This window comes from Crocosphaera sp. (assembly GCF_030064895.1).
Classification (GTDB): Bacteria; Cyanobacteriota; Cyanobacteriia; order Cyanobacteriales; family Microcystaceae; genus Crocosphaera.
Genome location: NZ_JASJEB010000002.1, coordinates 1 through 103,894 on the forward strand (window position 1 = coordinate 1; position 103,894 = coordinate 103,894).

A 103,894-nucleotide genomic window follows, 5' to 3' on the forward strand; every position below is an offset into this window, starting at 1 on the left:
TCCACTTTTTCGCTAGTTTTTAGTGATTGAATTAGCCGAATTCACGATTTTTAAAAAATCCATTTCATAAAAAATAATTTTTGATGCCAATTTCTTATTTTTTAGGTTTTGTTTTTTCTTCATGAATAATGCAGGATAAATTTCGGAGTAACTTTTTCAGCAAACCCTAAATAGTGATTAGATAAATTAAACTCAATTTTATGAGTTATTTTACCTTGATTTTTATATGTAACTGAAAAGTTGACATTTCTGCCTTTTGGATTGGGTGTTTCATGGGTTTTTGCAGCAATCTCTAAAAATTTTTCAACAATTCTCTCTTTTTCTGATTGAGTCCATTGATATACCATACTTAATTTTTACTGTATCAAGATAAGTTTTAACTCCAGAATCTATAGTAACTTAAAACTATAGATATTGCCCACCTTATGATTTAAAGTATAGTTAAAAATCAAAAAATTTGACTTTTGAAGCATCTAGTTTAGTTCCTAAATAGTTTAACCTTTCAATTCCAATAATATTTCCATCTTTATCTTTTAATTAAAGATAAGTCTTCTTCTACCTCATCAACTAAAAATTCTTTCTTTGGGTCATCAAACCAAATAGTTAATGTTTTTGCTTCTTGATCATGATAAATTTTTAAGTGGTCCATATTAGATCACCTCGTTTAATTTTAGATGATCATGTTTATTTTCTCCCCATACTTCAGGTAAAGCTATTACCCAAGATATAGGAACAGAAACAATATCTAAAGTTTCTCCATCTTTGAATACTTCTAAATTATAGCCAGGTTCTGATTGTTTTTTTGTTGGTTGTAAATAGTCTAAGACCACTCCTTTATCCCCTTTTTTGATCAGACTGTTAGGAACATCGTATTTTAATTCTACCCATTGAAATAATTGGATATGGTTCATGATTGTTTGTCCTCTCATTTATCGGGATATAAAGTAATCAATTTTATTATATCTTCTCCTTCAGTTTGCTGCCAAACAGTAATGACTTTAATTAATTTCCCATTAATACTATTCCATTTACTTTTAATCTTAAAGCGTTTTACCCAATCTGTCTCGGTAATTTCTTCAATTTCTTGTCCTTGTACTGATTGAATGATAGCCTGTTTAAGAAGTTGCCAATTATCTAAAGTATAGCCATATTGTGATAAATATTTTGATTTATCATCTTTTTTCTGATAAACAAGTAAATATCTAGTCAACTTTGTATTTTCGATGACTAAATTAGATGACATTTTCATGAGTTTATAGTCATTATAAATTGTAAAAGGTGGGCATTGCCCACCCCATATTAACTATGCTCCTACTGCTTCTTTTGCTGCATACATTACTTCTAAAGTAATTTCAGAAAGTCCACGTTCACGGGCAAATTTTTCGGTATTTCGCTTCACTTTACCCCGAACAAAACCAGGAACTTTATTCAATTCTGCTTGTGCTTCTTTGTTCCAATTCAAATCAGAATCAGCAGAAATTCCTTTGGTAATAACTTCTTTAGTATCATGACCACCAAAGATTTCTAAAAGATGGTCTTCCATACCCAAAGTAAAGGAATTATAGATTAAATCTGCAATCTGATTTGTACCTTCATAACCACAGAAAGGTTTATAACCAATAGGGAAGTTTTGAATGTGAATAGGTGCAGCAATAACTCCACAAGGAATGTCCAATCTTTTGCCTACATGACGTTCCATTTGTGTCCCAAAAATAGCAGAAGGTTCGATACGAGCGATCGCATCACCAATAGCACCATTATCATCACTAATTAACACCTCATCGCAATATTCGCTCACTTGTTCTTTGAACCATTCTGCATCATATTTACAATAAGTTCCGGCTAAAACTACATGAATTCCCATCTCCCGTGCTAATATTTTAGTAAGGGCAGCAGCATGGGTATTGTCTCCAAAAACAACGGCTTTTTTACCAGTTAAATTTTGACAGTCAATAGAGCGAGAAAACCAAGCAGCTTGAGACACATATAAAGTCTGTTCGTTGATGAATTCTTCATAATCAACATTAGCCCCTTGCTCATTAATTACCTGTTGAATTTTGCGGATACAACGGGCAGTTTCTACCACACCCATCGGTGTAATATCTACATAAGGAAGGTTAAATTCTTCTTGTAAATATTGTGCTGTAGCTAACCCTAATTCCCGATAAGGAACTAAATTAAACCATGCTTTGGTTAAGTTCTTTAAATTATGAACAGAAGCACCATCGGGAATCACTTCATTAACTTCAATTCCCAAATCTGCCATTAATTTTTTCAACTCTCTACAGTCGTGTTGATTATGAAATCCCAAAGTAGAAATACCGAGAATATTAACGGAAGGATTTTCTGTTTTTTCCGTAGGTAATTGATTTTTTTTCTTCGCTTTTTCCAGGTAAAATCTAACAATTTGGTGTAAAGTTCTATCAGCAGCTTGTAACTCGTTATAACGATAATGATTAACATCCGCTAATAAAACATCCCCTTTCGCATCCATTTGCGCGCGATCAACAAAATTGGCTAAATCTTCTTGTAAAATACTAGAAGTACAAGTAGGGGTTAAAACAATTAAATCAGGATTTTCTTCCCCATCTTTGCGCACAATATTATTAACTACCTTTTCTTGGGAACCCCTAGCCAAAACGTTGCGATCGACTACACTAGCAGTAACAGGAGTAAACTCTCTTTCCCGTTCTAACATCGATCGCATAACATTAAAATAGTCATCTCCTAAAGGTGCGTGCATAATAGCATGAACATTTTTGAAGGAACTAGCAATGCGTAGAGTGCCAATGTGTGCAGGGCCAGCATACATCCAATAGGCCAGTTTCATAGAATTCTCCTAAGATATTTAAGACGTGAATAATAACACGCTAATAAGCTGTTTTTGATTGTCTCAAAATTGTTGCTTTGATTGAGTGTTTGCTTAAATAATGTTACATAAGCAAAAAAACGCTACATTACCGGTTATGAAGAGGTTTGAAGGGCATTTGAGCAACATTTTTTAGGTTTAATTTTAATTAATCTTAATGTTAGACAATATAGTAGTTTTCAATTGAGTGTATCAACGTGAGTTAGGAGTTAGGAGTTCGGAGTTCGGAGTTATAATTTTGTTAACGAGAGAATGAAGGTTTGAGACTTCTAATTTGAGTCAGTTTTCTCGAAATTTCCTTATATTGAACTCAGGTTAGGGAGTGTTGATATTTTAATCTTTAATCTATGCAAATAAAAAAAGCAGCACCGATAACAGTGCTGCTGAAATATTTCTTTTTAGATTGAAACCTAGACTAAACTAGCCATTTTAATCTCATTGGTGCTTAAAATTTCTTGTAGTTCATCAGAGTCAACGGTTTCTTTTTGCACTAACATATCCGCTAAGGTATCCAAGATGTGACGGTTACTTTCTAAAACATCTTTAGCCCGCGCATAAGCAGTGTCTACCAGTCCGCGAACCTCTTCATCGATAGCAGAGGCGGTTTCGTTAGAAAAGTCCCTATCAGAGGCAATATCGCGCCCTAAGAAGACGTTTCCGTTTTGCCGTCCTAAAGCTACAGGTCCTAAGCGATCGCTCATTCCAAAGCGAGTGATCATCTGACGAGCAACTCTGGCTACTTGTTGTAAGTCACTAGCAGCACCTGTGGTGACTTCTTCCTCACCGAAGATAATTTCTTCAGCAACACGGCCACCCAAGGCCACAGCCATTTGATTTTGTAGATAAGAGCGAGACATCAACCCGGACTCCATGCGATCTTCACTGGGAGTAAACCAAGTTAACCCACCAGCACGACCACGGGGAATAATACTAATTTTCTGCACGGGATCGTAGTCAGGCATCAAAGCACCTACTAAAGCGTGACCGGCTTCATGGTAAGCAACTAAGGTCTTACGCTTCTCACTCATGATCCGATTTTTCTTCTCAGGCCCTGCTAAAACGCGGTCTATGGCATCGTTGACCTCATCCATAGAAATTTCGGTCAAATTGCGACGAGCAGCTAAAATAGCAGCCTCATTTAAGAGGTTGGAGAGATCAGCACCGGTAAACCCAGGAGTACGACGGGCAATTTTATTGAGGTCTACGTCTTTAGAGAGGGTTTTGCCACGAGCATGAACTGTCAGGATTTCTTGACGACCAGCGTAGTCGGGACGATCAACCACTACTTGACGGTCAAAACGACCGGGACGTAATAAGGCTGCGTCTAAAACATCGGGACGGTTGGTAGCAGCGATGATAATGATGCCGGTATTGCCTTCAAACCCGTCCATCTCGGTTAAGAGTTGGTTGAGGGTTTGTTCCCGTTCATCGTTACCACCTCCTAAACCAGCACCCCGTTGACGACCAACTGCGTCGATCTCATCGATGAAAACGATACAAGGGGCGTTTGCTTTGGCCTGTTCAAATAAGTCACGGACACGAGATGCACCGACACCTACGAACATTTCCACAAACTCGGAACCAGAAATGCTGAAGAAAGGTACACCTGCTTCTCCGGCTACGGCTTTAGCTAAGAGGGTTTTACCTGTTCCAGGAGGCCCTACTAATAAGACTCCTTTGGGAATTTTGGCACCAATGGCGGTGAAGCGATCGGCGTTTTTCAGGAAGTCTACAACTTCGGTAAGTTCTAGTTTAGCTTGTTCGATACCTGCTACATCCCCAAAAGTTACTTGGGTTTGGGGTTCCATTTGTACCCGTGCTTTTGATTTACCAAAGTTCATGGCCTGGGAACCAGGGCCACTTTGCGCCCGACGTAACAAGAAGAATAATCCAACTAATAACAAAATGGGGAGGAATAGGCTGGTAGCTACTCTGAACCAGACTCCCTCGTCGTTGGGGGGTTGGATGGCAATATCTACTTTGTTTTCGGACAGGATGTTGATTAAATCAGGATCGTTGGGGAGATTAACCAGTTGTGGTGCGCCACCTTCGGGGTTAGGCACTTTGGCTTGAGTGCGGTCAGAACTGAGTGTTACTCGATCCACTCGGTCGTTTTCTACACGGTCAATAAACTCACTATAGGTTAATGTTTCGCGACTTTGAGTGTTATTGTTATCTAAAAAGGCTGATGCTAAAGCTAATACGACAATCAGCAAAAGTGCATATAGTCCAGCATTGCGCCATTTTTTGTTATTTTTGTTCACGCTGTCGGCCTCTTATTATACTAAAGGGGAAGATAGGGTTATCTTTAAATATATCAAGGTTAATGAGCTAACCAGATGATAACGCCTGAAGATACAGGTATGGTTTTTCCGAGAAAAACACTTGTTAACTTATGTTAACGTTTCTCAGGAACTATTGACTAGGAATTTCTTGATTAATTCAAAAAAAATAGGGGAACCGCTATTTCTATTGCTGAACGATTCCACCTGCCGATCCATCCTTGAAAGGAGAACACTTATTGATGCCATCATATCTCTTATTGGAAATATTTGTCAACAGTGATGAGAAAGTTTTTTAATAGCTCAGGACATAAGCACAGAAAACTAAGCTATTTGCAATAGTCAATTATTTTTCGCAATCAGATTTTCAACAAAAATAAAAAAGGGGAACCGCTATTTCTGTTGCTGAACGATTCCACCTGCCGATCCATCCTTGAGAGGAGAACACTTATTGACTTCATCATAGAGCTTATTAGTAATCTTTGTCAATAGTAATGAGATATTTTTTCAATAATTTAAGAAATGGCCGTGATCATTATGGGATAGCTAACAATCTCAAATATAGATTTGGTGGGAGGTTTGGGAGTAAGCAGTCGCTCAAAGGATAAGGCAGGGGGCAGGAGTAATACTAAATCCGCTTTAGATAGTAGACAATCATCGTTCTGGAGCAGGGGAGGCAGGGGAGGCAGAGGAAGCAGGGAGAGAAAGAAGATTACTCTACGATAATAAGCGGATTTGGTATAAAACGTAGCTACCGCTACATTTTACTCCATATTGTTGGAAGAGCCGTTTACAGAGTTTTCAAATACTCTACTAAAGCCTGTTTCTCCTCAGAAGATAACTCGGTTCCATAAAGATGTCCCTTATTACTATTACCATCAAGAGTGGTATCGTATTTGAACCCTTCAGTTTCTGCTGTTGTACCCTCAGAAACAAAACCAACTTTATCAGGATTGTAAACATCATAGCCTCGATAAAATACTTTTGTTCTCTTTTCTGGAACTTCCAGAAGATCCCTTAAATAAGGTACAGAACCATTATGTAAATAAGGGGCCCTCAACCAAATACCATCCAGAGAAACTGCTATATATCCGTTTTGTTTCTGGACATGGGTAAAATCCCATGATTGGGCATCTCCTAATGCTAAATACTTATCAACCACTGCTTGGCTCCACATTTCAAGACGATGATCATCGGTTCCCACTTCTTCAATAGGGATAAAGCTTCCAGTGCGATCGCCTCCAAAAGCATGACAGGAAGCACAGTTATTGTTAAAAATGGGCTTTCCTTTGGCCGCTAAAACGGCATCGATGGCAAAAGGATAATCAGGAGGAGGAATTAAACGAATGAAGTCTTCTACTCGTTGTAAGTCTTGGAGGGGTACATTGTCCGTTGGAGTTCCGGCTGCTAAGGCTCCCATAATAATAGTTTCGGTGAGATTGGTTTCTAACCCATCCCAGTGATAGTCAAATCCTTTGTGTTGTCTTTCGTTCCAAATGGGGGGATCGTCAACATTATCGATGGTGTCATCTAAGGGGAGTCTAAACTGAACAAATTTTACAGGGTTAAACGAGGGTATTCGCCCTGGACCTGGATCTGGACGGGAGTTAGTCCAAGCAAAGGCCATTCCTAAACCCATTAAACTTTCTTGAGTTTGGGGAATAATCAGGTAACGATACAAGAGTTTATCTGACCAGGACAAAGGGTGTTTGGCTTCGATCGCTGGTATTAGGTTGTCTGGGGTAAACTTGGGATCGTTGCCACAAGCTGCTAAAAAACGAATATTAGCTACAGAATCAAAGGTTTGAGTTGGGGCCCCTAAAACGAGGTTTGGGCTATCTTGAGGGCTTTTACGATAGGTTGTACTATGACACAGTGCGCAGGTCGATCCCTGACGGGGAAAACCGACAATGGTTTTGGAAACGCCGACGGGCATTTCTTGGCCTTTTTCCCAAATAAATCCTAGAGATTTATAACCTCCAGGCCCGGGTAAATGTTCTGCAAATAAATCTGGTAATACTTCCCAAATGAAGAAAGGAACACCTCCAGAATTGATAGAACCATATTTGAAATGATCCTCTGCTGATTTATAAACAATAGGAACTTCTCGCTTAAAATTGTACCAAACAAAATAATTAGCCCCTCCTATGATTAATAAGGTAAGGAGTAGGAGAATGATGAGAATTTTTGCGAATTTATTGTTAACTAAGATCATAGAAACTTCTATCAGATTTCATAATTCAACTGACAATCAAATAGAGAGAATGAAAGAGAGCAAAAGTTTTTTATGTTGACTTAACTAATAAGCTCTAATTTTTCTTGATTTTAGGTAATAGGGAACTTATTAACAGGGAAAAAATAAAGTTCAAGTGAACCTCATTCTTTTGAGCAATTGTATTTCTTCTCTATTTTATTGTTAACAAACTGAATATAAATCATCAAGTGACTAAACTTCAAGTTTTGTGGGATAACTTGTTATATATTTTAATATAGCAATTAGTAATCAGGAACTAAAAATTATCAGGATAATGGGAGATTCTTTTAAAAATTTTAGAAGAAAAAGAGTCAGCTTACTTGATGATTTGTTTGCTGAGTGAGTCTTTTAATTCCACCGTGAATCCAATTTAAAAAACGTTTCTTTCATCATGAGTTATGGGATAAAGGCAAAGGCTGGAAAACCCTGCTAAATAATATTCAGTCTCATCCACTTCCCTTTCTAAACTAGCTATTATTATCGAAGATGCAGGATGTGAGTTAAAGCCAATGCTGACGGGGGTTAAACTGCTCTTTTTCGCGAATTTGTTGATATAAAGCCATTTCTTCCTCACTTACCTCCGAAGGAATAGCAATTTGTATTTCCACCAGTTGATCCCCCCGTTTTCCCGAACTGTCGGGATATCCCTTATTAGCTAAACGTAACCGTTGCCCAGGACGTACCCCTTTCGGTACAGTCATTTTAACCAAACCGTCGATAGTAGGAACCTCCACCGAACCCCCTAAAATAGCCTCACTGGGGGTTACAGGCACTTGACAAGCGATATCGCTGCCCCGTAACTCAAAAAAAGCGTGAGGAGTGATAGTAATCTTGAGATAGAGATCCCCTCCTTGTAGACCTTGACCCTTGAGGCGAATTTTTTGCCCATCGATCATACTAGAAGGCATATCTACTTCCAACGATCGCCCATCTTCTAAACGAATACGTTCCCTTCCCCCCCGATAAGCTTTTTCTAGGGGAACATTTAACTTTGCCTCCACATCCCTAGCACTGCGAGAAGGGTTAACCACTTTAGCCCGTTTTGTCCCTCCAGGGTTGTAGTCTTGGAACCGCCAAAAATCGCTATCTCGTTTGTAACTACTACTATTGCTGCCATTACGAGGGGGTCGAGGTTGGGGACGAGTAGGACGACGTTTGCTTTTACCAAAACGACTGCGATCATATTCAGCGCGCTTAGCTTCATCGGACAGAACATCGTAAGCTTCGTTAATACCCTTAAATTTTTCCTCTGCTGTCTTATCTCCCGGGTTAACATCAGGATGATACTGCCGAGCGAGTTTGCGAAAAGATTTTTTAATCTCCTCGGCGGTGGCATCTCGAGAAACCCCTAAAATGGCGTAGTAGTTACGAAGTTGCTGCATATATCAGTGTAAAACGGGACTGGGAATCTGGTTAGAATTGTTATTGTAGTTATAGCAGGAGGCAGGGGGCAGGGGGCAGGAGGCAGGAGGTAAAAACCTTGCTACTATTAGGTTTGAGAAATTTCCTAACTGCCCTGGCGGTTGCTATATCTTAGTAGTTTAGAACCAATCATCATCCTCTTCATCCCATTGGTTTTCTTTGGGAATACGACGGGAGCGATCGCGGGTGTAATAGGTGTCTGAGTCTTTGGGAGGATAGCGACGTGGTTCAGGGGAAGGACGACGCGATCGCGGACTGGGGCGATCTTCTTCCCATTCGTCATACTGATCATCGTAACGATCATTGCGTTCGTAACGAGGGGCAGGAGAACCGTAGGTTTGACGCTCATCATAACGACGTTCATCATAACGGGGTTGTGGTTGTCCATAGTCTTGTCTTTCTGGGTAACGAGGTGTGCCATAATCGTTACCATAACTGGAATCACGGGGAGTGTAAGGATAGTCATCGTCATCGTCTCCGACTAGGGTGCGACGGATAGAGTCAAAAATACCCTCATCCTCTTCATCGTCGTATTGTAAGCGTACTTCTCGGTTCAGTTCGTATAAAACGTCTTGTAAGTCTGCTTGGGCCCTATCTAAACGTCTTTCGTCGTCTTTGTCCAAACTTTCCATGATCTCTGCATTTAAAGCTTCGATTTGACGACGATAACCACTGGTAAATTGAGTACCAAAGTCCAACGTAACATCTTTTAAGCGACGTAAAGCCTGATCAGTTAAAGCTTTGGCCTTATTCCGTTTTTCGATCCGTTCCCTTCTCTGTCTATCTTCCTCCGCAAACTCGGCTGCTTCATTAATCATACGATTAATTTCCCCTTCGCTGAGGGTAGAGGCCCCTTGAACAACTACACTTTGTTCTCTGCCTGTAGTGCGATCGCGGGCTGTCACCTGTAAAATACCGTTAGCGTCGATATCAAAGGCCACCTGTACTTGAGGAATACCTCTCGGTGCCGGTGGTATCCCTGTTAGTTTAAATCGTCCCAAGGACTTATTATCCTTAGCCATTTCCCTTTCTCCTTGCACCACATGAACTTCTACCATGGTTTGATTATTTTCCCCGGTAGAAAAGATATCGGAACGACGTACAGGAATAGTGGTGTTACGGGGGATTAATTTTTTAGTGACACCACCGATGGTTTCTAAACCCAAAGATAAGGGAGTCACGTCCAATAATAAGATTTCTTTGACTTCTCCTGCTAAAATACCCGATTGAATGGCCGCCCCTACCGCTACTACTTCATCGGGGTTAACGTTTTCGTTGGGTTCTTTGTCGATGAAACTCCGCACCAGGGCTTTGATCATTGGCATTCGGGTTCCCCCACCCACCAAAACCACCTCATCGATCTGTACAGGGGTTAATCTGGCATCGTTGAGGGCGCGTTTAATGGGACGAGTGAGACGACTCACTAGGTCCCCACAGAGGTTTTCAAATTCGGGGCGTGTGAGACGGGTTTCTATGTGCTTAGGACCATCTTCGGTGGCAGTGATGAAGGGGAGATTAATATCGGTGACACTGACCCCTGATAGCTCAATTTTTGCCTTTTCTGCTGCTTCTGTCAGTCGTTGTAATGCCTGTCTATCTGCTTTACGTAGATCGATGCCTTCTTGTTCAATAAATTGCTCAGCCAACCAGTCCACAATGCGTTTATCAAAGTCTCCTCCTCCCAGTTGGGTATCCCCACTGGTTGCTCTCACCTCAAACACTCCATCCCCTACTTCCAAGACAGAGACATCAAAGGTTCCTCCTCCTAAGTCAAAGACGAGGATTTTTTGCGATCTTTCTTGATCCAAACCGTAGGCCAATGACGCTGCGGTAGGTTCGTTTATAATGCGTAAAACTTCTAATCCGGCGATTCTTCCTGCGTCCCTAGTAGCTTGACGTTGGGAGTCGTTAAAATAGGCCGGAACGGTGATTACTGCGCCTGTGACCGGTTCTCCTAAATAGCGTTCCGCTTCTTCTGCCAATTTACGGAGAATTTTAGCTGAAATTTCTTCGGGAGCAAAGTCTTTTTTGAGGCGAGGACATTTAATTTTAATGCTGCCGTATTCATCCCGACGGATGGTGTAGGGAACTTGTTTTGATTCGGGGGTTAATTCTGGGTATTTTCGCCCCATAAACCGTTTCACCCCATAGTAAGTGTTTTGGGGGTTTAAAACCGCTTGTCGTCTGGCCATTTGTCCAACGACTAATTCTCCATCTTTATTGAAGCCAACCACAGAAGGGGTAGTACGCATTCCTTCTGAGTTGGCGATCACGACTGGTTTTCCGCCTTCCATTACTGCGACGACAGAATTAGTTGTCCCCAGATCAATGCCGACTACTTTGCCCATGTGTGTTTGTTTCTCCAGCTACTCCATTTAATGGCGGATGGTGTTCGTTCGAGAGTTTAGCTTGATTATGCCTCTTTGACAATATTGTATCGAATTGTCAACCGTTATCGTTGATTAGTTATGCAACGGAGTTCGGAGTTGTTATTTTTTCGACTTACCAAGTTATCATATCGATGTCACATTTATTGGCTCAAGATAAAACAATGAAACAGTGGTACGAAGAATTATTTGAAAATTACGCTCTTAAATACGACCAAGAAGGCTTTACTAAAGGGACTATTGGTGAGTGTGATTTTCTTGAGCAAGAGATTAGTTATGATAAAAATACTCGAATTTTAGATATCGGTTGTGGAACCGGACGACATTCTATTGAATTGGCAAAACGAGGTTATCAAGTAGTAGGCATCGATTTATCAGAATCTCTATTAAAAAGGGCTAAAGAAAAGGCAGTTGGGGAAAATTTATCTCTTGATTTTTATAAATATGATGCTAGAAATTTACCTTTTATTGATGAGTTCGATTTGGTGTATATTATGTGTGAAGGGGGATTTTGTTTGATGGAAACCGATGAGATGAATTTCCAAATTCTTACCAGTGCAGCTAAGGCTTTAAAACCTGGTGGACTGTTTATTTTTACGGCTTTAAATGCTTTATATCCTCTCTATCATTCTGTTCAAGATTTGATGGATGATAATATTAATTCTGGAAACACGGAAAATCATTCTTTTGATTTAATGACTTTTCGAGAGTCTAGTATTTTTAATATTGAAGATGATCTGGGGAAACAGAAAACCCTTAACTGCAACGAAAGGTATTATGTACCCTCAGAAATTACCTGGTTATTACAAACACTAAACTTTAAAAAAATTGATATTTTTGGGGCAACTCTTGGGGCGTTTAGTCGCAATGATAGCGTATCACCAGATAATTATGAAATGTTAGTTATTGCCAAAGGGTAGAGAGAGGGAGGGGGGAACAGGGTAAACGCATCTTAAGTGAGACCCAAAAGATTGTAAGGCAAAAGGTTGACTAATTTTCATTTATCCTTGTTTATGTAAGTTGATGGCTAAAGGTTTCCAAAACTTTTTCAATAATAGACAATGGACAATTACCTCTCCGGTTAAGGGAAGAGGATTGGAATAAGGTCACGCTTTTTACTTTTTTCTACTTGAAAGGAGAGGTTTTAAACCGAATGATTTCTGTAGTTTAGACATAATTTTTATCATGGGTTACTAAATATATTTCTCCTAAAATAATTCCTAGTATAACGACCAGAAAACTCATTAAAAAACCCCTCAATTCAAAATAGTATACACTAACACCAATAACAAGATTTACCCCAATATAGGTACTAGCAACTTGACTATGTGGCCATCCAGATTGTTGTAATCTTTGATATATATGGCTTCTATGTGCCTGAAAAATATTTTCACCTTTTATTATGCGTCTGATGAGAGTATAAATAGCATCGGCAATTAAAGGAAAAATAATAGCTACTGCTGACCAAGCGTGTATGATATCAGTGTGGTTGTTCAAAAGAGCGATCGCCACTGTTGCCCCTAAAACCGTACTGCCAGCATCTCCCATAAAAATCTTAGCAGGGTACCAATTCCACCATAAAAAACCCATAATACCAGCTACTAAAAGCCATAAAAGAGGTTGATTCAAGTAAATAGCTAAGAATCCTAATTGTAAGGCACTACAACCGCCAACAATACCATCTAAACCATCCATAAAATTATAGAAATTAATCATAGCGGTAAAACCAATAACTGTTAAAGCGATCGCTATTAAATATCCTGTCATTCCTAAATTATCCAATCCTGGAAAAACAAAAGGGTGGAAGTGAAAAATAGCAATACCAGCAGCCAATAATTGCACCAGATAACGAATAGTAGCGGGTACATTCTGATTATCATCAATAATGCCAATAATGCTTAAAGGTACTAACACTAACCAAAGAAAAATGAGTTGCTCAAATGATGAATTATTAATAGTGTAAACACTGCTAGTAATAGCAAAAGCGATAATAAAACCTAATCCACCCCCTCTAGGAGTGGGTTGAGTGTGGGAACTTCTTTCATTAGGAATATCTAGTAATTGTTGACTAAAACGTTGTTTGATTATAAAGGTTATCATCAGACTAATAAAGTAACTAAAAATTTCTAGTGGTAATAACATTTTCATATATTTTTACTGGTGTAATGTCACTCAAATGTAAATCTCACTCAATATCTGAGTTAATATAGAAACAATTGAGGTTCAAGACTAAAATAGACATCTCCAATAATTAAGATTTGACCTTGATGATATAAGGGTTTAAGGTTAATTTCTGGAGATGTCTAATGTAAATTTTAATCGATGAAAGTCTCTTTTAGACCTTGTTCAATGGTATAAGGAGGTTGCCAGTTTAAAATTTCTCTAATTTTACTACTATCTACAATCAAAGAACCTAAAAGACGTTCAATTGTTGAACTATTAACGGGAGCAGATTTCCCTGTAATAGACTCAATTATATCTCCAAAATAACCTAACCATTTAAGTATAGTAGGAGATATGGGTAATAGTTGACAACGACAATGCAAGTTTTGAGCAATCTGTTTAATTAATTCCGGAGTAGAAATATCTTGACCATCACTGACTAAAAAGATTTGATTCCTTGCTTGAGGATGAGTAATACAAGTAACAATACTATCTACTAAATTGCCAACATAGATAAAGCTACGATTATTTTTGATCAATCCAAAAGGAAGGGGTTTCTCTTTTTTTATTAATTTAACAAGACGTTCCATATTACCGGGATTTCCCTTACCATAAACTAAATTAGGTCTTAATATCGTATAGCTCATAGAACTTTGACTAGCTAATTCAATTAAGTTTTCTTCTGCTTTAAGCTTACTTTTTCCATAAGATGTATCGGGATTACATAAAGAGTTTTCGGTGAGAGGTTGATTACTTAAAGTCGTCATTGCACCAATAGAACTCATAAAAATGAAATGCTTAACACCCACTTGGATAGATTGATTAACTAAATTCTTAGTTCCCTCTACATTAACTTTTAAAAACTCTGCTTCAGGGTTATAATTTTGCTCATTTAATATGTGGGCGCGCCCGGCAAGATGTATGACTATATCTATATTTTTAAGGGCTTTTTTCCAGTTGGTAAAACCATCAATATCACCCACATTGAGGACTGTCACATGATCTGGAAATTGAGAGCTATTTTTACGAGTAGCAACAGCTATATGATAGTTTTCTTTGCGTAATCTAAAAAGTAGATGGCTACCAATAAAACCGGCCGCTCCAGTGATTAGAATTCTTTGACTAACCATGACTAATTACCCATGCAATACAACAAAATAAACAATAACAGACGTGCTGATAAAATCCATTGTAAGTAACAATGGGTCAAACATAAGCAAAATCAATTAAAACCATGTTACAAACACTGTTTAACAGAATTATCAAGAGATTCTAAATATTTTATCATTGCCCCATATACCTTGTCGGGACAGAAGTTTTTTTCATGTGTTATTTTGGCATTTGTTGATAACACTTGTAATTTTTGAGGATTTTCATATAGTTCTATTAAGATATTCACTAGGCTATCAACATCTCTATTGGGATGGGTTATGCCGCATTGGTTTTCTGACAAAAAGCTTTTTAATTTTCCATCAAGGCTAGAGACAATAGGCAAATGACATGACATATACTCAATAGGTTTATTAGTCAAAATTTTGGAATGGATATATGTGCTGGCATAAGAGGCTAAACCAACCGAACTCATTTTCATTAATGTAAATAGGTCAACTTTTCCCACCCAACCTGGAAAAATAATACTATCGCAATCTTTAGCTAAGCTTCGATAATAATCATAGCGATCCCCAGAGCCACAGAAAACAAATTGAAATTCGCGATTTGTCTGCTTTAAACGGTATGCCGCCTCAATGAGAGTTTCAAGTTCCGAGTGTTTACCCATTGTCCCACAAAAACAAGCGATAAACTTATTGTTAGTCTGACAAATACCCAGACTTTTCCATTTATCAATTGATTGAGAAATGAGGTCTTGTGTTGGTATTTCAGGAGCATATGCTAGGGGAAAATCCTGATCCCACTCCGACTTAGAGCGATTTGCATATTCTAATGCCCAATCAACAACTTCCGGAGTAACCCCTGTAATGCCCGTTGCTTGAGTGCAAATTGAGCGAACAGTGTTAAACATAGGAGTCAACAGCAGATTTAGCAAGGGTTTTGACCAAGATTTTCCGAATTCTAGAAAAATGTCAGGCCATAAATCTCTAACATCAATAACAACAGGAACGTTATGTTCTTTTCCATATCTAATTGCTGCTTCACATAGTTCTAAAATCGGTAAGCAACAAAGAATGATATCAGGATTTTCTCTGGTTTTACTCAGTTTTTCAAACTGATGAGCTGTACCTATGTGATTGATAATTCTACTAATACTAATATTTTTTTTATAAAGTAGGGAATGAAGATAAACAATGTCTAGATTTTCATTGATTTTAACTGTTGTATTTTCATGAAACCTCTGCTCTTTTTGGTAGTGATTAACAGTCGATGTCCACCAAGTCACTGTATGATTTTGTTCAGCTAGCATTTGCGCAAGCATTCCAGTTCGGTAAAGTCTTGTATCGTCTGCATCGTTTGGTGCAGGTTCCCCTATTTTGATAACCCAAATTTTCATAGATAATTAATGAATCGTAAACATTTAATTGCTAAATATAAAACTCGGTAATACTGCAATCCTTAGTGTCAGTTCATTTAGCATCAAACAGCCTAGTTGCAATTGACTTGATTGTCAAGGGGTCAAAGAATTGCAGATTGGTGAGACCCTCTATTCTTTCGCCATCTCTATGATGTGACTCAGAAAAATAGCCAAAGTTCCAAACTTATCTTAGGAATTTCCTATTCTCATGGCTCGTTTACTTTAGGTATTATCATGGCAGGTTGGCTCGTATTTTTGTACTAGCAATATTTTCATATCTATATTAAGTGTCCATATCTAAAATCCGCATAAAACTAACATAAACCTTCAAAACTTTGCAAGTTATCAGAGGTATTAATTAGGCTAAGATTGGTTCAAGAGAAACTAGATTTATTATTTCATAAAAGAGTAATTATGTCCATATATTCTTGATTTCTTTGTGTAGTTTGATTGATGGTGAATAATGATAAAAGTATTAGAGGTCTTGCTCCGAAAATGGTTAAAATTTTCATTTGATTAACTTTCAGAAAATAAATTAGTAATCTCCAATTGATTATGATTTTAAAAATCTTTCATATAAAGATAACAGTTTTTTAGCTTCGTTTTCCCAATTGTATTTGTTTTCTACCGCTCGACGAGCATTTTTTCCCATTGTTTGAGCTTCCTGTGGATGTTCAAATATCCATTGAATAGCTTGAGAAATCTCTTTGGTATCTAGAGGATCAACACAAATTCCACAATTATTTCCTTCAATTATTTCTTTCCAGAGGGGAAAATTAGAAGCAATTACAGGTAAACCTGCTGACATATATTCAAACATTTTGACAGGTAGTGAATCTAAATAGTTCATTGTAGGATGTAAAACGACTAAACCAGCCATTGATTTTGCTAATGTTTGACTAACTTGCATTCGATTCAAATATCCTAATTTTTGAACCTTTGCCCAACCTTTCATTTTCTTAGCTTGCTCTTGTTCCTGAGAATTAGCAAAATTTCCTCCTAATAATAACGTGCCGTCAATCTGAGACATAGCTTCAATCATAGTAAAAATGCCTCTAATTTCTGTAATGCCACCTACATAACAAACAGCCTTTTCTTTTTCTTGCCAGTCTAAATTAGGAATATGTAACTCCGATATAATTGGGTAATTATTAATGTCAACAGCATGACAACCTAGATTGAGAAAACGATTTCTAATATGAGGTGTCGCTGTTACCAGAGCATCAAAATATTTAACGGCAAAATTTTCAATTTTTTCTAAGCCAAATGCGGTAATTTTTCTAATTCCTTGAGGAATATAATCTTTGCTCAGGGTTTGACGGGGCAAATCTTCATGGACATCATATATTACTTTTTTCCCCTTATTCTTGAGGCTTAAACCTACGGGTATTAATTCGGGATCATGAAAGTGATATAAATCCGCATCCAGATCGTTGGCCGTTTCATAAGTTTGATAAAGACTTTTAGTAACTCTTTCAACACGGTTTTTATGAATATCCTTGATTCCCCGAATAACATTAACTTTATTAATTGTACACCCTTCTAAAGGAGCATTAGGAGCAACCAAATAAGTTTTATAGTTATTGGATGCTAAGCTAGAACATTCTTTCAGTAAAATTCGAGTATCTTTATAGGTATGCACTGATGTGACATGAACAATTTTAAAAGTTTTTTTAATGCTTGGTTTTGTGTTGCTTTTCATTATTTAATCCTTAAATTAGTTACAATTTTATCTAGAATTGTTACAGTTAACAATGTAACCAGAAAACCACCAGTTAACAAAACAGTTGTATAATCACTAGATATAAAACCTAGACAATTGATTGCCAGTACAGATATACAAGGTATTAATAGTCCATCAGATAACTGACTTACTACAATAAGTCCATAGTCTAGACATAATAGAAAAATTAAGCATAACAGTAAACCTATTAATCCAAAATAACTATAGTAGGCAAAAACAAAGCTAGTGTTTGCACTCACACTGTCAATGGATACATTCATATAATTTAAACCAATATAATTAGGTATATTAACACCTTCTAACCCCAAAAAAGAAGCTATTTTGCTAATTCCTACGATTCCCCAAAACCCTTGAGTTTGTGCATAATGAGCGTACCATATACCTGTCTTTAGTGGGGTCAAAAAAATTCTACCGAAAATTCCTATGGATAACATCAGCCAAAAATTTTCAAAAGTCAATGCTCTACCTTCTCGTAACAATGATAATAAAACAATAGGAACCGTTACTAATACAAAACCAATAAGAACAAGCAGCGGATTGATTTTTCTAATATTATTCAACATATTCGCTAATATAATAGCAAGGATAATTTCTCCTAAAGTAGCCCTTGAGCCTGCTAGACTTATAACTACTGAAGTCATAATGAGAATAAAAGAAAAATAGAAAGCTAGTAAAATTTTTTTTTGGCTTAAAGCTAAATTTATTTGTAATGTACACAAAACAACTAACAAAGGACCAAAGCTTTCACGCATAAAAGAGTATGCGTATCTTAGAATCTTGTTATTAATAAGTTTGAAGGATTCTTCTCTCGCTGATGAAGAATTAAGTGGATCAGTCAATATACTGTACAAACCTGTTTGTGATAGGGGGACATAAGATAAATAAACAAGAGTTATTAAAACAGTTAATATCAACAAAATTATTAGAGATTTTTTTTGTAGTTTAATCTGTTTAGAATCTATTGTTTGACCTATATAGAGCAAACGTTCCCAAATCTTTTTTGATTGCTTATTAGAAACAATAAAACAGGATAAATAAATTCCGATCAAGGGAAATCCATGTACTATAATAAAAAAATCCCAGTGAAAAGGAAGATAACTTTTTATGTATTCTGAATTAACTGCTGCAGACCACTGAATTAGAATATGAAACAAAACAATAACTATTAAACTTGGTTTGAGAAATAGATATTTCCTAAATATAAATATTGATAGTAATAAAGATGATGTAATTAGACATGCCAAATAATTTATATCATTAAAACTCATAAGGTTATTAGGTGAAAAAAAATTCATAATTGTGTACTATAAATATTGTTTAGTAAAATTAAATTGTCATTAGATAATTTATTCTTATACCGTCATTTTTTTTATTTTCCAACAAAACCACATTTTACAAACAGTCAAAGCATCTATTAGATTAAAAAATTTAAAGAAAACAACTTAGAAAGTTTTACATGAGAAATGCGAAAAATTAAAAGTAAATAGATGGTGTACATTATTAGATCATTTAGACACAGTAAATATAAACTAATTAAAGGATCATTGAACTGAAGACTCAATCCCAAAAAGGCGATAGTTGTAATATTTGATGCTATCTGCCAACCGGCCGCTACCTCCTGTCTATCCATGATTCCAAAAACTATACTTAAAGGGGAAACAATCATTCTCAAAATAAGAGAAGGAGCTAAAACTTTAGTGTATATTGCGGCTGTTTCCCATTGTGAACCAAATAAACTGGTAAAGATGAAAGAGGCAAAAATAAATATTAAAATTCCACCAGAAATTGAAATGCCAAATAAAAGCCAAAATGCCTTGATCATGCTATTACTTAGCCTTTTATTGTATTTATCTTCGACAAATTTTTGGTGATTTACTTTCGATATCTCAGCAATTACTAAAGCACTTGGTAACAACAATAAACGCATACTTAATGAATATTGTCCAGCTACAGAAGCTGTAAAGAAAGTAGATAGAAAAAAAACTGGCATTCGCAGTGTTGATGTGTTTAAAAACGAAGGTAAGATTGAATAAATCGGGTACTTCCTATACTGATTCATCAGCCTAAACATTCTCTGATAAGATAAACACCTAACTATTTTAAATTTTATTTTATTATATACCCTGATTCCCAGAAACAAACTAGCTAAGCCTAACGATAAAGTATAGGCAATTATTAATCCTAAGTTATTATCATTATAAAAAAAACCTAATATTATTTGTAATAATATTAGTAAAAATACCTTAATAAACTTGAAAAATGACAGAGTTTTAAAGTCTTTTGTTTTTGTTAGCCAATAACTTATACATTGATAAAATCCTGTAATAAAGATGCTAATGGGTATAATCACAATTAGAACAGATAAGTTATTGATGCCCAATAACTTACTCAATGGTTGAGAGAATAGGAAAAATATTAGAGCAAATATTAAACTTGTAATTAAGGCTAAACCTAGTGAGAGAATCAAAACATTAATAGCATCCTCCTCTGTTTCTGGTAAAACAATTGCCAGTTCATAACGCCAACATACAGCAATAGATAAGATACTAACAATACTCAAATAAACAGCAAATATTCCATAAGCGTCGGGTGTATAAATACGAGCAATAAATGGTTCAGCAATAGCTGTTACACCGTAAGCCAGGGTTGTTCCTGTCATTAAAGTCAGGACATTTCTTACAAAACTACCTTGAACAAACCATTGATTAATTCGTTGTTTCAGTTTCATTACTTTATAGCTTGCTTAAGAACTTCAATAACCTTGCTTTGACTATTTTGTTCTAACTCGGGCCAAATTGGTAAACTTAATACCTGTTCACCCAATAAATCACTAACTGAATGAATAGGATATTTACCATTATAAACAGGTAATTTATCTTGAGGAACGGGATAATAAATCATACTACCAATACCTTGTTCTGCTAAATAGGCTTTAACTTGATCTCGTTTGCCATTAGTAATGCGGATTGTGTATTGATGAAATACATGACCATCAGCTATTTCAGGAGTGATTATCTCAGGAACATCAGCTAATAGCTGATTATAAGTTTTAGCTACTCTTCGTCTTCCCTCATTCCACTGATCAATATACTTTAATTTAACCCTTAAAATGGCAGCTTGAATGGTATCTAAACGGGAATTATATCCTAATACCTCATTGTGGTATTTTTTCTTAGCACCATGTACCCGTAACATTCGAGCGTTTTCTGCTACTTGATCGTCATTGGTAACAATCATACCGCCATCTCCATACCCTCCTAAATTTTTAGAAGGAAAGAAAGAATAGGCTCCCACATCACCAATAGTACCAGTAGCTTTACCACTGATAGTGGAAAGTGTTTCTTGTTTGCATTGACTATCACAAGCAGAACAATTCCCATAATAACGCGCCCCAAATGACTGAGCGCAGTCTTCAATAACTTTCAAACCATACTCTTTGGCAATGTCCATGATTTGTCCCATCATAGCTGGACAACCATAGAGATGAACTGGCATAATTCCCTTAGTTTTCGGGGTAATCTTCTCCTTAATTTTTGTAGGTTCAATATTAAAATTATTGGCATCGATATCCACGAATACTGGGGTTGCTCCCACATTGCTAATAGACTCTGCTGTAGCAAAAAAAGAAAAGGGAGTGGTAATAACCTCGTCCCCTTCTCCTATGCCTAATGCTCTTAATCCTATCACTAAAGCATCAGTTCCAGAATTCACTCCGATCGCGTGTTTAACCCCCAGATATTCTGTTATTTCCTGCTCAAAAAGTTTGACATCTGGACCCATGATAAATTGGGTTGATTCTACGACGCGATTAATAGCTTCTTTGATTTCTTCAGAGATGCTTTGATACTGCGGTTTTAAATTAAGGATGGGGATTTTAAGCTGGCTCATTTCAACACCTATTATTGTGATAATAAGTAAAAAATTGGTTCATTGACATCTAATGCTACTAGGTAGGGTTAATCTTGTCAACAAATTTTTGAGAGATATATTTTAGAAATAGTTTGTCTGGCGATCTCTTCAGATTCAATTATTGAAAAAAATCACGTATTTAATATATGCTCTTACTTTGCTAGTCAGTTGGGGTACTTTGATGAGTCTTTTAGGTTTTTGAGATCCGTAATTAATGAGGGAATGTCTTCGGTGATAATGCTCCAGATAATCTCATTATCAATACCAAGATAGCCATGAATAATTCGGTTACGGGTAGCAATAATTTGTCGCCAAGGAATTTCAGGATGATTTGTTTTAATCTCTTGGGGAATGTTGGTTGCAGCTTCGCCTATGAGTTCTAGATTTCTGAGAGTTGCATCATAGTAAGGTTCGCTATTGATAAAGGATTTCTGGTCAAAGTTTTGGGTATATCGCTGAACTTTTTCTGCGAAAAGGATCATGTCATCGACGTAAAATCGCCATTCTCTTCTTGGCGTATTACTAGACATAGATTTTTTCTAGGTCTACATAGGGTTGTAGTTCAGGACGTAGAGCGTTTTCTGTAATCAGATCAATAGGACATTTGAAGATATCTTCAAGATAAAACAATACACCAAAGTATTTTTTGGAATTGGCTTTTTCGTCAAAACTAATTAATATATCAATGTCGCTTGTTTGGGTCGCAGTATCTCTAGCAGTGGATCCAAATAGAGCAATTTTTGTAACCCCATATTTTTCCTGAAGTAGAGCTTTATTTTGGGCAAGGATATCAAGAGCTTGTTGTTTTTTCATCGGTTCCTAATCTTCAACTTCGATAACTTTATTATCAGAAATTTTTTGGTATTTGGTCTCCGTAGAATCAACTGCATAACCATCATTATCGAAGTCCAATACATCTCCATAAGCACTCATCCAACCAATAATTTTAGCAGGAACTCCAGCCACCATAGCATAAGCTGGCACATCTTTTGTAACCACTGCTCCTGCTGCCACAAAAGCCCTTTCATGGAGGGTAATACCGCAAACAATGGTGGCATTAGCACCGATACTCGCCCCCCGTTTAATTAAGGTTTTTTGATAGTCAGCACTGGTATTGCGAGGGAACTCACAACGGGGGGTTTTGATGTTAGTAAAAACCATACTCGGTCCACAAAAAACATAATCTTCGAGAATGACTCCTTCGTACAAAGAAACATTATTCTGAATCTTACAAAAGTCCCCCACAATAACATTATTAGAGACGAGAACATTCTGCCCAAAATTGCATTTTTTGCCAATTTTAGCCTTACCCATAATGTGGGAAAAATGCCAAATTTTAGTACCCTCCCCAATCTCGGCCCCTTCGTCAACGTAAGATGATTCATGTATAAAAAAATCAGTCATTGAGTGCTTTCTCCGCTTTTTCTAAAATGTCTACCACGGTCACCCCATTCCAACCATCAGAACGAGGGGTTTGACGGTTTTTGATACAATCTAAGAAGTGTTGACATTCTATGCGCAAAGGAGCTTCATTGGCTACCATCACCTCTTCACTGCCCTCGTCTCGATTAGCTAGGTTTTTGTCAACCCCTTTGTTATAAATCGTTACTTTTTGGGAAACCTCATCATAAACTAACATTTGTTTTTCGGCCATAACGATTGTTCTCCGTTCCAGTAACGGCCAATACCAAGAAGAATGAAGGTGTGCTGTTTGTCCTCCAACAAAACGAAGATCAACATGGACGTTATCTTCAATGTCGGTTTGCAGCATAGCATGACCTCTGGCTTTCACCTCTTCTACTGTGGGGTTGCCTAATAAGGCTAAAACCACGGAAACATCATGGGGCGCAAAAGACCACCAAACATTCTCTTCCCGACGAACCCGACCTAGTTTAGCCCGTTGAGTAGACACATGAAAAACTTTTCCTGCTTTTCCTGTCTTTAAATAATTGGCCATCCAATCAACAGCAGGTTGATACAAGAGTAAATGACCTACCATTAAAATACGGGACTGACTATGAGCATACTCAGCTAACTGACGTGCATCAGAAACCTTCAAGGTCATGGGTTTTTCCACAAAAACATCTTTACCTGCTTCGAGAGCAGCTTTGGCTAAAGGGTAGTGGGTGGGGGCAGGAGTAGCCAAGACAAAAGCAGAAACATCTGTGTTTAAAGCTTCTTGATAGTCTTTATAAGTGGTGAGATTAGGATAATCTGTTTCCACCTTAGAACGTAACTCATCATTGAGTTCGACAACAGCAGCTAGGGAACCCAACTCATAAAAATTACGGATTAGATTTTTACCCCAGTTACCAGCACCAACAACAATTACCTGGCTCATAGTAATGTGACCTTTTCTTGATTAAAGTTTAGTTTACGAGTTACGCCTCGTGTATCTAAAACAGCCTTAGCTTTCTCAACCAGACCAACATAGTCAATGTTACTGTGGTCAGTGGTAATGATTACTAAGTCAGCATTTTTGATTAGATTATCATCTAGATTGGCTGATTTATATATTTGCCCTTCTAGGGAAATTTCTGGAATATAAGGGTCGTGATAAGTGATCTTGACTCCATCGGCCAGTAATAGTTTCATCACTTCTAGAGCAGGAGACTCTCGACAGTCAGCCAAGTCTTTTTTGTAAGATACCCCCAATATTAGAATGTGAGAACGAGAGGGCGCAATACCTAAATTATTCAGGGTTCGCCAAGCTTTTTCCTGTACAAATTCCGGCATTTTGCGGTTAAGTTCCCCTGCTAGACGAATAAAACGAGTTTGGAAGTTAAATTCTTTGGCTTTCCACTCTAAATAGTGAGGATCTAGCGGTATACAATGGCCACCTACTCCTGGACCCGGATAAAAAGGCATGATGCCAAAAGGCTTAGTATTGGCTGCGTCTAACACTTCCCAAACATTGAGATCCAGGCGATCGCATAATAAAGCCAATTCATTCACTAAAGCAATATTAACGGCGCGAAAAGTATTCTCAAAAACCTTCACTAACTCGGCAGCTTTAGCACTGCTAACTGTTACCACTTTATCAATAGTTTGTTGGTAAAATAAATCAGCAACTTCTAGGGAATTACTATCAGAAGCACCGACCACTTTACAAGTGTTTTTTGTCGTGTATCTTTTATTACCAGGATCGACCCTTTCAGGAGAATGAGCTAAAAAGAATTCTTGTCCTTGTTGCAGTTCACTTTTTCCCTCTAAAATTGGTTTCATTACCTCATCGGTAGTGCCTGGATAGGTAGTTGATTCCAGGGTAATTAATTGACCTGGCCTCAATTTTTTGGCGATTTCTGTGGTCACACTTTCAACATAAGTCAAATTTGGTACAAGATTTTTGGTTAAAGGAGTGGGAACACAAATAACAATAACATCCATTTCTGGAACCACATTAAAACTTTCAGTAGCTTTAAGATAACCTTGGCTAACAACTTCTTTTAACTCATCATCTTTTACATCACTAATATAATTTTTTCCTTGGTTAACATCAGCAACTCGCAAAGGATTACGTTCAATTCCTATTACCTGAAAGCCAACTTTTGCTTTTTCTACGGCAAAAGGTAAGCCCACATATCCCAATCCAATCACACCAACTACCGCCGTGTGTTTAGTTATTTTTTCTTTAAGGGTTAAATGATATTGATTAGAGTTCATGAAATTTTATTGATTAAGTTTTGTTTGATTTTATGAAAGCTAATAGGGTAACAAAGATAAACTTTAAAAGTTAGGTTAAGGAATAAAAAATACCAAATATTACTAAATCAAGGGTCGTGAATGGTTAAAAATATCGACTAAAAATGGTCTGAAATCAACAATTTTTAATTATTAATTTTAAAGTCTAGCTCTTTATTTTATAACCTCTTTTTTGACAACTAATCGCCCTTTTCCATAATTCCTCACTGGACAGGTTATTGTCAATAGCTTGTGCAAGTTCCTCTTTTATCTCCTGCCAAGCATCAGACGATGGCATAGCTTCAGAAACCCCCATAATCTTAGGATGCTCGGTGTCAAAGGCTTTTTCACTATCATTAACCAATGATTCATGGAGTTTTTCCCCTGGACGACAACCAACAATCTTAATAGGAATATCTTTCTCAGGAATAAAACCAGCTAATTCAATCATCCGTTGTGCTAAATCGTAGATTTTTACTGGTTCCCCCATGTCTAAAATTAAAATCTGTCCTGATTTACCCACCGCTAAACTCTGAATAACCAATTGAGAAGCTTCAGGTGTGGTCATAAAGTAACGAGTCATATCTCGATGTGTCACTGTCAACGGACCACCTCTGGCGATTTGCTCTTTAAAAATAGGGACTACACTACCACGACTACCTAAGACATTACCAAAGCGCACAATCAAAAAGCGAGTTTCACTTTTAACTGATAGAGATTTAACCGTTAACTCGGCTAAACGTTTGCTCAATCCCATAAAATTTGTGGAATTCACTGCTTTATCTGTGGAAATCATCACAAACGTTTTAACACCGTATTCAGCCGCTAATTGTGCTAGATTACCCGTGCCAAACACATTGTTTTCCAGGGATTCGGTGGGATTTTCCTGCATCAAAGGAACGTGCTTATGAGCGGCGGCATGAAAAACTAATTCTGGTTGCCAGATTCTAAAAACTGTATCCATCCGTTGTTTATGGCGAATATCGGCAATAATTGTTACCGTGTCCAACTCAGGAAAAAGACGACCTAACTCCTGTTTAATTTTAAAAATACTATTTTCACCCCTTCCCAACAGTAGTAGGGTTTTGGGCTTTAATCGAGCCAGTTGACGGCAAATCTCGGAGCCAATAGTTCCTCCTGCTCCTGTGACTAAAACACGACTTTCAAAAACCTGTTCGTAAGCAGAGGGAAATTGACCGTTAAATTCTTCCCTAAAATCGAGAATAACCTCCGGTCTTCCTAGAATATCTTGGATTTGAATGTCTCTTACTTGATTAGTGAACGGTGTATCCGTTAATATCTCTGGTCTTCCAGGTAGCACTTTTAGTTTAAAAGGCATTCCTTGGGTAGCTTCAACGATATTACAAATCTTCTCATTGCTGGCAGAAGGCATGGCAACAATAACTTCTTCAATCTGGTAAGCTTCGGCTAACTTGTTAATCTCAGAAATCTTGCCTAAAACCTTAATTCCTTCAATTTTTCTGCCAATTTTGCTGCTATCGTCATCGAGAAATCCCATCACAGTTAACGGAGAATAAGGGTTTAGTTGTATTTCCTGGACAATTTTAGAACCAGAATATCCAGCACCAATCACCAGAACCCGACGTTTTTTGCTGGAACTTTGATAAGGACTGACTGTCAATTTTTGTTTGTACCATCGCCTAGCAAGTCTTAAACCGGCCATTGCCAATAAACAAAGACTCCAATCAATCACGGCAACACCCAAAGGTATGCCAACAAAAGAAAGATAAATTTGAGGAATAATAAGGCGAGTGATGATAAAAATAGAGACTGAATAAACTGTTACCGAATACAACAGTCTTATACCATCTTTTAATCCAAATAAACGCCAAATTTGTTGATATAAACCAAAAACTGTCTGGGTTCCAAGACGACCGATAATAGCAATCCCAGGAAGTATGATGGCTAAACTTTCATGGGTGGGGGCTACATCTCCCTCAAAGCGGATTAAATAAGCCAAATAACAGGATAAAAAAGCAACAGCACCATCTAAAAAAAATTGACCTAGCCGATATATATGTTTACTCATAAGCGGGCGGTGTTAAATGTGTCAGTTAAATACTTTTCATAACAACATAATTTGGGTACTTTGTCTATCTAATTGATGAATTTTTCTAAGTTAAAATTTGGACAATGATCAACAATATTAACGGAAAAATACACCAAAAGGCAGTAAACTTCCAAGAGGTCGGAGAAATTCGCTGAAACCATCAGAAAAGCTGGTTATAGCAGAGCGACGCACTATTATTGCATCTCCATCGGATAAAGTGGGGTTACTCTCTGGATTAATCCCCTTAGTAAAATCCAATTCAATATTTCGTTTGGAGACGCTACCGTTAGGATTAAGACGGATCAGGTCTACTGAAACAGTGTTAGCCCGACGATTATCAAACCCCCCTGTGGACAGTAAAACCTGATTGAGAGGGCTTTCTGGTAAAACTTCAACAGTGCCGGGATTTTGTACTTCTCCAGCTATGGTAACCCTAATTTTCTCGGGGGCAAAACTGGCTCGTCTGATGGTGGGAGTTTCACTGGGATCAATGATGATTGCTTCAGCAACGGTGATAGTATCTCCGTCTTGCAAAATAAGATCGCTTTGGGCATTACCTTCTTGTAAGAGTTCCCATAAATTAACTTCGAGAATGTTCTCTTGTCCAGAGCGAGTTTGACGACGCAGTGTCACCCGACGAATATCAGCTAAAGGCGTAATCCCTCCTGCTTCTTCTAAAGCTTGGGTGAGAGTCGGTAGGGCAATGGTACGGTTGATGATAGCTGCTTGTTGACCAAGAAGGTGTGTTCCTGGACGACGCACTTGCCCCACTACATTGACTCGTACAGGTCTATTGACATCAACAGTTAAACTAGATGAGGCCAACTGGCGCACTTCTTCTGGTCTAATTTCGTCCGTGCTAGGAATAATAATAGAGTCTCCATCTTGCAGCAGAAGATTTTGAGTTAAATCTCCCGAAGTAAAAAGCTCCCATAAGTTAAGGTGAAATAACTGTTGTTTTCCCCGAATAGAACGACGAAGTTTAACCTGTCGCACACTAGCGGAACGGGTAATACCTCCTGCCAGTTGAATAATATCGTTGACAGTAGGTAGCTGAATCAGAGAATTGGGATTATTACTAGGTTCTAGGGTATAGGAGCCAGGTTTGACCACTTCCCCTGCGATCGCAATGGTAAAGGGACGATAGGCGATCATGTTGACGGTAATTTCTGGTTCTACTACATAACGACTATAAAGACCAGTAATCAAGTTGTCTAATTTTTCAATGGTTAGTCCTTGAACATCCACTATCCCAATCACAGGTAAGTTGAGCGTCCCATCGATTCCCACTTGATATTCACTACTATATTCTGGTACATCCAGTACATCCAATTTTAGGCGATCGCCAGGACGTAAGGTATAAGTCGGGGTGGTAGGAGTAACTTGGGCTGGTAATTTTGGGGACAACATCAGCAACAACACCAGAGATATTGCCGAAATCATCCCTTTTTTCCTTTTCATAATTTTTATCAAAAATAGTGATCAACGAATTAATTGCTTAAAGTTTGTGAGAATACTGCTGATATTGTTTGTAATAACCATAAGTTTTCAGTGTATATTGTTTAGCCCCATTAGCAACTACACCCAACAAAGGCAATTGCGCTAATTTTATTTCTCCTAAAGCCTCTTTGACCACATCTTTCATGGTTTTGTCTAAGCGTACCACTAATAATAAACCATCTGTATTTTGGCTCACCAGTTTAGCATCGGGAAGCCCCACCAAAGGAGGGCAATCAACAATTACTAAATCAAACTTTTCTTTCCATTGCTCCATTAATTGAGCAAATTTTTCTGATCTTAATAAGGCCGGGGCATTCTTAGATTGAGGATTTCCCCCGATAATATGAAGGTTTTCGTTTAAAGGAGAAACTTCTATTGCTTGTTCAGGAGTGATTTGATTATTCAAAATATCTTCTAAACTATATTCACTAGAGACCCTGAAATGTTGATTATTTTGTACTTGAGGTCTACGAAGATCACCCTCTACTAATAGCACTTTTTGTCCAATTTTTGCTGCGGTTTCCGCTAGATAAGCAGCAATTACTGACTTTCCTTCTCCTGGTATTGCCGAACTAACTGTTAGAGATTTGAAATTTTTGTTAGCATTAGTCACAAAAATATTAGTGTGCAGAAAGGAAAATGCTTCCAGAAACATCGAATAATTGGGATCATTGTGCAACAACATTCTCTCTGTACTGCGCGGATCGTATTTGAGTGCAGGAATGGTTCCCAATAAAGGTAATCTTGTTTCTTCTCTAAGCTCATCAGCAGAATGAAAACTATCAATAATTTTATCTGCTAAGAGGCCAGCACCAACCCCTAACATTAAACCAGCAAATACACCCAGAATAGACATTTTCAGGGGACTAGAAATGGGTTCTTCTGGGGTTCTAATTTCTGATACCAAAGTCCAGGGATTGATAGTTTTAGCTACTTCTAACTCAAGTTCTTGTTGGGTGGCTAAATAACGGGTTAAGTTGGTATTAGCGATTTCTAATTTTCTGCTTAAATCAACATATTCACGAATAATCTCGGCTAAGTTATCTATCTCTTGACGCATTGTCATTTCTGTGTTCATCAACTCCCTTTGTCTAACTTGTTGCTCTCGAATCATGGTTTCGGTTTTGAGCAACTCACCCAAAATTTCTAAGCGAATGGTGTTAGGAGAGGCAAGACTCGTTACATCAGTGGATATATCCTGGGGGACATTACCTAATACTATCCTCGCTTCTTCTGCGATTAAAGGTAGAAGATTACGACGTTCTTGATTTAATTTTCTGATAGCGGGATTGTCTCCCGTAAAACGAGTGGTTTCTGTGGCCAGTTTTGTATCTATTTCCCGTAATTTCTCCAATAAACTCATGTAACGAGGAGATTCACTCAAAGCAGCTAATACACGAGCCTGTTTTTTCTCCATCCCTAATTGTTGCTGTAAATTCCCGTAGCGAATTTTTGCTTGATAGAGTTGAGCTTGATTTTCTTGTTGTTTTTCCAAGAGTTTGGTTAAATTACTCGTCAGCAGACGACTTTGAGATTCGGGATCAACAATGTTGTGCCTTTGGCGAAATCTTTTTAATTCTCCTTCGAGTTGAGATACTCTACCTTGTAATTCTGGTAATTGCTGTTCAACAAATTTTAACCCTTGAGTCTGTTTATTTTGAGGAGCTTGTTGAGAATGTTCTAGATAAGTTTCCGCTAATTCATTGAGAACAAACTTGACTTTTTCTGGATCTTCATCTTTATAACTAATTTGAATAATATTAGTGTCTTTGGGGTTATTAATTCTTAAATAATCTTCTACAAAATCTTCATATTTTATAATATCTTCTTCTGTTTCTGGAGGATACTTTTCTTGAATTCTCTCTAAGACAGTAGAAACAAGCTGATAGCCATAAAGGACTTGTATTTGTGTTAAAACATAGCTTTCATCTGGTGCAGAAAGTCCCCCAAGATTCGCTATTGCAGAATTTAGTCCAGGTATTGCTGGGGTTTCCGAGGGTACTTCTATCAATAATTTAAACGATTCTTCATAAACAGGAGGTTTAATCCAAGCATAGGCGATCGCACTACCACTAACTGCTAAAAAAACGCTTCCTATTAACCAAACTCGACGGCGGAACCAACACTTCATTTGTGTCCAAGATAAAGAAATTTCTTGATCATCCTCTTTGGCTACATAAGAAATAATATTTTGATGTGGCTCCGGCTGATTCCCATTTGCTTTTAAAGAGTTTATGGTATTTCTTATACTCATTTTTGATAGTGTACCTCTAATTTTTATTTTGAGATAATTAAATAGTTAGGGAAAATAAGCTACGACTTCGCAATTTTAACACAGAGCGTAATGATCGGGCTTTTTGTAAGCATTCAGCCATCAGCATTGAGTGTTCAACGTTTGAATGAAGTCGGTCAGAGTTAGTTTTAAGGTGATTATCGAAAGAACCAAATAGTTCAAGGTTTAGGGTTTTTTGCAAGAACAAGCTCTTATTACCTAAAGTTCAAATCGATTATGTGTAAGAGCTTCATCTCTCACCTGGGCTTTCCTTTTTGGGCTGGTGCTATCATAGTTACCTAAATCAGTTTAATGACAGTTAAGTATACTATAAGACTATGTTGCTCAAAAAAATGATTCGTGAGGATGAACGGGCGATGTTAATTAGGTTATTAATTCTTTATGCTCCAATTATTGGGATTTTCGCCTCATTTGACTCTATGGCGATCGCACAAAATACCAAAGATGATCAAGGGTTAATGTTACCCCATCTCTTACCACCCCTTGCTCCTATTAGTTCCCCAAAAAGTCCCCCCAAAAGTAGGTTTGACCAAAAACTTTCTAGAGAGGAAAGGATTGAATTATTGACCCCATGCTGTCTTGATGATGAGCAGCCTATCATAACAGAAAATACTAGCAAAACTGACATAGAAGAAGTCTCTGAAAATAAACCCCCAGAAACTGAGCTTTCTAGCACAACTGATATAGAAGAAATATCTGAAGATAAACCCCCAGAAACTGAGCTTTCTAGCACAACTGATATAGAAGAAATATCTGAAGATAAACCCCCGGAAACTGAGGTATCCACAAATGTTTCGGCCATGAATATGTTTTTAGGACAACCGACAGCTAAACACTTAAGTACAGGAGATGTAATCATTAATTTTACTAATCGTTTCTTTTCTGAGTCGGGTTCGGGAGTTGGTGAAGAAACGGCAGCTTATCCCAATCTAGGTTTCAGTTGGGGGATTACGGATGAGTTAGAATTGAGCTTTGAAGCACAGATTGTAGATAGTGGTGGGCCAGGTCGTCAAGGTCCGTTTCAAGCTAGTAGAAAATCTCAGGCCAATACAGATTTTGCCCTGGAAGTCAAGCAAAGACTCTGGCAATATTATGATCAAACCCTTTCTTGGAGCGGCGTTTTCTCAATCTCGGCTGGAGAAAGAGGTTTTCGATTTTCTCGAGTAGGCGAAATTATTGAAGGAGAAGGGGGTAAAGTAACACCGGCTCTACAATTCCCCTTTACGGCTATTTTGGATAATTGGGAATTGACTTTATCCCCCACTGTAGCGTTTTTTAATCAAGGTAATGCGGTACATTTACATCGTGCGCCTATTGAAAATCCAGGTTCGTTTGGTACTACCTTTGGCTTAGCAGGAGGTGTTTCTTATACTATCAATCCAAGATTAACTATTTGGGGGGATGCCTTTGTTCCTGCCACGGGGAATAATAGTATTAATCGTGACTCAGGAAGAACAGCTAAAACGATCGCTTACAATGGGGGACTACGTTACAAGGTTAATCCTCGTCTTTCCGTAGATATCTTTGGCTCCAATGCTCTAGGTTCTGTCGGACCCCTATCATTAACGGCAGATCGAGAGTTAATGGCCTTTGGGACTAAAGTTACTTTCATGCCTAATTGGTTTGAGGGAAATCTGCGTTATCCTGATAGTTTTTCGGGGGATTTTGGGATTGATTCTCCTGTAACTGAGGATGGACTGAACTTTTTTGATGGGGGAACTGTTCCTATGAATCGTTTTGTTCTGGATCTCAAAGGGGGTAGTCAAGGATTTCTTTCTGCTTTTCGTTATGGTCTGTTTAAAGACCTAGAATTAGGGATTTTTCTCGATTATATTAGGGGTCGAGTAGATGAATCAGAACAGGGATTAAGTGCAAAACTGAGATTATTAAATCAAGAGCAAGGTGATCCGCTCACGGGAAGTGTAGGGATCACTGTTGGTATGACCAATGAACCTTTTATCAATTTCTTCACCGATAATAGTAACGAGTTTTTTGAGCGAGGTTTACCCAAAAGTGTGCCTTGGATAGCAGATGAGGATAGTCTGGAAACAGGAAAATTATTAATTGCTACGGTTTCTATTCCTTTACATTACCAGTTTGAACAAGGTTTAGCTTTATGGTTTACTCCAACTATTGGTTATGTGCAAAGAAGTGACAATGATATTGAGTTGGCAGGTTTTAATGTCGGGACATCAGTTCCTGTTATTGGGGATTGGAGTTTAGTGGGAGAAGTAGGGGCTAATCTTACGGAAAATGGTAATGGGTTTCGTGGGGCTTTTCGTCGTGATTCTATTCCTTGGACTTTTGCAGTCCGTTGGAATCCGGGCAAGTTGTTAGGTTATTCTACAGATAATCAACTGGGCTATCCTCATCTAGATTTGTATATCACTAATCGTGTTGGTTTCTCTTCTTGGCAACAACTAAGAGTCCGTAATCAAAATCGTACGGCGGTTGGGGTTGGTTTACGATTTCCTTTTTAGGTAATTTTCTATGAACTCTTTTATTAAAAGTTGGATATCAGATCAAATAATATTGACTTGAAAGAAACAATAAACTACACACTTCTTCATCGGTGCTTTGGGAAAAGTCATCGTACCAAAAACTAATAGAATGGAGATTTTCTGGAGTTTTCAAACAGATTAATTGATCTACTTCATGACTTAATTCTTGACAAATAGAAGGAGGTGCAACGGGAACAGCAACAATAATATGTTTGGCCTGTTGTTTTTTAATAATAGCGATCGCTGCTTTGATAGTTGCTCCCGTAGCAATACCATCATCTACTAAAATAACTGTCTGATTATAAATTTTGGGAAAGGGTTGCTCACCCCGATAAACTTGTTCTCGACGCTGTAATTCCAGTTGTTCTTTTTGGGTAACTTCTTCTATAATTTGAGGTGATATTTTCCGCCATTCAATGACATCTATATTAAGAATTTTTACCCCTCCTAATGCGATCGCCCCCATTGCTAGTTCTGGATGCTCAGGAATTCCTAATTTTCTCACTAAACAAATATCTAGGGGAAGATGCAATTTTTTAGCAATACCATAAGCAACGGGAACCCCACCTCTGGGTAAGGCTAATACTACAGTATTATCTTGATTTTGATAGGGTTGTAATTTTTCTGCTAATTGTTGTCCGGCTTGTATACGATTATTAAAAGGACTATTCATGGTATTTCTCTCCTATACTACGTTTTTCCCTAAATAATTTTTGTGGCGTTTAATTAGGATAAAAACTTATTCATTCCATCTATTATAACATTTTTATCTAGTATAATGCGTCTAAATATTACAAAATATCAACTTTTTGAAAAATAGGTGTTTATCATCAATGCGATCGCCTCAAATATGGCAAGTTATTCTTATTTTAACTATTGGTATTTTATCGGTTTCTTCCACAGCAATTTTTATCCGTCTTGCTTTGCAAGCTTCGGGAAAAGTAGGATTAGAGTTTAGTCTTTTTTTAGCAGCTTCTCGTTTAATTATTGCTTCTTTAGTTTTGCTTCCTGCTTGGCGAAATGTTGTTAAACATAAAGTAACAATTAAGGCCTATTATTATGCTATTGGTTCGGGTTTTTCTTTAGCATTACATTTTGTTTGTTGGATTACTTCTTTATCCTTTACTTCTATTGCTGCTTCCACAACTTTAGTTACCACAAATCCGATTTGGGTGGCTCTTTTATCTTGGTTTTTGTTTAAAGAAAAGCTAAAAAAAGTAACAATTTTAGGAATTATTATTGCTTTATTGGGTGGAATTTTTATCGCTTTAGGTGGTAGTGATATTAACAATTTGTATAGCCAACCCATGTTAGGCAATATTTTAGCTTTGATGGGAGCTTTTTTTGTTAGTTTCTATTTAATTTTTGGCAAGATATCACAACAAGAAGGTTTAAAAATTAGTAGTTACAGTGTCATTGTTTATACAACGGCTGCCATGCTGCTTTTTCCCTTACCTTTTATCTTTGGTGATGGTTATACTAATTATCCTAATTATGTTTATTTTTATGTACTTCTAATGGCGATTTTTTCCCAATTAATAGGTCATACTAGCATTAATTGGTCAGTGCGTTGGTTGTCTCCTACTTTAGTTACTTTAGGGATTCTATTTGAACCCATTGGTGCCAGTTTTTTGGGCTTTATTCTCTTCCAGGAAATGCCTTCAATGTTAGTATTAATAGGAGCAGTTATTATCTTAATTGGTGTTATTATTGCTGTCATTAGTTCTCAAGTCGAATAAGTATTTTTCTTATTTTTTCCATATACTCACATTCTGCACCTTCAATAATTAGGAAAATAGGGATGACATTAAGCTAAAAAAACTGATTCTACCTTATGGAAAATAGTTGGGTCCAAAACCCAGCCTTTTAAGGGGCATAGTTTTTGAAACGGAGCATAAATCTCTGTTTCAAAAACTACTTCTGACTTCCTTAAGCGATGCTGGCCCCGTCAAGAAGTTTCCTAACTTTTCGGTCATTTCATTTATCATTTAACATTTATCATTTATCATTCGTTTGGAAGTAGGCTTCAAACCTCTCCCAAACTTCTTTCTCCCTAAACGGAGAGACTTGAAACCAAAATGAAAGATGTTCAATGTTCAATGTTTAATGTTTGGTCAAGAGGATGCAATAACTGACTGGGGTTTGGCAAAAATCATGCGACCGGCAGAAGTTTGTAAGGCAGAAGTTACAACAACTGCTAACTCTTCCCCAATGTATTCTTTCCCTTCTTCAACTACTACCATTGTGCCATCTTCGAGATAACCTACCCCTTGAGTTGGTTCTTTCCCTAGTTTGAGAATTTTTAAATCTATGGTATCTCCAGGTAAATAAATGGGACGAATAGCTTGGGCAATATCATTAACATTGAGAATGGTTACTTTTTGTAGATTAGCGACTTTACTTAAGTTATAATCATTGGTTAAAAGAGTTGCGTTGATTTCTTGAGCTAAATGCACTAATTTAGCATCAACTGTAGGGATATCTTCATAGTCGGCAGAATGAATCACAATACGTTTGGGGAAAGATTCCTGCATTCTATTTAAGATATCTAAACCCCTTCGTCCCCTTACTCTTTTTTGATCGTTGCTACCATCGGCCAACTGTTGTAACTCTTGTAGCACAAACTGGGGAATCAAAATTTGTCCTTCGATAAACCCGGTATGCAGCAGTTGTTCAATACGACCATCAATGATACAGCTAGTATCAACAACTTTAGGGGAAGCTGCTTGTAAAGTTCCCTCAGCCACTAACAAAGTTTCAATACTATTAGGGTTGATTAATCGCAAAAAAGTGCGGCCATGAATATCGGCTAAACTGACTCCCATAAAGGAAAACATGACACTACCCAATATAGCGGTCATGGGCTTAATAAAAGCCAATTCTTTGGGAATAGGCAGCAAAAAAATAGGGGCTAACATGAGATTTGCGATCAACAAACCAATCACTAACCCTACTGCCCGTGTCAAAATAACTTCAATGGGGGTGCTACTGATACGGGTTTCTAAACGCCGATAACTGGTTTGAGCAACTAAACCCAGGGCTAACCCCAAAATTGAGGTAAACCCTGCTGCTAACCACCTTAAAGCGTCAATATTGGATATCTGTCGTTGAACTTCCATCGGAAGCAAATCAACGCTATCGAAGCCTACACCAGCGGCTGCTATGATGAATATGAGAATAATAATGGCATCAATCATAGTTTTGATTTTAACCTATAATTTTGCTAGTTGAGAAGAAAAAATGATGATATTTTTCTACTTGATTGAGATGATTTTATCTATTATATCCTTCTTATATAACTAATTATTATTGATTCTTAATACCTTGCTAACCATCTTGCTAAAAATTTGACAACTTTTAAGAACTTTTAAGAATCTATGGACTTTATCATTCCTGTCTCAGCTTATCTTCATATTCCCTTTTGTCGTCGTCGTTGTTATTATTGTGATTTTCCTATCTCTGTTTTAGGAGATAAAACTAATAGCAATACATCGGGTTCAGTGGCAGAATATGTTGAATTTTTATGTGAAGAAATTAAGATTACTCCTAGTTATAATTTCCCGTTAAAAACTGTTTTTTTTGGAGGGGGTACTCCTTCTCTATTGCCTCCCCGTTATTTGGATAAAATTTTAGCAACATTAGAGCAACATTTTGGCATTTGTGCTGATGCAGAAATATCTCTAGAAATGGATCCTGGAACGTTTAGTTTACAACAGTTATCTGACTACAAAAGTTTAGGGGTTAATCGTTTTAGTTTAGGTATTCAATCTTTTAATGACAAGTTACTGGAAAAGTCTGGCCGTTTTCATCGTTACCAAGATATTGAACAGTCTATTAATTTTATTCATCAAAATAATATTAAAAATTTTAGCCTGGACTTAATTTCTGGTCTACCTTACCAAAGTTTAGAAGATTGGCAATCTTCTTTAGAAACAGCCATTAAAATAGAGCCTAATCATATTTCTTGTTATGATTTAGTCCTAGAACCTGTAACTGCTTTTGGGAAACAATATAAACCAGGAAAATTTCCTTTACCGGATGATAATAATACTATGATTATGTATAAGATTGCACAAAAAATATTAAGGGAAGCAGGGTATGAACATTACGAAATTTCTAATTATGCTAAAGAAGGTTATCAATGTCATCATAATCTTGTTTACTGGGAAAATAAGCCTTATTATGGTTTGGGAATGGGGGCAGCAAGTTATACCAATAACCAAAGATTTACTAGACCAAGAACTCGTAAAGATTACTATCAATGGATAGAAAACTTTAAAAACTCAGATTATTCTTTATCTTGTGATTATTTAGAAAAGATTGATATTCTATTGGAAACACTAATGTTAGGATTGCGGTTGAAAAAAGGTGTTGATTTATTACAAATCTCTACATTCTTTGGCAAAGAAATAGTTGAATTGATTTACAAAATACTATTACCGTATCATCAAAAAAAAATAGTTTATTTTAAAGATATAAATGATAATTTTATTACCAATATTACTGATAATAATTGGCAAAATATCAACAGAGTTATGTTCAGTGATCCCGATGGCTTTCTATTATCGAATACTATTTTAGCAGATTTATTTGCTCAGTTAGAATCAACAATTTGATTTTTTTAATAAATTTGAGAATATGTTTTTTAAATGCTTGTTAGCTTAATTTATGAGCATCGAGCAAATTGCATTCATTTTTTGATATTATAAGAGAAAGCCTTATGGACTTATTATCTGAAAGTCAAAGGTATAACCATAAATAATCCTAATAAACTCAGGAGGAACATTACTTTGTTAGACGAAAAAGCAAAAAAAACAATGCTGCTAAAAATTCCCCACGGACTTTATATTTGTGGAGTAAAAGATGGAGATAACCTTAATGGTTTTACTGCTAGTTGGGTAATGCAAGGTTCTTTTAAACCCCCTTTAGTTATTAACTGTGTTAAAAAAGATTCTGGTTCCCACGAAATGCTCAAAAAAAGCGGTGTTTTCTCTCTAAGTTTCTTAGAAGATGGACAAAAAGATTTAGCTGCTAAATTTTTTAAACCTCAAAGTCGTGTGGGGAATAAATTTGAAGATGTGGAATTTTATGAAGGGGAAGAAACAGGATGTCCCATCATCAAAGACTCTTTAGGATATGTAGAATGTCAAGTTGTGGGAGCAGTGGAAAAAGGAGATCATACCGTTTATGTTGGTGAAGTTATTGGTGCAGGAATTCACCGAGAAGGTAAAGCTTTAAACCTAGAAAGTACTGGGTGGCAATATGGGGGATAAGTCTCTACAAACTGAGATTTTACAATTGCAAAAATAGACTTTATTAATCACTCAAAGTAGAACTAAATCATGCCCTTAATTCAAGTAAAAACATCGGTTTCTCCACCAGAATCAACGGTTATTGAATCTTTGCTCACAACTTTATCTGGTAAATTAGCAGGACATTTAGGTAAACCTGAATCTTATGTTATGACTTCCTTTGATGCAGATGTTAAGATGACTTTTGCAGGAACTTTTGACCCCGTTTGTTACCTAGAAATTAAAAGCATTGGTAGCATGAGTCCCTCACAAACTGAAAGCATGAGTAAAGATTTTTGTCAAGTTATTGAAGATAAATTAGGTGTTGCTAAAAATCGCATTTACATCGAATTTGCTGATGCTAAAGGTAGTATGTGGGGATGGAATGGGAGAACATTTTAGTTAGTTTTTCCTCTATAAGTTTAGTGTTGGGTTGAATTGTTTTAACCCAACCTACAAGACTAGGGAGATAGTGAATAAATAAGTGAACAAACAAACATTAAAATTTATTGATTTATTTGCTGGTATTGGTGGCTTTAGATTAGCTTTTGAAAAAGTAGGTTATCAATGTGTTTATTCTTGTGAAATTAATGAACATTGTCGTCAAGTTTATGATAAGAATTTTGGTGAATTACCAGAACATGATATTACGAGAATAGTTGCTGATAATCTTCCTAATTTTGATGTTTTAACGGCTGGTTTTCCTTGTCAACCTTTTAGTATTTGTGGCAAAAGACAAGGATTTAAGGATACAAGAGGAACTTTATTTTTTCATATATGTGAAATTATAGAAGTTAAGAAACCGAAAGTCATTGTTCTTGAGAATGTTAAACATTTAATTCATCATCAACAAGGCAAGACCTTAGAAACAATCATTTATGCTTTAGAAGATTTAGGCTATTTAGTTGATTATAAACTTTTAAATTCTAAAGATTTTGGTGTTCCTCAAAATAGAGAAAGAATTATTATTATTGGAACAATTAATAGAAAATTTAATTTTGGACTTATTCATACTCAAAAAAATGTTCCTAGTATTAGGAATTTTTTAGATAAACAAGGAAATTTTGAATATTTAGAACAGAAAGAATATACATTAATTCAAGAACCTAAAAGACAACTATCAGGTTTAATTTTTATTGGTTATCGTAATAAAAATATATGGAAAAAAGGTATAAGACCTAATACAGAACATCTTTCTAGAGTTCATCGTCAACCTAATAGAATTTACTCAATAGACGGGGTTCATCCTACTATCCCATCTCAAGAAACATCAGGACGTTTCTTTATTTATATTCCTGAAGAAAATGCAGTACGTAAATTGACTTTAAAAGAATGTTATAGAATTATGGGTTTTCCTGATAATTTTATTATTCATCATACTGTTACAGAAGCTTATAAACAAATTGGTAATTCTATTTGTATTCCTTTGTTTAAAGAGGTAGCAATTCAATTAAAAGAGCAAATTTTTAAACAACAAGACCACGATATTGAATATAAACAAAATATTTACAAACTTAACCCAAAAAAACTAAGATTACAATTGGAAATAACAGGCATGACTATTATGAATCATAGAGAGAAATTATTAGAACTATATGACTTATCTCAAAATATTAGTGATATTGAAACACTAATTTCTTCAAATTATATAAATTTTATTAACATTATTGCTAAAAATTGTAAAAAACAAAAAGGTGTTTACACAGTTTTAATAACTTTATTAATTCATAAAATTATTGAGCCAAATCAAGATATTAGATATCATCAAAAAAATTTACCTGGTGGTTTTTCAGGAAGAACAATTGACACTCAATACATTACACCAACCTTGAAAGAATTAGGACTTCCTGCAATGGCGGAAAGTGGATGGTTAACTCGTTCTCTTGAACAACCTTATCCTTATACTCTAGATTATAATGGTAATATTAGTAATAAAAAAGTTAAAGAAGCTTTCTTAAAGTTAATTGATTTTGTAGAAACTTATCCCGATAATACAGAAGTTGTTATTAGAATATTGCTTTCGGAGGTTAGAAAAATAACTGAAGCCAATAAAATTAAAATTATTAAATTAAACAATCCTGAGAAATTTGATATTATTACTGTTGTTAACTGTTTAGACTATCATTTCCATTTTAACTATAAAATTCATGGTGCGTCTAAGTTACCAGTGTTAGCTTTTTATGCAATCTATCAACATTTAATCCAAGAAGTTGAAAGATATAAATCATGTACACTTAATCCATTAGGAAGTCATACTGCATCGGATAGAACATCAAAAACAGCAGGAGATATTGAAATTATAGGAAGCAAGAAAAACTTAATAGAAGCGATTGAAATTAAACATGGTAAACCTATCGATTTACAAATAATTCTTATTGCTAAAGATAAAATTATAAAATTCAATCCTCGTCGTTACTGTATCTTTTCATCTGCTAATATTCAAGCAGAACAATCAAAACTAATTGAAGAAGAAATTAAAAATATAAGAGATACTCACGGCTGCCAAATTATTATTAATGGGATCATTCCTACTTTAAAATACTATCTTAGATTACTAACTTCTGTTGAAAAATTTATTGAAAGCTATTCAAACTTAGTAGAATCTGATCAAGAATTACAAGCAATTCATAAAATAAAATGGAATGAAATCCTATCTCAATTAGAATAATAAATTCTGAATGAGTAATATTTAATAGCCGATATTTTAAGTTGGGTTAAAGAACAAAACCCAACAAAATTAATAAATACTATACTTGATCAAACTTTGGTATTATTTCATTTTCCGATAAACTTTGATCAGAAGTAAAACCCATCAGAACTTGTTCTAAAATAGGGATTAAATGATTAACTTGTTTCAAACGAATTAAAACATCCCATATCGGTTCACATTTTTTCCATGCACCGGCATAAAATAAATGACGTAAACGACTATTCCAGTCAGATTTAACCCAGGCCCCTTGAACAATAGACCGCCAACTATAAAAATCTTGATAAGCTTGCCAATAACCTGATTCTAACGCTTCAGCACTTATTTTTGCTGGTTTATAGACAACATGACGGGTATCATATAAGTCCCAATTATCAGTAATAATGCGATTTTCTGACACCATTCTATTATAAAGTGGAGTGCCTGGATAGGGGGTTAAAATATGAAAAGTTGCTGTTTCTAATCCTTGAGAAATTGCCCAATCTACTGTACGTTGAAAGACAGTTTTATCATCGTTATCCATGCCAAAAACAAAACTAGAATTAACCATCACATTATGGTCATGAAGTCGTTTAATAGCTAAAGAATAATCTCGGTTTAAATTATGATATTTATGTTGTTCTTTGAGATTATTAAAATCCAATGTTTCAAAGCCAACAAATAAACTTCTTAAACCAGATTCTACCGCTTTTTCTAATAATCCTGGTTTTAAAATTGATTCTACTGTAGCAGCAGCTTGCCAAACTCTTCCCATTCCTTTCATTCCTTCAAATAAAGCTGAGGCGAAAGCTTCATTCCCGAATAAATGATCGTCTAAAAAATATAAATGTTTTCCAGGTAATCGGTCAATTTCTGTTAAAGCATCGTCAACTTTTTGGGTATAAAATGACTTTCCAGAACGATAAAAAGCATCTTTATAACAAAAATCACAATGATGAGGACAACCACGAGAAACAACAATAGAGTTAGGTACTAAATATAAATGTCGTTTAATTAAATCTCGACGAACCCGAGGAATATCGACTAAAGAACGCTGTTTAGATTGATAAACTTTTTGAGGATTTCCTGTTCTAAAATCTTGCAAAAATAACGGCCAAGTATCTTCCCCTGGCCCCATAAAAATAGTATCAGCATGATTAGCTGCTTCATCTGGTAAAGCAGTAATGTGCAACCCTCCTAAGACAACATAAGAACCTTTTTGACGGTAATAATCAGCTAATTTATAAGCACGATAAGCCGAGGTTATATAGACTTGTATAATTACTAAATCAGGTTGATCATTTAAGTTTAAAGGTTCAACGTGTTCGTCTTGTAAATAAATGTCATCTGACTCATCAAAAAAACCTGCAATAGATGCTAAACCAAGAGGGGGAAATAAATGATATTTAATCGGTCGCCAAAAAGGGCTTAATGCCTCGGTTAAAGCGGGTAAAATCATTTTTACTTTCATAATTTTTTAACTCCTAATAATCAGCTAACTTCATATTAGGAGATAGGAAAAATATAAATCTCTGACCGTTAACTATCTTTGAATAATTTATTTTATTATGACAAATATTTACTAATTTTAATAATAATTTTCTTGATTTGCTTGTATTTTTCTGATACTCAGAAGATAAGGGAATTCTGCTCAAAATTGAGCTAAACTAGGATGAAGTGATGAAAAGTCCATAGAACTTGAATTGTATGGGCTGATCATTGTTGTAAGAAACTATTGAAATAGATAATAATGATGCACCCTGAATTAGACAACGCACTCCAAGAACGTCGGGCCTTGAAAATTATTAGTGGTTTGACTAATTTTGATGCTGGTAACGTTTCAGCGATCGCAAAAGCGGCCCAAGCAGGAGGAGCAACTTTTGTCGACATTGCGGCCTCTCCTAGTTTAGTCCGTCAGGTTCGTTCCTTGACGAATTTACCCATTTGTGTATCTGCGGTTGAGGCTCAATTATTAGCCGATGCGGTGGAAGCTGGAGCAGATTTAGTCGAAATCGGTAATTTTGACGCTTTTTATGCCCAAGGAAGACGTTTTGAAGCCCCAGAAGTCCTGCAATTAACCGAAAAAACCCGTGCTTTACTCCCTAATACTACTCTTTGTGTCACAGTTCCCCACATCCTACCCTTGGATGAACAGGTAGCATTAGCAGAGAAGTTAGTGGAGGCAGGGGCAAACCTGATTCAAACGGAAGGAGGAACTGGCAGTAATCCTAACCACTCTGGAACTTTGGGATTAATTGAAAAAGCAGCTCCTACTTTAGCAGCTGCCCATAGCATTTCTCGGGCTGTTTCTGTTCCCGTCATCTGTGCTTCGGGACTATCCACTGTCACTGCACCAATGGCTATTACTGCCGGTGCTTCAGGGGTTGGTGTTGGTTCAGCGATTAACAAACTCAATGATGAGGTGGCTATGGTGGCTGCTGTTCGTTCATTGGTAGAGTCTCTACAAAGTTCTGTTAAGGTTAATCTGTGACATCCTCCCACGCTAACTGCTAAGCAGTATAGCGTGGGCTTCCCGACTCACGACGGGATATTTCTGCCCACAGGGGTATGCCCCTACGCCAGTTATCTAGGTTCATAACCCCCGATACCTCGACTTGACAGACGGTTTCCTTTCCTCTGAGTCCCAGAGTAGTAGTTTCTATTCCTCGATTACAGATTTCTTGGGCTGATGCCACGTCACGGTCAGAGCGATAGTGGCATTCAGGACAATCATGAATCCTATCAGACAGAGTTTTTCTGATTTCTGCTCGACAGTTAGGACAAGTTTGGCTAGTACCACGATGGTCAACTAATCGGAAATACTTACCTCGATAAATGTTAAATGATAAATGAAATGACAGATTGAGCAAGAAAAGTCTTTAATTCAGGTTGAACTTGATAATATAGCAATAGACAGGCTAGTTAGGACACATAAATTATATTTTAAGGGAACAGGGAACAGGGAACAGGGAACAGAAAAATGTCCTAATAGCTTTGGCGACTGCTATAAAATAAATGGGCAGTGCAATCACAATCTGATGAGCCAAACTTATTAATAGGAATGCTTGAGTGTTTATCTTTAAGTAGTAATTTAGCCCATTGACATTCTAGTTTAATAGTATCAGTTGAGTAGCAAATTTGAACAGGTGTTAAATGGGGTTTAAGATAATCAAGATGCCAATGTTTTCGTTTATTAATCTGTAGATGTCTGTTAATTCTTGATTTGAGTCCTCCTCGTCCAAAGGCACTACCAATGTAACAATAATAACCAGGGTTTATTTGATAAGTTCCTAGTTTTCCTATGCTTACTGTTGATGACGTTGAACAGGAGAAAACTAAACAATAAGTTCCTGGTTGAGATGGTAATTGTAATGATTTTCCCATAAAAATTAATGAATTATGTTTTTAGTTTATGACTTTATATAATTCCCAAATAGTGACAAAAGCATGATGATCATTATTCCATATATCAGAATTTATCTTGTTATAATAGGACTACCATGATGATGAACTAAATACCATTTTTGTGCCATTTTTCTAAAACTATTTGTTGCCATTGATTCTGCTTCTAATCTTTTTCCTTTATTAACTTGTGTCACTTTTTCAATGAGGACAATATAAGCAATTTCTTGACCTATATCAAGGTTAATAATTTCTGTGTCAATTTCTAAATAATCGGTGTTTTTAAAAATAGTTTCCCAAGAGGAACGAATAACACCCCATCCTTTAAGAAAATTGCCTCCAGGATGAACACAAGTACAACTTGAACCTTGCCACCATATTTGACTCATTGTTTTGATATCTCGTTTCTCAAACGAACGATAAAAAGCGTCATTAATGGTAATTAATTGAGATTTATCATCAGTGGTCATATTATTACTATTCGGTGGTTACTTTGAATAATAATAGTTTATCATTCCTGTCTTAATTAACCATTACTTTCTTAACAAAAACTAATAAGTAACACGCATTTAAACGACGTATTTACAAATTAGTAAACAAACCATCCAACTCTCTCTCCGTAAGTTACTGCGCAGTGTTTTAAATCCCTAATAGCTTAACTTTTTTATGATTTACTAAAGTAAAGCTGCGGATTTTTTATCTAGTAATAAAGTTGCCTGGGAATGTCGTCTTAAAATGGAAGCGGGACAAAGGGGAGAAATTTTACCTTTTAGAGTCTGTCTGATAATCTTTGCTTTTTTTTCTCCTAATGCTAAACAGAGTATTTTTTTTGCTGACATAATAGTAGGAATAGTGACCGTAAAAGCATATTTTGGTACTTTCTCAAGAATGTAAAAATGTCCCTGATTAACTTGTGCAGAACGAGTTTGTGGATCTAATTTAACAATTTTTACTTTATGAGGATCATTAAAGTTGGCAACTTGTGGTTCATTAAATGCTAAATGTCCATTGACTCCAATGCCTAAAAAACACAGATCAACAGGGTATTTGTCGAGTAATTTTGTATAACGATCGCATTCTTCTATTGGTTCTAAGGTATCACCTATTAAGTAATTAAATGATTTAGAATTAATGTTTTTTTCTACCTTTTCGTGGAGATAAAAACGGAAACTAGCTGGATTCTTACTTTCAATTCCTAAGTATTCGTCTAAATGCAATAAATTAATCCTTGACCAATCAATTTTTTGAGCAGCAATAATAAGATCAAGAAATTTTAATTGAGAGTTTCCTGTTGCTAAGAGAATTGTTGCTTCTTCTTGATTTTTTAGGACTTCTTGTATATAAATTTCTACGATTTTAGCAGCAGCGATCGCTAGTTTTTCCTCGCTTTCATAAATCTCAGTCACTAAAGAATCAACGGTGAAAATCTGATTAGATGTCATAATTAATTCATCGCTATTATACTTGAGGTTCAATCTTTTTTTCGGGCATTTCTGGAGCTATTTTCGGCTTTTTGAGAGAATAACCTTGTCTTTCTAAATGTTTGACAAATTCATCAGAATTAACCCCAGAACTGTCAACTTTCTTAGGGTTAGATTTTCGTTCTTTTTTCAATTTAGCTTTACGTCCCATTGCCTCAATTTGTCAAATCAGTTTACCTCCATAAGTCTACTCCATTTAAGTCTTTTATGTTCAGTTAATTAATATCACTTAACACTTAGAGTCATTGGCAATAACTGAACGAATTATTAATTATTTAATCATCAAAAGCATATAAATCTTTTTCCTTACCTAAAGCAAAACTCAAAGAAGTCTGGAAGTTATAGTTAGATTGACTAATGAATAAGAAAAAAGCAACTAAAGCAAGACTACCAGTCATGGTAAAAATAACTTGATAACTTAAATGATTTCCTAAGCTTCCTACTAATGGGCCAGCGCAAGCCATTCCTAGATCAAAACCACCTAAACAAACTGAGTAAACTCGTCCTCTTTCGTAGGAAGAAGATCGATCAGAAATTAAAGCGATAATCATGGGAATTAGTGTCCCTGCACCGATACCCTCAAAAATAGCTGCTACTAATATTTGTCTGCCACTTGTTGCTTGGGTTAACAATATCATCGATACGAAATAACAAAGAAGACTAACAGTTATGAATGGACCACGACCATAACGATCAGAAACTGGACCCGAAAAAATGCGAGAAGAAAAACTAGCGATCGCTGCTGTTGTGTAAAACCAACCGGCACTAAATCCTAATTCTGTTTCCTCGAGAAATAAAGGTAAAAATGTGATTAAACTGCCAAATAATAAGCCAATCATCAACAATATTAAGGCAGGAATTATTAAAGAACGACTAGATAACATCTGCTTAAAATTGCGAATTTTTCTTTTATTAACAACATTTTTTTGTTCATTATTACAGGATTTATCTGGAATCGAAAATAAGAAAAATAATCCTAAAAATCCGAAAAGTGCTGAATTCATAAATAAGGCTTGATAGCCTAAAAATTGTTGTAAAGAACCACCTAATGCCGGCCCGATACTCATACCAATAGGATTAACTAAACTCATATAACCAATTAACTCCCCTCGTTGTTTGATGGGGGATAAATCAACCACTAAAGCACTATAAGCTGTGGTAAAAGCAGCAATACTTACCCCATGAATAGCACGAACTCCAATTAAAGGAAAAACAGAGTTAATTAATAAATAACCAAGGGGAGCAAGTCCTGCTACAATGATGCCAATACCAAGCACTAATTTACGACTTTTTTTATCAGCTAAATAGCCCAAAGAAGTACGAGAACAAAGCAAACCAATGGCAAAACTTCCCATCACTAAACCAATTTGTGAACGGGTTCCTCCAAGTTCTTTAATATAGGTAGGTAAGGTAGGCAATAAGGTGGTAATACTAATCCAAAATAATAAACCTATGACCAATAAAGACCCTAAACTGCGTCTTTGTTGGGGTTGGAGACTGTTATAAGCTGTTAAAATACTCACAAATACTATCCAATGTTTACATAACTTAATATAAGTTTAAGATTTTTTGGCTTTTATGACCACTCATAGCACTTTTCAATTGGATGTATCAATATTTCGGTTGGAGGGGTGTGGGGAGTGTGGGGAGTCAAGCAATTTTAATGTTTAATCTATGCAAATGAAAATTGCTATAAATAGAGGGGATGGTCAATTGCCATTTTATAATTAGTGGGAATCAACATCCTATTTACAGATCATGAGTTCTAATTCTCCTATTCGTGTTGCCGTCGTTGGAACCGGTTTTGGTCAAGCTATTCATATTCCTGGGTTACAACATCACCCTCGCACTGAGTTGGTTGCGGTTTACAATAGAGATTTAGGTAAGGCAAAAGCGATCGCCGATAAGAACAATATTTCCTATGCTTTCCACAACTTGGACAAACTCTTAGCTATGTCCGATCTTGACGCGGTGAGTTTATCGACTCCCCCTTTTTTACACTACGAGATGGGGAAACAAATATTAAACGCCGGGAAACACCTTCTTTTAGAGAAACCCATGGCCATGTCTGCGCAAGAAACGAAGGAGTTGTATCATTTAGCAGCAAAAAATAATCTAGTAGCTACAGCAGACTTTGAGTTTCGTTATGTTCCTGCTTGGCAACTTTTAGCGGAAAAATTAGAAGAAGGGTACATAGGAGAACCGAGACTGATAAAAATTGATTGGTTAGTGGCCAGTCGCGCAAACCCAGAAAGAGGTTGGAACTGGTACGCTAGAAAGGATAAAGGGGGTGGTGTTTTGGGTGCGGTGGGTTCCCATGCTTTTGATTATATCCATTGGTTATTTGGTCCGGTGAAACGGTTATGTGCTAGGTTGGTATGCGCTATCAAACAACGGCCAGATCCCCTGGAAAATGGCAAATTAAAGCCGGTTGACGCAGATGATACTTGTTTAATCATGTTGGAGTTAACGGACGGTACACCGGTGCAATTAACCATTAGTTCTGTCACTTATAATGGTCGAGGTCATTGGTTGGAAGTGTACGGCGATCGGGGTACATTAGTTTTAGGTAGCGATAATTTAAAAGATTATGTGCATGGGTTCCATTTACAAGCTGGCCTCGCAGGAAAACCTTTAACAGAGGTTGAAATACCGAAAAGGTTAACTTTTCCTCAAGTGTTTACTGATGGACGTTTGGCCCCATTTATTCGCATTGTCGATCGCTGGGTAGAAAGCATCGATCAAAAACAATCTTTGGCCCCATCTTTATACGAAGGGGTTTATTCTCAGTTACTAATGGATTTAACACATCAATCAAATGAAACAGGATCTTGGGTTGATGTTCCTGGTTTGAATTCGTTTCTTTAGTTGTCATTGGTGAGGAACGAATAATCTCCATAACCTCCTAATTTTGATTAGGAGGTTATCACCTTTTCAGTTAACTACTTCTGGGACTGTATATTATGGTCTGGTCTTGAAAATATGTTCTATTGCGCAACAGTAAGCGATCGCTGAAAAAAAGAAACTATTGAGACTGTTTTAATTAACTACTTCTGGGACTATATTTTATGGTCTGGTAGTTGACTTTTGTTCTATTGCGCAACAGTAAGCGATCGCTGAAAAAGGAACCATTGAGACTGTTTTGATTAACTACTTCTGGGACTGTATATTATGGTCTGGTGGTGAACTTTTGTATTAAGAGACGTTTCATGAAACGTCTCTACAGTTTTCGAGGTATTTATTGATTATGCTCTACGATTTCCACTACTCAAGAGGGATGATGCACTAACAATAGCCAACAATCCTGCAACCGCCATACCGGAACGAAGTTGAGGAGATTTTTTCTTTCCTGTCATGACTTCATAAGCGAAGTGTTCACAGTTATTAAATAGCCAATTGTACTCTTCTTTCCGTTGATGAATCTTAATTAACCGACTTTTTGCAGCTTGTATACCCACTTGATCCACACATTTCCCCTGAAAAGAAAACTGGGGATTACAATCACCTTGTTCTCTTCGTTTTTTTAAATATTCCTCAAGAGTTGGTGAGTGTAATGTTTTATTCTTAGGTAAGTGATAAATCACAGATTTATTACCAATTTCTTCAATCTTAATCTCTAACACATTACCAGAATCAAAAACAACCGCATGATCAACATCATCAGTATCTAATCGGTTGATTAAAAATAAACCTGGTGGTACTAGAGATAATTGATCACCACTCAAAATAACTTCTTGTCCCATTATTTTCTCCTTATTTTGGGTAAGCTAAAAAAGTTTAATCATAGGAAGTATCAAAGTTATTCCTATGATTAAATCTTGATAAGAATATCCCGTCTAGGGATATTCATTACTATTTATCTTTATCTTTGTCAGACTTGTTAGTGAGCTTGTCACTAACTTTGTCTACTACTTTTTCAGTTGTTCGTTTAACAGCACTGTCTAAGACATTTTTCACTTGACCTTTCACAAATTCTCCCATTTGATTCTCCTAACATCGAAATTATCTTACTCGTTCATCCTAACTACCATAAATCAATCTTATGTACCCCAAAAGCAATTAAAAAAGACATCAAAAGCCACTATCAGTTGTAGACTACAATAAGATAGAGATATCAGCATCAAGAAAGATCACTATAGCTATGGATGTATTAGGAAGACAAGAAATTTTAGCGATCGCCGATGACTTATTTGCTTCACACACAGGCAAACATTTTAATGATTTACAAAAAAAGATTTTGTTACGAACCTTAGAAGGAAAAACCTATTTAGATATTGCTAATGAAACTCATCATACTGAGAAATATATTAAAGAAACTGGGGGTAAACTCTGGAAGTCTCTTTCAAAAGCTTTAGGAGAAAAAGTTAATAAATCAAATATTAGAGCAACAATAGAACGCTTTCATAATTCTTTAAGTAAAAGCAATATCATTCAAAGTTTTCAGATTCATAATAGTAATATATGGCAAGATTATGGAACTCATAATAATGATGCTCATCTGAACAATAATCATCAAGCTTCTAACGCTAGTTATTATGAGGACTTAAGTGATGTACCTGTATATGAAAACTTTTATGGACGGGAAAAAGAACTTAATTTTTTAGAACAAAAAATTATTACAGAAAATTATCGCTTGATTTCTATCTTAGGAATCAATGGAATAGGAAAAACTGCATTAACTGTTCAATTAATTAACAAAATAAAACATCATTTTAATTACGTCATCTATAAATCTTTGTCCTCTTCACCAACTTGTACAGAGTTACACAATAAGATTTTTCAGTTTATTGGCAATTCAAAAAAACAGTTTAATAATGTTTCATTATCTTCCTATTTACGTCAATATCGATGTTTAATTATTCTCGATGATTTAGAATTTCTCTTTGCTTCAGAAAACTACGCAGGAACTTATAAAGATGGATACAAGGATTATGATTTATTCTTCAAAACAATAGCAAATAATCATCATCAAAGTTGTGTTATTCTCCTTAGTTCTCAAAACAATAGACAAATTGAATTACTAGAAACAAGTAACTCATCTTCTTTTTCATTACTACTTACAGGTTTAGGAACAAAAACTAAACAAATTTTACATCAAAACAATTTACAACAAGAAGAACATTGGGATAAACTCATATCTATTTATAATGGACATCCTTTATACTTAGAAATTACAGCTAAACTCATTCAATATTTATTTTTGGGTAAAGTTTTAGTATTTTTAAACGAAGAAGAGTCTTTTTTACATAACGATATCGTAATCCTTATACAAGAGACTCTCAAAATTTTATCTCCATCTGAAACTAGATTAATTGAATACTTAGCCCAACAATCAAACCCTCTGTCTATCCCAGAAATAAAAAATAAAACTTCTCTATCTACCTCTGTAATTATTAATGGAATTCAATCCCTAAAAAGACGCTTTTTACTAGAAACAGAAGCTAAAAATGATCATGTTAGGTTTCAAGTAATTCCTTTAATAAAACAGTATATCAAATCTATACAATCAACCTCTAACAAACAAACAAATGACGAATAACATCAAACAAAACCTAGAAACTCACCTAAAAGAAATTGTAAGAGAAAGAGATCCTTTTTTAGCCACTCAAGGACATTTTTATGTCAAAGAATATATTAGACAAGAATTGAAAAAATACGGTACAGTAGAAAATTTTGAGTTTAATAATAATAATAATACTTACGAAAATTTAATTTTAAATCTACCTTCCAAAATAAATACTAAAGTAAAACCACCTATTTTAATTGGCGCGCATTTCGACACAGTAATAGGTTCCCCAGGTGCAGATGATAACGCAACAGGTATTGCTGTTTTATTAGAATTAGCTAGATTCTTTTATCATTATCCTAGTAACTATCCTATTCAATTAGTTGCGTTTGATTTAGAAGAATATGGGTTAGTGGGAAGTGATGCTTATGCCAACTATTTAAAACAACAAAATATCAAGATAAGATTGATGATTTCTTTAGAAATGTTAGGTTACTGTAATCCTAACCCAAACAGTCAAATATATCCCCCAGGATTAAAATATTTTTATCCATCAACGGGGGATTTTATTGCACTCATTGGTAACTTATCCACTATTCCTGATTTAATAAAAATCAGTCGTTTTATACGCAAAAAAAATACTCCTTGTGAATGGTTAACTGTTCCTTTTCGTGGTGAAATTGTTCCTGATACTAGACGTAGCGATCATGCTCCTTTTTGGGATAATAATTATCAAGCAATTATGATTACAGATACCTCTAATCTTCGTAACCCAAACTATCATCAACCCAGTGATACTTTAGACACTATTGACTTAGATTTTTTGACAGGAGTTTGTCAAGGTTTAGCAGCAGCAATACAAAATTTTTAGGCTCTGTCTGCAAACTATTAGAATATTAAAAATAAACTAATATATCAGTACAAGATGATGCTTCAAATTTCAGGAATATTTCTGAGGCTTTTTTATTAGAAATTAACATAGATTATATGGCATTATCTATCCAGTTTTTCTGCGTTTTATCGAGCATTTCTACTGCTAATAATGTTTCCACCTGTAATGGTTTATTTAAAATCAGTCTATCATTAATTTTCATACCACTATACCACTTTTTTGTAAAATTACGTTAGGTAAAATAAAGCCATTATAAACTAAACCAAACCCTAATTTTTCTCCGTAGATAAATCTTTAAAACTATCCATAAACTTACGGTCAATATAATCTTTTAATTTCCATAACCAAGCTGCTTCTAAACCTAACTTTCCCCAAGAAGCAATCGCTTTTTTATTTCCAGTACCAATTAAACTTAAATAAAACCTTTGAGGACTATAAGATTGTAACTTATTACCTAAAATGATAGATTGTAAATTATTAAACAAAGGTTGACCTTGACGCACAGCAAAAACCCCTGCTTTCGGTCGATAATAGTTCTCCATTGTAGCAATATCACCAGCAGCAAAAATATTAGGATGAGAAATAGATTGTAAGTAATCATTGACTAAAATAAATCCTGTTTTATCTGTCCTTAGTCCTGTTTTTTCTATCCAATCAGGTGCAGAAGCTTGAGTAACCAAAAATACCCAATTTGAGCTTATATTGAGTCCAGAATTACAACTTATTACATAATTATCCGAAGAATTAGAAGTTATTTCAAAAACAGTTTCATTGAGATAAATGTTAGTACCATTTTCTAATAAAATAGATTCAAGTCTTTTACCAACCCAATGATTATGTCCTGTTAATAAACTATTACTTTTATGAATCAAATTTATCGTTAAATTATTTGTATTTACCTCTAAATTTTTCATAATATTAGTCAAGTAAGCTCTCATATTACAAGCTAATTCTACACCCCCTGCACCACCTCCAATAATTGTTAGGGTATATAATTGTTTAGGATAATTTTTAATAGTTGTTTTTATCTTTTCCCACGCAGTTAAAAAATCACTAACAGGTTTGGCAGGAATAGCGTAATCTGAGGCTCCTAAAATGGTACTTTTTTCTGGAACACTACCGATATCAAGGGATAAATAATCAAAAGCAATAGGAGGATGTTTTTCACAAATAATTTGCTTATTTTTTAAATCTAAATCTTTAACAGTATCTAAATAAAAATTAGCACCAGCAAACTGAGATAAAGAGTGTAGATCAATATGGGTTTCCTCAAAATCATAGAAACCGGCTACTTGACCAGGTAACATACCCGAATAAGCAGTATAGGTTCTATCCGTAATTAGAGTTAAACGTACCCCAGGAATAGGGTTCATTCCCCACAATTTTAGAACAATAGCATGACTGTGACCACCACCAATTAAAACTAAATTATGAGTGAATTGTGTTATATTTGATTTCATGAGAAACTAAAAAAATACTCTAATTTTATTTTAATCAATTTAGGTGTAGATTGGGCAATATATAAAATAATTTCTGAATAAGATTTGTTACCTATTTATTAATATTTCTCACCTTCCATTGATTGATAATCATCTACTTATTTTATTTTAATTAATTTAGGAGCAAAAAGTGTTAAAAATTATTATGATATTTGGTTTAATAGTTATTAATTGGACTATAATAACCCCATCGGCTCAAGCTGAGTTTTGTCGTCAAATTAATAGTCAGCAAATTTGTATTACTAAAATCAAGCGAAGTGCTAAGAATTATTGGGAATATCGTGCTGCTGTTAAAATTGAGAAAGAAACAAGACCCATAGAAATTTATGATTGTCGTCAACGTCATCGTATTACCCAACAAGGGGAGATTATTCCTTTTAAATCTGATGGAGTGGGTAAATTAATTTGTCGTGTTTTAAATAAGTAGATTATTAATCATTGACCTATCGTATTGTTATTGAACCAGGACAAAAACAGGGGGAAGTTATTAAACTAACCCCTGAACAAAAACATTATTTGAAAAATGTTTTACGTTTAAAAGAAGACAGTGAATTTATTGTTATTGACGGTCACAATAAAACCTATTTAGTTAAACTAAATCGTGAGAACAGTCAAATAATTAAAGAATTAGAAGAACAGACAGAATTACCCATTACTGTCACTTTAATGATAGCTTTACCCAAAAATAAAGGGTTTGATGAGGTTATTCGTAGTTGTACAGAATTAGGAGTTAATACCATTATCCCTATTATTAGTAAACGAACATTATTAAAACCTAGTTCCAATAAATTAGAACGTTGGCGTAAAATTGTTAAAGAAGCAACAGAACAATCAGAAAGACAAATAGTTCCTACTATTATGGAACCTATTTCTTTTTCAGAAGCTTTAAAGAATATAGAAAAAACTAATGAAAATTGTTATATTTGTGTTGCACGAAAAAAAGCAAAACATTTACTAACTTATTTGCTTCCCGAAATCACTAATTCTCTGATTATTGCTACAGGATGTGAGGGAGGTTGGACAGAAGAAGAAATAAATGAGGCCGTGACTTCTGGGTTTATTCCTGTTAACCTTGGGTCACGGGTTCTTCGTGCTTTTACTGCACCTTTGGTTGCTCTTTCTTTGGTTACTTCTGTTGCAGAAAAATCTAATCTAAAAGATTAGAATGGTTTAATTTTTTAGATAATGAATAATTTCCTGTTCATGGTTAAGTAATTTTGTAAATGTTTTATTACAAACTTTTGACAATTTCTTTATTCCTTTTTTACTAAGTAATTTCTCATCTTGAAAAATAGCAACAGGTTGAAAGTCATGATTCCACTTCTCAAATTGAAATAGAGAAATGGTTGTATCTTTCACTTGATTATCATTGGAGATTGCATAAATATAAAATTGTTGTTCGGAGTTATTAATACGACAATCAACTTTATAAAATTCGTCAGAGTCATGTTCTTTATCAAACCAATCAAAAGAGTATTGATCTTGCGAAAAATTTTGTGTAATTAATTTTTTAAAGTCTTCATAAAAAGTAGATTTTATTCTTTCTCGTGATAAATAGTTAACATCAGATATTTTGAGTAAAGCTTGAATAAATCTATAAAAAGCATTACCATATTCATCACTCTTATGGATAGGAACTAATAATTCACCATATCTATCTTGAATTTGAAATTCATTTAAAGCGTAATCAATTAATTGTTTACGACTTCCACTATTTAAGTCTGAAGAATCAATCCAGTAACTTAAGTGCATAAATGTATGACCTTCATCAGAAATTACCCATTGGTTATTTTCTTGTTTCAAAACAATACTTAAATGATCACCATCATCAAAACGAAAGGGAGTAAATACACGAAAGCGATTTTTTCCCTCTTCTAAAAGACGGATGTTGTCACAGACTTGTTGTTTAAATTGTTGAGTAACTGTGTCTGTAATCATCGTTTTTGTTTAATTCATAAACTGGATTTCTAATTGAGGATTATCGGGTTCAATAAACCCACAATCTGTTAACATACATTGTAATGCTTCATCAAAATTGATAAATCTATCAGTGGGTTGAGCATATTTATCTTCTTCTCCATTCCCATAGATTTGATATCTTTCTGTTGCTGTATGAATATGAAAGTCATAAAAGGTTTCTTGTTCTATAGGGTTGGTATGTTGTTGAGATTTTCCGTCATAACGTTTTAATCTAAATAATTTAGTTGAACTTGGAGGATAAACTCCAAAGATAATGGCAAAATCTAGATGATTATGGCAACTTTGACGTAAAATGACTCTAAATTTGTTATTATTTGTACCCATAATTTTAAATCCTCCTTCTTGGGATGATCCTCTTTGATTAGGATTAAATTTAATTTTCAACCTCCAATCTAAAGATAATTGTTTCGGTTCATTGATTAAGTCATCAATTTCACTATCTGAATATTTAACCACCTGTATATTGTTTTAAATATAATGTACAAGATTTAATTAAAGTGAGCATTACTTACTTATCAATCTTAATAAACGAATAAATAGGGGTCAACGGCCGTTGACCCCTACTAGAATTTTATAGAGATACTAGGCACTAAAATACTTAGCCACAGGATGATAAGTAATAATAGCGGTGGTAGACTGTTCAGGATAGATTTGCTCACTCTCATCCATATACATATTAATGCGATCGCATCCCATTATCTCTAATTGTTTATATTGGTCTTTGATATTGGGACAAGCAGGGTATCCGAAGCTATAACGGGAACCCTGATAGTGTTGTTTGAGCATTTCTCGGATATTATCGGGTTCTTTGTCGGAAAATCCAAGTTCTCGGCGAATTTTGGTGTGTGTCCATTCTGCTAATGCTTCGGCGGTTTGGACGGCCATACCATGATAGTAGAGATAATTGGTGTAATCATTAGCAGCAAAGAGTTTTTGTGCGTATTCTGTGGCAATTTCTCCCACTGTTACTGCTTGCATCGGAAATACATCTGTTTTTCCTGACTCTTTGGGAACAAAGAAGTCTGCGATACAAAGACGACGGCCAGACTTTTGACGAGGAAAGTCAAGTTTCCAGATAGGTTCTAAATCTTCTGGGATATTATTGTTAGCATTTTGAACAATTTCTGGATCATAAATCAGTAAACTATTTTCTTGAGACTGACAGGGGAAGTAACCGTAAATAACTGTAGGATGTAACAGATTTTCGCTGGTTACTTTCTGTTTCCATTCGTCTAAAATAGGATAAACTTTTTCAGCTAAAAATTCCTCATATTCTTCCCGTGATTGGTTTTTAGGTTTACGGAATTGCCATTGACCTGCAATCAATGCTTGTAAATCCAAGTACCAAAAGATTTCATTTAAGTCAAATTCTTCTGGTTTGAGGATTTTAGTTCCCCAGAATGGTGGAGTAGCAGGTTCTATAATTTCTACAGCTTCTGAACGCTTTGTATCAATCACTGTAGGTATTTCTGGATCTGCATCTTGACCATTTTTCTCAGCAACTTTTTCAGCAGATTTTTCGCCCCTTTCTTCTTGAAATAGACTATTTTCGCCGTTATAATCTCCTGAGAAACCTTGTAAATTATCCCAATTTGCTGCTGCTTTTGCTGGCATTAATTTGTCCATAAAATGTAAGTCTGAGAAAGCATCTTTCCCATAGACAACTTTACCTTTATAGGTATTTTGACAGTCTTCATAGACAAATTTTGGAGTTAATGCTGCGCCACCCAAGATAACAGGAATATCAATACCACGCTCATTGAATACCTCTAAGTTATCCTTCATAAATGCAGTAGATTTCACTAATAAACCACTCATAGCAATGCAGTCTGGTTGATGTTCTTCATAAGCTTGGATAATGTTTTCCACTGGTTGTTTAATTCCTAAATTAATGACTTTATAGCCATTATTAGAGAGAATGATATCAACCAAATTTTTACCGATATCATGGACATCTCCTTTAACCGTTGCAATGACAAATTTTCCTTTTCCACTATCATTACTGTCTCCTTCTTCTTTATCCATTAAAGGTTCTAAATAAGCAACAGCAGCTTTCATAGTTTGTGCAGATTGCAATACAAAAGGTAACTGCATTTGTCCCGAACCAAATAATTCCCCTACTGTTTTCATTCCATCTAATAAAAAGACGTTAATGATGTCCAAAGGAGGATATTGTTTCAAAGCTACTCCCAGTGCATCTTCTAACCCTAACCTTTCCCCATCAATAATATGCTGTTTCAAACGTTCTTCTATGGGTAAATTAGCAGTTTGAGAAGCATCTTTTTTAGTTGTTTTACCTGCAAACAATTCTGTTAACTTAGTCAGAGGATCATAAGTACAGATATCACCATCAAACTCTCGTAAATCGTAAATTAAATCACGACATACTTTTTGATGTTCATCTTCAATTTTGGCCAAGGGTAAAATCTTACTTGCGCTAACAATGGCACCGTCTAAACCAACCTGCATACACTCGTATAAAAAGAGAGAGTTTAAAACTTGTCTGGCCGCAGGATTTAAACCGAAAGAAATATTAGAAATACCTAATAGAATGTGACATCCTGGTAATTCCTCTCGAATGCGTCTTATAGAGTCAACAGTAGCTTTTCCGTTCTCTCTGTCCTCTTCTATTCCGGTTGAAATAGGTAAAGCTAAGGGGTCAAAGAAAATTTCATGAGCAGCTATCCCATATTCTATAGCTGCATCATAAGCACGTTTAGCAATCTCAAACTTCTTATCTGCAGTGCGTCCCATTCCATCTTCATCTATGGTTCCAACCACCACACCAGCACCATATTTTTTGGCTAATTCTAATACCTTAAGAAAGCGTTCTTCTCCATCTTCGTAGTTAGTAGAATTGAGAATACATTTACCACCAGCAACCTTTAAACCTGACTCCATTTTCTGCCATTCTGTGGAATCTAACATCAAAGGAAGAGTAACATTATTTACCAAACGAGAAGCTAACTGGTGCATATCTCGCACCCCATCTCGTCCCACATAATCCACGTTAACATCTAAAACGTGCGCCCCTTCTTTGACCTGAGTTTTTGCCAAAGAAACTAAACTATCCCAGTCTTCAGCATTTAATAATGTCCGACATTTCTTAGAACCACTGGCGTTTAATCGTTCCCCAATAATCAAGAAAGAATTATCTTGAATGTAGGGTTGAGTACCATAAATTGAAGCAGCCGAAGGTTCATACTCAGGATGACGTTCTTTCGGTGTTAATTCTTGAGAAAGTTCCGATAGAGACTTAATATGATCGGGACGAGTTCCACAACATCCTCCAATAATTTGTACTCCTAAATCTTCGATAAAGTGCATCAAAGCCATCTTTAACTCTATAGGAGTCAACCGATAATGTGCTTGTCCCCCAACATTCTCAGGTAACCCAGCATTAGGAATACAAGAAACAATAAAAGGAGAATGTTCAGACAAATATTTAATATGTTCTTTCATCTGTTCAGGACCCGTTGCACAGTTGAGTCCTAAAATATCAATTTTATAGGGTTCTAAAATAGCTAACGCTGCACTAATTTCTGTTCCCACTAACATCGTTCCCATAGTTTCCATCGTGATAGAAACCATTATTGGTAAACGTTTTCCCTTCTTCTCAAAAACCTCTTCGACTGCATTCAAAGCTGATTTGATTTGCAGTACATCCTGACAAGTTTCAATAATGAATAAATCTGCACCTCCATCGTATAACCCCTCTGCTTGCTCAGTGTAAGCGTCTCTGAGGGTATCAAAGTCAATATGTCCTAACGTGGGTAACTTAGTCCCTGGACCCATAGAACCGGCTACAAAACGGGGTTTTTCTGAGGTAGAGTATTCAGTGGCCATTTTTTTAGCGATTTCTGTCGCTCTTTTATTCAAATAGTAAGCTTGATCTGCTAAATCATACTCTGCAAGGACAATAGAAGTTCCCCCAAAGGTGTCCGTTTCGATAACATCTGCACCAGCTTCCAAAAACCCTCGGTGTACTTGTTCCACTGCTGAGGGTTTGGTATGCACTAAATATTCATTGCAACCTTCGTATTCGGGTCCTCCGAAGTCTTCTGCGGTCAAGTTTTGACTTTGTAAGGAGGTTCCTGTGGCACCGTCAAAGACGAGTACAGGACGTTTGGGACTTTTGAGATGATTAAGGAAGGTACTATTCATAGATATGATAACGTCGCAGAGTTTAGTATTAAGATTTATTATAAAAAATATCTCAACTTAAGGAAAGTCTTGAGCAACGCTTCATCCGTAATTTGTCTATATAATCAAAATCTTTATCATGACTTACCGCCCCCTTTCGGGCAAAGTAAAAAGTAAAAATTTAGCCCGAAGTAGAGGTTTAAAGTCTCTTTATTTATGAATAAGAAAAACAAGAAAATAATGATTGTTTGGTGCGGATAATCTCGCCGTCGCACGGCGATTTCTAAAAGATAAGATGGGTTTGACAACAGGATTTAGTATTACTGACAGAAGAGGTAAACTTTTTACTTTTGAATGCTAATTTTTGACTTGTGAACAACGTGATTTAGGAGTTCGGAGTTCGGAATTATAAATTTTTTAAAGCATAATTGACGATAAAGAAGAGTTTTAAAACTTTCAGCTATCAATTTTAAACCCAAGTAATTAATTATCAATTATCCATGGATAAAGAATCTGGAAACCCTAACTATATTGCTTGCAATTAGTTGGGCTAGGGTCTGTCTGCAAACTATTAGAATATTAAAAATAAACTAAATTCGCCCCTGCTTCCTCTGCTTCCTCTGCCTCCCTCAACTAAGATTTTTGAACTTTGTAGACACGCCCTAATATTGCCCATTCATCTCTTAGCTGAATCCTTACTAATAACCTAATGCTAAACCATCGGCACGGGGTTCGGAACCTGCGATTAAAACACCGTTATTTTTGAGTATCATTTGACCTTTGCCAAACATAGTTTCAGGGGCTAGTTTAACATCATGACCTCGTTCTCTTAACCCATGAACAATTTCGGGGGGTGTACCCCTTTCTAAAAGTACGCTATTTCCTTCTAAAAATCGCCATCTCGGTGCATCTAAAGCAGCTTGAGGATTCATTTGATAATCAGTTAAATTAACCACCATTTGTAGATGTCCTTGGGGTTGCATGGGCGCACCCATTACCCCAAATGGGCCAAGGGGTTGATTATCTTTGGTTAAAAAGCCAGGAATAATAGTATGGAAAGGACGTTTATTAGGTGCTATTTGATTGGGATGATCTTTTTCTAAGGTAAAAGCTGAGCCTCTATTATGTAAGGATATTCCTGTTTCTGGAACTAAAATTCCGCTACCAAAAGTATCATAATTAGATTGGATAAAGGACACCATTAAGTCTGAATCTGCGGTACATAAATAAACTGTTCCTCCTTGTGGGATTCCAGGGTTAGCTAAAGGAATAGCTTGCTTATTAATCAATTTTTGACGTTGTTTTGCATAATTTTTGTTGAGTAAATTTTTGTTAGATACTTTCATTAAATCAGGATCACTAACATAATTATAAACATCAGCAAAAGCTAATTTCATGGCTTCAATTTGATAATGAAAGCTATCTATAGAATCTCGTTTATATTGTTCTATGTTTAAATGTTCTAAAATATTTAAAGCCATTAAAGCTGCAATTCCTTGGCTATTGGGAGGCATTTCCCATACATCTAATTCCTTATATTTTGTAGCAATGGGAGCAACCCATAAAGGACTATGATTAGCTAAATCATCAGAAGTTAAATAACCTCCTGTATCAGCAGAAAAATTGTTTATTTTTTCAGCTATTTTTCCCTTATAAAAACTTTCTCCTCCTGTCCTAGAAATCTCTTCTAATGTTTCAGCATGAAGAACACTTCCCCAAATTTCTCCAGCTTTAGGTGCGCGGTCTTTGGGAAAGAAAACTTCTTGAAAATATTGATATTCTGTTCTTTTTTTCGTAAGATAAACCACCTCTTTACGTCGCCATATTTCTGCCGTTACGGGAGAAACAGGAAAACCATTTTTAGCATAACGAATGGCAGGAATAAATAACTGTTCAAAAGGCAATTTTCCCCAGCGTTGCCAAACCTCATACCAGACAGAAACTGCCCCAGGAACCGTTACAGTTAACCAGCCTAACTCCGGCATTTTTTCTAAACTAGAATAAGCCTGTAATGATAAATTTTTCGGACTTTTTCCTGACCCATTAATCCCCTGTAATTTTCCATCCCAAATCAAAGCAAAAGCATCACCACCGATACCATTAGAAGTTGGTTCAACCACCGTTAAAGTAATAGCAGTAGCAATAGCTGCATCCACTGCATTTCCTCCTGCTTGAAACATTTCTATTCCTGCTAAAGTTGCCAACGGTTGACTGGTCGCAACTGAACAATTTTTAGCTACAATAACCCGACGTTGAGAAGCATAAGGATAAGCATTAAGATTAAACTTCATAATAATTAATAATAGATAATGGATAATTGTTATACTTCCTTAAAAATAATCTAAAAAAACTCTAATAATTTATCCTTCTTCTTAAACTCCTAGCATAAAATTGACGGCAAATGAAAGAAAAATCATAACAATTGATGGAAACCACCCTAAAAATTAATCCTATCCCGAACACCCCCAAAGATGAAAAATTTATGGATATATTATCCCCTAATGGGGCGAATATTATCCTCGGTGAACAAACCGCCGAAAGTTTAGTTATGCCCCTAGAACCCTCTCCTACCACTATGTTTGGTCCCAGAGGGGCCTGTTTAGTTGCCGAAGATGGTCCATTATGGGTCTGTGATACAGGACATCATCGCTTATTAGGGTGGAAACATCGTCCCGAAACCGACGGTCAACCGGCAGACTGGGTTATCGGTCAACCAGACTTTTACCACGAAGGACAAAACGCCAAAGGAACCCCCCAAGCTAACACCGTCAGTGTTCCCACAGGTATCTGCGTTTGTGGGGAAGGTTTAGCAGTAGCTGATGCTTGGAACCATCGGGTATTAATCTGGAAAAAATTGCCTGAAAATAATAATATTCCTGCGGATATCGTCTTAGGACAAGCAGACTTTCATCATAACCAGCTTAACCGAGGACAAATAGACACCGCAGCCGATAGAATGCACTGGCCCTATGGAGTAATGTATTATCAAGGACGGTTATTTGTGGCCGATACTGGCAACCGTCGGGTTTTGGTATGGAACGAACTGCCCACCCATAACGGACAACCAGCAGACTATGTTCTCGGACAAATAGAGATAAACCGACGGGACGAAAATGGGGGAGATAGTCCCACCGCGAGTAGTATGCGTTGGCCCCATGCGTTGGCTATTTGGCAGGATAACTTAGTTTTGGCCGATGCTGGTAATAACCGTCTCATGATTTGGGAAGGAATACCTACAGAAAACAATACCCCCTGTGGTATGGTTTTGGGACAAAGCAACTTTGAAGGGGCAGAGTTGAACCAGGGAGGCTATTTTCCCACCCCTAGCAGCCTCAGTATGCCCTATGGAGTAGCGGTTATGGGTCAATGGTTAATAGCTGCTGACACCGCTAATTCTCGCCTGGTAGGATGGACTGATGAGTTGATGATGGGGAAAGTAGCGCAAGGTTTAACGGGACAATCTCATTTTCGTAGCAAGAGTGAAAACCGTTCCTATGGCGGCCCCACTCGTCAAAGTTTAAGCTGGCCCTATGGTATTACCGTTTGTGGTGAAACGGCAGTTATTGCTGACTCTGGTAACAACCGTGTTTTATTATGGGGTTTTTAAATCCTCAAAAAATATCAGCATTTTAGTCCGAACAAAGTAATGGTAGATTATTGTCAATACAGAAAGAAGTAATAATTACATCAGCCCTTTTTCTAATGGTTATTACTTGTTTGCGTAATTGACGATATTTTTCTGCGCTTTTGATAGGCATATTTTCACCCAATAAATCCAAAATTGTCAATGAAGTGAGCAAATTTTTAGCTATGCTGTAATCTAAATCATTCCTAAAATCTTGTAGAATTTCTGTGAGAATAATAGACATCTCCAGAATATAAACTAAGAGCCTAAAACTTTATTATAACTGAGTTTCAGCAAAAATAATTCTAATTTAAAAACCTTATCTCTTTTTCTGAAATTGTATTAGGATATATTGTGGACGAAAAATAATGATTTCAGGGCTTTGCGGTGCGGCAGCACTCGCTCCGCGAGACCGCAAAGCGAATATTACCCAAAAAGGTTTACTTTTTAGTGAAATGAGATTTTGAAACCTTAATTTTATCGGTTTTTCTCAATTCTTGTAACCCTGTCAAGCGATTGGCATGTATGTTTAACTTAGGGTGTTGAAAATCGGCAAAAATCGCTAAGCTAAACTCATTATACACAACTTCTTTACACTTTATATTGCTACAAGAACTCATGAAACTAGAACAACTATTACCCATCGATCCCTCTCAACAAAATTTAGCTGTTGGGGAAGTCTTTTACAATCTTGATTCAAGTTTAACTTTAACTGCTAGTGAGCCTCCCGATGCAGGAAATACTCTAGATAATGCTCAAGACTTAGGGTTATTTTCCTACAGTATCACCAATCCCTTAACCATTCCTATTCTCACAGAATTTCAAGAAGTTGTTGGGGGTGATGATACTAATGATTATTTTCAATTTACTTTAGATAATACTGCTGGAGTCTCCGTAGGATGGAATAGTTCGGAAACTATAACTGTTGAACTGCTTGACAACAATGGCACTCTGATTAAGAGTTTCTCTGGAACTAATCCATTCAGCTTTGGCGATGCTATTATCTTTGAAAACCTCAATGCTGGCACTTATTACTTACACCTATTAACAGGAGATAGTACGGTCAGTAATTATGATCTTCAACTCTTAGTGGGGCCAAGGGATGATGTGGATAGTGTTAGTCAAACCCCCAAAGATTTAGGGGTTTTAACTGCTACTCCCGTCAGTCAAAGTGACTATGTCCATCCCCTTTATGGTGATGGTGGTCTTGGTATTCAAGATAGTGATAGTTATAGCTTTACCCTCACTGAACCGAGTGTGGTAGATTTTACCTTGACTGATGGGGTAGGAGACTTTACATCTATTTCTTTAGAGTCAGGTTTTGGCGGTTTTGAATTTTTGTCTAATGATTCATTTCAACAGACTGTTAGCTATCAACGAACTTTGGCAGCAGGAACCTACGAATTTTCGATTAATGGTAGTGGTCCTATTGATCCCATAGAGTTTACTTCTATCCCTGCCGCTTATAATTTAACTTTAACTGCTACTGAGCCTCCGAACGAACCCCCAAATGACCTTACCCTGAGCAATAATACCATTGATGAAAACGAACCGATTAACACAGCAATCGGCACATTTACCACAACAGACCCCGACACAGAAGACACCTTTACTTATAGCTTAGTTACAGGGGATGGAGACACTAATAACAGTTTATTTACCATTGATAGTGATGTCCTCAAAACTAATGCTGTCTTCGACTTTGAAACTGAAGATACTTATAGCATTCGTGTGCAAACTACCGATTCAGAAAACAATAGTTATTCAGAAGCTTTCACCATTAATATTAATGATGTATTTGAGATTATTTTGTCTCCAGTAGAAACTACTGGCAACACCAGTCTGTTGAAAGATGGTCAGGGGAAACTCTATGCCAAAACAGGTAGCAACCCTGCTGTAGTTATCAAAAATGGCAATACCGAGATTACAGAAGGTATTTTCCCTAACTGGGAACTACAAAGTGTAGAAGTAGTTGAAGGAAAAAATCAAGCTATCTGGCAACTCAATAACAGACTGCAACTGTGGACTTTAGATAACAACTGGAAACGTCAGTCATCTAGTCCTCTATTTGCCTTGAACTCATCTGAAGCTTTCACTCAAGAAACTAACTTCCAAGAAGATTTCAACAATGATGGCACTATCGGTGATCCCTCTGCTAGTTTAGTTGGTACTTTGGCTTTATCTCGTAACGTTCCAAACCAAATTACTGGTACTCCTGAAAATGATACTCTTGTCGGCACTCCCACCGACGATCTTCTCGTAGGTGGTTTAGGTAGCGATACTCTCACGGGTGGTGCTGGCAGCGATCGCTTCCAATTCAACTTTGTCATCGAAGGTAGTGATTCCATAACCGACTTCAATGTAGGTGAGGATGAGATCGCCGTTGCTGCTGCGAGTTTCGGCGGAGGTTTAGAAACAGGAACCCTCTCAGCAGAACAGTTTGTCATCGGCACTGCCTCTGTTAATACAGAGCAACGTTTTATCTACAACGACGAGAATGGTTCTCTGTTCTTCGACAGGGATGGTGTTGGGGCTGACTTTACTCAGGTTGCCCTCGCTAACCTCGGTTCAGGACTTGACTTGAGTGAGGCCAATATCGTAGTGATTTGAATCGTACTACCATGTTGGTGAACTACCCCAACTAATTGCAAGTAATAGATAAGATAGTAGGGTGGGTTAGACGGCAATAACTTAGAAACCCACATTCCGCACTTCAAAGTGTAGTGTAAACAATATCTAAAAAAAGATGCTGATTTTTTATCTATATTTTCTTATTTTATTAGAGAACTTTTGACTTTGAATACTTATTAGCATTAACAATAGTTTATTGAGAATAAAAGCTCACATAATATCAGTTGTTTATCATGATTTTTATGGAGTTTTAAAAACTGGATGTCAAAAGATATTCATCGGTTCTTATTTACCCAGATAATATAGCAATAGACAGGCTAGTTAGGACACATAAATTATATTTTAAGGGAACAGGGAACAGGGAACAGGGAACAGAAAAATGTCCTAATAGCTTTGGCGACTGCTATATATAATATTTTTGGACAGAAAGAGGGAAAAAGCTTAAAATTGTTTGTCTTTCTTCAGTTAAATTTACCACTTGTTTTTTTCCTGATTGAACTAAGAGATGAATTCCCTGAAAACATTGGAATATCCATCTTAAAGTTGGAGTTTTAGTCAGCTTGCCTAGTTGATTTTTGAGTCCAGTATTGGATTCCCTTAATTGACGGCGTAGTTCTCTTTGTCCTAAAGAATAAACCAGAAGACATAAGCCCATCAACATGGCCATTGTTTCGACTCTTTGAGGAGATTTAAGAAAAACACTATCGGCAAAAAATAGGGGGTCTTTGAGAAAGCCAAAACCTCTTTCGGCTGCTTGTTGATCTTTATATTTAATCAAAATATCGTCAGAACTTAATTGACTTTCTTCAAGTTCATTGGTAGCTAAAATAAATCTTCCTGCTCTTATTTTTAATTCATTAACTTTGTCTGTATTAGGTTCAAGAGTGGTTATAATTTGAAACAATTTCTTCCCTATTTCTTGGTTCTTTTTGTTGTCTTCAATTTCTTGAATTTGTATCTCGGCAAGTTGATGGTATTTTAAACTCTTAGAAAATCGATTAACCACCTCCATCGCCACTTCAGGCGAAGTGAATTTCTCTTTGACTAATGATTTGAGAGCCTTAGACGCTTTTTCTTTTTCTTTATCCATTCTTCCCAAGAGTTTTTTCAAATCAGACTGTTTTCTTTTATGACTTTGAACTAATAACCACCTTTGCTTAATTTCTCCATAAGTTATTACTTCTTGTTTCCACGAATATCCTTCTATTGAACTCTGGGTTAGTTCTTTTTCTAAAACATGGTTAACTAATTCTTTGGCTTTTGCCAGAGATAAAGGAACTCTAGATAGCCACTTAATTGATGACATTAATTTAAGGTTTTTAGCAGTGTATAAAGCACTATCAGCTACTATCATTGTCTCAAAATCGATCATTGATTTATATTCAACGGCTATTTCTCCAAAGACAACTTTATCTTGTTCATTGCCATCACCTACTCTTAAAAATAGGGGAATCCCACCATCTCCACTCACAATTAAATCAATAATAAATTGTTTCAAATCTGGTCTATGGTCACGAGAATAACCCTTTGTTATAGTAATTGGGGCTGGCTCTTCTGTTTTTTCTTCATCTTGGTTTGAAAGGGTTAAGTTATTATTTAAATACTTACCATGAACAGAAAATGAAGAGGAGTCTAGATGGGAAAAATTAGTTAAGAGTTGATATTTTTGAACAACAGCTAAAGCGATCATCATAAAAATTGATGACAACCTGCCGACCCAGCTTGAATTCAATTCAAGCTGGAAAGCGGCAGTGCATTCCGCACCTTTTTCATAAAGTTTGTCCATTACTCTGCCAATTTTATCATCGTTTAAATATTCAGCTTTTATCTCTTTTCCTAATAAATGTTCAGTGGTTTTATCTTCAAAAAACTTGGGAAATAGGTTGCATAGGTTGAGAAATCATCCCCAGTCCATTCAAAATCATCCCTTTGACCACTTGACCTGATGTTATCAGTTCCCTGGGATCTTCACCAACAACTTCATTAATAATTTTTTCAAGACCAATATCATCAATAATTCCCGCAACTAATCCCAAGTGGTTGATATTTTTTATCTCGATTTCTTGTGATAATAACATCAGAAAATAGTTTAACTCAACTGACTCTGATTATCCCTTTTTTTAGCCTAATTGTCCACAGTCACTCCTTACTGTTTAAAAAGAATTGAAAACGAGTTAACCCTCACACTTTAATCTTGTCAGCTTGAAATTATGTCTTGCAACCCCGAACGTCAGTTCATCTGTTTTCCCACTCATCCCTAGCGGGGTTCCAAGCCATAATTTTTTATGGGACAAAATATGTGCGGAATGTGGGGATTATTATAACAACAAATTTGTGCTAATATAGTAGCAACTTCTTTAGTGCAATTATAAGGTTGTGCAAGAAAAAGTCCTCGAACTCTTCCAAAATTAATAGAGGGAAAAAAATCTTCAAGATCAAGATTTAAAATGTATTGTTGTTTGAGATGTCTATTAGCATTAGTAACAATACTTTTTTGAAGGGCAAAACCATGTACTGATGGTTTTATTTTATATACGCTACTCAAAACTTGATTAAGTTTATGTTGAAGAATCTTTAAAGATGTTTTAGGGGTACTAATTAATCTGTGTCCACCTGACTTTTTGGGGATTGTGAAGGTAGTATATGCTTTATATTTAGGGTAAATATACAAATGATAGCGCAGTTGCTCATCACTAACCTGGAGTAATTTAGTAACATCCTGGCGTGTTTTTAATTGAGCGAAGTGTCTTTTTAATTCTTCTCGCGGTAAATCTAAAGAAGTGGACCTCATATCTATTAGCAAAAACAAAATAGCTAGATACTTTGCAGTGTATTCCAACTTATCACACATCATCGAACTTTTTAGAACTAAGTCGTGAGGGTGTATATGTTACCCCTTGAAACATAACCTCCGCAGTATCAACAGAGGGAATCAATAAGCTACAAGTATCTAGCTTTTTCAACTATAGATCATCAGTTCAGAAATTACAAATTTTTTCTTAGTGCGATCGCTAATATTGCAAGGTACATTAACCTCAGTATAATACACCTCATGTATAGAAATTTGTCACCCCAAAATCTTAAGCAAGCTTTGAAGATTTATAGAAATTCTTGCAGATACAATCTTAAAAAGCTTGAGAGAGTCCTGCTTATTTTAATAAACTTCATCATGTGTTCCAATATTCAGTAAAACAATCTCCTCCTCATTAGTTTGCTGATTTTTTTCCAGAGAAAAGATGATTCGACAATCATATCCACAAGAACAAGCGCGTAGTCCCTCATATTGACCCTTTAAGCGATGAGTCATCAAACTAGGGGCAAATACATCCTCCTGCATTTGTAATAAAGTTTTTTCGACTTGTTTCTGTAAAACAGGATTTCGTTGAACGAATTTCTTTAATGATTGCTTAAAGCGTGAAGTTAGAATTAATTGTTTCATTCATCCTTATTATCTTGTAAATAATGACGCAAATCAGCGATCGCTTGGGTAGCTGACATCCCTTGTAGCTTACCTGTTCGATATTCTGTTAAAGCTTCTTGACATTCTGCCATGATTTCCTGTCTTCGATCTTCAATCATCCGTTTTCTGACAATCTCAATCAACATTTCTTGTTCTTCTCTGGGAAGTTGACTTACTATATCTAGTACATTTTCAAACGTAATCATATTGACTTTTACACCATTAACATATTAATTATACTGATAAAATACTACGATTGTGTCAATTACGAAAAGAGAATCTTATTTTAAAGTATAAATTAGGAGCTTAAGATGAAAATTCGTTATGAACTAATTATCTATTGGAGTGAAGAAGATCAAGCATTTATTGTTGAAGTTCCAGAATTAGCTGGATGTATGGCCGATGGAGAAACCTATCAAGAAGCTGTACAAAATTCTGAAATCGTTATTCAAGAATGGATAGAAACTGCGCAAAAATTAGGCCCTCCAGTACCTAAACCCAAAGGAAGGTTATTATTTGCATAGTTCTCTAACTTAACAATTCTATTAGAATTTACCCAAACTGTTATTAACAATAATAAGATTAACTTGATTGTCTATAATGTAGAAAGGGAGGTAATTATCCAATGGCAAAACTAGACGAATATCGAAAAATAATTAAAACGATACTTTATCAATATGCTAGTTATAAAAATTCATACGGAGAAATTGAAAATCAAGTTATTTTTGATAGCGAACATGATCATTATCAATTAGTTCGTGTGGGATGGGAAAATAAAAAACGAATTTATAATTGTTCAATTCATTTTAGATATCAAAGATGAAAAAATTTGGATACAATGTAATTCTACTGATATTGATATTGCTGAAGAATTGGTCAATTTAGGGGTTGAGAAACAAGATATTGTCTTAGGTTTTCAACCCTTATATATGAGAAAATACACAGATTATGCAGTCAATTAGTACAACAAATTTGTCTTAATATAACCGAATCAGTGAATTTTTTAGTATAATTATAATTAATTGTTTCATTTTAAAGACTATGACAATTACGATTAATCTTTCTCCAGATTTAGAAACAAAATTACAAGACAAAGCTTTACAAGAAGGTAAAGAAATTCATCAAGTAATTACTGAATTACTGACAACCCTTATTGAATGGGAAATAGAAGACTCAAAAGAAGCAATTAAAGGAATTGAACGAGGATTAAGTGATTTTGAGCAAGGGAATTATCGCTCTTTTGATGAGTTTGCTAAAGAACAAGACGAGAAATACAATTTATCTTGATAGTTTATGAAATATCAAATTATTATTTCTAGTGTAGCTGAAGCAGAAACTGATCAAATCTTCTTGTCAATTTCTCAAAGACTTTCTCAAGAAAAAGCTAAAGAATGGTATAAAGGATTATTAACAGCGATTCAGTCTTTAGAAAAAATGCCTAAACGTTGTGCTTTAGTGAGAGAAAACAAGCATTTTAGTCAAGAAATTCGTCAGCTTCTTTATGGAAAAGGACGGAATACTTATCGAGTTATTTTTACTGTAATTGAAACTCAGGATAGTTATTTTGTCAGAATTCTTCACGTTAGACACGCTGTACAACAAAGTTTATATGAAGAATAATCATAACTGCTAACTTCTAACTTTTCACTGAATATAAACCTTTTCTGACCACCGTTGACGATAGATCTCATAAAGATTAATAGCAGCAGCAACAGAAGCATTTAAACTAGGAGTTCTTCCCCCCAAAGGAATAGAAACTAAATCATCACAACAGCGTTGCGTCAACAAACTTAAACCATCACTTTCTGAACCAATAACTAAACCAACAGCACCCCGAAAATTAAAGTCTTGTAACCGTTTTCCTCCCTCCGCAACCGTTCCATAAATCCAAAAACCCTCTGCTTTTAAGGTTTCCAAGGCACGACTCAAGTTAACTACCCTGGCCACAGGAAACAACTCTAACGCCCCGGCAGACACCTTAGACACCGCGGAGGTAACACCAGCAGCCCGTCTTTGTGGTATAATCATCCCTTGACACCCTAAAGCTTCTGCTGTGCGGATAATCGCCCCTAAATTGTGGGGATCGGCAATGCCATCAGCAATGACAATCACCGGTTCATCGCTATTAGCCTTAGCTTGAGCAATTAACTGATCCAAGTCATGATAAGTATAGGGTGCTACTTGAGCAGCCACCCCTTGATGGTTAGCCCCGTTAGTGATTTGAGAAAGCCGTTGTAAAGAGACTTCATCAATCACTGCACCTTTGGCTTTGGAAGCTTGGATGAGGTTGTGAAAGCGAGGATCATAATGTAGTTTATTGGTGATCCAAATACGGTTTAACTGGCGATCGCTTTCTAGGGCAGCCAAGACAGAATGACGGCCATAAATGAGATCGTCCTCATTTTTTTCAGGTTGTGGACTCACTCGGGGTTGGGGATTAGAAATAACAACGCGTTTGCTTTTCTTCTCCGAGAACTTACGTTTCCGTGAAGAGTGGCGATCACTTCGGAGGATGGGTTTATTAGACATAATCTGATTCAGGGAATAAGGATGTTGAGGAGTTCACTTAAGCGTTTAGTATCTTGTAAATAAAGATAACCAATTAATGTTTCTAAACTGGTGGCTTGTTGATAAATTTCTGGCTTAAGACGACGGGGACAACCACTAGCAGCATTGCGCCCTCTGCGGACAATATCTTGTTCAACCGTCGTCAATAATGGGGTTAATTTTTCCAGAGCCTTAGCTTGGCTTTCTGCCCTAACTTGAGCAACGACTTCGTTATGATAAGCCCCAACTTTCCGCGGAGGCAATAAATAACAAGTCCTTACATACAGTTCGTAAACAGCATCGCCAATGTAGGCTAAAAAGGCAGTGGACAATTGATCTATGCTCTCATAGTCTTTTTCCGCCATCACAACTTGAAAATAGACCCCAGGACGACTCTTACTCATTGCTTTGGATAACGAGGATTAGTGTGAGCCACGATAGGTTGATTATCCATTTTAACTATTTTTTCGGTTTCTTCAAGCTTTCGAGCGCAAGTTCTAAGCTTTCTTGTAGGGATAAGAATTTTTCGAGACGTACCAGTTTAACGGTTTGAGTCACTCTTGGGTTGGTGACTACTTGTAAACTTCCTCCAAGGGTTTGGGCTTGTTTGACTAACTGTACTAATGCCCCTAGTCCCGAACTATCGATAAAATCAATTTGAGAGAGGACAAGAATCACATCATAAGGGCCTTCATCGATATATTCCCCAACGACTTTGCGAAGTGCTGGTTCTGAAAAGGCATCTAATAAGCCAGTTAATCGGAAAATTTGGTATTTTTTACCTTTAACTTCACGAGTTCCCCTTAAACTCACGGTTAGGTTTAATTGCTCAGGAATGGCTTCCTCCTTAACATTAGTTGATACAATTTGCTCAAAACTACATTATAACCTGTTATGACCCCTTATTGCTCGGTTCAATTACAAAGTTATTCTTAATTTTTGATAGTTTAATTTTTAATGGGCAAGATCCAATAATCCTTTTGGGGGATTAATTTCTATTCTCTTGTGCTTTAAATCTACCACGGGAACAATTTCATATACAAAGGGAATGAAGACTTTTTTTTCTTTCTTTTGCTTAACTTCTGTTTCGGTATCAGGAATTAATTTTATTTCTAATAAATCGTGGCCTGCTGTAAAAATATCTACTACATTACCGATGATTTTTCCTGTTTTTTGATCATACACATCTAAATCAATGAGTTGTGAAACGTGATATTCTTCTTCGTCTAATTTTGGGGTAGTTTCATCAATAACTAAAAGTTTATAACCTCGTAAGTTTTCTGCTTGGTTTCTATTTTCTATACCTTGTAAGCGAACAACATAAATATTTTTTCCAGCAACGGGTTTACCACTTATTAATTCAATAGGTTGAGGAGAATCATTTTGAGGAGATTGTAACCATCTTTTTCCTGGTATTTTAAATCTTTCAGGAAAATCTGTACTCGATAAAACTTTTAATTCTCCTCCCAGTCCTCTTGGTGCAACAATTGTGCCGATTTCTAACCATTTATTTTGGTCGCTTTCCATTTTATTGTTGGTTTGAACACTTGATTCTTATCTTGATTATAATCTATTTTTGTAGTTGTTGTAAATCGGCAAAATAAAAATTGTTTATTTATTCTTCTCTAAATCCCCACTTTCATGAATTTTTTAGCGACATTTTTACAATATTAGACACAGTTATATCAGTTGGTAAAGGTTCTATTTTTGGGCTAAATTTATTGCTTTTACCCAATTGTATTGAGCCACTTCTTCTACTAAATTTACTAACAGTTGTGAATAAATCAACTGCAAATTTTTATCCATGGCATAAGCAATATTCAAGGACGTTTCTTTCTGAGCATTGTCTACTTTTTTAATCAGATAATAAATAAGAGAAAGAAAACTAATAGATATCACCATACTTAATACTAAAGTCAACCATCGCTGGCATAAAACTTTTAGATACTCATGGGGAACTAATAGAGTTTTCTTCATGTCATTAATGTTTAGTTTCAATCTAATTTTTTTGCATATAACCTAACCGATATATAATAAAATGTCAATCAGAAATGTCATAAATTCATGACATTTCTGATAAGCTAATAATTGCCCAGAAAGAGGAAAAATATAAGAGATGACCGATTTATTGTAGTCATCAAAATAATGTATATTACTGTCAATTTAATCACTGATAATCTATAACTAATCAGTGTTAGCTTTTCATGCTAAAGATTGATATTTGGGTCGTCCTAAAGTGGTAATATAAATAACTGCTTCATCTTCAGGAATACCTAAAACTTCATTGACTTGATCATCAAAAAATCCACCAATTCCACTCACCCCTAAATTAAGATGTATGGCAGCTAAATTTAATCTTTGCCCTAAATGTCCTGCATCTAAATGTAAATAACGATAGACGCGATCGCCATATTTTTTCACTGCTTTTTCTAAGTCTGCGGTATGAAAAATAATTGCTCCAGCATCCCTTCCTAAATCTTGTCCTAAACAAAGATAATGTAACTCACGGCGAAAGTTTTTGAAGCGAATTTGTCTTAATTCCTGTGCTTTGGGAGCATAATAATAACAACCTGCTTCTAACCCCTCTACTCCAGAAACTGCAACAAAAGTTTCAATCAAACTTAGATCAAAATAGTCAGGATTTTTATCAAATCCTTGAGTAACATAATCTTGAGGTTGATAGGTAAAATGTAATAAAGATTTTAACTCATCTAGGGTTAATTCTTCCCCTGTATAAGCCCTTGTAGAACGTCGTTTTAAAATAGTTCTTTCCAGGGCATCTAGATTATTTTCCCAGTCAATAGCTGTGCTTTCTGTAGAAACTTTTAAACAAAAAGGGAAATTATATTTATCTTCTAAATTATCAGTTTTATCTTGTATCTTTTTAACTTCATTTCCTTCTAATTCCTTAATTTCTGTGGACTGATGAAAATAATATAATAAATCTCCATCGGAAACCTCTGGGTAATCTGTTTTAATGTTTGAAGGTAAAGCCGTGGGTTTTAATATATCGACATTTTCACTATTTTCTGATAGTAAATCTGTTAAAGGAATCACTGTAATTACCCCTTCTTCTTCGGGATTAAAATAGAATAGTTCATTGACAAGATGATCGACAAAACCACCGATTAAATGGGGGCGATAATCGGTCATTGTACAAGCTAATTCAATGTTACCTAATAAATGACCTGTATCTAAACAAATACGCCGATAAGCCCGATCTTCATACCGCCAAGAAGACCTATAAAAGATAGCTGTTGTGACAATAGCTAATTCTGTATTTTCTAACGCTTCATGGGAGACGCAACCTTGTTGTAAATTCTCCCAAACATCACTATCCCAAAAATGTAACAAACTGTGACTTTGAGGTTGATAATTATAGAGTCCAGCCGGTAACAAGGGGGTTCCCCGAGAAATTAGATAAACTTCTGCCGGATAGAGTCCACCGGCGGAGGGGGCAGCCCTTAAATATACAGGTGTACCCATAGTGGGAATTTTAGCCGTCAACCCATAACTACAACCAAACAGGCGTGATAGTCGTCGCCATTGTAAAGCGTCGGGACTATTGGGCAAATCTGCTGATAAATAAGGAGTCAGATCGTAAGATTTGCCAATTTTATAGGTTTTAAAAGGAATGGGTTGTTGTGACCAATCTAATCCCTTGTTTTTACTCGCAATGGTTTGGGGATCGTATTTTGTGCGTTGATGGTAGTGAGTGGCGATGGAGTTTGACAAATCTGGCATAAATGTTAGTTTCGTCTTGATGCGTGTGTTTTAATTTTAACTTCTTCTATGGTACGGTGATTCAGGCACTATGGTTTTTTTGGCCCTTTTGCCCTTAAATATTATTCAATAGGTAGATTTAGGAGAACATAATGGAGTTATTAGCTGCCCTTAATTTAGAACCGATTTTCCAATTAAGTTTTGTTGGCTTGATTGTTATTGCTGGCCCTATCGTCATCGCTTTGTTGGCGTTTCGGGGTGGTGATCTCTAAAAAATCACATTGAAGTTCAATTTTTCTTCTTTGATTCATACCTTCCTACTCTTAGGGAGGTATTTTTACTTCTTTAGTTGTTACTCCGAGGAATCTCGTTTTAGCAGTTACCAGTTAGCAGTTACCAGTATCATTGGTGAGGTACTCCGAATCTACTTAACCTCAAAGAGTGTAATTTGTAGTGAGATAAATTCACATCAATTAAGAGATTTTATACTTATGATTCTCATTACTCTAACAATTTTTCCCTAACTTAGTTGAATTATATCAAAACTGGATAATTTAGTCTCAAATATTAGAAAAAAACCCTCTCAAAAGAGGGACAATATCAAACACCGATAACTGGTAACTGGTAACTGGTAAATGATGACTGATAACTGGTAACTGTTCACTGTTCACTGTTAACTGTTAACTGTTCACTGATTAAACTAATAACTAATTAAAGGAATCCATTCATAACCATCAACAATACCTTGAAAATAATCATTAATTGCTTCCCTAGAATAAGGTGCAACCCCTGTCTCTTCTTCAAACCATTTTTCATACATTTCTACTTGTTCAGGTTGATCACTAATAATACCTTGCATAAACTTAACTAGACTATAATTTACCATACCTCGCCAAGCTGATTCATCTTGAGGAATCATACAAGCATAAGCTTCATACATATAAGGAAACTCCGGAACCACTTCAAAACGATCGCCATTATTAGTTTCTAATCTTAATCCTTCTAAAACAATCCCATCTCCAGCAATAGCTTCTATTTCTCCTTTTTTCAGTTTTTCTAACCCTTCTAGTCTATCTTTAATAGGAATAATAATTGCAGCAGGTTGTTGCATTTTAATCGCGTTTTCATTAGTTGTATTAGGAACAACTCCAATTCTCCGACCTGCTAAAGAATCAATTGTCTCTAAATTACTTCCTTTTTTCCTCAAAATTTTTGTGCCACTGGCAAAATAACTAACAGAAAAATCAACAATTGCATCTCTTTGCCAAGTAAAAGTAGAAGAAGCACATTCTATATCAATTTCTTTATTTTTAACTTTATAAAAACGATTTTGTGGCGTAACTTCTACTAATTTTAGTCGAATAGGTTGACCTAATCTTTTTTCTACATCTTGACGAATAATTTCTAGAATATCAATAGAGTAACCTACCCATTCTCCCTTTTCATTGATGTAAGCAAAAGGAGTAGCATCTTTACGAGTTCCTGCGGTGATAACCCCTGTTTGTTTTATTTTTTCGAGAATTTCACCAGCCCAACTTGCACCTTGAGAAGTTGCAGTTAATAATAAAGTTAAAGCAAATAAAACAAATTTTTTCTTCATCACTTTTTTCCTCAAACAATTTTAAGGCCATAGACTGCACAGAAGTCAATTAAGTTTCAACTAAAAATTGACCAAAAATAATTCTATGAGTTGTTGAAAAAAGTGCTAGGGTGTTTCAATAATGAACAATGGATAATTACCTCTCCTGTTAAGGTAAAAGTATCTGACTAAGTTAAAGCTTGAGATAATTTAGATAACTGTTGATGATTTAAAACATTACGTAAAGTTTTGGCAATATGAGCGGTATCTAAACTAACTAGAACATAAGGTAATGTAGCCTCGGCTAATTGTTCTAAAGCCTCACCAGTTTCAACTTTATTTTCTTTTTTTAGTTCAATATAATCGCTATTTTCTTTTAATTCTTTAATAATAACAGGAGCAAGGGTCGCATAAGAATGTTGAGGGTTGCCAATGGCGGATGAGGCAGTTTGCGTTAAATCTTGCCAACTTTCAATATCAGGAAAAAGCTTACCCAATTGAGTACATATCTTTTGTAAACTTTGACGACTTTTTGTATTTGCTTTTTTCTGAAATAAGGATAACATTTGAGTTAACAATTCTCTGACCTGAGCAAAAACATCTTCATTACTAGAACTAAAACTCTGATCGTTATCCAGAATTTGAGTTAAATAGGCTTGAAGTTCTTTAAAAAAAGGTTCTGCTTCTTCAACAATTTTATTCGCTTCGTCTGCATTGAGTCCAAAAGTTCCTTGGAGTTTTTCAATTAAATTCTGCAAAACATCGTATCCTTTTAAGAATAAAGATTCTAACTTTTGATCCGTAGAAATCTTGTTTTCTCTGAGAATTTTAAAAGAATCTTCTAATCGGTGAGCAATTTTCTGAATACTACTATAACCTAACATGGCCGCCCCCCCTTTAATAGAATGGGCTGCCCGAAACATCTCATTGAGTCGTTCTTGATCTTCCACCACAGCAGATAATTCTAAAAGTCCCGTTTCAAGGGTTTCTAGATGTTCCTTGGCTTCTTCAATAAAATAACCCAATATTTTTTGCTGATCCACAATCGTTCCCCCTATGAACCTTGAGCGTACAATTTTATATTTCCCTGAAATTAGCAAAACATAACACCAGACTTTAATGGGATCATCAGTATCATCAAAAACTGTTAAGATTTGCTGATAACTATACTCAGATTTTTTTATCTTTTAAGCCCAATTTCCTAAAACAGCACTTATCCTAAAAGGTAGAGTCAGTTTGGACGGGGATTTTTTCTAATTGTCCCATTCGGTCTAAATTGTTGTCCTTGTCGTTGAGTTGCGTGGTAATGAAAGAGATAGAACGGTATTATAGAGTACTGGGATTAGAAGTTGGTGCCTCCCTTGAGGAAATTAATGAAGCTTACCGAGATTTGGCTTTTATTTGGCATCCCGATCGCCTACCGAAAAACAATGATAGATTGTTGGCCAAAGCAATGGCTAAGTTACAAGAGATTAATCACGCCCGAGAACAACTGAAAACCCATCAAATAGTGTCTCATCCCTCCAAAACTGTCTCTGTACCGCGCCAAAAACCCTCGACTTATCCCCACAGTGGTTATTCTCGAAATCAAGCCCAACGCCCTTATTATCGCGATTGGAGTGGGGCTGATTTGAAAGGTGCTAATTTAAAGGAAAAGGATCTTTCTGGACGTAAGTTAATTAAAGCTGATTTGAGTTACGCTGATCTCAGTGACACCTTCTTACATAAAATTAATTTAGAAGAAGCGAATTTGTTTCGCGCAAATCTCTTTCGGGCCAATTTATTGCGAGCTAATTTGCGATCTGCTAATCTACAACAAGTTAATTTAGTAGGTGCTGATTTAAGTGGTGCTGATCTCAGTGAGGCTGATCTAACTGGAGCAAAAGTTGGATCGGGTAATCGTATTATGGTGAAATTAACCGGAACTATTCTTAAAGGGGCCACTTTACCTGATGGCAGTGTTCATGACTGAAATTTAGAATATAGAATTTTTAGCATTCTCTATTCTGATTATGATCTTTATCATCAGACACAATAATAATTTTTTTAAGGAATGATTGATTAATTCATTGATTTTTTGTAGTGTTTAATTTCAATGAATCAAAGTGTTGTGAAAATCTCCTGAAACACAATAAGAAACGTAAGAGATAGAAAACAGTTTATATTGATGGCTTTTGCCCTAAAAATGGGTACATTGGGATTAAATCTTGGAAGAGTTTAATAATAATGTCTGACAACCAAACAAAAATTGCTATCATCACAGCCATTGTTGCTGGTATTGCTACCATTCTAGCAGCGATCGCTCCGCAAATTATTGACCAACTATTCTTTGAAGAAAAGGAAATTAACATTACTATTCCTGTACCTGAGTCACCTGGGTTACCTCCATTACCTCCTAAACCGTCTCAAAAATAATAATTCCTATTGATAGTTTAATAATTTAAGCCAGGAATAGATAACTGTTTTAGTTGACTTTTTTGTTTTTTTATGCTTTGAATACTGTTATTTTTATCGACTTTTTTCGTTAGCATTTTAATAAGACATTTTCCTAGATGATAGGCCATATTAACAGGAACTGCATTACCAATTTGTCGATATTGGGAAGTTAATGATCCCGTAAACTCCCAGTTATCAGGAAAGGTTTGAATTCTCGCATATTCTCTAATATTGAGGGGTCTAAGTTCTTCTGGGTGACATCTTTCTGTTTGGGTTTGTGCTGGACTACAAGTAATAGTTAAACAGGGTTCATCCCAGGATAAACGTTTCGCAAAACCTGTTCTTCCTCCTCCTTTATAAAAGCTATTTTTCATGTAATCTTTTTGCACTTCTAGGGGTAAGTTTCTCCAGTTTCCTCCTGGGGGAACTAATGACATTATAGTTTTTTTTCGCTCATTATATTTAACTCCTGGAGAGGTTGGACAATTTTTTAATGTTTCTTTTAAAGAGATTGTATAGTTATTTTTTATGGGAAAAATAGGTGTAATATTTAGGTCTTGACGACAAGCAATAATAATTAAGCGATCACGTTTTTGGGGAACGTCTAAAAATTGTGCGCTAATAACTTCATAATAAGGATTATAACCCAATTCTTTGAAGGTATTTAAGATGATTTCTAGGGTTTGACCTTTTTTATGGGATAACAGTCCCCTGACATTTTCTGCGATCGCTATTTTAGGTTCAACTTCTGCTAAACAACGAGCGAATTGAAAAAATAAGGTTCCTCTTGTATCTTCAACACCCTTTCCTTTTCCTGCATAACTAAATGCTTGACAGGGAAAACCACCGGAGACAATATCTATTTTTCCATGATATTGTTTAAAGTCTATATTACTTACATCTTCTTGTGAAATATTCCAATTTTGTCTATTTTTTTCTAATGTATTAACACAATCTTTTGATTTTTCTACTAATAATTGATGATGCAGTCCAGCATTTTCTAAACCTAGTGCCATTCCCCCACAACCGGCAAATAATTCTATGGTTTTAAATTCAGTTTTTTCTGGAGATTTTAAGATTTTAAATTCTCTTCCTGAATTATTACCATTTAGATTATTTTGAACTGATTTTAGTAAATCTAAATCAAATAAACGAATATTATTATTGTTTTCACCTTGTATTAATTTTTTCTTTTCCCAAGTTCTTAGAATATTAGGAGCAATTCCTAATATTTCTGAAGCTTGTTCTAGTGTTACTTTTTTCATAATTTTATTTTTACACTCTTATAATCTAACACTATTATATATAGTATTTTTCCTATTGTGACCTAAATTTTCAGATATAAACCTAGTATAAATATTAGATAAATATAAGTTTTCACTTTTTGAAAATTCAAAAATATTTTTAAATCTTTTCTTTTTAGTATTCATTGCTTTTCTAAACTTATCTTTTTCTTGGGATACACCATCCATGACTTCTTGAATAAATTTAGCTAATATTTTATCAATTTTTATATCAACATTAGATATGGATGTAAATTGACTATTAATATCAAAATAGTCTTCTAAATAATTATCGAGTGTTCGAGAGATTTTGTAATCTTCTGTTAAGGTTTCGGGTATATTCTGAGGAAGATTGATACTATCTTTTTGTTTTAGTATCTGTTTAACTAATTCTTCTTTGTTCCCATGATAATCATATAATTTGTTCATATAATTTTTACTCAATACATAATAATTAAGAAACTCGATCATTCAGGTTATTGTTCAAAATATAGCAATCATTTTTTAGTTGTTATAAAGTAATTTTAAGCATGAAAAATTGCTGAAAAATAACGGTAAATGAAAGGAATAAAAATAAGTTTGGATTTGTAGTTTTTTAGATTATGCAATAAAATAGAAACATTAGAACAAGACTTTATTTTTTGGGAAACTGCAAGTGATGAAGATTGGAAGAAAATGGAAAATTTGATGCTTTTATCTTCTAAATTTGAGAAATTGTGTTGAGAAAAGTATCAACATCTTTTTCTAAAAGAGGTAAAATATTTATCGATTTATCTAGGTTGTTTTTTAACTGTTCATATTCAATAGGAGTTCCATAAGCATGACGAAAAAAGTGTCTAAAACCTCTTAAACCATTTAACATTAAAAATGTTTCTTGAGAGATTAATGCTGGACGAATATTAGGAATATTTTGAGTCATTCTGGTTAATAAAGCAATATTAAACTTGGCTGTTTCTGTAATATTATTTTCAAAATAAGTAGCAACAATTTTCAGTAAATCTTCTACTGCACTGTATAGGTTGTGAATATGATAAGCAACACTTTCTAAACGAATCATATCATCAGCAGTTAATCCGATACTTCTATCATTTAACGTTTGATGAATTTTTTTGATCAGTTCCATCTGTGCATTAATATCAGTTTTGAAAATAATTAAGGTGTTTTCATCCATAAGATACCTTTTTGACGAATACGATCAGCAAAATGACAGTGATTGAGTTTAATTATATCAACTTCTCTCTCTAAATAAGTGGATAAAAAACTAATGGCTAAAAAATGTTTGTCAGGGTTTATTTCCTCAACCGCTACATCAACATCTGAGTTTTGATGAAATTTGTTAGGATAGGTAACAGAACCGAAAATATAGGCTTTTTTGATTCCATACTCTGAACCATTTTTATCTAACCATTCTTTTGTTTTATTCAGGATAAGTTGTCGTTCTTTTTCTAATTTTAAACTGCGATCGCTAATAATTTTATCTAGTTTCTCAGATGAAAAAAAATTGCTCATTATCAATGGTTGAAAATCAAAAAATCCTCAAAAAAATAAAAAAATGGAAGCAGTTGCAACCACTTCCATTTGTCTCTCTATTGCGTATTTTTTTAACCTTGAGAGGTTAAAACAGCTTTAGAAGCTTTAACCTTAGATTGTTCTTGAATCGCTCCATAAAGACGATTTAACGCGCTAATATAAGCACGGGCAGAAGCAGTTATAATGTCAGTATTAGCTGCATAACCTGAATAAATGCGTCCTTGATGACGTAACCTGATGGTAACCTCTCCCATTGCATCGATACCAGCAGTAACCGACTTAACCGAAAACTCGATCAACTCATTAGGAACATTGACAACGCGGTTGATGGCTTTATAAACAGCATCCACTGGACCAGTACCGATGGCAGCATCGGTTAACTCTTCCCCATCAGGAGTTCTTAGGGTAACAGTAGCGGTGGGGGCAGCGTGATCACCAGAGGATACTTGTACTAATTCGAGACGGAACAATTCTGGTGCTTGTTGAATCTCATCGTTAACAATGGCCTCAAGATCCCAGTCTGTGATCTCTTTTTTCTTATCGGCCACCTCTTTAAACCGTAAAAAAGCGTTATTTAACTCATTATCCGACAACTCAAACCCTAACTCACTCAAACGGGTGCGAAAAGCATTGCGTCCCGAAAGTTTACCCAGTACAATCTGATTATTAGTCAACCCGATGGACTCTGCATCCATAATCTCGTAGGTTAACTTATTTTTAAGAACCCCGTCTTGATGGATACCGGACTCATGAGCAAAAGCATTGGCTCCCACAATAGCTTTATTTGGCTGTACAATCATTCCAGTCAGGTTAGATACCAGACGAGAGGTTTTGTAAATTTCTTGGGTGTTAATCTGGGTTAAAGGTGCAGTGGAATCAACCGCACGACCTAAGAATGGGTTAAAATATTGACGACGCACATGAAGAGCCATAACCAACTCTTCCAGGGCTGCATTGCCGGCACGTTCCCCTATACCGTTAATGGTACATTCTAGCTGTCTAGCTCCATTTTTGACCGCTTCTAGGAAGTTGGCCACAGCTAAACCGAGATCATCATGACCATGCACTGAGATGATCGCTTGGTCAATGTTGGGGACATTATCTTTGATCCCTTTGATGATTGCGCCGAACTCGCTAGGAGTGGTATAACCTACGGTGTCGGGAATATTAAGTGTGGTTGCACCGGCTGCGATAGCTGTTTCTAGTACCTGATACATGAACTCAGGATCACTACGGCCTGCATCTTCTGGAGAGAATTCTATATCATCGGTGAAGGTTTTGGCATAAGCGACCATTTCCGGCACAATATCTAAGACTTCAGACCGTGTTTTTTTCAGTTTATGCTGGAGATGAATGTCAGAAGTAGCGATAAATGTATGAATACGGGACTTAAAGGCCGGTTTTAGAGCTTCTCCTGCTGCTTTAATATCTTTTTTAGATGCTCTTGCTAACCCACATATTCTCGGACCGTTTTCTGTGCCTACAGTTTCAGCAATTTTCTGTACTGCTTGAAAATCACCTGGACTTGCATAGGGGAAACCTGCTTCTATTATATCGACCCCAAGTCGTGCTAAAGCGCGAGCAATGGTAAGTTTTTCTTCAACCGTTAAACTTGCACCTGGGGACTGTTCTCCGTCTCTGAGGGTGGTATCAAATATGATAATGCGATCGGGTTGACTGCTCATAAGGACGACTTAAGGGGATTTCATCAAGGACAAAATTTTTACTTCTCTATTATATCTTAGCGTTAAAGTTAGAATAGGTGGATGCTTTGCGGTTTATTTATATTTTATTTTTTAATTGTTCTAATTCTTCTTTTAAAGACAAGGGTTCATAACCTAATTTAAACCCTTTGGAACTGTCTAAAGATGTATCAGGCGATCGCGGGGCAGCCATGACTACATCTTTTTGTAAACAAGGGGTAATTAGTTGTTGAGAAAAGTTAAATACTTCTGCCATTAAATGCCCAAATTCATAACGAGAAATTCTTTCTTTCCCTCCTAAATTTATTATCTCACCTTCGCACTTTTCTAAGGCTAATAATAGTCCTTTGGCTGCGCTTAAACCACTGACGGGTGTTCGATATTCGTCTGTAAAAAGACTTAACTTTTTGCATTCTCGAAAAGTCTTTAAAAAGAACTCAATAAAACTAGCTGCATAGGGTGATGGAATACCAAACATTAAGGGCATTCTACAGATAACTATTTTGGGATAAATAGCTAACATTTCTTGTTCTGCTTTGATTTTTTGTTCTCCATAATAACTAATAGGAGAAACGGGATCACTTTCTTTATAGGGAGCATTTAAACCATCAAAAACTAAATCAGTTGATGTGAAAACACAAGGAATATTCAAATCAGCGCATAATTTAGCAATATTGACAGAAGCAGTTACATTTATTTTATAGGAATCTTCTGGATTATTTTGACAATAATTAGGTTTTGATGCTGCTGCTAAATGAATCACTGCATCGGGTTTTATTTGCTTAAATATTATCTGTAATTCGTCAATAGTTGTAACGTCAACCTTGACATAATTAATTTTATCTGAGTTAAGTTTATGATTATAATAAGTGCCATAAACTTTCCAAGTTTGTTGAGCATATCCACAAAGATTATAACCCAAAAATCCGCTTGAACCTGTAACTAAAAGTTTTTTCATTTGATTTTGATTCTATATTGTAATGTAGACTGGACAAAATCAACATCTCTTTCTAACTATTCTAAAATTTGTTGATATTTTGCCCACCTCTTTTTATTCTATCTTGAAATTGTAGGGTAGGGTGGTCAAACTAAATATCTTTTTTAACTATTCTAAAAATTGTTGATATTTTTATCACATAATTAACCAGTGTAATTTTAATTGACTAATAAAGTAGAAAATAGTCATTAAAGTAGTAAACCTGATCTAAATATAACTCTAGTATTGCCAACCCTACAAAGGTTTCTAATGAAGTATAATCAACTTTTCTCTCATACAATTAGTCTTTCCATTGAATCAATAATTGTATAATCTGACCTAGATATTTCCTCATTTCTTTCTAATAAAAAAGGATTAATTCCAGCATTTTTTGCACCATTATAATCTTCTTTTTTACTATCTCCAATATGCCAAGTTTCTTCTGGTTTGCAATCGTGTTTTTCTAAAGCTTTAATAAAGATATTACAATCAGGTTTTGCTGTTCCTGTAGTAGAAGAAATGGTTATAGTTTGGAAAAATTTAGTTAACCCAAAAATATTCAGTACCTCATAAATTCTACTATCAAAATTTGAGATAATTCCTAATGTTATACCCTGGTTTTGCCAATGTTGTAAAGCTGGAAAAACATCGGTATAAAGAAACCAAGGATGAGGGGTGGCAAAATAGTCATAAAGTTGTCTAAAAAAGCCATCAAAATCATCAAATTTATCCATGACATTTGCTTCTTTATAAGTATCATAAGCCACCCGATACCACCATTGATATTCTAAGTCTGAAACAGTCATAATATCCACCCCTGGAAACGCTAAGGGAGGAGATTTTTTAAACTGTTTATAAAACACCTTTTCCAAAAGGAAAGCATCACACTCTACCCCAACCTGTGCAGCGAGATAACGATATACTTCCCCCACACTTCCTTTAACCCCAAATAAAGTTCCAACAGCATCTAAAAAAATAACTTTTGGTTGTTTCATAAACTCTCTCTTAAATTTATAACAATTATAAAAACAATTCAGTTAATGGTTTAGTCATCCAATTAAGACCAACATTAATTTGATGTTTTAGGGTTGGTAAACGATATAAATAAATTAAGCGTCTGGCAATATAACCTAATGAACCATCCAAGTTAATTCCTAACCCTGATAATGTAGCATTATCTATCCCTAAAGCCATCATTTCTCCTAACGGTTGATAAGCAAAAGGTAATAAAGGACGATTAGTAATCGAAGCCCAAAGATTCCACCCACAATAATCAGACTGTTGAAAAGCAGTTTGTGCTGTTGCAGGAATTGGCTGCTGAGATTCATCATAACAAGCAGCTAAATCACCAATAGCAAAAATTTCGGGATGATCAATAGCTTGTAATTCAGGTGTTATTTTTAACAGTCCATTACTGTGCTTTTCTAAAGGTAATTCTTTTACCATTTCTATCACTTGTGTTCCCACAGTCCACAACACTAAATCTACGGGAATTGTATCAATTTTACCTTTATAAGATAAAGAAATACTATCAGAGTTAACCTGGGTTACTTCTGTTTCAAGATCAATAAATACTTTTCTATATTCTAAAGCATTTTCTGCAACTTCTTGGTTAAATTCGGGAGAATTACTGAGTATTTTTTTTCCTCGTTCTATTAATCTAATGCGCCCAATATTCCCTAACCTATCTGCCAATTTACAAGCTAATTCTACACCGCTATATCCACCCCCAACGATGGCAACACGAATTTTTTCCGCTTCTTTCTCCTCTAATAAACGTAATCTTTCTTTGATACGATAAGCATCTTCTAAAGTACGAAAAGGAATCCCATAATCTTTAACACCACTAAAATTATCTAATGGTGTTTTTCCGCCCATTGCTAACACTAAACGGTCATAATGTAGACTATTAAGATTATCTAATTCTAGTTGTTTATTTTCGATATCAATGCCAGTTACACACCCCTGATGAAAGCGAATCGGTGTATCTGCTAAAAGTTCCTCATAAGGGGGGGCTATTTCCCAAGTTTGCATCTCTTCTGTTATTAACTCATAGAGAAGGGGAGTAAATAAGAAGCGATCGTTTTTATCAATTAAGATAATTTCGGGAGTCTGATCGTCTTCCCAAGTAAACTGGGTGAGACGTAAAGCGGTGTATAGTCCCCCAAACCCTCCCCCGACAATGCAAATGCGTAATGGTTGTTCACTCATAAATTGCCTTTATGATACGGTTCATAATATATCTTAACATTTTAGAGAACTAGACCCCGTCGTTAAGGACAGGGTTTAAGACAAAATAAGAAAAAAGGGGAATAAATCATTTTATTCCCCTCAAAATTTCCTCTAGATCATCTTGTGAAGCTCTAATTAATTACGCACTTGTGTTATCATTCTCATTGGGTTCACGGGGTTGTATAACACCAAAACCACCATGATTTCTCATATAGATAACATTAATCTCCTCAGTTTCTTGATTACGAAACATATAGAAATCATGATCTACTAATTCTAGTTGGTGTTTTGCTTCTTCAATGGACATGGACGGCATAGCAAAATATTTCATGCGAATCACTTCGGGTGGTAATTCTGCTTCACGACTGCCAATTAAATCCCCTGAGACTTCTTTTTCTGGCAAAACTTCTGGCATTTTCACAGAAGATTGAGGCTTATGATTGCTGACTTTCTCTTTATATTTACGAAGCTGACGGGCAATTTTATCGGAAACTAAATCAATACTTGCATAAAGATTTTCACTGCCCTCTTGCGCCCGAATCACAGTACCATTAGCATAAACTGTTACCTCTGCTTTATGCTTATCATTAATGCGGGCATTTTTAGCAACAGATAAGTGAACATCAACTTTTGTAGTAAAAGTTTGATAATGTTTGACTGCTTTTTCTAGTTTTTGTTTGACGTAATCATTGATCGATTCGGTTACATCAATATTATTGCCTTGAATTAAAAGCTTCATACTCAATACTCCATTCTTTGTTTCGCTGTTGTAGAATTAAAAGAGAAAACTGAGGATAATTCCTCTCCTTTTTGCTGACATATACTAATCCCTATCATCGGATTAATTCAATAACAATGGAGTCGGATACCTTGGTTGATTCATAAATTCCTTGACCTCTTTTCTACTCTCTTAATTGGGTTTGCTTGATTGCTTAATTTAACCCGAATTAAGATATTCTTATGATAGAAGGGCGAGAGTTCAATAATAGCTTGAATAGTCTTATTTCTCTCCCTGATACCAGTCCCCAATCTTCACCCTAAACAATTCGTTAGTTGGCTAGGGCAAGAATTGCTAAGAAAAACCTAAAACCTCTTTTGGTGGCGTTTCTTTCAATGCCTTTCTCCAAGACAAACTCTGTATACTTTTAGCCTAGCACTTTGTATTGTTCTAAACATCTGTTTTTGTTTTCTTTTTATGTTCCTTTGCATCTCTTCATCTTTCTTCAATATTTTTTCTCAAAACTTTGTCAATAGTCATGTCAACTGCAACTTTATTTGAACCCAGACGGTGTATACTGCAAAAGTTAGGTATAATGTCCTACGAAGCGGCCTGGGATATGCAGCGATCACTTATCAAACAACGTCTAGACTATCCTAGCTTAGAAGACACCTTATTATTATTAGAACATCCCCCCGTTTATACGTTAGGGACAGGTTCTAACACCAAGTTTATTAAATTTGACCCGAAACAGAGTAAAATTCCAGTTTATCGCACAGAAAGGGGGGGAGAAGTCACCTATCATTGTCCGGGTCAATTAGTGGGTTATCCTATTCTTAATTTACGTTACTATCAACAGGATTTACACTGGTATTTAAGACAACTGGAAGAAGTAATTATTCAAGTTTTAAACTATTATCAACTGCCAGGAAAAAGAATACCAGGTTTAACAGGAATTTGGATTAATAATTGCAAAGTAGCAGCTATTGGTATTAAAGTTAAACGTTGGATTACTATGCACGGATTTTCTATTAATGTTTGTCCCGATTTACAAGGATTTGACAACATTATTCCTTGTGGTATTGAAGATAAAGCTGTAGGTAGTTTACAACAATTTATACCTGGAATAACTTTAGAAGAAATAGAAGCAAAAGTTATTGAAATATTTGCACAAGTTTTTACCATTGAAATAATTTAGATAAGATTCTTATAAGATTCTTATTCTTTTTTTTAAGTCTTGAAGACCGATCTTGAATTGGTTTTTTGTTCATAGAGATAGCTTTTGAATATAATTAATAACTTCCTGTTTGTTAATAATTTCCTTAGTTGGAACACAATAAGACGGATAGAGATAATGAATTTTTCCTGTTAGATTTGTTTTACGTTTATCGATTACTTTTCCATATCTATCTGGAAAAATAATCCATTTTGTACTAAGACGTTTTGGTGTTATTGTTCCCCAAGCAGTGTTAGTATTAAGACAGTACCAAATAATCACTGCTGGTGGATTAATCCATTGCTTACTTTCTACTTCCCCACACATCCAACCTTGGTAATTAGAAGGCATTTGTCTGATAGGATCTTTTATATATCCAGAAACTGTTTTTACAGAGATCCAAAACAGTTTTTCTCCCGTTTCATTATAGATAGGAATATCTTCATCGGTTTTAAAAGGAGTTATAATTGATTCACCTGCGTTAATATTTCTCTTTTTTAAACCCTCACGAATCAGTCTAACTGCTTTTTCTCCTTCAGATAAAAATTTATTCCAATTCATTAAAATTTACCATCAAAATTCGTTAATAATTTCTACTTCAGACTGTTCATTATTTAAAGTCAGTTGTTCTTTTATTAATTCCATTAAACACTGATTACAATCTTCAGCTATTTCTGGGTATTGATTAGCAATCCATTCTAAAGGAGTAATAATAGAACTATCACTGATATCAATCCTATTTTCTATCATCAATAGGGTTTCTTGTTTAGCTTCTTTTAATAAATTATCTAAGTTTATTTGAGTGATGACCGTTGGATTCATAATAAAAAATTATTGATTGTAACTGGTTGAGTTTATTCAGTTTCTTTGATCATACCACATTCAATTCTTCAACTGTCTCCAAATAGATTTTAATCGCATCTTTAATGTTTTCGATCGCCTCTTCTTTTGTTTCACCTTGGGACCAACATCCTGGTAAACTAGGACACCAGATTGCATATCCCTCTTCGCTTTCCTGTAATCTAACTTTGTAGCGCATTTTAAAAAAATTAAATATTATCATTTATCATTATATCTTACTAGAGCAATCAGTAATTATATATTCTTCCTTGTAGGGGTTTAACACTGTTAAAACCAGAAAGCTAATTTTATCGCAACTGAAACCTGATTGCTATAAAAATATTGTTCGATGTTTTTTAATCCTAGAAAAAGCATAATATCAGGGCATAATAATATTATGCCCCTACAAGTTATTTTATTTGATGGATTTTTGACGTTTTGCTAATAAACTAACACCACCCATTAATAATAATCCTAAAATACTGGTGGGTTCGGGAGTAGATTCAATAGGTTGAAATTCCTCAAAAAGCACTTTGGGAAACTATATTTTCTGGACTGGTAATGAGTATTTGTTCTATTGCGCAACAGTAATTTTTAGAGTTAACCGTTTCGGAAACTATATTTTATGGAGTGGTTGCGAACATTTGTTCTGTTGCGCAACAGTAATTTTTAGAGTTAAAAGTTAACCTAGAGGTTCAACTGTCAGCTTAAAACCGAGGGCTTTAGCTACTTTAGCTACCGTGGAAAAAGTAGGGTTGCCATCAGGAGATAATGCCTTGTATAACCCTTCTCTGCTTAACCCTGTATCTCGGGCTAACTGACTCATATTCTTGGCCCGAGCAATTACACCAAAAGCATGAATAATTAAAGCCGGATCATCTCCAGCTTCTTCAAGACACGCCTCTAAATACAATTGAACGTCTTCTTCTGTTTTAAGGTGTTCTGCTGAGTCCCAACGAGTAGTTTGAATAGCCATTATTTAATCCTCCAATTGTTGAGCAAGTTTTTTCGCTTTGGTAATATCAGAATTTTGGGAGCTTTTATCGCCACCACATAAAAGTACAACAACTACGAGTCCACGTTGCACAAAGTACACCCTGTAGCCAGGCCCGTAATTAATACGAAGCTCGCTCACCCCTTCTCCTACTGGACTAACATCACCAAAGTTGCCCATTTCCAGGCGGTCAATACGCGCTTGTATACGAGCCTTAGCCCTACGATCTCTTAAACGTTTAAACCAGTTGGCAAAAATTTCTGTTTGACGAACTTCGAGCATAGGTTCACTGTATTTCAAATACCCAAAATTGTCAACTATAGTTATCAGGTTGCTTAAAGTGCAATAATACACCACAAAACCTGATTTTGGTGGGTTACGACGGATTGTTAGATTCCTGTGATCACCTGAATTATCGCCGTCTAACCCACCCTACTGTAAAGATTATGATAAACACAAACAAATTTCTAATTCCTTTCTCAATTCCTATATTAGTTAAAATACTTATTATTTTTTTAAGTTATTTTCTTTACTCACGATCCTCTTCTGAGCCTGTCTTTGTCCTTTTTGTCGCGTTGGTACTTTTCTGTTTGTGGATTTTGTATACTATGGTTGAATTAACCATGCTTGTTTTTTTGCTGAAGAAAATAACTACTTCGGATCATCCTCGAAAAAAAGATAAGACAAAATTAATAAGTTATATTTATGGTCTTTGTATATCGTTGTTGGCTAATCTTATAATTATTGGTCTTATTATCATCAATATTAAGGTTTAAAGTTAATTTCTGGAGAAGTCCATATTAGTCCTGATCCTATACAAAATTTTCTCCACCCTAAAAAGCCAGAGCAACCACTTTTAACGTCAAATTCACGGTATGATGATAAGTTGGGTTATTCAGTATCAGTGAGGAGGCGACAAACTGCATAACATCGACGAACATATCTAAATTTAGCTTAATTGAAGACTATTATGGCAGATCAGATTCGTATTTTAATGTGCGCCCCAGACCACTATGATGTAGATTATGTGATCAATCCTTGGATGGAAGGGAATATACATAAATCAACCCGCGATCGCTCCGTAGAACAATGGAACCAACTACATCACGCCATCAAAGAACGAGCGATCGTAGAATTAGTGGAACCCCAAAAAGGCTGGCCTGACATGGTATTTACCGCCAACGCAGGACTGGTATTAGGAGATAATGCCATTGTCAGTCGTTTTTATCACAAAGAAAGACAAGGAGAAGAACCCTACTTCAAAGAATGGTTTGCGAACAATGGGTTCAACGTATTTGAACTCCCCAAAGACTTACCCTTTGAAGGTGCCGGCGACGCTTTATTTGACAGAGAAGGCCGCTGGTTATGGGCCGGATATGGGTTTAGATCAGAGTTAGACTCCCACCCTTATATAGCGCAATGGTTAGACACAGAAGTATTATCCCTACGCCTCATAGATGAACGCTTCTATCATCTCGATACCTGTTTCTGTCCCCTAACCGGCGGTTATTTACTCTACTATCCCCCCGCTTTTGACTCCTATTCCAACCGCTTAATAGAACTACGTATCCCCCAAGAAAAGCGTATTGTGGTCGAAGAACCAGACGCAGTAAAATTCGCTTGTAACGCGGTTAACATTAACCACACCATCATCATGAACCAAATAAGCGAAAGCTTACAACAACGGTTAAATGATGCCGGTTTTGAAGTAGTCCAAACCCCCTTATCCGAGTTTCTTAAAGCAGGTGGGGCAGCCAAATGTTTAACCCTACGAGTTAATGAACCCGTTTTAGAAGATGTTCATGCCAGTACCCCAGTTGAAACTCGAACCATTCAAATCACCGGACACCTTTTAGATGCCGGTATCATGAACAAAGCCCTAGATAATATTGTCGAAAACGGGGGCAGTTTCAAGGTACTTAACTTTGACTTAGGAATAGAAAGACAAAGCACATCTGCTGCACAAGTTCGCGTCTCTGCACCGGATCACGATGTCATGGAAGAAATTATGACACAATTGATCGATCTTGGTGCCGTTGCCCCACCCCAAGAAGTATGTGACATCAACACCGAAACCGTTGGCTTAGCAGGTGTCGCTCCCGATGACTTCTATGTGAGTACCATCTATCCCACAGAAGTCAGAGTTAACTGCCAATGGGTGAAAGTACAAAATCAGCGCATGGATGCTGCTATTGTGGTTGATCCCCAAAAAATGACGGCAGAATGTAAACTATTACGGGATCTCGCCGTAGGTGATCATGTCATGGTTGGTTTTGATGGTATTCGTACCGTCAGACAAGCAGAAGATCGGGATCAACGCAACGGTAAACAAGAATTTACCTTTATGGGTGCCGGGGTTTCCAGCGAACGTCGGGTAGAATTATTGGTAGAACAAATAGCCTGGGAAATGCGCCAAGTGCGTGATCAAGGCGGTAAAGTGGCGGTAACAGCCGGTCCTGTTGTCATTCATACCGGTGGGGCGCAACACCTCGCAAAATTAATCCGAAACGGTTATATTCACGCCCTATTGGGTGGTAATGCCATCGCTGTTCATGATATCGAACAAGCAATGATGGGAACCTCTTTGGGTGTAGATATGCAGCGAGGAGTCCCTGTCAGTGGTGGCCACCGTCATCACCTCAAGGTTATTAATACAGTGCGCCGTTATGGTAGTATTACTCAAGCCGTAGAACAAGGTGCGATCAGCAAAGGGGTGATGTACGAATGCGTTAAGAATAACGTTCCCTTCGTTTTAGCTGGTTCCATCCGCGATGATGGTCCCTTACCCGACACAGAAATGGACTTAATTAATGCACAAAGTCGCTATGCTGAGTTAATTCAAGGCGCAGACATGATTTTGATGTTATCCACCATGTTACACAGTATTGGCGTGGGTAATATGACTCCTGCTGGCGTGAAAATGGTTTGTGTGGACATTAACCCTGCTGTGGTCACCAAATTAAGCGATCGCGGTTCTGTGGAGTCTGTGGGTATCGTTACTGATGTGGGTTTATTCCTCAGTTTACTGATACAACAGTTAGATAAGTTAACTCATCCTTATCCTTTGGTGGGAACTGTTTAGATATTTGTAGGGTGGGCATTGCCCACCTCACTCTTAATATATTAACGAAGGACGTTATCAAGAAGCATTAGAAATTATCGATGAATTAGAGAAAATGAGCAAAAAAGCAATCTTGGAAACAATACAAAGTTTTTTAGTAAGATTGCTAATTCATTTAATTAAAAACCAAGTTGAACAACTATTAACTAATTCTTGGGCTGTTTCTATTCGAGATTCTATTATAAAAATTAAATCTCTTAATCTTAAAGATAATAAAAAAATATTAATACTTCCCACACTTCCCACACCCAATTGAAAACTGCTATTGTTGATATCACTGAAAATGATCCCCGTCGGTTAACAAAGTATTATAAAGAAAATTCAATATTTATTACGAAAATAGTAAAAAGTTAATCTTCTGATTAGATAATGAGAATAGAGAGGAGAGAAAAACAATTCTCTTTTAACTAAAAAGTGGAAAATGAATTAATACTTATTTCATCAGCAGTGGAGGCATAGGGTATGAAACTTAATGATATGTTACAAGGATTTATCCAATATCTCGCAGAAGGCTTTGCCAGAATTTTTAGTCCACCTAAAGACGACTATAAAGACATTGGTGTACAGCCTTATGATTGTAAACCGTATATCGAAACAGAAGCTAACGAAACCGCTTAAAGTTGTTGATTGATGTTTCTGAATTAACAACAATTTTCAAATATCAGGGGCGAACTAATGTTCGCCCCTGATATTTGATTGTAAAATTTTTGGTGTGCGAGGTAACGACAACGGCTTCATCTGTAAAGCAAAATGCTTACTTTTGAGCTACTGTAAACTTACCGAACTGAGGATCATTGGAAGATACCATAGGTTCCTCAATAGTAACACGATTAGCTGTTTGATGAATAGCCTTCGGGGTTACAGGAGATTGCCCCAACTGCAATGACATATAAAGCAACCACGTTACCGTACTTGCTAATAAAAAACGCTCTAACATCTCACACCACCTAGAATCAATTGCATGTAACTGCACTTAACAGAGTAGATCGATTAGATTGAAATTTAACCGCCAGATTCTAGAAATATTATAAAATTTTCCCAAATTATGACAGTCATTTCTTCTGACTATCTGTCTCCATTAGCATTCACTGTCTTGAAAGACCACCTAGATGACCTTGCAGTTCTCGAACAGCAAGATATTTAAGCTCTAGGGAATGAACCTTAACAAGACACCTCAATTGTAACAAACGATAGTCAAAATGTGGGCAAATCTTCATTAATTTGGAAAAATTAACAGTTAGTCCAAAAGTGAGTGATAGGGTTGTGAGAGAAGTTGATGGTTGGAGATGCAATATTGATAGCCATTAGCATCAATGAGATTGATAACAACAAGAACAACAAAGGTTCTTAATCATCTCATCATCAGATGATAAGTTGATCCATCTTTAAATTAGTTACAACCTAGTAATCAATGGCTAAATATTTTCTAATTGAATCACAAAGTCCTTTGGATTATCCAGAGGTCAACAATAACTATAATCTCGCTTCTGACCTAGCTAATGCTGGTAATGATGTTACCTTATTTTTAATCGAAAATGGTGTGTTAGCTTCTCGTTCTGCTGTTGCTTCTCAAGGATTAACAAATCTGGAGAAAGTGAAGTTATTAGTGGATAAATTTTCCTTAGATGAAAGAGGAATTGACACCACAGAATTAGGGGCTAAAATAGAAGTTTCTACCGTTGCATCTATTGTGGATGCCATGGGTGAAGGACAAAAAATGATGTGGTTATAAGTAATAGGAGAAACCAAGTAAATGAGTAAAAAAGTTCTAAGTTTTTTGTTAATGGATGGTCCCTTTGAACAGGCCAGAACCACCACTGCTTTTCGTATGATTGATGCTGCCTTAGATAAAGGACACGATGTTAAAGTATTTACTTATGAAGGGGGTGTTTCTTTAGCATTTGCCCACCAAAAACCCCATGCTAATAGTGTGCATGGTCGTACTTTTGACGAAGAAAATCATCCTTTAACTAAAGATTGGGTCACAGCTTTACTTAATAAAGCAAAAAGTAAAGGCTGTGAATTAGAATGGGTTAATTGTGGGCTTTGCGTCGATGAGAGAGGAGTTAACGAGGCGGTAGAAGGTTGTCGTCGTGGCGCACCCAAAGACTTTTGGGAATGGTCTAAAGAAGCAAGTGGAACCTTAGTTATTGGCACAAAATAAGGAGCAATATGAAAGTATTACAAGTAATTCAATCCGCTTATCGTTGTACCATTGAAGAACAAGACGATCCCGTTGTTTGGTTTATTCAAGTGTTAGAAAGTATCGGCGGTGACGTTGATATTGTTTTACGGGCTAATGCGGTTAATTATGCCGTCAAAGGACAAGTAGTTGAAGGGCTTTCTTTTGGGGAATGGAAGCAAAGTTTTCCTGCTAAACTTGATAAAGATTTACAACAATGTCTTGACAAAGGCATGAAAGTTTATGCTATCAGTGAAGACATTTCTAAACGAGGTATTCCCGAAGGTAAATTATTAGAAGGAATTGAAAAAATATCCTTTAAAGAATTACCTGGTTTATTTGATCAATACGAACAAGTTTGGCATTGGTAAATTCAGTGGGGTCAATTCATATAATTGACCCTTCTCAATAATTGATGAAAGATGAAAATAATAACTGGTGGAAGGTTCAGAGCAAGGGGGGACTCGTCCAGTGATTATTGTCAGTCGTGACGCAATCAATGCTTATAGTTCCGTCGTTTTGGCTGTTCCTTGCACTACATATCGATCTAATAAACGAATTTAATAGGGTTTCAGCCCTTTAAAATTCGGTTTTGTTTACTTTTTACACTTGGTGCAAGATGTGAGTAGAACCAGAATTGATTAAGTTAAGTTTTGTGTGCGTTTGTCCTGATGTATGTAATAACAGGATAAGGTTTTATTATATTAATAGTTTTTGCTACTGGACTGTGTCAGCTAATTTTGAGCATTAGAATTGCTCTGTAAATATTGAGAGATAATAATTTAAGTAAGCTGTTAAGCATTTAAACGACGTATTGTAAATTTGAAAAAACTGTGAAATCCTGATCTGTCGTGACTTTTAGCTTAATTGCTTGTTATCAAAATAAGCACTCTAAATGCTTAACAGCTTATCATTACTATCACCTTATTTTAACTAAAACAGTAAAACAGTCTAATACGTAATTCAAAACGACTTTATTTAGTTTTACAGAAGAGGTATAAATAATGGTTTTTTTACCTAGTGAAGATTTCGGAATGAATCCTCTGCTGCCTGAAGTTCAAGAACTCCTGAATGATTTAATCGAAGAAGTTACAAAAGATATAAAGAAGGCATTAGGCTCATTCAAGGATCTGGTGAAAGTAGCAGGTAATAGTCGAGATCGCAACAGATTCGGCATAATCAATGAAAGTCTTGTAATTCTTCTAGATGGAGCCATCAAGAATGGAGAGAATCTGAACGATTTGCTGTCAGAGGCATTTGCCAGTTGGTCTAAGTATTTGGGAGATAACGTTGATGCCATTGAAGACTTACTAAGTCAACTGCACGATCAAATTAATTACAACGTAGAAGCCTTTGGGCAAATTCTAGAAGAATTTATTAAAACTGTCTCTGATTTTCCTCAACTCTTTCAAGAGATAGCCATCCGTGTTGCAAAAGATATTGATAACTACCGTGATGGCTTAGAAATCTTACTGCTCCCGCTCTTGTTAAGTGGGTGGTCTGCGTTCGGTGTTGATCAATGTGTAGATGCGATTTATCTTGTCTTGCAAAGCTCCTCGCCTAGATTAAGACAGCGTGTGAGTTGGTTTGATATGGGAATATCAGCTGCGGGGGTATCAGACTTACAGAAACAATTACTATCTGGCAGTGCATTCTCTCTGCCTACAGGTGTTTTAATCGTTGCGTCCTTACTTGAAACATTGCGTCAAGCAAGCAGTTCGTCTAACATTTTGCCTGATGGATTTACGGTACCTAATCCTGCCTTGCATGGCATCTTTTTGCCTGTAAGCAACTACCTTAGTCAGGTTGTATCTGATTATCTCAATAATGTTGATGCACTGCTTGAGGCTTTAGTTCTAAAATTCTTTGAAGATGCTGAAAATGACTTTGAGATTGAGTGGCTTCTTCTTCAGTTGGCGCGTTTTACACCAGTGGGGGTTTTGTTTATTCTCATTGGTACAACTCAAAAGCTAATTACCAGTCCTGCGCCTTGGCTTGATCTAATTTTAAATCCGGTTGAAGAAGATCCAAGTTTGCGTGTGAAGCGACTCCCACCTCCTTCTGAAAAGAAATATATTATTTTTAGCGATATCCACCGTGATGCAGCCTCTGACGCAAATTCTGACTATCAATTTGGCTCAATCGATCACTTTATACCCAATAAGGAACTCTACCTTGAGTTGTTGAAGCATTACGCTGAGAAAAAGAACGAAAAGGAGGAGTACGAGTACATCATTATCGAAGCAGGTGATTGTGAGGAGCTATGGTTCCATCGAGACTTTACTGCAAGACCGGATCAAAAACTGCAAGAAATTATTAACACCCACAGTGATATCTATGCCACACTTGCTTCACTTCATGCGAGGGGACAGTATTACAGGGTTCAAGGTAATCATGATTCCTATCTACGTGATCCAGATACGTTTGCCATCCTTGAATCAGCGATGAATACTACTGGCAGTGACCCTTTTGAAATTTATGACTTCATCATTATTGAGGGTGTCAAGCTTATGCAGGATATCCCACTTTACTTAGGACTTGATTCTGACCCTAACGATGAGCGCCGTCCTATGCTCATTGCTCACGGGCATCAGTGGGATTTCTGGAACTGCGATGCTAACAACATCCTGGGCAAGCTGATTGTTAGTGCGATTGTGACACCGTTAGACATGTTAGATGATCCATTTCGCGATCTTGCAGGCATTTCGAGTAAAGGTTCACCTTTTGTAAACTTCAAACAGCGTTTGGGTAGCCTACCGGTCTTTAACAGTTGGCAATCCTATGAGCCAGCTGTTCAACAGTTGGATGCGATTCAACATATGAGTGACGAAGCGCGGCGGTTTACCGACGATGTTCAATATTCTGAGACGTTAGCCTCGCTGATGGGTCTTCTGATCCCTATTACTCCAAGTTCAGACCGTAACTGCGGGTCACTGTTACCGTTACTGAAAAATTTACTCGGTAATCGGTGCCTTTTCAATTTAATGCTCCTGGGTCACACCCATAATCCTCATAATGAACCTTACTATGACCTCAAGGCTCTACCCTACGTCAAAGAAGTTCTAACCGGGCTACAGACCGCGATTTCAGAAGCCACTCTAGGTCTCATCAATGTCGGCGGTTTAGGTCTTGTTAAAAGTAACTACCTAAACACAGGCATGACTGGTTGGTACGAAAACTGTATCTGGGCTATAGACCTGGGCGATGAAAGTCATGGTTCAGGCCAACCGAAGCTAATTAATTGGACCAGAAATACACGAATTGACCGTCCCAATCATATGGATTGGGAGCTGCCCCACATTGCAAGAGAAGGCAATCTTACACCTGGTGACGAAGTTAATGCATATCTTGAGGGGCTATTAGAACTAGCGGGTGATTTCGTAAAAGATACAAAAGATCAGGCAATTGATGTTTTCGTCAATGCACCCATTAGCGAAGTGATAGCGATGTCTGCTCAGTCATGGAAACCCATTGACCTGAAAATTGATTTTTCTCAGAATAGTCAACGGGAAGTAGCTGATACTTTCTTATTCCAGTGTTTACTAGGTTTACTACCAGGCCAACGAGGAGCGTTTCAAGCAACGATTACGCTGCCCTCTAGCCTGGTTAAATCTTTGAACAAAATTCTTCGGACAACCTCACACCGAAATCATCCAAGGCTCGATCACCTTTCTGCCGCGATCGGAATGCTAGCTGTTGTTGAAGAAATGGGACGAAATGGTCTCAGGCGAGCTATGACAACAGCGATTGAAACAGATGGTAAACAAGCTTGTCTAAGCTTTCTTCTATTGCTAGCTCAGTTGCAACAACAAAAAGCTGAGATATTCAATGTTTCTTTTAAGTTGGTAGGCAACCAACTAACTGCGACAGTCAATATTAACGGTCAACAACTACCCAATAATAAGTTGGGCCAGCAACCACAATCCTCGCGACCTCAATTAGGAAAACCATCTGAAATCAGTCGTAATACGAGGTTGCCTCAGCCCGCTTTGACACAGCGCACGATTCAATCTGCTGTTGCACTTCCTGATTTGACCTCTCAAGCTAAAAAACCTTTGCCAAAGAATGAAGCCTTACTAGTTAAAGCTTGGGTCGAGCAGATTGGTACTCCCCTTGTAGGATGGAAAGTTGCGATTGAGCAGACACGAGGTTCAATCAAAAAGGAATTAATTAGTGCTTTAACAAATCGGCAGGGAGAAGCTAAATTACTTCGCCTACGGTCAACAAACTACGGCTTAAAACTTCCAGGACATTCTTTAAAAGGTTACAAATGTAGTCTGGTACTCTACAGCCCTTCAGGTAAAGAGGCGATCCGGAAAAAGTTTGAGCCGAATATGTCAGCATCTGGAATTTCCTTGCCAGTTAGTTTTGCAATATTAAAAGAGATTGATTTCTTCAAAGGCCGAAAGACAAGAACGGTTGAGGAAAAAACTCAGGCAGTTTGTCATAGGTGGCGGAAGAGACTCTCGAATCCGCGAGATAAGCACGTTAAAGATGATCTGTGTTTGGTGAATTTGATGCTGGGAGCTTTATCTGGATTGGCTAACCCACACACGCCAATGCAAAATGAAATCGTGAACAATCTCAGCAAGACCTTGCCAGAAGGTGCTGACCTCTCCACTGTCGCGGAATACGCGACAAAAGCGCGGGACATTTTAAAGGATTGCTTAGGCAATGATTATATCGAATGCGATGGCACAGGTAGTTTGAGTGAACTCGGCAATCGTCTTCTAGAGGAAAACGGACGCTTTTCAGGCTTGAAAAGCTTGGAAAATCTCTTCGGTGAACCTGTGCCTGATTTTGAGGAAGGGCTGGGTGATCCTTCTCCCGGCGTTGGTCTTCCTGGCGAAGGCATTTTTTGGGACAAAATTTGTGAAACTAGATTTTTGGCAGGGGAAGAGGGAGAAGAACCGTTATCCGAAGAAGCGAGGAGCCAATGGGAGCAATATTATCCTAATGGACTTCTTGCTCCTCCCTCCATTAATATCATTGAGGTACGAGATGCCAATCTTAATGCAATTGTGCGCCGAACCGAGGTACAGGACAAAATTCTTAATTTGGAAAATCTTCTCAAGATTGAAAATGGAAATCCGGAGTCAGCTTCTAAATCTATAAACATGGATGTGGAGCTTGACAGTTCAGAGTGTTTAGTGTTGGAAGCGGATGAAACGGGTCGTCAGTCCGTTATTACTGATATTTCTCCAGGACAACAAGTCAAACTTTATGGCTCAGGTTTTGTGAGTACCAAAGGTAAGTTGCAGGTCGATTATCGTGCTTGGGAAACTGAACCCGATTCTGGGCGGCTAGTGCCAGATCAAAATCAATTGCCAGGTGATGGTTTTAGTAAGTTAGAGTACGATGTCTACGGGCAAGGGTTACCTGTAGATGACGCTGCTACACCGACTACTTACAATGGCGATAGACTCGTCTTTACCTGGCCTGAAACAGCTGCGAGAGATGGACTATATCGAATCCGAATCACATTTGAAAATGAATCTGATTACGCAACCTCGATAGAACGGAACGAAGACTGTACGTTGACTATTAGCAAAGATCCTGTGCATACTCAGTATATTTATTTTGCTGTTCTGCCTCCTATGAATCGTCCCGCCGTGAGAGTAATGGCAAGAGATGTTGAGTGCATTGACTTAACCGATCCAGAAGGCTTCTTGGGAATTCCTTGGCCTGACGATGTTTCATTTATTGCAAACCCCATACATCAGCGTTTGGTTTTGCCTACTGACAGTGAACAGGAAGTTCAAGCTGAGACTATTCCTTCTGAACCCATCACAAGTAATGGCACTTATCAATTCTGGGTTCCCGGCACTTGGACGCCAAATTTACAGCTATTTCCAACACCAAATACCCAAGCCTTTAGTCCGCTAGAAGAGCTTGAATTTCTGTTTATATCTTTCACGTTACAGGAAGTAGACGGTGCATTCGATAGCGGTATCGTTAGCTTACTCCTCTTTGCTGCGGTTGCGGCTGCTGTTGTAGTTCTTATAGGCGTTTTGATTATAGGCGCTATAGGACTAAGCTTTCTTGCTGCTTCCACACTACATCCATTTGTTGCGGGTTCTATTATCGCAGGTTCATGGGGTGCAGTAGATATCTTGGTACCTATAATTCTTGGAGGCGCTGGCCCGGTTTATTTTCTGCTGAGAGAAATACTGTTTACTGTTCTCGATGGTCCAGATGATATACTCACAGGCCAGGTTTTACTGGATGGGCAAAGACTCATGTATCGCTTATCTCCAGTACGCTTTCACCAAATACTCTATCCACTGAATACTGGTGATCAAGATGCCGATCAGAGTCTCGCAACGATGGATGAGGACCCTGTTCTCAATGAGGCACTTGGCGGAGTTTACAAGTTTAATCCGTCGATTGAGGTCGAGTAGTGGTCTATCAAGTTTAATTGGACTTTGGACAAAAAGAAAATTCCACCTTTGACATACTCCCACCACTAATTGCTTCGCTCTTGCTACGCAATATAGTGGGGGATTCTCTCCGTATCACTACTAGAGATTCCTTGTTCAACGAGACAACTTAGCCTGCATTATTCATGAGAGAATTGAGAACAAGCCTGAAAGCCTTATATAATAAGGAATATGG

Annotated in this window: 95 protein-coding genes and 4 pseudogenes; 31 read left to right on the plus strand and 68 right to left on the minus strand. The window is 36.2% G+C overall.

Annotated elements, in window-relative coordinates; all coding sequences use genetic code 11:
- Positions 1 to 119: 119 nt before the first annotated feature.
- The 9 genes from QNJ66_RS00620 to dnaK form a co-directional block, all read right to left on the minus strand.
- On the minus strand, positions 120 to 347 hold the full coding sequence (locus QNJ66_RS00620) for a hypothetical protein (RefSeq protein ID WP_300501978.1): 228 nt from the start codon (positions 345 to 347) through the stop codon (positions 120 to 122).
- A 179-nt stretch (positions 348 to 526) separates the two neighbouring features.
- Positions 527 to 649 carry a hypothetical protein gene (locus QNJ66_RS00625; protein WP_300501980.1) on the minus strand — a complete coding sequence of 41 codons (123 nt, stop codon included), beginning with the start codon at positions 647 to 649 and terminating at the stop codon, positions 527 to 529.
- A 1-nt stretch (position 650) separates the two neighbouring features.
- Entirely contained in the window at positions 651 to 911 is a 261-nt protein-coding gene (locus QNJ66_RS00630; protein ID WP_300501982.1) for a DUF4926 domain-containing protein, read from the minus strand.
- 14 nt (positions 912 to 925) lie between these two features.
- The gene (locus QNJ66_RS00635; RefSeq protein WP_300501984.1) at positions 926 to 1,249 is read right to left on the minus strand and encodes a DUF6883 domain-containing protein; all 324 of its coding nucleotides are present in this window, start codon (positions 1,247 to 1,249) and stop codon (positions 926 to 928) included.
- A 54-nt stretch (positions 1,250 to 1,303) separates the two neighbouring features.
- The gene (bchB, locus tag QNJ66_RS00640) at positions 1,304 to 2,830 is read right to left on the minus strand and encodes a ferredoxin:protochlorophyllide reductase (ATP-dependent) subunit B (protein WP_300501987.1); all 1,527 of its coding nucleotides are present in this window, start codon (positions 2,828 to 2,830) and stop codon (positions 1,304 to 1,306) included.
- A gap of 449 nt (positions 2,831 to 3,279) precedes the next feature.
- Positions 3,280 to 5,133 carry an ATP-dependent zinc metalloprotease FtsH3 gene (gene ftsH3, locus QNJ66_RS00645; RefSeq protein WP_300501989.1) on the minus strand — a complete coding sequence of 618 codons (1,854 nt, stop codon included), beginning with the start codon at positions 5,131 to 5,133 and terminating at the stop codon, positions 3,280 to 3,282.
- 808 nt (positions 5,134 to 5,941) lie between these two features.
- A complete protein-coding gene (locus tag QNJ66_RS00650) occupies positions 5,942 to 7,366 on the minus strand; it encodes a c-type cytochrome (protein WP_300501991.1) in 1,425 nt (474 codons plus the stop codon).
- Positions 7,367 to 7,905: 539 nt separating this feature from the next.
- Positions 7,906 to 8,787, minus strand: a complete 882-nt coding sequence (locus QNJ66_RS00655; RefSeq protein WP_300501993.1) for a J domain-containing protein — start codon at positions 8,785 to 8,787, stop codon at positions 7,906 to 7,908.
- Between the two features lie 159 nt (positions 8,788 to 8,946).
- A complete protein-coding gene (gene dnaK / locus QNJ66_RS00660) occupies positions 8,947 to 11,175 on the minus strand; it encodes a molecular chaperone DnaK (protein WP_300501995.1) in 2,229 nt (742 codons plus the stop codon).
- A 173-nt stretch (positions 11,176 to 11,348) separates the two neighbouring features.
- Between dnaK and QNJ66_RS00665 the strand changes: the two genes are divergently transcribed.
- Positions 11,349 to 12,134 carry a class I SAM-dependent methyltransferase gene (locus QNJ66_RS00665; RefSeq protein ID WP_300501997.1) on the plus strand — a complete coding sequence of 262 codons (786 nt, stop codon included), beginning with the start codon at positions 11,349 to 11,351 and terminating at the stop codon, positions 12,132 to 12,134.
- A 247-nt stretch (positions 12,135 to 12,381) separates the two neighbouring features.
- Here QNJ66_RS00665 and QNJ66_RS00670 read toward each other — a convergent pair whose 3' ends face one another.
- The 15 genes from QNJ66_RS00670 to QNJ66_RS00740 all read right to left on the minus strand — a co-directional run bounded on the left by QNJ66_RS00670 (position 12,382) and on the right by QNJ66_RS00740 (position 31,063).
- The gene (locus QNJ66_RS00670; protein WP_300501999.1) at positions 12,382 to 13,362 is read right to left on the minus strand and encodes a glycosyltransferase family 4 protein; all 981 of its coding nucleotides are present in this window, start codon (positions 13,360 to 13,362) and stop codon (positions 12,382 to 12,384) included.
- Between the two features lie 167 nt (positions 13,363 to 13,529).
- On the minus strand, positions 13,530 to 14,507 hold the full coding sequence (locus tag QNJ66_RS00675; protein WP_300502002.1) for an NAD-dependent epimerase/dehydratase family protein: 978 nt from the start codon (positions 14,505 to 14,507) through the stop codon (positions 13,530 to 13,532).
- 107 nt (positions 14,508 to 14,614) lie between these two features.
- A complete protein-coding gene (locus QNJ66_RS00680; RefSeq protein ID WP_300502004.1) occupies positions 14,615 to 15,883 on the minus strand; it encodes a glycosyltransferase family 4 protein in 1,269 nt (422 codons plus the stop codon).
- A gap of 574 nt (positions 15,884 to 16,457) precedes the next feature.
- Positions 16,458 to 17,606 (minus strand): glycosyltransferase family 4 protein, encoded by a 1,149-nt coding sequence (locus QNJ66_RS00685; protein WP_300502006.1) that lies wholly within the window; start codon positions 17,604 to 17,606, stop codon positions 16,458 to 16,460.
- Positions 17,606 to 18,916 carry a hypothetical protein gene (locus QNJ66_RS00690; protein ID WP_300502008.1) on the minus strand — a complete coding sequence of 437 codons (1,311 nt, stop codon included), beginning with the start codon at positions 18,914 to 18,916 and terminating at the stop codon, positions 17,606 to 17,608. Before QNJ66_RS00690 ends, QNJ66_RS00685 begins: the two co-directional genes overlap by 1 nt.
- A 146-nt stretch (positions 18,917 to 19,062) precedes the next feature.
- Positions 19,063 to 20,376 (minus strand): oligosaccharide flippase family protein, encoded by a 1,314-nt coding sequence (locus QNJ66_RS00695; protein ID WP_300502010.1) that lies wholly within the window; start codon positions 20,374 to 20,376, stop codon positions 19,063 to 19,065.
- Positions 20,376 to 21,536: a DegT/DnrJ/EryC1/StrS family aminotransferase gene (locus tag QNJ66_RS00700; RefSeq protein WP_300502012.1), complete on the minus strand. Its 1,161-nt coding sequence runs from the start codon at positions 21,534 to 21,536 to the stop codon at positions 20,376 to 20,378. Before QNJ66_RS00700 ends, QNJ66_RS00695 begins: the two co-directional genes overlap by 1 nt.
- A 185-nt stretch (positions 21,537 to 21,721) precedes the next feature.
- The gene (locus QNJ66_RS00705) at positions 21,722 to 22,087 is read right to left on the minus strand and encodes a DUF86 domain-containing protein (RefSeq protein WP_300502014.1); all 366 of its coding nucleotides are present in this window, start codon (positions 22,085 to 22,087) and stop codon (positions 21,722 to 21,724) included.
- Entirely contained in the window at positions 22,080 to 22,370 is a 291-nt protein-coding gene (locus QNJ66_RS00710; protein ID WP_300502016.1) for a nucleotidyltransferase family protein, read from the minus strand. Before QNJ66_RS00710 ends, QNJ66_RS00705 begins: the two co-directional genes overlap by 8 nt.
- Positions 22,371 to 22,376: 6 nt before the next feature.
- Entirely contained in the window at positions 22,377 to 22,961 is a 585-nt protein-coding gene (locus QNJ66_RS00715; protein WP_300502018.1) for an acyltransferase, read from the minus strand.
- Positions 22,954 to 23,898: a Gfo/Idh/MocA family oxidoreductase gene (locus QNJ66_RS00720; protein WP_300502020.1), complete on the minus strand. Its 945-nt coding sequence runs from the start codon at positions 23,896 to 23,898 to the stop codon at positions 22,954 to 22,956. Before QNJ66_RS00720 ends, QNJ66_RS00715 begins: the two co-directional genes overlap by 8 nt.
- Positions 23,895 to 25,220 (minus strand): nucleotide sugar dehydrogenase, encoded by a 1,326-nt coding sequence (locus QNJ66_RS00725; protein ID WP_300502022.1) that lies wholly within the window; start codon positions 25,218 to 25,220, stop codon positions 23,895 to 23,897. Before QNJ66_RS00725 ends, QNJ66_RS00720 begins: the two co-directional genes overlap by 4 nt.
- 184 nt (positions 25,221 to 25,404) lie before the next feature.
- Complete coding sequence (locus QNJ66_RS00730; RefSeq protein ID WP_300502023.1) at positions 25,405 to 27,288, minus strand: nucleoside-diphosphate sugar epimerase/dehydratase; 1,884 nt, start codon at positions 27,286 to 27,288, stop codon at positions 25,405 to 25,407.
- Positions 27,289 to 27,405: 117 nt separating this feature from the next.
- On the minus strand, positions 27,406 to 28,770 hold the full coding sequence (locus QNJ66_RS00735; protein ID WP_300502025.1) for an SLBB domain-containing protein: 1,365 nt from the start codon (positions 28,768 to 28,770) through the stop codon (positions 27,406 to 27,408).
- Between the two features lie 37 nt (positions 28,771 to 28,807).
- A complete protein-coding gene (locus tag QNJ66_RS00740; protein ID WP_300502027.1) occupies positions 28,808 to 31,063 on the minus strand; it encodes a polysaccharide biosynthesis tyrosine autokinase in 2,256 nt (751 codons plus the stop codon).
- A gap of 356 nt (positions 31,064 to 31,419) precedes the next feature.
- On the opposite strand from QNJ66_RS00740, the gene QNJ66_RS00745 reads away from it, so the two are divergent.
- Positions 31,420 to 33,582, plus strand: a complete 2,163-nt coding sequence (locus QNJ66_RS00745) for a hypothetical protein (protein ID WP_300502028.1) — start codon at positions 31,420 to 31,422, stop codon at positions 33,580 to 33,582.
- 37 nt (positions 33,583 to 33,619) lie between these two features.
- Here QNJ66_RS00745 and QNJ66_RS00750 read toward each other — a convergent pair whose 3' ends face one another.
- Complete coding sequence (locus QNJ66_RS00750; RefSeq protein WP_300502030.1) at positions 33,620 to 34,276, minus strand: phosphoribosyltransferase; 657 nt, start codon at positions 34,274 to 34,276, stop codon at positions 33,620 to 33,622.
- Between the two features lie 160 nt (positions 34,277 to 34,436).
- On the opposite strand from QNJ66_RS00750, the gene QNJ66_RS00755 reads away from it, so the two are divergent.
- Complete coding sequence (locus QNJ66_RS00755) at positions 34,437 to 35,342, plus strand: DMT family transporter (RefSeq protein WP_300502210.1); 906 nt, start codon at positions 34,437 to 34,439, stop codon at positions 35,340 to 35,342.
- A 375-nt stretch (positions 35,343 to 35,717) separates the two neighbouring features.
- On the opposite strand, the gene QNJ66_RS00760 is transcribed toward QNJ66_RS00755, so the two are convergent.
- On the minus strand, positions 35,718 to 36,800 hold the full coding sequence (locus QNJ66_RS00760) for a PIN/TRAM domain-containing protein (RefSeq protein WP_300502032.1): 1,083 nt from the start codon (positions 36,798 to 36,800) through the stop codon (positions 35,718 to 35,720).
- A gap of 180 nt (positions 36,801 to 36,980) precedes the next feature.
- Between QNJ66_RS00760 and hemW the strand changes: the two genes are divergently transcribed.
- The 4 genes from hemW to QNJ66_RS00780 all read left to right on the plus strand — a co-directional run bounded on the left by hemW (position 36,981) and on the right by QNJ66_RS00780 (position 41,562).
- Positions 36,981 to 38,219 carry a radical SAM family heme chaperone HemW gene (gene hemW, locus QNJ66_RS00765; RefSeq protein WP_300502033.1) on the plus strand — a complete coding sequence of 413 codons (1,239 nt, stop codon included), beginning with the start codon at positions 36,981 to 36,983 and terminating at the stop codon, positions 38,217 to 38,219.
- Positions 38,220 to 38,393: 174 nt separating this feature from the next.
- Positions 38,394 to 38,876, plus strand: coding sequence for a flavin reductase family protein (locus QNJ66_RS00770; protein ID WP_366146266.1), 483 nt, complete (start codon positions 38,394 to 38,396; stop codon positions 38,874 to 38,876).
- Positions 38,877 to 38,945: 69 nt separating this feature from the next.
- Positions 38,946 to 39,296 carry a phenylpyruvate tautomerase MIF-related protein gene (locus QNJ66_RS00775; RefSeq protein ID WP_300502037.1) on the plus strand — a complete coding sequence of 117 codons (351 nt, stop codon included), beginning with the start codon at positions 38,946 to 38,948 and terminating at the stop codon, positions 39,294 to 39,296.
- An 82-nt stretch (positions 39,297 to 39,378) separates the two neighbouring features.
- Positions 39,379 to 41,562 (plus strand): DNA cytosine methyltransferase, encoded by a 2,184-nt coding sequence (locus QNJ66_RS00780; protein ID WP_300502039.1) that lies wholly within the window; start codon positions 39,379 to 39,381, stop codon positions 41,560 to 41,562.
- 79 nt (positions 41,563 to 41,641) lie between these two features.
- Here the strand turns inward: QNJ66_RS00780 and QNJ66_RS00785 are convergent, their stop codons facing one another.
- The gene (locus QNJ66_RS00785; protein WP_300502040.1) at positions 41,642 to 43,051 is read right to left on the minus strand and encodes a radical SAM protein; all 1,410 of its coding nucleotides are present in this window, start codon (positions 43,049 to 43,051) and stop codon (positions 41,642 to 41,644) included.
- Between the two features lie 279 nt (positions 43,052 to 43,330).
- Between QNJ66_RS00785 and QNJ66_RS00790 the strand changes: the two genes are divergently transcribed.
- Positions 43,331 to 44,071, plus strand: coding sequence for a DUF561 domain-containing protein (locus QNJ66_RS00790; protein WP_300502041.1), 741 nt, complete (start codon positions 43,331 to 43,333; stop codon positions 44,069 to 44,071).
- A gap of 19 nt (positions 44,072 to 44,090) precedes the next feature.
- Here the strand turns inward: QNJ66_RS00790 and QNJ66_RS00795 are convergent.
- From QNJ66_RS00795 to QNJ66_RS00820, 6 genes and pseudogenes are all read right to left on the minus strand, one after another.
- A pseudogene (locus QNJ66_RS00795) lies at positions 44,091 to 44,411 on the minus strand (zinc ribbon domain-containing protein); the annotation flags it as partial.
- Positions 44,412 to 44,565: 154 nt separating this feature from the next.
- On the minus strand, positions 44,566 to 44,964 hold the full coding sequence (locus QNJ66_RS00800; protein WP_300502043.1) for a GIY-YIG nuclease family protein: 399 nt from the start codon (positions 44,962 to 44,964) through the stop codon (positions 44,566 to 44,568).
- Between the two features lie 92 nt (positions 44,965 to 45,056).
- Positions 45,057 to 45,452, minus strand: a complete 396-nt coding sequence (locus QNJ66_RS00805; RefSeq protein WP_300502046.1) for a nuclear transport factor 2 family protein — start codon at positions 45,450 to 45,452, stop codon at positions 45,057 to 45,059.
- Between the two features lie 204 nt (positions 45,453 to 45,656).
- Positions 45,657 to 46,424 carry a glucosamine-6-phosphate deaminase gene (locus QNJ66_RS00810; RefSeq protein ID WP_300502049.1) on the minus strand — a complete coding sequence of 256 codons (768 nt, stop codon included), beginning with the start codon at positions 46,422 to 46,424 and terminating at the stop codon, positions 45,657 to 45,659.
- A gap of 16 nt (positions 46,425 to 46,440) precedes the next feature.
- Positions 46,441 to 46,614 (minus strand): hypothetical protein, encoded by a 174-nt coding sequence (locus tag QNJ66_RS00815; RefSeq protein WP_300502052.1) that lies wholly within the window; start codon positions 46,612 to 46,614, stop codon positions 46,441 to 46,443.
- Positions 46,615 to 46,738: 124 nt separating this feature from the next.
- Positions 46,739 to 47,986 (minus strand): MFS transporter, encoded by a 1,248-nt coding sequence (locus tag QNJ66_RS00820; RefSeq protein WP_300502055.1) that lies wholly within the window; start codon positions 47,984 to 47,986, stop codon positions 46,739 to 46,741.
- A gap of 235 nt (positions 47,987 to 48,221) precedes the next feature.
- Here QNJ66_RS00820 and QNJ66_RS00825 point away from each other — a divergent pair, with 235 nt between their 5' ends.
- Positions 48,222 to 49,331, plus strand: a complete 1,110-nt coding sequence (locus QNJ66_RS00825) for a Gfo/Idh/MocA family oxidoreductase (RefSeq protein WP_300502058.1) — start codon at positions 48,222 to 48,224, stop codon at positions 49,329 to 49,331.
- Positions 49,332 to 49,708: 377 nt separating this feature from the next.
- Here QNJ66_RS00825 and QNJ66_RS00830 read toward each other — a convergent pair whose 3' ends face one another.
- Entirely contained in the window at positions 49,709 to 50,206 is a 498-nt protein-coding gene (locus QNJ66_RS00830; RefSeq protein WP_300502061.1) for a hypothetical protein, read from the minus strand.
- Positions 50,207 to 50,604: 398 nt separating this feature from the next.
- Between QNJ66_RS00830 and QNJ66_RS00835 the strand changes: the two genes are divergently transcribed.
- Together QNJ66_RS00835 and QNJ66_RS00840 are read left to right on the plus strand one after the other, a co-directional pair.
- Entirely contained in the window at positions 50,605 to 52,002 is a 1,398-nt protein-coding gene (locus tag QNJ66_RS00835) for an NB-ARC domain-containing protein (RefSeq protein WP_300502063.1), read from the plus strand.
- Positions 51,992 to 52,840, plus strand: coding sequence for a M28 family peptidase (locus QNJ66_RS00840; RefSeq protein ID WP_300502066.1), 849 nt, complete (start codon positions 51,992 to 51,994; stop codon positions 52,838 to 52,840). The genes QNJ66_RS00835 and QNJ66_RS00840 overlap by 11 nt, the downstream gene beginning before the upstream one ends.
- Positions 52,841 to 53,130: 290 nt before the next feature.
- On the opposite strand, the gene QNJ66_RS00845 is transcribed toward QNJ66_RS00840, so the two are convergent.
- A complete protein-coding gene (locus QNJ66_RS00845) occupies positions 53,131 to 54,321 on the minus strand; it encodes an FAD-dependent oxidoreductase (RefSeq protein WP_300502068.1) in 1,191 nt (396 codons plus the stop codon).
- Positions 54,322 to 54,490: 169 nt separating this feature from the next.
- Here QNJ66_RS00845 and QNJ66_RS00850 point away from each other — a divergent pair, with 169 nt between their 5' ends.
- Positions 54,491 to 54,787, plus strand: coding sequence for a hypothetical protein (locus QNJ66_RS00850; protein WP_300502070.1), 297 nt, complete (start codon positions 54,491 to 54,493; stop codon positions 54,785 to 54,787).
- A gap of 11 nt (positions 54,788 to 54,798) precedes the next feature.
- Complete coding sequence (locus QNJ66_RS00855) at positions 54,799 to 55,524, plus strand: 16S rRNA (uracil(1498)-N(3))-methyltransferase (protein WP_300502073.1); 726 nt, start codon at positions 54,799 to 54,801, stop codon at positions 55,522 to 55,524.
- 6 nt (positions 55,525 to 55,530) lie between these two features.
- On the opposite strand, the gene QNJ66_RS00860 is transcribed toward QNJ66_RS00855, so the two are convergent.
- From QNJ66_RS00860 to QNJ66_RS00875, 4 genes are all read right to left on the minus strand, one after another.
- The gene (locus QNJ66_RS00860; protein WP_300502076.1) at positions 55,531 to 56,298 is read right to left on the minus strand and encodes a DUF1828 domain-containing protein; all 768 of its coding nucleotides are present in this window, start codon (positions 56,296 to 56,298) and stop codon (positions 55,531 to 55,533) included.
- A 9-nt stretch (positions 56,299 to 56,307) separates the two neighbouring features.
- Entirely contained in the window at positions 56,308 to 56,796 is a 489-nt protein-coding gene (locus QNJ66_RS00865) for a hypothetical protein (protein ID WP_300502079.1), read from the minus strand.
- A 126-nt stretch (positions 56,797 to 56,922) separates the two neighbouring features.
- Positions 56,923 to 60,504: a methionine synthase gene (gene metH / locus QNJ66_RS00870; protein ID WP_300502082.1), complete on the minus strand. Its 3,582-nt coding sequence runs from the start codon at positions 60,502 to 60,504 to the stop codon at positions 56,923 to 56,925.
- Positions 60,505 to 61,181: 677 nt separating this feature from the next.
- Positions 61,182 to 62,774 (minus strand): gamma-glutamyltransferase family protein, encoded by a 1,593-nt coding sequence (locus QNJ66_RS00875; RefSeq protein WP_300502085.1) that lies wholly within the window; start codon positions 62,772 to 62,774, stop codon positions 61,182 to 61,184.
- Between the two features lie 134 nt (positions 62,775 to 62,908).
- On the opposite strand from QNJ66_RS00875, the gene QNJ66_RS00880 reads away from it, so the two are divergent.
- Positions 62,909 to 64,090, plus strand: a complete 1,182-nt coding sequence (locus tag QNJ66_RS00880; RefSeq protein WP_300502088.1) for a hypothetical protein — start codon at positions 62,909 to 62,911, stop codon at positions 64,088 to 64,090.
- Between the two features lie 22 nt (positions 64,091 to 64,112).
- Here QNJ66_RS00880 and QNJ66_RS00885 read toward each other — a convergent pair whose 3' ends face one another.
- Positions 64,113 to 64,352 carry a hypothetical protein gene (locus QNJ66_RS00885; protein WP_300502091.1) on the minus strand — a complete coding sequence of 80 codons (240 nt, stop codon included), beginning with the start codon at positions 64,350 to 64,352 and terminating at the stop codon, positions 64,113 to 64,115.
- A gap of 374 nt (positions 64,353 to 64,726) precedes the next feature.
- Between QNJ66_RS00885 and QNJ66_RS00890 the strand changes: the two genes are divergently transcribed.
- Entirely contained in the window at positions 64,727 to 66,718 is a 1,992-nt protein-coding gene (locus QNJ66_RS00890; RefSeq protein ID WP_300502094.1) for a cadherin domain-containing protein, read from the plus strand.
- A gap of 424 nt (positions 66,719 to 67,142) precedes the next feature.
- Here QNJ66_RS00890 and QNJ66_RS00895 read toward each other — a convergent pair.
- The 4 genes and pseudogenes from QNJ66_RS00895 to QNJ66_RS00910 form a co-directional block, all read right to left on the minus strand.
- Positions 67,143 to 68,817, minus strand: a pseudogene (locus QNJ66_RS00895) (IS1634 family transposase).
- 179 nt (positions 68,818 to 68,996) lie between these two features.
- Positions 68,997 to 69,593, minus strand: coding sequence for a reverse transcriptase domain-containing protein (locus QNJ66_RS00900; RefSeq protein ID WP_300502097.1), 597 nt, complete (start codon positions 69,591 to 69,593; stop codon positions 68,997 to 68,999).
- A gap of 300 nt (positions 69,594 to 69,893) precedes the next feature.
- Entirely contained in the window at positions 69,894 to 70,178 is a 285-nt protein-coding gene (locus QNJ66_RS00905; RefSeq protein WP_300502099.1) for a type II toxin-antitoxin system mRNA interferase toxin, RelE/StbE family, read from the minus strand.
- On the minus strand, positions 70,175 to 70,405 hold the full coding sequence (locus QNJ66_RS00910) for a hypothetical protein (RefSeq protein WP_300502102.1): 231 nt from the start codon (positions 70,403 to 70,405) through the stop codon (positions 70,175 to 70,177). The genes QNJ66_RS00905 and QNJ66_RS00910 overlap by 4 nt, the downstream gene beginning before the upstream one ends.
- Before the next feature lie 105 nt (positions 70,406 to 70,510).
- Between QNJ66_RS00910 and QNJ66_RS00915 the strand changes: the two genes are divergently transcribed.
- From QNJ66_RS00915 to QNJ66_RS00930, 4 genes and pseudogenes are all read left to right on the plus strand, one after another.
- Positions 70,511 to 70,723 carry a type II toxin-antitoxin system HicB family antitoxin gene (locus QNJ66_RS00915; protein WP_300502105.1) on the plus strand — a complete coding sequence of 71 codons (213 nt, stop codon included), beginning with the start codon at positions 70,511 to 70,513 and terminating at the stop codon, positions 70,721 to 70,723.
- A 101-nt stretch (positions 70,724 to 70,824) separates the two neighbouring features.
- A pseudogene (locus tag QNJ66_RS00920) lies at positions 70,825 to 71,161 on the plus strand (XisI protein).
- A gap of 79 nt (positions 71,162 to 71,240) precedes the next feature.
- The gene (locus tag QNJ66_RS00925; protein WP_300502108.1) at positions 71,241 to 71,486 is read left to right on the plus strand and encodes a hypothetical protein; all 246 of its coding nucleotides are present in this window, start codon (positions 71,241 to 71,243) and stop codon (positions 71,484 to 71,486) included.
- Positions 71,487 to 71,492: 6 nt separating this feature from the next.
- Complete coding sequence (locus tag QNJ66_RS00930; protein WP_300502111.1) at positions 71,493 to 71,819, plus strand: type II toxin-antitoxin system RelE/ParE family toxin; 327 nt, start codon at positions 71,493 to 71,495, stop codon at positions 71,817 to 71,819.
- Between the two features lie 24 nt (positions 71,820 to 71,843).
- Here QNJ66_RS00930 and rlmB read toward each other — a convergent pair whose 3' ends face one another.
- The 6 genes from rlmB to QNJ66_RS00960 form a co-directional block, all read right to left on the minus strand.
- Positions 71,844 to 72,728: a 23S rRNA (guanosine(2251)-2'-O)-methyltransferase RlmB gene (gene rlmB, locus QNJ66_RS00935; protein ID WP_300502113.1), complete on the minus strand. Its 885-nt coding sequence runs from the start codon at positions 72,726 to 72,728 to the stop codon at positions 71,844 to 71,846.
- Positions 72,729 to 72,736: 8 nt separating this feature from the next.
- A complete protein-coding gene (locus tag QNJ66_RS00940; protein WP_300502116.1) occupies positions 72,737 to 73,150 on the minus strand; it encodes a ribonuclease III domain-containing protein in 414 nt (137 codons plus the stop codon).
- Between the two features lie 55 nt (positions 73,151 to 73,205).
- On the minus strand, positions 73,206 to 73,559 hold the full coding sequence (locus tag QNJ66_RS00945) for an STAS domain-containing protein (RefSeq protein WP_300502119.1): 354 nt from the start codon (positions 73,557 to 73,559) through the stop codon (positions 73,206 to 73,208).
- A gap of 141 nt (positions 73,560 to 73,700) precedes the next feature.
- Positions 73,701 to 74,273 (minus strand): ribosome maturation factor RimM, encoded by a 573-nt coding sequence (gene rimM / locus QNJ66_RS00950; protein WP_300502122.1) that lies wholly within the window; start codon positions 74,271 to 74,273, stop codon positions 73,701 to 73,703.
- 174 nt (positions 74,274 to 74,447) lie between these two features.
- Positions 74,448 to 74,723, minus strand: a complete 276-nt coding sequence (locus QNJ66_RS00955) for a hypothetical protein (RefSeq protein WP_300502125.1) — start codon at positions 74,721 to 74,723, stop codon at positions 74,448 to 74,450.
- A gap of 225 nt (positions 74,724 to 74,948) precedes the next feature.
- A complete protein-coding gene (locus QNJ66_RS00960; RefSeq protein WP_300502127.1) occupies positions 74,949 to 76,490 on the minus strand; it encodes a SagB/ThcOx family dehydrogenase in 1,542 nt (513 codons plus the stop codon).
- Between the two features lie 131 nt (positions 76,491 to 76,621).
- On the opposite strand from QNJ66_RS00960, the gene QNJ66_RS00965 reads away from it, so the two are divergent.
- Positions 76,622 to 76,741 (plus strand): photosystem II reaction center protein Ycf12, encoded by a 120-nt coding sequence (locus tag QNJ66_RS00965; RefSeq protein ID WP_300502129.1) that lies wholly within the window; start codon positions 76,622 to 76,624, stop codon positions 76,739 to 76,741.
- Between the two features lie 428 nt (positions 76,742 to 77,169).
- Here QNJ66_RS00965 and QNJ66_RS00970 read toward each other — a convergent pair whose 3' ends face one another.
- On the minus strand, positions 77,170 to 78,069 hold the full coding sequence (locus QNJ66_RS00970; RefSeq protein WP_300502132.1) for an amino acid ABC transporter substrate-binding protein: 900 nt from the start codon (positions 78,067 to 78,069) through the stop codon (positions 77,170 to 77,172).
- 167 nt (positions 78,070 to 78,236) lie between these two features.
- On the minus strand, positions 78,237 to 79,091 hold the full coding sequence (locus QNJ66_RS00975) for an Hpt domain-containing protein (protein WP_300502135.1): 855 nt from the start codon (positions 79,089 to 79,091) through the stop codon (positions 78,237 to 78,239).
- A 263-nt stretch (positions 79,092 to 79,354) separates the two neighbouring features.
- Between QNJ66_RS00975 and QNJ66_RS00980 the strand changes: the two genes are divergently transcribed.
- Together QNJ66_RS00980 and QNJ66_RS00985 are read left to right on the plus strand one after the other, a co-directional pair.
- On the plus strand, positions 79,355 to 80,020 hold the full coding sequence (locus QNJ66_RS00980) for a pentapeptide repeat-containing protein (RefSeq protein WP_300502138.1): 666 nt from the start codon (positions 79,355 to 79,357) through the stop codon (positions 80,018 to 80,020).
- A 254-nt stretch (positions 80,021 to 80,274) separates the two neighbouring features.
- On the plus strand, positions 80,275 to 80,463 hold the full coding sequence (locus QNJ66_RS00985; protein ID WP_300502140.1) for a hypothetical protein: 189 nt from the start codon (positions 80,275 to 80,277) through the stop codon (positions 80,461 to 80,463).
- A gap of 17 nt (positions 80,464 to 80,480) precedes the next feature.
- Here the strand turns inward: QNJ66_RS00985 and dcm are convergent, their stop codons facing one another.
- From dcm to raiA, 9 genes are all read right to left on the minus strand, one after another.
- Complete coding sequence (gene dcm, locus QNJ66_RS00990) at positions 80,481 to 81,749, minus strand: DNA (cytosine-5-)-methyltransferase (RefSeq protein WP_300502143.1); 1,269 nt, start codon at positions 81,747 to 81,749, stop codon at positions 80,481 to 80,483.
- 18 nt (positions 81,750 to 81,767) lie between these two features.
- A complete protein-coding gene (locus QNJ66_RS00995; RefSeq protein ID WP_300502146.1) occupies positions 81,768 to 82,196 on the minus strand; it encodes a hypothetical protein in 429 nt (142 codons plus the stop codon).
- Positions 82,197 to 82,467: 271 nt separating this feature from the next.
- The gene (locus QNJ66_RS01000) at positions 82,468 to 82,938 is read right to left on the minus strand and encodes a hypothetical protein (RefSeq protein ID WP_300502148.1); all 471 of its coding nucleotides are present in this window, start codon (positions 82,936 to 82,938) and stop codon (positions 82,468 to 82,470) included.
- Positions 82,920 to 83,276, minus strand: a complete 357-nt coding sequence (locus QNJ66_RS01005) for a nucleotidyltransferase domain-containing protein (protein ID WP_300502150.1) — start codon at positions 83,274 to 83,276, stop codon at positions 82,920 to 82,922. Before QNJ66_RS01005 ends, QNJ66_RS01000 begins: the two co-directional genes overlap by 19 nt.
- 92 nt (positions 83,277 to 83,368) lie before the next feature.
- Positions 83,369 to 84,982, minus strand: coding sequence for a 2-isopropylmalate synthase (locus QNJ66_RS01010; protein WP_300502152.1), 1,614 nt, complete (start codon positions 84,980 to 84,982; stop codon positions 83,369 to 83,371).
- A 97-nt stretch (positions 84,983 to 85,079) separates the two neighbouring features.
- Positions 85,080 to 85,958, minus strand: coding sequence for an NAD(P)-dependent oxidoreductase (locus tag QNJ66_RS01015; RefSeq protein ID WP_300502155.1), 879 nt, complete (start codon positions 85,956 to 85,958; stop codon positions 85,080 to 85,082).
- A gap of 311 nt (positions 85,959 to 86,269) precedes the next feature.
- A complete protein-coding gene (locus QNJ66_RS01020; RefSeq protein ID WP_300502158.1) occupies positions 86,270 to 86,971 on the minus strand; it encodes an HAD-IA family hydrolase in 702 nt (233 codons plus the stop codon).
- Between the two features lie 25 nt (positions 86,972 to 86,996).
- Positions 86,997 to 88,187: an NAD(P)/FAD-dependent oxidoreductase gene (locus tag QNJ66_RS01025; protein WP_300502161.1), complete on the minus strand. Its 1,191-nt coding sequence runs from the start codon at positions 88,185 to 88,187 to the stop codon at positions 86,997 to 86,999.
- 160 nt (positions 88,188 to 88,347) lie between these two features.
- Positions 88,348 to 88,947, minus strand: a complete 600-nt coding sequence (raiA, locus tag QNJ66_RS01030; protein WP_300502164.1) for a ribosome-associated translation inhibitor RaiA — start codon at positions 88,945 to 88,947, stop codon at positions 88,348 to 88,350.
- 517 nt (positions 88,948 to 89,464) lie between these two features.
- On the opposite strand from raiA, the gene lipB reads away from it, so the two are divergent.
- A complete protein-coding gene (gene lipB, locus QNJ66_RS01035) occupies positions 89,465 to 90,124 on the plus strand; it encodes a lipoyl(octanoyl) transferase LipB (protein WP_300502167.1) in 660 nt (219 codons plus the stop codon).
- Between the two features lie 69 nt (positions 90,125 to 90,193).
- On the opposite strand, the gene QNJ66_RS01040 is transcribed toward lipB, so the two are convergent.
- The 6 genes from QNJ66_RS01040 to QNJ66_RS01065 form a co-directional block, all read right to left on the minus strand.
- Positions 90,194 to 90,703, minus strand: a complete 510-nt coding sequence (locus QNJ66_RS01040) for a hypothetical protein (RefSeq protein WP_300502170.1) — start codon at positions 90,701 to 90,703, stop codon at positions 90,194 to 90,196.
- A gap of 12 nt (positions 90,704 to 90,715) precedes the next feature.
- Positions 90,716 to 90,964, minus strand: a complete 249-nt coding sequence (locus QNJ66_RS01045) for a hypothetical protein (protein WP_300502173.1) — start codon at positions 90,962 to 90,964, stop codon at positions 90,716 to 90,718.
- Positions 90,965 to 91,013: 49 nt separating this feature from the next.
- Positions 91,014 to 91,181 carry a type II toxin-antitoxin system HicB family antitoxin gene (locus QNJ66_RS01050; protein WP_300502176.1) on the minus strand — a complete coding sequence of 56 codons (168 nt, stop codon included), beginning with the start codon at positions 91,179 to 91,181 and terminating at the stop codon, positions 91,014 to 91,016.
- A 216-nt stretch (positions 91,182 to 91,397) separates the two neighbouring features.
- Positions 91,398 to 91,514 (minus strand): PEP-CTERM sorting domain-containing protein, encoded by a 117-nt coding sequence (locus QNJ66_RS01055; protein WP_300502178.1) that lies wholly within the window; start codon positions 91,512 to 91,514, stop codon positions 91,398 to 91,400.
- Between the two features lie 150 nt (positions 91,515 to 91,664).
- The gene (locus QNJ66_RS01060) at positions 91,665 to 91,958 is read right to left on the minus strand and encodes an addiction module antidote protein (RefSeq protein WP_300502181.1); all 294 of its coding nucleotides are present in this window, start codon (positions 91,956 to 91,958) and stop codon (positions 91,665 to 91,667) included.
- Between the two features lie 3 nt (positions 91,959 to 91,961).
- On the minus strand, positions 91,962 to 92,258 hold the full coding sequence (locus QNJ66_RS01065; protein ID WP_300502184.1) for a type II toxin-antitoxin system RelE/ParE family toxin: 297 nt from the start codon (positions 92,256 to 92,258) through the stop codon (positions 91,962 to 91,964).
- A 688-nt stretch (positions 92,259 to 92,946) separates the two neighbouring features.
- Between QNJ66_RS01065 and QNJ66_RS01070 the strand changes: the two genes are divergently transcribed.
- The 3 genes and pseudogenes from QNJ66_RS01070 to QNJ66_RS01080 all read left to right on the plus strand — a co-directional run bounded on the left by QNJ66_RS01070 (position 92,947) and on the right by QNJ66_RS01080 (position 95,715).
- On the plus strand, positions 92,947 to 95,058 hold the full coding sequence (locus QNJ66_RS01070; RefSeq protein ID WP_300502186.1) for a TIGR00300 family protein: 2,112 nt from the start codon (positions 92,947 to 92,949) through the stop codon (positions 95,056 to 95,058).
- 40 nt (positions 95,059 to 95,098) lie between these two features.
- A pseudogene (locus QNJ66_RS01075) lies at positions 95,099 to 95,314 on the plus strand (DUF29 family protein); the annotation flags it as partial.
- Between the two features lie 245 nt (positions 95,315 to 95,559).
- Positions 95,560 to 95,715, plus strand: coding sequence for an isochorismate synthase (locus QNJ66_RS01080; RefSeq protein ID WP_300502189.1), 156 nt, complete (start codon positions 95,560 to 95,562; stop codon positions 95,713 to 95,715).
- 136 nt (positions 95,716 to 95,851) lie between these two features.
- On the opposite strand, the gene QNJ66_RS01085 is transcribed toward QNJ66_RS01080, so the two are convergent.
- Positions 95,852 to 96,034, minus strand: coding sequence for a hypothetical protein (locus QNJ66_RS01085; RefSeq protein ID WP_300502192.1), 183 nt, complete (start codon positions 96,032 to 96,034; stop codon positions 95,852 to 95,854).
- 474 nt (positions 96,035 to 96,508) lie between these two features.
- On the opposite strand from QNJ66_RS01085, the gene QNJ66_RS01090 reads away from it, so the two are divergent.
- The 5 genes from QNJ66_RS01090 (at position 96,509) to QNJ66_RS01110 (ending at position 103,680) form a co-directional block, all read left to right on the plus strand.
- Positions 96,509 to 96,829, plus strand: a complete 321-nt coding sequence (locus QNJ66_RS01090) for a DsrE family protein (protein ID WP_300502195.1) — start codon at positions 96,509 to 96,511, stop codon at positions 96,827 to 96,829.
- Positions 96,830 to 96,850: 21 nt separating this feature from the next.
- A complete protein-coding gene (locus QNJ66_RS01095) occupies positions 96,851 to 97,261 on the plus strand; it encodes a DsrE family protein (RefSeq protein ID WP_300502198.1) in 411 nt (136 codons plus the stop codon).
- 8 nt (positions 97,262 to 97,269) lie between these two features.
- A complete protein-coding gene (locus tag QNJ66_RS01100; RefSeq protein ID WP_300502201.1) occupies positions 97,270 to 97,650 on the plus strand; it encodes a DsrE family protein in 381 nt (126 codons plus the stop codon).
- Positions 97,651 to 97,717: 67 nt separating this feature from the next.
- Positions 97,718 to 97,843, plus strand: a complete 126-nt coding sequence (locus tag QNJ66_RS01105; protein ID WP_300502204.1) for a type II toxin-antitoxin system PemK/MazF family toxin — start codon at positions 97,718 to 97,720, stop codon at positions 97,841 to 97,843.
- 440 nt (positions 97,844 to 98,283) lie between these two features.
- Positions 98,284 to 103,680, plus strand: a complete 5,397-nt coding sequence (locus QNJ66_RS01110) for a hypothetical protein (protein WP_300502207.1) — start codon at positions 98,284 to 98,286, stop codon at positions 103,678 to 103,680.
- The last annotated feature ends 214 nt before the right edge of the window (positions 103,681 to 103,894 follow it).

Bases quoted from the DNA above. Each gene is read 5' to 3' on its own strand.
- QNJ66_RS00910 (WP_300502102.1), bottom strand. From the start codon at position 70,405: ATGATTACGTTTGAAAATGTACTAGATATAGTAAGTCAACTTCCCAGA.
- QNJ66_RS00785 (WP_300502040.1), bottom strand. From the start codon at position 43,051: ATGAAAGTAAAAATGATTTTACCCGCTTTAACCGAGGCATTAAGCCCT.
- QNJ66_RS01065 (WP_300502184.1), bottom strand. From the start codon at position 92,258: ATGCTCGAAGTTCGTCAAACAGAAATTTTTGCCAACTGGTTTAAACGT.
- QNJ66_RS01050 (WP_300502176.1), bottom strand. From the start codon at position 91,181: ATGCGCTACAAAGTTAGATTACAGGAAAGCGAAGAGGGATATGCAATC.
- QNJ66_RS00680 (WP_300502004.1), bottom strand. From the start codon at position 15,883: ATGAAAATTTGGGTTATCAAAATAGGGGAACCTGCACCAAACGATGCA.
- QNJ66_RS00740 (WP_300502027.1), bottom strand. From the start codon at position 31,063: ATGAGTATAAGAAATACCATAAACTCTTTAAAAGCAAATGGGAATCAG.
- QNJ66_RS00985 (WP_300502140.1), top strand. From the start codon at position 80,275: ATGTCTGACAACCAAACAAAAATTGCTATCATCACAGCCATTGTTGCT.
- QNJ66_RS00755 (WP_300502210.1), top strand. From the start codon at position 34,437: ATGCGATCGCCTCAAATATGGCAAGTTATTCTTATTTTAACTATTGGT.
- QNJ66_RS00705 (WP_300502014.1), bottom strand. From the start codon at position 22,087: ATGTCTAGTAATACGCCAAGAAGAGAATGGCGATTTTACGTCGATGAC.
- QNJ66_RS01090 (WP_300502195.1), top strand. From the start codon at position 96,509: ATGGCTAAATATTTTCTAATTGAATCACAAAGTCCTTTGGATTATCCA.
- QNJ66_RS00625 (WP_300501980.1), bottom strand. From the start codon at position 649: ATGGACCACTTAAAAATTTATCATGATCAAGAAGCAAAAACATTAACT.
- QNJ66_RS00670 (WP_300501999.1), bottom strand. From the start codon at position 13,362: ATGAAAATGTTATTACCACTAGAAATTTTTAGTTACTTTATTAGTCTG.
- QNJ66_RS00835 (WP_300502063.1), top strand. From the start codon at position 50,605: ATGGATGTATTAGGAAGACAAGAAATTTTAGCGATCGCCGATGACTTA.
- QNJ66_RS01100 (WP_300502201.1), top strand. From the start codon at position 97,270: ATGAAAGTATTACAAGTAATTCAATCCGCTTATCGTTGTACCATTGAA.
- QNJ66_RS01020 (WP_300502158.1), bottom strand. From the start codon at position 86,971: ATGAAACAACCAAAAGTTATTTTTTTAGATGCTGTTGGAACTTTATTT.
- QNJ66_RS00890 (WP_300502094.1), top strand. From the start codon at position 64,727: ATGAAACTAGAACAACTATTACCCATCGATCCCTCTCAACAAAATTTA.
- QNJ66_RS00900 (WP_300502097.1), bottom strand. From the start codon at position 69,593: ATGATGTGTGATAAGTTGGAATACACTGCAAAGTATCTAGCTATTTTG.
- rlmB (WP_300502113.1), bottom strand. From the start codon at position 72,728: ATGTCTAATAAACCCATCCTCCGAAGTGATCGCCACTCTTCACGGAAA.
- dnaK (WP_300501995.1), bottom strand. From the start codon at position 11,175: ATGGGCAAAGTAGTCGGCATTGATCTGGGGACAACTAATTCTGTCGTC.
- QNJ66_RS01060 (WP_300502181.1), bottom strand. From the start codon at position 91,958: ATGGCTATTCAAACTACTCGTTGGGACTCAGCAGAACACCTTAAAACA.
- QNJ66_RS00635 (WP_300501984.1), bottom strand. From the start codon at position 1,249: ATGAAAATGTCATCTAATTTAGTCATCGAAAATACAAAGTTGACTAGA.
- QNJ66_RS00800 (WP_300502043.1), bottom strand. From the start codon at position 44,964: ATGGGAAAATCATTACAATTACCATCTCAACCAGGAACTTATTGTTTA.
- bchB (WP_300501987.1), bottom strand. From the start codon at position 2,830: ATGAAACTGGCCTATTGGATGTATGCTGGCCCTGCACACATTGGCACT.
- QNJ66_RS00930 (WP_300502111.1), top strand. From the start codon at position 71,493: ATGAAATATCAAATTATTATTTCTAGTGTAGCTGAAGCAGAAACTGAT.
- QNJ66_RS00775 (WP_300502037.1), top strand. From the start codon at position 38,946: ATGCCCTTAATTCAAGTAAAAACATCGGTTTCTCCACCAGAATCAACG.
- QNJ66_RS00695 (WP_300502010.1), bottom strand. From the start codon at position 20,376: ATGAAACTGAAACAACGAATTAATCAATGGTTTGTTCAAGGTAGTTTT.
- QNJ66_RS00905 (WP_300502099.1), bottom strand. From the start codon at position 70,178: ATGAAACAATTAATTCTAACTTCACGCTTTAAGCAATCATTAAAGAAA.
- QNJ66_RS01040 (WP_300502170.1), bottom strand. From the start codon at position 90,703: ATGAATTGGAATAAATTTTTATCTGAAGGAGAAAAAGCAGTTAGACTG.
- QNJ66_RS01010 (WP_300502152.1), bottom strand. From the start codon at position 84,982: ATGAGCAGTCAACCCGATCGCATTATCATATTTGATACCACCCTCAGA.
- QNJ66_RS00650 (WP_300501991.1), bottom strand. From the start codon at position 7,366: ATGATCTTAGTTAACAATAAATTCGCAAAAATTCTCATCATTCTCCTA.
- QNJ66_RS00730 (WP_300502023.1), bottom strand. From the start codon at position 27,288: ATGAGTAAACATATATATCGGCTAGGTCAATTTTTTTTAGATGGTGCT.
- QNJ66_RS00805 (WP_300502046.1), bottom strand. From the start codon at position 45,452: ATGACCACTGATGATAAATCTCAATTAATTACCATTAATGACGCTTTT.
- QNJ66_RS01025 (WP_300502161.1), bottom strand. From the start codon at position 88,187: ATGAGTGAACAACCATTACGCATTTGCATTGTCGGGGGAGGGTTTGGG.
- lipB (WP_300502167.1), top strand. From the start codon at position 89,465: ATGTCAACTGCAACTTTATTTGAACCCAGACGGTGTATACTGCAAAAG.
- QNJ66_RS00860 (WP_300502076.1), bottom strand. From the start codon at position 56,298: ATGATTACAGACACAGTTACTCAACAATTTAAACAACAAGTCTGTGAC.
- QNJ66_RS00960 (WP_300502127.1), bottom strand. From the start codon at position 76,490: ATGCCAGATTTGTCAAACTCCATCGCCACTCACTACCATCAACGCACA.
- QNJ66_RS00715 (WP_300502018.1), bottom strand. From the start codon at position 22,961: ATGACTGATTTTTTTATACATGAATCATCTTACGTTGACGAAGGGGCC.
- QNJ66_RS00810 (WP_300502049.1), bottom strand. From the start codon at position 46,424: ATGACATCTAATCAGATTTTCACCGTTGATTCTTTAGTGACTGAGATT.
- QNJ66_RS01000 (WP_300502148.1), bottom strand. From the start codon at position 82,938: ATGGATGAAAACACCTTAATTATTTTCAAAACTGATATTAATGCACAG.
- QNJ66_RS00690 (WP_300502008.1), bottom strand. From the start codon at position 18,916: ATGAGTTTTAATGATATAAATTATTTGGCATGTCTAATTACATCATCT.
- QNJ66_RS00745 (WP_300502028.1), top strand. From the start codon at position 31,420: ATGTTGCTCAAAAAAATGATTCGTGAGGATGAACGGGCGATGTTAATT.
- QNJ66_RS00815 (WP_300502052.1), bottom strand. From the start codon at position 46,614: ATGGGACGTAAAGCTAAATTGAAAAAAGAACGAAAATCTAACCCTAAG.
- QNJ66_RS00840 (WP_300502066.1), top strand. From the start codon at position 51,992: ATGACGAATAACATCAAACAAAACCTAGAAACTCACCTAAAAGAAATT.
- QNJ66_RS00665 (WP_300501997.1), top strand. From the start codon at position 11,349: ATGTCACATTTATTGGCTCAAGATAAAACAATGAAACAGTGGTACGAA.
- QNJ66_RS01045 (WP_300502173.1), bottom strand. From the start codon at position 90,964: ATGAATCCAACGGTCATCACTCAAATAAACTTAGATAATTTATTAAAA.
- QNJ66_RS00620 (WP_300501978.1), bottom strand. From the start codon at position 347: ATGGTATATCAATGGACTCAATCAGAAAAAGAGAGAATTGTTGAAAAA.
- QNJ66_RS00830 (WP_300502061.1), bottom strand. From the start codon at position 50,206: ATGGGACAAGAAGTTATTTTGAGTGGTGATCAATTATCTCTAGTACCA.
- QNJ66_RS01080 (WP_300502189.1), top strand. From the start codon at position 95,560: ATGAAACTTAATGATATGTTACAAGGATTTATCCAATATCTCGCAGAA.
- QNJ66_RS00630 (WP_300501982.1), bottom strand. From the start codon at position 911: ATGAACCATATCCAATTATTTCAATGGGTAGAATTAAAATACGATGTT.
- QNJ66_RS00995 (WP_300502146.1), bottom strand. From the start codon at position 82,196: ATGAACAAATTATATGATTATCATGGGAACAAAGAAGAATTAGTTAAA.
- QNJ66_RS00915 (WP_300502105.1), top strand. From the start codon at position 70,511: ATGAAAATTCGTTATGAACTAATTATCTATTGGAGTGAAGAAGATCAA.
- QNJ66_RS00760 (WP_300502032.1), bottom strand. From the start codon at position 36,800: ATGATTGATGCCATTATTATTCTCATATTCATCATAGCAGCCGCTGGT.
- hemW (WP_300502033.1), top strand. From the start codon at position 36,981: ATGGACTTTATCATTCCTGTCTCAGCTTATCTTCATATTCCCTTTTGT.
- QNJ66_RS00925 (WP_300502108.1), top strand. From the start codon at position 71,241: ATGACAATTACGATTAATCTTTCTCCAGATTTAGAAACAAAATTACAA.
- QNJ66_RS01110 (WP_300502207.1), top strand. From the start codon at position 98,284: ATGGTTTTTTTACCTAGTGAAGATTTCGGAATGAATCCTCTGCTGCCT.
- QNJ66_RS01095 (WP_300502198.1), top strand. From the start codon at position 96,851: ATGAGTAAAAAAGTTCTAAGTTTTTTGTTAATGGATGGTCCCTTTGAA.
- QNJ66_RS00980 (WP_300502138.1), top strand. From the start codon at position 79,355: ATGAAAGAGATAGAACGGTATTATAGAGTACTGGGATTAGAAGTTGGT.
- QNJ66_RS00700 (WP_300502012.1), bottom strand. From the start codon at position 21,536: ATGAGCCAGCTTAAAATCCCCATCCTTAATTTAAAACCGCAGTATCAA.
- QNJ66_RS00750 (WP_300502030.1), bottom strand. From the start codon at position 34,276: ATGAATAGTCCTTTTAATAATCGTATACAAGCCGGACAACAATTAGCA.
- rimM (WP_300502122.1), bottom strand. From the start codon at position 74,273: ATGGAAAGCGACCAAAATAAATGGTTAGAAATCGGCACAATTGTTGCA.
- QNJ66_RS00880 (WP_300502088.1), top strand. From the start codon at position 62,909: ATGGAAACCACCCTAAAAATTAATCCTATCCCGAACACCCCCAAAGAT.
- QNJ66_RS00685 (WP_300502006.1), bottom strand. From the start codon at position 17,606: ATGAAAAGCAACACAAAACCAAGCATTAAAAAAACTTTTAAAATTGTT.
- QNJ66_RS00885 (WP_300502091.1), bottom strand. From the start codon at position 64,352: ATGTCTATTATTCTCACAGAAATTCTACAAGATTTTAGGAATGATTTA.
- raiA (WP_300502164.1), bottom strand. From the start codon at position 88,947: ATGAAGCTTTTAATTCAAGGCAATAATATTGATGTAACCGAATCGATC.
- QNJ66_RS00955 (WP_300502125.1), bottom strand. From the start codon at position 74,723: ATGAAGAAAACTCTATTAGTTCCCCATGAGTATCTAAAAGTTTTATGC.
- QNJ66_RS00845 (WP_300502068.1), bottom strand. From the start codon at position 54,321: ATGAAATCAAATATAACACAATTCACTCATAATTTAGTTTTAATTGGT.
- QNJ66_RS00965 (WP_300502129.1), top strand. From the start codon at position 76,622: ATGGAGTTATTAGCTGCCCTTAATTTAGAACCGATTTTCCAATTAAGT.
- dcm (WP_300502143.1), bottom strand. From the start codon at position 81,749: ATGAAAAAAGTAACACTAGAACAAGCTTCAGAAATATTAGGAATTGCT.
- QNJ66_RS00675 (WP_300502002.1), bottom strand. From the start codon at position 14,507: ATGGTTAGTCAAAGAATTCTAATCACTGGAGCGGCCGGTTTTATTGGT.
- QNJ66_RS00710 (WP_300502016.1), bottom strand. From the start codon at position 22,370: ATGAAAAAACAACAAGCTCTTGATATCCTTGCCCAAAATAAAGCTCTA.
- QNJ66_RS00940 (WP_300502116.1), bottom strand. From the start codon at position 73,150: ATGAGTAAGAGTCGTCCTGGGGTCTATTTTCAAGTTGTGATGGCGGAA.
- QNJ66_RS01015 (WP_300502155.1), bottom strand. From the start codon at position 85,958: ATGAAAAAACTTTTAGTTACAGGTTCAAGCGGATTTTTGGGTTATAAT.
- QNJ66_RS00725 (WP_300502022.1), bottom strand. From the start codon at position 25,220: ATGAACTCTAATCAATATCATTTAACCCTTAAAGAAAAAATAACTAAA.
- QNJ66_RS01070 (WP_300502186.1), top strand. From the start codon at position 92,947: ATGGCAGATCAGATTCGTATTTTAATGTGCGCCCCAGACCACTATGAT.
- QNJ66_RS00825 (WP_300502058.1), top strand. From the start codon at position 48,222: ATGAGTTCTAATTCTCCTATTCGTGTTGCCGTCGTTGGAACCGGTTTT.
- QNJ66_RS00875 (WP_300502085.1), bottom strand. From the start codon at position 62,774: ATGAAGTTTAATCTTAATGCTTATCCTTATGCTTCTCAACGTCGGGTT.
- metH (WP_300502082.1), bottom strand. From the start codon at position 60,504: ATGAATAGTACCTTCCTTAATCATCTCAAAAGTCCCAAACGTCCTGTA.
- QNJ66_RS00790 (WP_300502041.1), top strand. From the start codon at position 43,331: ATGATGCACCCTGAATTAGACAACGCACTCCAAGAACGTCGGGCCTTG.
- QNJ66_RS00720 (WP_300502020.1), bottom strand. From the start codon at position 23,898: ATGAGCCAGGTAATTGTTGTTGGTGCTGGTAACTGGGGTAAAAATCTA.
- QNJ66_RS00970 (WP_300502132.1), bottom strand. From the start codon at position 78,069: ATGAAGAAAAAATTTGTTTTATTTGCTTTAACTTTATTATTAACTGCA.
- QNJ66_RS00655 (WP_300501993.1), bottom strand. From the start codon at position 8,787: ATGCAGCAACTTCGTAACTACTACGCCATTTTAGGGGTTTCTCGAGAT.
- QNJ66_RS01005 (WP_300502150.1), bottom strand. From the start codon at position 83,276: ATGAGCAATTTTTTTTCATCTGAGAAACTAGATAAAATTATTAGCGAT.
- QNJ66_RS01085 (WP_300502192.1), bottom strand. From the start codon at position 96,034: ATGTTAGAGCGTTTTTTATTAGCAAGTACGGTAACGTGGTTGCTTTAT.
- QNJ66_RS00735 (WP_300502025.1), bottom strand. From the start codon at position 28,770: ATGAAAAGGAAAAAAGGGATGATTTCGGCAATATCTCTGGTGTTGTTG.